The following is a 113145-nucleotide window of genomic DNA, read 5'->3' on the forward strand; positions in this document are numbered from 1 at the left end:
GATGATGAGACATGCAGGCTCGAACCACTCCAAAACCCCTTCGGGCCAAAAGTGTTACCCATGTCTCCGATATAAACCGTAACCTATGTGTCCGGAATGGACCTGTTTTTTCTGGTCGGAGTGGCAGGATTTGAACCTGCGACCCCCTCGTCCCGAACGAGGTGCGCTACCAGGCTGCGCTACACTCCGTGACCAGACCGCGGGCTTATAGCTGCCGCATACCGTTCCTGCAAGCGGCAATGGCAGCGCTTCTGTCGCATTTCGTTGGCTTTCGTTGGGCATTGCCGCAAAGCTTGGCTTTCCCTCCCGGGATAAACCCGGCTTAAAGCCTTGTGTGCTAAGTCGCAGCCTCGATAGATCGTGTTTTCGCCATCTGGAGCTTTGCTGTCTTGCCCCTGAAAATCGTAGGCGACGCCCGGCCCAACAGCTTCGAATTCGAAACGGAAGCGCTGATCAAGGCGTCGGGATTTCGCGAGTACGATGCGCGCTGGTGGTTCGGTCACCCCGGCTCTGCGCAGCCGCCGGAGCTCAACCTGATCGGCGTCCAGGCGCTCGGCATGGGGCTGGGCACGTTGATTCGGCGTCTTGGCGCCGGGCCTGACATCGTCACCGGGCATGATTTCCGCTCCTATTCGCTTGCCATCAAGCTGGCGCTGGTTTCCGGCCTGATGGCTGCGGGCGCAAAGGTGAAAGACATTGGCCTGGCGCTGTCGCCCATGGCCTATTTCGCCCAGTTCGCGCTCGACGCGGCATCCGTCGCCATGGTCACGGCATCGCACAACGAGAATGGCTGGACCGGAGTCAAGATGGGTGCGGCGAGGCCGCTCACCTTCGGACCGGAGGAGATGAGCGCCCTGAAACAGATCGTGCTGTCGGGCGATTTCGATCTTGCCGGCGGTGGCTCCTACGAATTCGTCTCCGGTTTTCGCGAGACCTATCTCGACGATCTGGTGAGCGACAAGCGCATCGCGCGAAAGCTGAAAGTCGTGGCCGCTTGCGGCAACGGCACTGCCGGCGCCTTCGCGCCACAGGCGCTGGAGCGCATCGGTTGCGAGGTGATCCCGCTCGATGTCGAGCTCGACCACAGTTTTCCGCGCTATAACCCGAACCCGGAAGACATGCAGATGCTGCATGCCATCAGGGACAAAGTGCTGGAAACAGGTGCCCATGTCGGCCTGGGTTTCGATGGCGACGGCGACCGTTGCGGCGTGGTCGACAATGAGGGCAACGAGATTTTTGCCGACAAGGTCGGCGTCATGCTCGCGCGGGACATATCAACCCAATATCCCGGCTCGACCTTCGTCGTCGACGTCAAGTCGACCGGCCTGTTCAACACCGACAGCGTGCTCCAAGCCAATGGCGCCGTCACCGATTATTGGAAGACCGGTCATTCCTACATAAAGCGCCGCGTCGCCGAGCTTGGCGCCGTCGCCGGCTTCGAGAAGTCGGGCCATTTCTTCTTCAATTCCCCGATCGGCCGCGGCTATGATGACGGTCTCATCACGGCAATAGCCATATGTGAGATGCTCGTCCGCAACCCCACAAGTTCGATGGCCGATCTCTATCGCGCGCTGCCGCTGACCTTCGGCACGCCGACCATGTCGCCGCATTGCGCCGATGACGTGAAATACGGCGTGGTCGATCAGGTGGTGGCGGACTTCCAGGCGATGCAGCGCGCCGGCAAGGCTTTTGCCGGCCAGAAGATCGCTGACCTGATCACCGTCAACGGCGTGCGCATCGTGGCCGAAGATGGCACCTGGGGCTTGGTACGGGCGTCGTCGAACAAGCCGGAGCTTGTCGTGGTTGTCGAAAGCCCGGTATCGTCCGACCGCCGCCGGCAGATGTTCGAGGCCGTCGACGCCGTGCTGCGCCGCAGCCCCGAAGTCGGCGCTTACAACCAGACGTTCTGATTGGACCTTTCATGAGCGAGCGCATCGTCAGTTTTGTCATGAGCGGCGGTGTCGGCTCGCGCCTGTGGCCGCTGTCGCGCCAGGACAACCCGAAACAGTTCCACGATCTCTCCGGCGACGGCTCGATGCTGGCCAAGACACTGCGCCGGCTGACGGCGCGGCCGGAAGGTGAGACGCCGATCTTCCTGATCGCCGCCGAGCGCCATGCCGAGCGTGTCCATGCCGACCTTGCCGGCCTCGACCTCGCCGGCGGTGGCCCGCTGTTCGAGCCGACCGGGCGCAACACGGCTGCCGCCGTGGCGCTGGCCGCGTTGCGCACATTGTCGGAGTTCGGCGACAGCCTGGTGCTGGTGGTGCCGTCAGACCATGAAATCGCCACGCCCAAGCAGTTCTGGCAGAGCGTCGAGGCGGGCAGCCAGGCAGCGCTTGCCGGCCGTCTGGTGGTGTTCGGCATCAAGCCGGCGCAGCCCGAGACCGGCTATGGGTATATCGAAGTCGCAGCCGAAAGCGGCGGCGTCTTCGACGTGTCGCGCTTCGTCGAAAAGCCCGACCTCGCCACTGCGCAGAGCTATCTCAGTGCGGGCACCTTCTACTGGAACACCGGCATTTTCCTGTTTCGCGCCGGCGCCATGCGCGACGCCTTCGCCACCTTCCAACCCGACATCTGGCAGGCCACCGAAACCGCCTACAAGGCGGCAACGAGCGACCTGTCCGGCCTCTATATGCCGCTCGACCTCTACGCCGCCATCCCGTCGAACTCGATCGACTACGCCATCATGGAACGGGCCAAGGACATCGCGATGGTGCCGGCCGGCTTCCGCTGGAACGACCTCGGCTCCTGGCAGTCGCTGCTTGATGTCGGCCCTGCCGACGCCAAGGGCAATGTCGTCGTCGGCGATGTCGTCGCCATCGATTGCGAGAACTCCTACATCCGCAGCGACGGCCGGCTTTTGTCGGCGATCGGCATGAAGGATGTCGCCATCGTCTCGACCGCGGACGCCACCTTCGTTGCCCCGGTCAGTCACAGCCAGCACGTCAAGAAGATCGTCGAGCAGCTGGAGAAATCGGGACGGCTGGAAACCAGGTTTACGCCGGCACACGACCGCGTCATCGAGAGCGGCGCCTGGCGTCGGCGCGTGCATCACTGGCTGTTCGAGGAGACCTTGCCGCTTTGGTCGACTTCAGGCGTCGATGAGCGTCATGGCGGCTTCCACGAGGCGCTCGGCTTCCACGGCGAGGCGCTGTTGAAGCCCAAGCGCATGCGCACGACGGCGAGGCAAGTCTACGCCTTCGCCGTTGCCAAGGCCCGCGGCTGGGACGGTCCAGCCGATCGCCTGATCTCCCATGGCATCGCCTTCATGGCCGGCAAGGGCCGCACGGACCGGGGCGGCTGGGTGCGCACGCTCAATGTCGACGGCTCCGTCGCCGACCCAACCGAGGATGCCTACGACCATTCCTGCGTGCTGCTGGCGCTGGCGCATGCGCATATGTGCGGCAATCCGGATGCGCTGCGGCTGGGCCAGGAGACCTTCGTGTTCCTCGACGCGCATCTCGAGGACAGCCGCATGACCGGTTTCCTCGAGACGTCGGACGGGGAGGGCGAGCGGCGCTCCAACCCGCATATGCATCTGCTCGAGGCCTTCCTCGCCTGGTATGAGGCGACCGGCGACCGCACCTATCTGCGCCGCGCCGCGCGCATCATCGACCTTTTCCGCAGTCATTTCTTCGATGCCGAGAGCTGGACGCTGGGCGAATATTTCGACGCCGGGTGGAAGCCGGCCGCCGGCGAGAAGGGCACATGGACCGAGCCCGGCCATCATTTCGAATGGGCCTCGCTGCTCACCGATTTCGTCGCCCGCAGCGGCCAGGGCGAGTTGAGCAATTTTGCCCGCAAGCTCTACGCCTCGGCCATCGCCAACGGCCTCAACCGCGCCACCGGCCTTGCCTACGGTGCGGTCTCCCGGCAGGGCCTGCCGCTCGACCTCGTATCGCGCAGCTGGCCGCAGGCGGAAGCGATCAAGGCGGCGATTGCGCTGGATGGCTCGGGCGGTCCCGACCTCAAGCCCGAAATCGAGGCGCGCGTCGGCCGGCTATTCCGCTGGCACATCGACCCGGCGCCGCTCGGCCTGTGGATCGACCGCATCGACGAACGCGGCCGCTCCTTGGCATCGGACGTGCCGGCCAGCATCTTCTATCATCTGGTCTGCGCGCTGACGCAGTATCTTGATGGGACAGCGCAGAAGGGGTGAAGCGTTGGAGCTGCCAATCTCCCCCCTTGCGGGGGAGATGCCTGGCAAGGCAGAGGGGGGTGCTGTCCCGCCGACGTCTCAGCTACTCGAAGATCAGACCAAAGGTTGGCGATCCGTCACACCCCCCTCTGGCCTGCCGGCCATCTCCCCCGCAAGGGGGGAGATCAGCTGTCACTTCGCTTTCAATGCCTCAATACGGGCTCGCTACATCCCCGGTCTCGACATACACCGCCTTCAGCTGCGAATAGAGCGCTAAAGCCGCCAGCGAGTTCTCGCGCCCGATGCCGGATTGCTTCACCCCGCCAAACGGAATTTCCACCGGCGTCAGATTGTAGGCGTTTATCCAGCAGGTGCCGGCCTGCAGTTCGGCGATCACCCTATGGGCGCGCTGCAGGTCGCGGGTGAAGACGCCGGCGGCGAGGCCGAATTCGGTGTCGTTGGCGCGGTCGATCACCTCGTCCTCGCCGTCGAACTTCAGCACGCTCATCACCGGCCCGAAAATCTCCTCGCGCGCAATGCGCATCGTATCGGTGACACCGGTGAACACCGTCGGCTCGACAAAGAAGCCGCCATCGAACCCTTGCAGCGACGGCACGTTGCCACCGCAGGCGAGCGTTGCTCCATCCTGCCTGCCGGCCGCGATGTAGGAAACGACCTTCTCCTGCTGCGCCTTGTTGACCAGCGGCCCCATCTGCGTCTCAGGATCGAGCGGATCGCCGATGCGGATCTTTTTCGTCCGCTCGACCAGCCGGTCGACGAAGCGGTCATGGATGCCGCTTTGTACGAAAACACGCGTGCCGTTGGAGCAGATCTGCCCGGTCGAATAGAAATTGCCGAGCATGGCGCCGCCGATGGCGTTTTCGAGATCGGCATCGTCGAACACGATCAGCGGCGACTTGCCGCCGAGTTCCATCGTCGCATGCTTCATCTTCGAACCGGCGAGCGACAGCACCTTGCGGCCGGTCGGCACCGAGCCGGTCACCGAAACCTTGGCAACGACATCGTGGCCGACGAGGCCGGCGCCGACATCGCCATAGCCTTGCACGACGTTGAACAGCCCGTCGGGCAGGCCCGCCTCTGAGTAGATCTCGGCCAGCGCCAGCGCCGACAGCGGCGTGTTTTCCGAAGGCTTGAATACCATGGCGTTGCCCATGGCGAGCGCGGGGGCGGATTTCCAGCCGGCGATCTGGATCGGATAGTTCCAGGCGCCGATGCCGACGCACACACCGAGCGCCTCGCGGCGCGTATAGGCAAAAGGTCCACCAAGATCGATCGCATCGCCGTTGAAGGCGGCAACCGCGCCGCCGAAATATTCGAGGCAGTCGGCGGCCGATAGTGCATCCGCCACCAGCGTCTCCTGGATCGCTTTGCCGGTGTCGAGCGTCTCGATCCGCGCCAGATCGGCGTTGCGCGCGCGCAAAATGTCGGCGGCGCGGCGCAGGATGCGGCCACGCTCGACCGGCTTCATCCGCGCCCAGGCCGGTTGTGCGGCCCGCGCGGCTTCGATGGCGAGCTCCAGCACGTTCGGAGTCGCCGAATGCAAGGTGGCGATGACCTCACCGGTCGCCGGATAGATCACCGGCAGCGGCGCGCCGCCTTCGTCCTCGATGTAGCGGCCGTTGACATAGTGCGATGCCGTTGGCTGGGCGCGCATGCTGTTCTCCAGATGTATTCGCTATTGCGGAGCAGTCCGCCGGACAATGCCCTATCGATCCGCCACCTGCCAGCGCGGATTGATCCAGGGTTCCTGGTTGGACGGCGCCAGTGGCGTGCGGCCGAGAATGTGGTCGGAGGCCTTCTCGCCGGTCATGATCGACGGCGCGTTGAGGTTGCCGTTGGTCACCCGCGGGAAGATCGAGGAGTCGGCGACGCGCAGGCCGTCGACGCCGATGACCCGGCACTCCGGATCGACCACGCTCATGATGTCGTCGGCGCGGCCCATCTTGCAAGTGCCGCACGGGTGGTAGGCACTCTCGGCATGATCGCGGATGAAGGCGTCGAGATCCTCGTCCGACTGGACGTGCGAACCCGGCGAGATTTCCTTGCCGCGAAAGCCGTCAAAAGCCTTCTGGCCGAAGATCTCGCGGGTCAGCCGGATGCAGTGGCGGAACTCGGTCCAGTCGTCTGGATGCGACATGTAGTTGAAGCGGATGACCGGCGTCGCTTTCGGGTCGGGCGAGCGCAGCGTCACCGAACCGCGCGACTTCGACCGCATCGGCCCGACATGCGCCTGGAAGCCATGCGCCTTCGCCGCCGCCTTGCCGTCATAGCGCACCGCCGCCGGGATGAAGTGGTACTGGATATCGGGGTAGTCGACACCGGCCTGCGAGCGTACGAAGGCCGCGGCCTCGAAATGGTTGGTGGCGCCGAGGCCGGTCTTGAAGAACAGCCACTGCGCCCCGATCAGCGTCTTGGAGAATGGGTTGAGAACCGAATTCAGCGTGATCGGCTGGGTCGATTCCTGCTGGATGTAGAGCTCCATATGATCCTGCAGATTGCGGCCGACACCGGGCCGGTCGGCCACGACCTGGATGCCGTTCTCCGTGAGATGCGCGGCCGGGCCGATACCGGATAGCATCAGGATCTTGGGCGAATTGATCGACGATGCGGCGACGATCACCTCACGTCGTGCCTTAACGACCTGAATCTGTTTGTGAGCTTCGATCTCGACTCCGACGGCACGCTGATTCTCGATGATCACCCGGCGGGCGAAGCCTCTGATCACGCTGACATTTTGCCGCTTGAGCGCCGGCTTCAGATAGGCCGACGCAGCCGACCAGCGGCGGCCGCCGCGAATGGTTTGCTCCATCGGTCCGAAGCCTTCCTGCTTCCAGCCATTGTAGTCGTCGGTCAGTTCGAACCCGGCTTGGCGGCCGGCCTCGACAAAGGCGCCGTAGAGCGGATTCTTGCGCGGGCCACGCTGGACGTGCAGCGGGCCGCCGTGGCCGCGCCAGCCGTCCTCGCCGCCGTCACTGTCCTCCATGCGCTTGAAATAGGGCAGCACGTCGGCGAAGCCCCAGCCGGCCGCCCCCTGTTCGGCCCAGTGGTCGAAGTCGCGTGCGTGGCCCCTGACATAGACCATGCCGTTGATCGAGGACGAGCCGCCGATCACCTTGCCGCGTGGCGTCGCCAGCACGCGGCCGCCGAGATGCGGCTCCGGTTCGCTGGCAAAGCCCCAGTCGTAAAGGCTCATGTTGAGCGGGATCGACAGCGCCGACGGCATCTGGATCAGCGGCCCGATATCGGTACCGCCGAACTCGATGACGATCACCGAATGCTTGCCGTCTTCCGACAGTCGGTAGGCCATGGCCGAGCCGGCCGAGCCGGAGCCGATGATGACGAAGTCTGCTTCAAGCATGGTTCACATGCGCCCATCGTTCATATGCGAAATAAAATCGGCGAGCGAGACATTGCCGCCGGTAGCCATGACCAGGACCGTTTTACCCGTCACATCCACCTTGCCGCCGAGAAGCGCCGCCAGAGAGGCGGCGCCCGATGGCTCGAGCACCAGCTTCATCCGTTCGAAGGCGATCTTCATCGCTCGCCTAACCGATTGGTCGTCGACGGTGATGCCGCGCACGCCAGCGGTCTTGACCGCCGCGAACGGCGCGTCGCCCGGCCGCCGCGACATCAGCCCGTCGCAGATCGATTTCGGCGCGATCGGCATGGTCTCGATGGCGCCATGCGCTAGCGATGCACCCATGCCGTTGAAGCCTTCCGGCTCGACGCCGATGATCTCGGTTGCCGGCGACAGATAGTGGAAGGCGAGCGAGATGCCGCCGATCAGTCCGCCGCCGCCGACCGAGCAGAACAGAAGGTCGGCACTGGCGTCCTTTGCCTCGAATTGTTCGAGCGCTTCGAGCCCGGCGCCGGCCTGGCCGGCAACGATCTCCGGATCGTCGAATGGATGCAGCAACGCCAGCCCTTCGGTCTCGGCAATCTCGCAGGCCTTGGCGGCTGCGACCTCTTCACGGGCGCGCTCGCCATGATCGGTCAGCACGACGCGCGCGCCATAGCCTGTGGTCGCATCGCGCTTGGCGGCCGGCGCGTCGATCGGCATGACGATGGTGACGGGAATGCCGAGCGCCTGGCCGGCAGCCGCCAACCCTTGCGCGAAATTGCCGGAGGAGTAGGCGACGACGCCTTTTATGGCCTCATCCGGCGACAGCCGCTTCAACCGCCAATAGGCCCCGCGCACCTTGAACGAGCCGGCCCATTGCAGTGATTCCGGCTTGATAAAGACGCGGGCCGCACCCGTCTCCTTGGCCAAGGCTGTCGATTCCAGCAAAGGCGTGATCTGCGTCGCCTTCGACGTCACGGCATAGGCCTGTCTGAGGTGCTCGAGGGAGGGGACAATTGTCATCATTCGCCTCGCGGAAAGCGTTTCTGTTCCTCGAGATTGTCGAGGTTCATGTGGTTGCGCATGTAGCGTTCCGACGCCTTCTGCAGCGGTTGGAACTCCCAGGGGTAATGCGTGCCGTTGCGTAGCGCCGGATAGACCACCCAGCGCCGCGCCTGGCTGGTACGCACGGCGGCGTCGAAGGCGGCCATGTCCCAGCGCGCTCGTACGGCTCCCGTGAAGGCCGCCACCAGATCGGCATGCGTCGGATCGGTGGCAAGATTGGTGAGTTCTTGCGGATCGGCTTCGAGATCGAACAGAAGCGGCGGATCGATCTCGCAATGGATGAATTTATAGCGGCCGTCGCGGATCGCCACCAACGGCGCGTTGGAGCCTTCGGCGGCATACTCCATCAGAACTGGAGCATCGCGTTTCGTGCCCTCGAGCAGCGGCAGCAGCGACTGGCCGTCGGTCCACGGCGCGATCGCCGAGATGTCGATGCCGGCGAGATCGCACAATGTCGGCGTCACGTCGAGATTGGAAACCGGCGCGTCGATCAGCCCCGCGGCAACGCCCTTGCCGGCGATCATCAGCGGCACCCGTGCCGAGCCCTCGAAAAAGTTCATCTTGAACCACAGGCCGCGCTCGCCAAGCATATCGCCATGGTCGGAGCAGAACAGGATGACCGTGTCGTCCAGCATGCGCGTACGTTCCAGCACTGACATCAACTCGCCGACCTTGTCGTCGAGATAGGAGATGTTGGCGTAGTAGCCGCGCCGCGAGCGGCGGATCTGCTCCGGCGTGATGTTGAAACTGTCGTAGTCGCTGGCGCGGTAAAGCCGCTGCGAATGCGGGTCCTGATCGGCATAGGGGATGAATCCCACCTCCGGTTCGAGCGCCGGACAATCTTCATAGAGATCCCAATATTGCCGCCGTGCGACATAGGGGTCGTGCGGGTGGGTGAAGGAAACCGTCAGGCACCAGGGCCGGCTGGCCGCATCGTCGGAGGTGCGGGCAAGGTCGTAGAGTTTTTGCACCGCGTGGAAGGCGACCTCGTCGTCATACTCCATCTGGTTGGTGATCTCGGCGACGCCGGCGCCGGTCACCGAGCCCAGATTGTGATACCACCAGTCGATGCGTTCGCCGGGCTTGCGGTAGTCCGGCGTCCAGCCGAAATCGGCGGGATAGATATCGGTGGTCAACCGCTCTTCGAAACCATGCAACTGGTCGGGGCCGACGAAATGCATCTTGCCCGACAGGCAGGTGTAATAGCCGGCGGCGCGCAGATGGTGAGCATAGGTCGGAATTGAGGAGGCGAACTCAGCGGCGTTGTCGTAGACTTGGGTGCGCGACGGCAATTGGCCGCTCATGAAGGCGGCGCGCCCCGGCGCGCAAAGCGGCGAGGGCGTATAATTGTTCCGGAAACGTGCCGCGCGCGCGGCCAGCTCCTTGAGATGCGGCGCGTGCAGGAAGTCCGCCGGTCCGTTCGGAAACAGCGTGCCGTTGAGCTGATCGACCATGACGATCAGGATGTTGGGTCGCCTTTGTGTCACTGAGGCTGTCACTGTGTCTGTCGCCCGCCGAGTTTGGTTTCCAGATAGTCCTCGACCAGCGCAATCGCGGTCGCCGCGTCCGGCACGCCGTCCTTCAGCGCCCGCCTGATGTAGAGCCCGTCGATCATCGCCGCGGTCGCTTCCGCCGCGCGGTCGGCTTCGTGCCTGGCCAAGATGCCGGTCAGCCCGCTCATTAGGTTGGAATGCAGCCGCCGCGCATAGACCCTGAGCAGCCGGCGCAAGGCCGATGATTTCTGCGCCTCGACATAGAAGGCGAGCCAGGCCGCGATGGTTTCCGGCTGGAACTGGATGTCGGAGAAGTTGACGGCCACCACGGCCGAAACACGTTCGCGCGGCGAGCCGGCGGATTGCAGCGCGCGCCGCATGTCGATCGTCAGCTCGGCCAGAATATGCCTCATCGTCGCCAGCAGCAGCTCATCCTTGGCGCCGAAATAGTGGTGAGCCAATGCTGACGACACACCGGCGCGCCCCGCTATCTCCGACATGGTCACGTCAAGCGAGCCGCGCTCGCCGATCGCCGAGATCGTCGCGTCGATGAGCGCCTTGCGGCGCAACGGTTCCATTCCGACTTTAGGCATGATGTTCCCGGCTTTTGCGGCGGAGATTATTTTTTATTGACGCGTCAATCAACAAAAAACGATCCGATTGGAACCTGCACCAAGCGATTGTCGGCTTGCGGCCCTTTTCGATGCGGGCGGGATTGTTTATATTTGAACAATAAAGGCGAAGTGCGCCATTTGCCCACATGTTAGGCTGGCGCCAAGGATGGAGACCGCCATGACCGCATGCATCGTTGGCTGGGCGCATTCGCGCTTCGGCAAGCTGGAAGGCGAGACGCTGGAAGGCCTGATCACCAAGGTCGCGGTCGACGCGCTCGACCATGCCGGCATCGGCCCGGATGAGGTCGACGAGATCGTGCTCGGCCACTTCAATGCCGGCTTTTCCCCACAGGATTTTACCGCCAGCCTCGTGTTGCAGGCCGACGACCGACTGCGCTTCAAGCCGGCGACGCGGGTCGAGAATGCTTGCGCCACCGGTTCGGCCGCGGTCCGGCAAGGCATCCGCGCCATCGACGCAAACGCTGCCCGCATCGTGCTGGTGGTCGGTGCCGAGCAGATGACGACGACCCCCGGCCCCGAGATCGGCAAGAACCTGCTCAAGGCTTCCTATCTGCCGGAGGAGGGCGACACGCCGGCCGGTTTCGCTGGCGTCTTCGGCAAGATCGCGCAGGCCTATTTCCAGCGTTATGGCGACCAGTCCGACGCGCTGGCGATGATCGCCGCCAAGAACCACAAGAACGGCGTCAACAATCCGTATGCGCAGATGCGCAAGGATTTCGGCTACGAGTTCTGCCGCCAGGAAAGCGAGAAAAACCCGTTCGTGGCCGGTCCGCTGAAGCGCACGGACTGTTCGCTGGTCTCCGACGGTGCTGCCGCCCTTGTGCTGACCGACACCTCGACGGCGTTGATGATGCGCCGCGCCGTCGCCTTCCGCGCCAACGAGCATGTCCAGGATTTCCTGCCGATGTCGAAGCGCGACATCCTGTCTTTCGAAGGCTGCGAGCAGGCCTGGAACCAGGCTTTGAAGAAGGCCGGCGTGACGCTCGACGACCTCTCCTTCGTCGAGACGCATGACTGCTTCACCATTGCCGAACTGATCGAATATGAGGCGATGGGCCTGGCCAAGCCGGGCGAGGGCGCCAGGCTGGCGCTAGACGGCACGACGGCAAAGGACGGCAGGCTGCCGGTCAATCCTTCGGGCGGGCTGAAGGCCAAGGGCCATCCGATCGGCGCCACCGGTGTGTCGATGCATGTGCTGACCGCCATGCAGTTGACCGGCGAGGCAGGCGGCATCCAGGTGCCGGGGGCAACGCTCGGCGGCATCTTCAACATGGGTGGCGCTGCCGTTGCCAACTACGTTTCAATCCTCGACCGGATCAGGTAGAAGCGGCCCGTATTTTTGGGGCGTGGTGATGACAAATCCGGTTCTGGTCGAGGTCTTGCGCGGCGCGATCGTCGAGAGCGCCCATCGCGGCGCTGTCGCAATCTTCGACGGTGACGGCAAGCCTGTCCTGGAGATCGGCCATACGGCGCGGCCGGTGTTTCCGCGCTCGGCGGTCAAGGCGATCCAGGCGCTGCCGCTGGTTGAAACGGGTGCTGCCGATGCGTACGGCTTCGGCGACCGCGAACTGGCGCTGGCCTGCGCTTCGCATTCGGGCGAACCCGCGCATGTCGAACTGGCGCAGGCGATGCTGGCCAAGGCCGGGCTCGACAAGTCGGCGCTGGAATGCGGCGCGCATTGGCCGTCGAGCCACGACGCGACGATCGCACTGGCCCGCACAGGCGTCTCGCCGAACGCACTGCACAACAATTGCTCGGGCAAGCATTCCGGATTTCTCTGCACCTGCGTGCACTCGGGGATTGCCCACCAAGGCTACGTCAAGGCAGGCCATGGTTTGCAGGAGATGGTGCGCGACGCCATGCAGGCGGTGACCGGCGCTGCCCACGATGCGGATCACCGGGCAACCGATGGCTGCTCGATCCCCACCTATGCCGTGCCGCTGAAAAGTTTTGCCCTTGGCTTTGCCCGCATGGCGACGGGCACGAGCTTTGGCCCTGAGCGTGCCAAGGCGGCCAAACGCCTGCTGTCTGCCTGCATGGCCGAGCCTTTCCTGGTCGCCGGCACCGGCAAGGCCGATGTGGCGCTGATGCAGGCCGCGCCCGGCCGCATATTCGTCAAGACGGGCGCCGAGGGTGTCTATTGCGCCGCCGTTCCGGAGCTTGGCCTCGGCATCGCGCTAAAATGTGATGACGGCGCCGGCCGCGCCGCCGAGGTGATGATTGCCGCTGTGCTGGCAAAACTTCTCAGCGCCGACGGCGCACTGGAGGCGAACCTTCTGGAGCGGGCCAATCCGCCGATCGAAAGCCGCATCGGCGCCAAGGTCGGCTCGCTGCGGCCGACGACGGCGCTCAGCTGACCCTGTTTCGCTCAACCGTCAGATGCGCATAGCCGCTTACGCTTGACCGCGCGAGGTCGCCGGTCGCCGGTTCGGCCCAGCGCTGGCCGATGATGGCGCCGTTCTTGGCGCCGTCGATGACGTTGTCGGAAATGATGGCGTTTCCAGCGCCTTCTACCACAGTGACGGCGATGCCGGTTCCGGCCTGACGGATGATGTTTCCCGTCGCCACAACATTGCGCATATAAGCGCCCCAGCCGATCTGCATGCCGTAGAGCGGCGCGTTCTCGATGACATTGCCCGAGACGGTGGTGTCGGCCTCGACGCTGATACCGACGCCGAAGCCCGGCGCGTCGGCGGGGTAGGGGCCGGTGGCCGAGAGGTTGCGCACGATGTTGTTCGAGCAGACACCCATACGGCCGCCGTCGTTGAAATTGACGATCGAGATGCCGTTAGCGGCACCATCGACGATGTTGTTGCCGATGATGGCGCCTTCGAAGGAGAATTCGGAATAGAGCGCCGTTTCGCCCGACCGCGAGCACGTGTTGCCGGTCATCTGCAGATTGCTGGAACTGTTGGCGCGGATCGCCGAGAAGGCGCAGTCCGAGACGAAGTTGCCGGTGAGCGAGACATTGCCGGCACGGAAGGCGTTGATGCCATTGCCGTTCTGCCCGGTGCCGCCGCCGCGCGCGCCGATCCGCTGCACGCGGTTGCCGCTGACCATCGTGCCGTCCTCGGCCTGCTGCCAGCGATGGACAAGAATGCCGCCATTGCCGCAGTCGGATACGGTGTTGTCGGATATCGCCAGGCCAGCGGCCTCGACGGAGTAGATGCCGGCGTCCGCAGCCCCCGAAATCTCGGAGCGCTCGATGCGGCCCGACGCATGCTCCAGCGCCAGCCCATGCTTGCCGCTGCCGGTGATCGTGCAATTGTCGATGACGAGATGGGCGACGCGGCGCAGGTCGAGCAGGCCTTGGGCATCGTCGGCCAACTCGCCGTTGGCGCCGTCGAAGACCAATGCGGTGAACTCTATATGCTCGGCCTGTTCGGCCGTCAGCAAATGGCCATTGCCGCCATAGAGGATGCGCGAGGCGCCCGGCACGCCCGAAAGCCTGACGCGGGCGGGCAGGGTCAGGTTGGACACGACATAGGTGCCCGGCGGCAGGAACACCGGCGCGTTGCGGTCGCTGGCCTCGGCTAGCATCCTGGCGAAGGCCTTGCTCTGGTCGTCCGGTGCGTCCGGCTCCACGCCAAGCTCGGCGGCGTTGATCGAGCCGCGCACCGCCGTTTTCGCCAAGGCGTTGCCCACCGAAAGGCCGAGCACGGCAAAGCCGGCCGTCCCCTTCAGAAGCGTTCGTCTGTTCAACATCGGCACATCCCTTGCGATCATCCGGCTGATCGCAGGAATTGGGCCAGCCGCATCGGTCTCCGCTCGGCCATAGTCCGGCCAATGACCGGGTCCGGCAAGTGGCTTGTGCAGTCACGGAAGCGGGCCTAAGTTTATCCGATGAGCAGAGCTTTTACCCGCGAGGAAGACAGCGAAAACGCCATTGCCGGCATCGGCGAGCGGCCGATCAGCCAACACCGCAATCTGGTGACGGAGCGCGGCCTGGCGATGATCGAGGACAATCTGGCCGATCTGCGCGACATTTTGGCGAAAGCCGAGCGAAAAGCCGATCGCGAGCGCATTGCCGTTGTCTCGCGCGACCTGCGCTACTGGACAGCGCGCCGCGAAAGCGCCGAGCTTTCCGTGCCGGAACCGGGCAGCGACCAGGTGCGCTTCGGCATGGGTGTCACGCTGGAAGGCGATGACGGCAAGAGAGTGCACTGGAAGATAGTCGGCGAGGACGAGGCCGACCCCTCAAAGGGCAGCATCTCACACGTCTCGCCAATGGCCGTGGCGCTGTTCGGCAAGAAGGTCGGCGACGTCGCAAGCGTCAACGGCAAAGAATGGGAAATCCTCAAGCTGTCGGACGCCTGACGCCAGCTCACCCTATTTGCACAGCCAGCTTTCGCAACGCGGGCTCATACTTGGCCATGACATCGCGAGCAGCACGTATTTGCGTTCGACGTCGTCACACGGCACCGGCCTTAGGATGATGCCGTCGTCGGTTTCGATGATCTGGAGTTCATCGCCCACTTGCAGGCTCAAGCTGTCGAGCGTTTCCCGCGGCAGGATTACAACGCCCGATCCGTCCTCAAGTCCGTGAATGATGGTGTTCATAGCTATACCATAGGTTGCGCCCGATATTGCAACGCAACTTTGATAAGCAGTGCAACTGTTTCAATCAGCCCGCCAGCAGCCGGTCCAGCAACCGATCCGCAGCCTCCGGGATAACCGTCCCTGGCGGGAAGATTTCCGCGGCACCCGCTTCCAGCACTGCGCCGTAATCCTGCGGCGGGATGACGCCGCCGGCGACGATCAGCATGTCGCTGCGGCCGAGCTTCTTCAGCGCGTCGCGTAGTTCGGGGATCAGCGTCAGGTGCCCCGCCGCCAGCGATGAGGCGCCGATGACATGGACGTCCTGCGCCACCGCCAGCCTGGCGATCTCGTCGGGTGTCTGGAACATCGCGCCGACCGTCACGTCGAAGCCGAGATCGGCGAAGGCCGTGGCGATCACCTTCTGGCCACGGTCGTGGCCGTCCTGTCCCATCTTTGCGACCAGGATGCGCGGCTTGCCGCCGGACTTCTTCTCGAAAGCTTCGAGCTTCTCCAGCAATCGGTCGACCGTCAGATTGTCGCCAAGCGCATTGCGATAAACGCCGGAGATCGTTTGCACCGAGGCGACGTGACGGCCAAAGACCTTTTCGAGCGCCAGCGAGATCTCGCCGACCGTGGCATTGGCGCGCGCGGCGCGGATGGCAAATTCCAGCAGGTTTTCGTTACCCTGCGCAGCGCGGGTCAGCGCATCGAGCGCGCTCTCGACCGCGCCGACATTGCGCGTGCCTTTCAGGTTCTGCAGCTTCGACAATTGCCGGGCCTTGACCTCGGCATTGTCGATCTTCAGCACGTCGACGTCGATTTCGTTCTCGGGGCGATGCGCGTTTACGCCAACCAGTATCTGCTCGCCGGAATCGATACGCGCCTGCGTGCGCGCCGCCGCTTCCTCGATGCGAAGTTTTGGAATGCCCTGTTCGGTTGCTGACGCCATGCCGCCAAGCGCCTCGACCTCTTCGATATGGGCGAGCGCACGCGCCGCCAGATCGTGCGTCAGCCGTTCGATATAGGCCGAGCCGCCCCACGGATCGATGATGCAGGTGGTGCCGGATTCCTTCTGCAGGATCAACTGCGTGTTGCGGGCGATGCGCGCCGAGTGGTCGGTCGGCAGCGCCATCGCCTCGTCGAAGGAGTTGGTGTGCAGCGACTGGGTATGTCCCTGCGTCGCCGCCATCGCCTCGATCATGGTGCGGGTGATGTTGTTGTAGGGGTCCTGCGCCGTCAGCGACCAGCCGGAGGTCTGGCAATGGGTGCGCAGCGACAGCGAGCGTTCGTCGTTCGGTGCAAAATTCTTCTGCATCAGGGTCGCCCACAACAGGCGCGCCGCGCGGAGCTTGGCGATCTCCATGAAGAAGTTCATGCCGATCGCCCAGAAGAAGGAAAGCCGCGGGGCGAAACGGTCGATGTCGAGCCCGGCGGCGACGCCGGCGCGGGCATATTCGATGCCGTCGGCGATGGTGTAGGCGAGCTCCAGGTCCGCGGTCGCGCCGGCCTCCTGCATGTGATAGCCGGAGATCGAGATCGAATTGAACTTCGGCATGTGCTGGGAGGTATAGGAGAAGATGTCAGACACGATCCGCATCGAGGGCTTCGGCGGATAGATGTAGGTGTTGCGGACCATGAACTCCTTCAGAATGTCGTTCTGAATGGTGCCGGCGAGATCCTTCTGAGCAACGCCCTGTTCTTCGGCCGCGACGATATAGAGCGCCATGATCGGCAGCACCGCGCCGTTCATGGTCATCGACACCGTCATCTCGCCCAGCGGAATGCCGTCGAACAATTGCCGCATGTCGAGGATGGAATCGATGGCCACGCCCGCCATGCCGACATCGCCGGCAACGCGCGGATGGTCGCTGTCATAGCCGCGATGGGTGGGCAGATCGAAAGCGACCGAAAGGCCCTTTTGGCCGGCGGCGAGATTGCGCCGGTAGAAGGCGTTGGATTCCTCGGCCGTCGAGAAGCCGGCATATTGCCGGATCGTCCACGGCTGCTGGACATACATGGTCGGGTAGGGACCGCGCACGAAGGGCGGCATTCCCGGATAGGTGTCGAGATGCGGCAGCCCCTTGAGATCGCCCTGGCTGTAGAGATGCTTGACGGCAATACCTTCCGGCGTCAGCCGCTGGCCCTTGACCTCGACCGGCGCGCGCCGTGGCGCCGACCAGCCAATGTGGCTGAAATCCGGGATCACTGTGCGGCTCCGATTGCCTGGTCGATGCGGACCGGAAACAGCGCCTCGCACACCGCCACGCCCTCTGTGAAAGGCGGCCGCCGCTCAGCCGCCAGCGTCTCGACCGGGGCATCGTTTTTCAGCGGGTAAAGCGTGGTGCCGATGATTGCCCGTTCACCCGACCGGTAGGCCTCGGCGCGGCGCTCGGATGCTGCCTTGACGCGCTTCTGGATATGCCCTTGCTGCAGGCTTGCCAGAACGCCGCCTTCCGCTTCGATCCGCTGGAACTCTTCCCACGCCGCTTCGCACAGGCCCAGGGTCAGCGCCTCGACTGCGCCCGACCCAAATGCTGGGTCGGCGACATGGTCGATATGGCTTTCATTGGCCATGATCAACTGCGCATTGCGGGCGATGCGGCGGGCAAAGCCGGCCGGCAGCCCGAGGGCGACGGTGTGTGGCAGGATGGAGATCGAGTCCGCGCCGCCTGCTGCCGCTGCAAAGCTGGCGATGGTGGTGCGCAGGATGTTGGTTTCGGGATCCGCCGCCGTCATCATGCGGAACGACGTCTCGGCATGGATGTTGGCTGTCGATGCCGGGATGGAACAGGTTTCCTGGATGCGCGCCCACAGCCTGCGCAAGGCCCGGACCTTGGCCATCGACAGGAACTGGTCCTGGTCGACGCTCAGCGCAAAGCCGATATGGGGAGCGGCATAGACAAGCGGCTGGCGCGCATCCTCGAACATCCTGAGGTATGACACGGCGGAAGCGAGCATGGTGCCGAGTTCCTGCGCTTCCGTGGCGCCGGCATTGTGGAACACCCGCCCGTCGGCCTCCAGCAGCACACCCGGCACGCCCAGCGAGAAGAAATGCGCCAGCGATTGCGGCATCGATGCCTGCAACGCCTCGATCGACATGCGCAGCCGGCCGGTTCCGGCAAAGATTGCCGCCGGGTCGATGCCGAAGGAGAGGTTCAGCTTTGCCGGGTCGGAGCGGCGCTTGCTCAGGAACGCCACCAGCCAGTCGGCGACGGCACGGCTCCAGGGATGGGCGTCGATGCGGATCTGCGTGCGGTTGAGCGGTACGCCATCCAGCACCGTTTCCAGCGCCTGCGCCGTCCTTGGCAGGCCATAGCCGAACGCATTCGGAGCACCCTCGAAGACAAGCGACAATCCCGTCGCGCCTTGTGCCACATCGTCCAGGGCCTGCGCCTTGGCGCGGCCGATATCGGGATCGTCAATGCGCTGGCTGACGATCCAGGGCAATTTGGGGTTGGCGCGCACAAGCGGCTCGGCGCCGGCGGCGCGATCGTAGAGCGGTTCGATGCGAATCTGATCGTCGGTATGCGAGACCAGTTTTTCCTCGAAGGAGGCGCCGGCGAGCGCCTTTTCGGCCAAGGCCAGCCAACGCTGGCGCTCGACGTCAGCGGGTTCGATGCTCCTGGTCAAGGCTCCGGCGCCCATCCATGTTCCTCGTTTTTATGCGGCCGCACCAGCGTCAGCCGTCCAGTCTACGGTTCCCTGCCAGATATCGCAATGCAATGCGCTTGCGCGGTTGGGATTCGCTTCCCTGACATAGGGCAGCCTGCGTGGACGAACCATGGAACGATTGCCAAACAGCGGCAAAATCCGCAAGTTCCAAAAACCGATTTGGAGGATTGGTTCAATTTAGACGATTGGCCCAATCTGGATGAATAGCCAACTGGATGGATAGCCCAATTGGAGAATAGCATTGTCGCTGCGCAATGGCCTGACTATACCCTGCGGCACGGCCACAGGCTTTTAACACATCAGTTTGCGGAGACATGGTCATATGGCTGACGACACCAGCATTTTCCTCGGCGCCAGCCGCAAGCCCGACGACAGCTATCAGCGCGCCGAACAGCTCTTGCTGCAATATGGGAACCGCCATGGCCTGATCACCGGCGCCACCGGCACCGGCAAGACAGTCAGCCTGCAGATCCTGGCCGAGGGGTTTTCCAATGCCGGCGTGCCTGTGTTCTGCGCCGATATCAAGGGCGACCTGTCCGGCATTGCCATGATGGGCAAGGCGCAGGATTTCCTGGTCAAGCGGGCCGAGCAGGTCAAGCTCGACCCTTACGACTTCCAGGAATTCCCGGTCATCTTCTGGGACCTGTTCGGCGAGCAGGGCCATCCGATCCGCGCCACCGTCTCGGAAATGGGGCCGCTGCTTCTGTCGCGGCTGATGAACCTCTCCGAAGCGCAGGAAGGCATCATGAACATCGCCTTCCGCATCGCCGATGAGGATGGCCTGCTGCTGCTCGACATGAAGGATCTGCAAGCACTGCTGGCCAACATCGCAGCGCGCGCCGACGAGATCAGCTCGCGCTACGGCAATGTCACCAAGCCGTCGGTCGGCGCAATCCAGCGCACGCTTCTGGTGCTGGAACAGCAGGGCGCGGCGCATTTCTTCGGCGAACCGGCTTTGCGCATCGCCGACATCATGCGCACCACTCGCGACGGTCGTGGCGCCATCAGCGTGCTTGCCGCCGACAGATTGATGATGAACCCCAGGCTCTACGCCACCTTCCTGCTCTGGCTGATGTCGGAGCTGTTCGAGGAATTGCCCGAGGTCGGCGATCCCGACAGGCCGAAGCTGGTGTTCTTCTTCGACGAGGCGCATCTGCTTTTCGACGAGGCGCCGAAGGTGCTGATCGACCGCGTTGAGCAGGTGGTTCGCTTGATCCGCTCCAAGGGCGTCGGCGTCTATTTCGTTACGCAGAACCCCTTGGATATCCCTGAAAAGGTTCTCGCCCAGCTCGGCAACCGTGTGCAGCACGCGCTGCGCGCCTATACGCCGCGTGAGCAGCAGGCGGTCAAGACCGCCGCCGACACCTTCCGGCCCAATCCCGATTTCGACTGCGCCACCGCCATCACCCAGCTCGGCACCGGCGAGGCGCTGGTCTCGACGCTGGAGGTCAAGGGCGTGCCGTCCATGGTGCAGCGGACATTGATCCGGCCGCCGTCGTCCAGGCTTGGCCCGATCACGGCGGACGAGCGCCGCAAGCTGATCGACCAGAGCCCGGTCGCCGGCCAGTACGACCAGACCATCGACCGCGAATCGGCCTTCGAGATGCTGCAGAAGAAAGCCAGGGATGCGCAGGACGAGCAGGCGCAGCAGGCCGACACTGGCCGCTCGCGCTGGACCATTCCGGGCTTCGGCAATGACGATCCGCCGCCGCAGCAATCAGGCGGTCGCCGGGCCCCTGCACCACGGCCGTCCAACCGCCAGACGGTGGCCGAAGCCGCGATCAAAGCTGTCGTGCGCTCGGTCGGCTCGTCGGTCGGCCGCGCGATCGTGCGCGGGATTCTGGGCAGCCTGTCCAGGGGGCGGTAAAAGTGTCGGCCAGCCCACCTCGGACATGATCAGCGGCCAGAACATCGCCATCGACGGCGGTTGGTAAGGGATGGCCGGCCTCCTGGAACTGCGCGACGACCGCGCCCGTCTGGTCCTGGCGCCGCAAAAGGGCGCGGCGATCGCCCGCTTCGATGCACTGGTCTGCGGCGCAACGGTGCCGCTGCTCCGCCCCGACGATGGCACCGGCGCCTCCGGCTGCCAGCTTCTGGTTCCCTGGTCGAACCGCATCTCAGGCGGCGGTTTCGCCTTCGACGGCCGCTTCCATGCGATCGAGCCGAACGTGCCGGGGGAGGCCTTTCCAATCCATGGCGACGGCTTCCAGAGGGAGTGGCGGATTGCCAGCCACAGCGCCACCGAGGCAGAACTGGTCCTCGACGCCGGTGAAATCGGCCCCTACCGATATACGGCGCGGGTCGCCTATGCGCTGCATGACGGGGCCTTGGATGCCACGCTCACGGTGGAGAATCGCACCGGCATTCGCCTGCCTTACGGGCTCGGCTTTCATCCGTGGTTCCCGCGCAGCGCCGGAACGACGCTCGAGGCGAAGGCGGCGCGGGTCTGGCTGGAGGACAAGCATCATCTGCCGGTCGGCGTGGCGCCGGTGGCCGATTACCCCGCGTGGAATTTCTCGAACGCCTCCCTGTTGCCGCGAAGCTGGGTCAACAACGCCTTCGACGGCTGGGACCGCCGCGCCAGGATCACCCGGCCCGAGGACAGGATCGCCATCTCGCTCACCGCCTCGCCATTGCTCGACGTCTTCATCCTCTATTCGCCGTCGCAGGATGCCGATTTCTTCTGCTTCGAGCCGGTGTCGCATACCGTCGATGCGCATCACGGCAAAGGGCTGACCCCGCTTGAGCACGGCGCTACGCTGAGTGCAAACATGCGCCTCGATTGGCGTTCCGCTGCTTCGCTCTGATGCGTCATGTGCACACCCACTCGCGGATCTTGCATTTTTGTCCGTTCCGCTCGCACGCCTGCAGTGTCAGGTCTTCGGCATCCCGGCGTGTTTGCGCCGTCTCGGCGCCCCAACTGGTCAGCCGCCCTTCCGGCTTCTCGCCTACGGCGAGGGCGCCGCAATGCTTGTAGGGAAAGCCGGTATTGTCGTCATCGTCCCAATGGCGATGATTGCGGAATACGCTGACCACGGCGCAGCTGCCGCCGCCGGCGTTCTGGCAATGCTTCAGCGCGATGTCCATCGCCTCCTGCCGCTTGTCGGCGCCCCAAAAGAAGCCGTGCTTCTCGTCGGGGCTCGAATAGGCGATCGCCGCCCAGATGCCTCTCTCCTCCTGGGCCGGCGGCTCGGGCACGTCCGCCGCCGGGGCTAGGTCCGCCGCGCCCAGCCGCCCGGCGCAAAGCAACAGCATGCCGATCGCCGCAATGGCGGAATTCACCCTCATTGTACGCCTCCGTGTTTACCTGCTGCCGAGGCCACGGAAATGACGACGCAGCTGTTGCCGGTTGGCAGCAGCATCGCGTTGCCCCCTCCATTGGCCAGTTCATAGACGCTGATTTGTCCAAGATTGTTGGCGAGCTTGCTGTCTTTCGGAAGCAGGGCCGGAACATCGGCGCAATTGGCCGCGAATGGCGCCACCCTGACCATCGTACCTTCGCAAACGGATGCGGTGGGTGCCGCGAACACCAGACCTGCCGCCGGGCCGCTGTAGCCCTGTGTAGCGTAGTTCATGCCGACCAAGGCTTCCACGAGGTGTTTGTCGGGGGCCTCGTTGTTCCAGATCGACTGGACGCTGTACGTCGTGCCGGTCGTCAGCATCTGCCCAAGGGCTGGGAAAATGTTGGAACAAGACTGCAAGCCTGCCTCTTTGGCGTGTTGCAGAAATGGCGTCTCGGCCAGGGCCGGATTGGGCTGGTTGGTCTCCGCGACCGCCGGCTGCGGCAGTAAATTGTGGAGCAGGTCGTAGCGCATGGCCGCGAAGCCGGCCGTGGCGACGACGGCAATGGCGAGCAACGAGAAGACAGCGGTCCTCGCGCGGTTTCGTTGCGGTCTGCTCCGGTCTTCGATGCCGACCCGGACAGCATCCTTTCCCTGGTTGCGGGACATTATCCGGTCATGGATCGATTGCTGGTTCATCGCGATTGCCTCGTCAATTGATCGCCGCAACGGCCGCGGCCAAGCCCTTGAGGGTCGCGGTTACGTTGATCGTCCTGCCATCCGTGGTCGGGAAGGAGATGACGGATGCCGCGGCCTTCGAAATCTGTTCGCGCATGATCGGACCAACCGGCAGCATGCCGACGCAGACGGCCTGATTGCATCCGTCGAGTTGAATTTTTATCGGCTCCTTGCGCCCCTCGAATGTCAGCGAGACAGGAGCGTCGCTCTTGGCGATCGGCGGGGCGCGCAAGATCATGTAGGGGTTGCCTTCCTTGGTGGCGGCAAGCGACCAGCTGAACGCAACCTGTCCTGCCTGGTCCTCGATGATCTGGGTGACATTGCAGACCTTTTGGCGCGCCTTCAGGTTCTCGTCGCAGATCAGCGTCCAGTTCTCGAACGGACGGGTGGTCCGTTGATATTCGCCAAGCTTCGCATCCGCAGGGATCGCTACGTCGGAAGGTTTTACCCTGTAGCCGGAAGGGATTGCTTCCTGCCCGGCCGCTAACGGGCCGGACAGGAGCATTGACGTCATGGATATCGCGACAGCAAGGACTGCCTGCCTGATCATGGCCGGGCTCTAGTTCAGCGTAAGGCTGACGCCCGCGCCGACACCCCAGTGTCCGCCTGCCGTCGTACCGGACAGGTTCGCTCGAACACGTCCTTCCTCGCTGGTGTAGCCGGCGCCGAAGGCCAGGGCGCCTTCACCGCGCCAATAGCCTCCGCCGGCGGCCACGCTCAGCTTGCCGGGACGATCGTCGTAGCGCAGCGAGCCGGCCGCCAAGCCGATTGCCGCAGCCTGGCGCGCCTCGCCCCTGACCTCTCCCATGTCCATGTTGAGCTGGCTGAGTTTGGAGTCCGCATACGCATTGGCTTGCTGCAGCGTGGTGGCCGCCACCTGGTTGGTGTAGTTCTTCGAATTGTCTAGGTTGAGTGCTAACCCGCTGTTGAACTGCTGAACATTGACCGCATCGGTGTTGGCAACGCCCGGCCCGACATTGTGGATGACCACCGGCGTGTTCGGGTCGCCGCCGGCAAGGGTAATCGAGTTGGACTTGTTGCCGTTCCCGTCCTTGTCGTACTGGACGGCGAACTGATTCAGGTCGCCGACGCTACCCTGCATGGCTTCGACCGCCTGGTTGGTGGCGAAGAGCTGGCTGCCGTTGATGGCGTCGGTGGAGGTGCCGCTGATCCGGCCCGCCGCGACATTGGTGACGGTGCGCTCGTTGCCGACGGTGCCGACGCTGACCGTGCTGGTCGGAGCTGTTCCGGCGAAGGTATAGGCAACGCCGTTGATCGTGGTGCCGGTGGTGGCGACCGCCGCCGCCGTCGTCGAGCCCGCGCCGAGCGCGACGCTGCCCGGCTCGTTGGCCTTTGCGCCGGCGCCGAGCGCCACCGCCTGCGCTCCGTTGGTGGTCGCGTTGGTGCCGAGGGCGATGCTGTCGGCCTGGTTGACCGTCGAATTCTGGCCGATCGCGATGCCTCCCGGCGCCGTCTGCTGCACGATGGCGCCGTTGCCGATGCCGATGCCATTGTCGCCATTGACGGTGGTGCGCGGACCGACCGCAACCGAATCGACGCCGACCGCGAGCGAATCCGCTGCCGTCGAATTGGCATGGAAGTACAGGCTCCCCGTCACCGCGAACGAGCTCAGCGCGCCCTTCAACTGGCGAAGCGTGACCGCGTCCTGGTCCTGCGTGCCGTCGGCCACGTTGATGATCTGGCGATAGGAGGTGGAGGTGCCGACCGAGACGGCGCCGAGCAGGCTCATGTCCGCGGTGTTGTAGGGAATGAGGCCGGTGCCGGAGAGGATCGATCCCGATACGGGCGCGACCGCCCGATCCGAAACCGAGCCGGCGCCAAGCGCCACGCCGCCGATGACGCTGGCCTGGGTGTCGCGGCCGAGCGCCAGCGCATTGTCGGCGCTCGCGGTCGCCTGGTAGCCCAGGGCGGAAGAGCCGATCCCTTGCGCGAAGGAGTCCGCGACGGCAAGCGTCCTGTCGTTGGTGCGCACATAGCGGATGCCGTCGCCATTGGCGTCGGTGTAGGCCAGCGAGGTGTCGCCGGCAATATTGCTGATCGAATTGCCGAGATTGGTGATGTCAGCAGTATTGGCGGCGATATCGGTGGTGTTCTGCGTCACCTGCTGGTTGGTCGCAAACAGCTGCGAGCCGTTGACCGCATCGGTCGAGGAGTTGCTCAACTGCCCGGCCGCGACGTTCTGGATCTGGCGTTCGGCGCCCACCGAGCCGACCGAGAATGCACCCGCGGGCGTCGCGCCGGCGAAGGTGTAGGCAACGCCGCCGATCGTGGTGCCGCCGACCGCCGTGGTCACGGTCGACACCGCATTCGCGCCGATCGCAACGTCGCCGGCATTGTTGGCCACGGCATTCGGGCCGACCGCAACGGAATCCGTCCCCAGGGCCTGGGAATCCGCCAGCGTCGAATTGGCATGGAAATACTTGATGCCGCCGCCGGTGCTGATGCTGTTGATTGTGTTGCCGAGATTGGTGATGTCGGCGGTGTTGGCGGCGATGTCGGTCGTATTCTGCGTCACCTGCTGGTTGGTGGCGAAGAGCTGCGAGCCGTTGATCGCGTCGGTCGACGAATTGCTGAGCCGGCCCGCCGCGACATTGGTGATGGTGCGTTCCGCGCCGACCGCGCCGACGCTGACGGTGCTTGCCGGCGTCGTGCCGGCGAAGTTGTAGGCGACGCCGCCGATCGTCGTGCCGGCGGTGCCGACCGCCGCGGCGGTTACCGAGCCCGAGCCGAGCGCCACGTCGCCGGCGTTGCTGGCGTTGGCGAGGGCGCCCAGCGCGATTGCATTCTGGGCGCCGGCATTCGCTCCTACGCCGAGAGCGGTCGCTTGAAAGGCGGTTGCAAACGCGTTCTGGCCGATCGCGGTGCTGGACGTGGCTGTGGCATTGGCGTTGGCACCGACGGCGGTGCTGTATTGGCCCGAGGCCTTGGAGATGTATCCCATCGCCGTTGCGTCAAGCGCCGATGCGACGGCGCCGCTGCCGAAGGCCGAGGCGTTGGCGTCGGAGGCGCTCGAATTGGTGCCGGCCGCGATGGCGTTTGTCCCCGTCGCGGTCGCGACTGGTCCGATAGCAACGGAGTCCGTGCCCGTTGCGGACGAGTCCGCCGCCGTCGAATTGGCGTGGAAATACTTGATGCCGCCACCGGTGCTGATGCTGTTGATCGTGTTGCCGAGATTGGTGATGTCGGCGGTGTTGGCGGCGATGGCCGTCGTGTTCTGCGTCACCTGCTGGTTGGTGGCGAAGAGCTGCGAGCCATTGATGGCGTCGGTCGACGAATTGCTGAGCCGGCCCGCCGCGACATTGGTGATGGTCCGCTCCGCGCCGAGCGCGCCGACGCTGACGGTGCTCGTCGGCGTCGTGCCGGCGAAGTTGTAGGCCGTGCCGCCGATCGTCGCGCCGCTGGTGCCGACCGCCGTCGCGGTCACCGAGCCCGAACCGAGCGCTACGTCGCCGGAGCTTGCCGTCGCCGTCGCGCCGTTGCCCAGCGCGACATTGCCGGCAAGGCCGGCTGCACCCGCCGTCGAGCCATTGCCCAGCGCCACGGAGCCTTGCCCGACGGCCTTGTTGTTGTTGCCGATGGCAACCGCGCCTGCGGCCTGGTTTGCGGCTGTGGCGGTTGCCGTGCCGTCGCTGTTGGCGATGTTGTTGGCGCCGCCGGTGAAGGCGCCGGTGCCGCTGGCATAGCTCGGATCGCCGATGGAGACCGCGCCGTTGCCGTAAGCCGTGTTGCCCGAACCGATGGAGACGGCCTTGCCGCCGGTTGCCACCGCATTGGTGCCCATGGCGACCGCTTCGGCCGAATCCGCCTTGGCGTTGTTGCCCACGGCGATGGCGCTCGTGGCGCTGGCGGTGGAGAGGGCGCCCAGCGCAACCGCATTCTGGGCGCCGGCATTCGCTCCTACGCCGAAAGCGGATGCTTGAACGCCGGTTGCAAACGCGTTCTGGCCGATCGCCGTGCTGGACGTGGCGGTGGCGTTTGCGTTGGCGCCGACGGCGGTGCTGTATTGGCCCGAGGCCTTGGATATGTACCCCATCGCCGTTGCGTCAAGCGCCGACGCGACGGCCTCACGTCCTACGGCAGCGGAATCGGCGCCGCTGGCGACAGATCCCCAGCCTGCGGCTGTCGCATAGTTGTTGCTGGCCGTGGAACTGGTGCCGAGGGCTGTGGAATTGCCTCCCGAAGCAACGGACAAGGTGCCCAAGGCATTGGCGCCTGCCCCGGTGGCACTGGCCTGGACGCCGAGGGCAACGGAATTGACACCGCTCGAGATCGTACCTTGGCCAAGTGCCATCGCTCCGCCTGTACCGGAGGCTGCCGCATTCAGGCCGATTGCGACGCCGTATTGGGTCGACGCACTGGCGTTGCTTCCCATCGCAACGGCATCGGCGGAAGATGCTTTCGCGGCGGTGCCGAGCGCGACGGCAGAAGCGCCGGAAGAGACCGAATTCGTGCCGATCGCGATGCTGTTGGGCAGTGCGGTGTTGGCCTGAACACCCGCCAGTGCGCCGACGCCGAATGCGATGGACTGGTTGCCCCAGGCACTGGCGGTGTTGCCCATCGCCGTTGCGCTCGTTCCGGTCGCTTTGGTCAGGACGCCTATGGCAACGGTGTTTTGCTGATTTGCCGTGACATCCGTACCAAGGGCGATGGCGCCCTGCGAGAGCGCGCCTGATCCCGCGAGGGTGCGCCCGCCAATGTTGATGGAGTTGATGCTGGTCGCGGTCGCCTGGAATCCAATGGCGACGGCATTCTGGTTGCTTGCGACAGCGCTGTTACCTTGGGCAATCGAATCCACGCCGGATGCCGTTGCCCCGAACCCGAGCGCGGTGGCGCGCAATCCGGTCGCCCGGGTAACAGGGCCGATCGCGGTCGAGTTGACTCCGTCGGCACGCGCATTATTGCCAAAAGCGGCCGCGCTTGTGGTTGCAACCGAATTGACGCCAATAGCGCTTGCTGCGTCCCCGTTGGCCTTGGCGTTCCCGCCCACGGCGAGGGCATTGACGCCGGTTGCGCCTGCGAAGACACCTATGCCTATGGAATTGAGGCCATTGACACCCATCGCATAGCCGATGGCGATCGTGCCGTCGCCCGTTGCACTGTTGGAACTGCCCAACGCCACGCTGTTATTGCCATTCGTCGCGGCGCCGTTACCGATGGCGACGGCGTTGCCGCCGGTCGCCGAACCGCCGCCAGCCTGATATTGTGCCTGGGCCGGTGTGGCGAGGCCGAGCGCGGCGATTGCGGCCAGGCCGCCGAGCACGCTGGCCGGGCTCACGCCACAGGCCAGAGCCGAACGCACGCTGGTGCCGCTTCTCAATGTTCCCAGACCCATATTCTTGCGACCGAATCCAAGAACCCGGTGAGCCATGCGCAGCACCGCCATCAGGCGGCGCCGCACCGAGCGGCTGTCGGCCGCGCCCGCGATCCAGTTTCCGACAAAGCTTGAAGAAAGTTCGATCCTTCTCCGCCCCTCGACGCGTTTGGTCATGCTAGTTTTTCCTCGCAATTGCCGAGGCGCTCTGATGTGCCGCACCATTCGCCTCGGTGGCCAAAAAATCTTCGAAATTGCGCGTCTTCTCCCGCAACGAGAGACCGACCTTCGCGCCTTGTTTTTCAATCAGCTGATAGGCGCTCGCGACCCATGGCTGCGTCGGCTCTGGAACCGTATGCAGTGCAGCCTCCGTCCGTTCCGGCGGCAGGCTTACCGCCACCAGCGCGCGGCAGAGATCGAAATGAAATCCCGGATCGCCTTCACCACAAGCCGGAGAGGTCAGTCCAAGCACGAAACAGGCCAGGAGATGGTCGAGTTCCGCAGCGCTGATCCGGCTGGCGTATTGGCGTTGCAGTGCTGCCCAGGCCGCTTCGGCCTTAGGCGCGAAGACCTCGATTTCCGCGAATTGAATGTCCATGGGACAATCCGACATGCTGTATCATCTGGTTGCTCCCCCGCCCCAAATGACTTCCATCGCGACCATGAGCACATTCGCGGTGCAGGTATTTTGGAATAATCCGGAATCTTTGTAGGAAAATCCGGTATTTGGTCCCTGCGCGACAACTGTGACTGCTCTGCCACACAACCTTCGACTATACTGAAGATCAATCGAGGTATCGCCGCGGACAATCATGCGCGCCGCAACAGTCGTTAACGTTGCAGCTTCACCTGCCTGGGGGTTCTGTTCCGGTATCTGGACATGGTGACCGTCAAGTGGCTCTGGTCCGAGAATCCACTGAGATGAGCGACTTCCGCAATCGACAGGTCGCTCTCGATGAGAAGTTTTTCGGCGAAATCGAGACGCAGCCGCAGCAGATATTTGTGCGGCGGCTCGCCAAAAGTCTTGGTGAATGCCAGGATGAAATGGCTCGGCGAAAGGCCACAGAGTGCGGCCAGCTCGGCCACCGCGATCTTGCTGGAAAAATTTACCTCCAGGAATTCCCGCACCCGCCGGGCGCTGCGGTTCGACAGACCGCCCTTTGGGGCTTGTGGCAACTTTCGCGCTCCTGCGTAGTTCCGAAGCAAATGGACGCCGAACATGGTGACCAACGAATCGACATAGAACTCGTTTGGAGTTTCCCGATCCGTCAGTTCCGCCTTCAGCAACTGCGCGAGTTGCAGCGCCTGGAAGTCGACGGTCCCGAACGGCGGCGGCTGAAGCTCGGCATGGCCGGTGTCGAATTCACGCGTTGCCAGCTCGAAGAGACTCTCGGGGGTGAGCGCCACGATTACGCTTTCCGTGGTGGATGACCGGGTCACCTTGCCGCCGAGGTCGGCTGGGACGATCATGATCATACCGACGTCGCCGTCGTATTCGTGGACTTTGTCGCTGCCCAGCGATGCCGCTATCCCTGGTGAGGGTGCAAGCAGAACCGAAGCGAAATGTTCCGCCGCTTTGAATGTGTGTGATCCCGGCCCATGAACGACATGAGCCGCGCCGCCTCGAAACGTGACCAGGTAGCGCCCCGCGCTTTCCGGAATTCCGTCGAAGATGCGACGATCCGCGCGCCGCCGCTCTGTCCCGGCGCTTTCCTGGACGTTGCCTCTATGTTGCATCTTCGTCTCTGCCACTGCTGCGCCGATCAATCCAATCCTGTGCTGTATCGAGGCGCCCAGAATTCACGTTTGCTCCTGGGCGTTTCCTTCGAATCCTACAGATGCTGCTTTATATTGAAAGAAGAATTTGAGCTCAAATGAAAATTTTACCAGGATTTTGACTATAAATTTACAGGGTTGAATTTTTAGCCAAGGCTACCTGACCATTTTCCGATCTTATCTTACCATTTGTGCCTAGTTATTGTGCATCGTGTGCCATCACAATCCAGCGTTGTATTCTGAATATAGGTCGCGCGGCCATTGACAGATCTGGCGACTATCTGTCATTGCCACGGACGATCCAGCAGCAGTTATCGCCCGAGCCATGGCTTCTTTCCCTTGTGCTTCTTCATGGCGGTGGCCAAATGGCCTTGATCCGAAAATCCTGCGAGGTAAGCGACTTCGGCGATGGCGACCCTCCAGGAACGTCTGGGATCCAGGGCTGCGGAGAGAGCGTATCCCGCTCCCCGCATGGTTGCTCTTCCGGGATCGGCATTTTCGGGGATTATGTCGAGGGCGTGCCGATCGACCCGATCAGCGCCTGCGCTGCGTTCCTGAACCTCGCCCGCATTTTTCATTCAGCCTTGCCTCAGCCGCTTTGCCAGCCCATCGAAATTCCGTGCCGTGCAAACAGCCAACCCGGAAATCCGGACGGTAATTTGTATCCCCCATAGTCCTGCCCAAAGGCAGCCTAGCGCATCCCGCGGATAGAAAAAACATTGTAAGTGAAGAAAAAAGTTCGCGCGAGAAAAACATGGCCTGGCTTGGCCGGCGCTACGGAATTATTCGGCTCATGCAGGCCTGCTAAAGATCGCCTCGGCGTTTCTCGTACAGATCCCAGGACAGCTCGACCATGGCCAGAAGAACGTCTTCCTGGCTCCACCCGGCGGCAACCGCCGCCTCGACAATTCCGCGGACGAGCGGCAGCAATTGGCGCTCGCATTCGGCCGACAGGTTGGCCTCGGCGCCGTCGGCAGGCGGACTATCGAAATCAAATCCCACCATCGGCGTTCCCCCGCCATCAATGATCTAATGAAATGTATGTCTCTGCAATCATACTCCCGTCTAATATACATCAATCGGTAACGAAACACAGCAGCGTCGAGATTGACAGGGCATGGCCGCCCCGATTGCAGCGGCTCCATGGTTCGTCTGGATGTCTTTTTTGGCCTCCTGTTGCCGGCATTGCATATCTTGGATGCGAACCCCAGGCATTCGCGTAAAGCTATCGGGATCCTGGCGAGCTTTGCCGCATGGAGCGGAACCTGCCGCTTCATGGCATCGATGAAGTCGATCAGGTCACCGGGCCGAGCAGGACCGAGCCATCCGGCACCCCGCCATCGATCGGGATGGCTCTGCGGTTTGCGCTCGCCGCCATCGGCTGGCCGATGTCGGACGTCACGATGACCGGGCTCTTCGACGGCACGCGGTCGTAGAGGTCGATGATGTCCTGATTTATCAGGCGCACGCAGCCTGACGAGACGGATTTGCCGATCGAGTTCCATTCCGGCGAGCCATGCAGGCGGTAGAGCGTGTCGACGTTGTCGTGGAACAGGTAGAGCGCGCGGGCGCCGAGCGGGTTCTTGAGGCCGCCGGGCATGCCGCCGTTCTTGGCGCTGTATTCTTCCAGTTCAGGCTGGCGGGCAACCATCTCATCGGGCGGCGTCCATTTCGGCCATTTCTGCTTCCACTGGACGACGGCGTCTCCCGACCATTCGAAGCCGGCGCGGCCGAGGCCGACGCCGTAACGGATCGCCTGGCCGCCTTCGCGCACCAGATACAGGAAATGGTTGGTCGTATCGACGATGATGGTGCCTGGCCGCTGGCCGGTCGGATCGGGAACGATCTGGCGCAGGAACTGCGGGTCCATCTTCTTGATCGGGATGGCCGGGAGCTCGAACCCGCTGTCGGAAATCGGGCCGTACATCGTCGCATAGTCGCCGAGCGGCGGCTCGTCATAGGTCGGCGGTGGCGGTTCGACCGGCGCCGGCGCCGGTCCGGTGGTGGTGCAGGCGGAGACCGCAATCGAAGCGGCGCCAAGGGCTGCAGCATTCAGAAAGCCGCGACGGCTCAGGCGATAGGGGTCGATTTCGGTCTTCAACATGGTTGCCTTTTTTAAGTCTCGAATCGCAAGAAAGCGTGAATGCCTTCAAGCGGCGCAGTGGTCGGCCTCCCCCAATGCCTGACGCGATAGGCGGTTCCGATTCTGGCCTGAGGGTGGACAAACAAAGGCGAAGCTGTGACCGCCCTGCCACTGTTGCTCGAAGGCAACAGAGTGATCAGCCGCCGGTCAGCAGGCCTTCAAGCGACGGCAGGATCAGCGCCGGCGGGAAATCCCGGTATTCCTCGGGCTGGTTGGCGCGGTTGATCCAGACGGTGCGAAAGCCGAATTTGGTGGCGCCGGCGATGTCCCAGCGGTTGGACGACTGGAACGAGACGGCGCCCGGATAGAGCCGCCAGCCCGTCGCCACCATGTCGTAGGTCGACGGGTCGGTCTTGAAGCGCCTGACGGCGTCGACCGAAAAGATATCGTCCAGCACCTGGTCGAGGGCGGCCGACTTGACCGCCGCTTCCAGCATCTCGGGCGAGCCGTTGGACAGGATTGCGAGCTTGGCGCCGGATGCTTTCAGTGCCTTCAGCACGGCCGGCACTTCCGGATAGCAGTCGAGCCGCCAATAGGCTTCGAGCAGCTTGGCCTTCAGTCCCTTGTCGGCGGAGGGAACCTTGCGCAGGGCGAAATCGAGCGCCTGTTCGGTGAGCTGCCAGAAATCGGCATAGCCGCCCATCAGCGTGCGCACCCAGGAATATTCCAGCTGCTTGGCGCGCCAGATTTCCGAAAGCAGCGGGCCGTCGGGGCCGATCTCGCCGTCGTGACGGCGCACGGCGGCGTGCACGTCGAACAACGTGCCATAGGCGTCGAAAACGTAAGCCGCGTAATGCATGGCGACAGTTTTGAGGGCAGGCGGCGCAAGGTGCAAGCATCGATTGTAGTCTTGATCGCTTTCTTGGGGCGCTCTGGCCTCAACAAAAACCGCTCCATGCCGGTTGACGGCGCCGGTCAAAGCATCTTCCAATGCTTGGCACAGGCAGCTTTGAAGCGGAACCGAACAATGACACTGGCGACTGCGGCGCTATCGGCGACATGGACCTTCGTCGACGGCGACTGGTACGAAGGCAACGTCGCCATTCTGGGTCCGCGCAGCCACGCCATGTGGCTCGGCACCAGCGTCTTCGACGGCGCCCGCTGGTTCGAAGGCGTCGCCCCCGATCTCGAGCTGCATGCCGCTAGGGTGAACGCATCGGCGACCGCGCTCGGCCTCGCGCCGTCGATGAGCGCCGATGAGATTGTTGGACTGACCTGGGACGGGCTGAAGAAGTTCGACGGCAAGACAGCGGTCTACATCAGGCCGATGTACTGGGCCGAGCATGGCGGCTACATGGGCGTGCCGGCCGATCCGGCCTCGACCCGTTTCTGCCTCTGCCTCTACGAATCGCCGATGATCTCGCCGACCGGCTTTTCGATCACCGTGTCGCCGTTCCGGCGGCCGACCATCGAGACCATGCCGACCAATGCCAAGGCCGGCTGCCTCTATCCCAACAATGGCCGCGCCATCCTCGAAGCGAAGGGACGCGGCTTCGACAATGCGCTGGTGCTGGACATGCTGGGCAATGTCGCCGAGACCGGAACCTCGAACATCTTCCTGGTCAAGGACAGCCACGTGTTGACGCCGGCGCCCAACGGCACCTTCCTGTCCGGCATCACCCGCTCGCGCACCATGACGCTGCTTGGCGATTACGGCTTCAAGACCACGGAGAAGATGCTGTCGGTGCGCGACTTTCTCGAAGCCGATGAGATCTTTTCGACCGGAAATCATTCCAAGGTCGTGCCGATCACCCGCATCGAGGACCGCGATCTGCAGCCCGGGCCGGTGGCCAAGAAAGCGCGCGACCTTTATTGGGAATGGGCGCATTCGACTTCCGCCGGTTGAGCCGCTAAAAGGCAATTGGCGCTTCATTCCGGAGTTGTTCCAGATCAATGCAGCCCTATCTTAATCCGGTATCCGCACCGGATTTTTCCATGAGGAGTATGACCGATGGCTTTTGAATTGCCCGCCTTGCCCTACGACTACGAGGCCTTGCAGCCTTACATGTCGAAGGAGACGCTGGAGTATCACCACGACAAGCACCACAAGGCCTATGTCGACAACGGCAACAAGCTGGCCGCCGAAGCGGGCCTTGGCGATCTGTCGGTCGAAGAGGTGGTCAAGCAGTCGTTCGGCAAGAATGCCGGCCTCTTCAACAACGCAGCCCAGCACTACAACCACATCCATTTCTGGAAGTGGATGAAGAAGGGCGGCGGCGGCAACAAGCTTCCGGGCGCCCTGCAGAAGGCTTTCGACGCCGACCTCGGCGGCTACGACAAGTTCAAGGCCGACTTCATCGCCGCCGGCACCACCCAGTTCGGTTCGGGCTGGGCCTGGGTCTCGGTCAAGGACGGCAAGCTGGCGATATCCAAGACGCCGAACGGCGAGAACCCGCTCGTCCATGGCGCATCGCCGATCCTTGGCGTCGATGTCTGGGAACATTCCTATTACATCGACTACCGCAACGCGCGGCCGAAATATCTCGAGGCCTTCGTCGACAGCCTCATCAACTGGGACCATGTCCTTGAAATGTACGAAGAGGCGAAAGCCTGATCGACCCAGAGAAGCCCCGGTACTCCGGGGCTTTTCTTTCTCAGCTGAAGCAGCAGGCACACAAAATTCGGCAGAATCCGGCCGGCGGACAGGGAATAATCCCGGCCCGCCCTCCGTTAACGTTAGGTCGCGACCCCTCATCATCCTGGAGCCAATTGAATGAGAAAGCTTGTTATCGCCATCTCTATGCTCAGCCTCGCCGCCTCGGCGGCTTTTGCCGACCCGATCCTCGACCGACAGGGACTGATGAAGGAACGCGGCAAGATTGTCGGCGGCCTGTCGAAAATCGCCAAGGGCGAGGCAGACTTCGATGCCGCCGCCGTGCTGACGGCGCTGCAGGCGCTGCAAGTCAATGCCGAGAAGTTCGATGTCGACGCGCTGTTCCCGGCCGGCAGCGACAGCGGTGATACCACCGCCTCGCCCAAAATCTGGGAAGACATGGCGGGCTTCAAATCGACCGAGGACAAGTACCTCGCCGACGTCAAGGCCGCAGTCGCCGCCGCACCCGCCGATGTCGATGCGCTGAAGGCGCAGATCGATACGCTCGGCAGTGATTGCGGCACCTGCCACAAGACCTATCGGGTGAAGAAGAGCTGATCCCGGGCAATGCCCTTGTGGAAAAAATTTGTCGGCGCCGCCCTTGTCCTGGGCGTCGTCGGTGCCGGCGCCGGCTGGTTCCTGTCGGCGCCGGTCAAGCTCGACACTGGCACCCTGGCGCAGCTCGGCCCCGGCGACGCCGCCAGGGGGAAGCGCATTTTCAATGCCGGCGGCTGCACCTCCTGTCACGCCAAGCCGGGCTCGCAAGGCGACGGCCGTTTGCAACTGGTCGGCGGCCTCGAGCTCAAGACGCCGTTCGGCACCTTCGTGCCGCCCAACATCTCGCAGGATCCCAAGGACGGCATCGGCGCCTGGACGGTCGAGGACCTTGCCAACGCCATGCTGAAGGGCGTGTCGCCGTCGGGCGAGCATTTCTATCCGGCCTTCCCCTACACATCCTACGCCCGCATGAAGCCGGCTGATATTGCCGATCTCTATGCGTTCCTGAAGACGCTGCCGGCGGTGGCCGGCAAGGCGCCGGACAATTCGCTGAGTTTCCCCTTCAACATCCGTCGCGGCCTCGGCCTGTGGAAGCGGCTCTATCTCAGCAAGGAGCCGGTGATTGCCTTTGCCGATGGCACGCCTGATCCGGTACTGGCCGGCCGCTATCTGGTCGAGGGACCCGGCCATTGCGGCGAATGCCACACGCCGCGCGACTTCACCGGCGCCACTAGGAAGAGCCAGTGGCTGGCTGGCGCGTCGGCAGCCGAAGGCAGCGGCGTCGTGCCGAACATCACATCGGGCGAGGGCGGGCTCGGTGACTGGTCGGAAGCCGACATCGCCAACTATCTCGAAACCGGTTTTACCCCTGATTTCGATTCGGTCGGCGGCGCCATGGTCGACGTGCAGCGCAACATGGCCGAACTGCCGCCGGAAGATCGCGCGGCAATAGCCGCCTATCTCAAGGCGGTGCCGCCGCATCCCAACGGCTACCCGGTGCGCAGCAAGCCGGCCAAGTGATCCCGGCTACAGGTGGCGATCTACAGGTGGCGATCGCCGAGGAAGTCGAAGCCCGTCTCGAAGAAATGGCTGTAATTGCAGGTCAGTTCCTCGCCGGGTGCGATGTCGCGCAAGGCATAGGTTTCCTCGGGCGAGGAGACATCGCAATTCGGTTCGTCGTCATGGTTCATGTAGCGGGCGTCGTCGGCTTCGAAGACGATGTAGTTCGGATCCCGGCGGTCTGGATAGGAATAACGGTCGAGATAGTTCTTCACCGGGCCGCTCTCGCCTTCATAGGTCTCGACGTCGATGATCCGGTCGAATCTGGGGTCGAGCTTCCAGACCAGCGTGCCCTTGGCAATGTGGTTCCTGGCGAAAACCCCGATGCCCTGGATCGGTGATTTCTCGAGATAGGTGTCGACGAGCAACATAGTGGCCCCTTTGCGTATGTCATGGTCTGGAAGGTGGCGCGCATGGGTAGCGCGCAGCCATTGCAAATGCGAGTGAAAATGAGCAGCCCGGAATTCAAAAAGTGACGACCGGCGCGCCTCGACGGGCGCGCTTTTCGCTTCGACATCAGCGCTGCTGCAAGGCCAGACGAACGCCTAACGCGCAGTAGATGCCGCCAACCACCTTGCCTTGCCATTTCACCACCGACGGATTGCGGCGCAGGAACGTGCCGAGCCGGCCCGCACTCACGGCAAAGACGACTGTGCTGAAAAGGCCGAGCAGAACAAAGATTATGCCCAGCGTCATCAGCTGGAGCATCACCGATCCGTTTTCAGGCCGCACGAACTGGGGCAGGAAGGCGAGGAAGAAAAGCGCCGTCTTTGGATTAAGCACTTCGGTCAGGACAGCTTGACGAAACGCCTTGCTGGCGGAGATCGCGAGTGCGCCGGCAGTAGGGTCGGCCGGTATTCTCTCGATGATTGCGCGGATGCCGAGGTAAACGAGATACGCCGCGCCGATGTATTTTACGACGCTGAACAGCGTTGCCGAAGTGGCGATGATCGCCGAAATGCCGACCATCGCCATGATGGTATGGAACACATCGCCAGCCGCGACGCCCGCGCCCGTCGCGACGCCAACCCTGGTTCCGGAACTCGTCGCTCGCGCGACCGTCAAAAGCGTGGCTGGGCCTGGAATAAACACAAAGCCAAGCACAACCGCTATGTAAGCCGTCAAGGTGGATAGATCGATCATTGCGACGCCTCCGTTGCATTCTCAGCCTTGCCCGTCACCTCAGGTTCGGGCTTGCCCGTAACCTCGGGTTCGGCCTTGCCAGTCACCTTGAGCGCAAAGGAATAGGTGTAGGCGATCTCCTCCAGCCTGGAGAACCGGCCCGACGCGCCGGCATGGCCGGAATCCATGTTGATCTTGAACAGCACCGGATTGTCGCCGCTCTTGCGCTCGCGCAGCCGCGCCACCCATTTGGCCGGCTCCCAATAGGTGACGCGCGGATCGGTGAGGCCGGCCAGCGCCAGGATCGGCGGGTAGTCGTGATCGGCAACATTGTCATAGGGCGAGTAGGCGGCGATGGTATTGTAATCTTCCGCCGACCCGATCGGGTTGCCCCATTCCGGCCACTCCGGCGGCGTCAGCGGCAAGCTTGCGTCGAGCATCGTGGTCAGCACGTCGACAAAGGGAACCTCGGCAACGATGGCGCCGAAATTTTGCGGCGCCATGTTGGCGATCGCACCCATCAGCATGCCGCCGGCCGAGCCGCCTTGCGCGACGATGCGGTCGTGATGGGTGTAACGCTCGGCGACGAGATGCTGCGCGACGGCGATGAAATCGGTGAACGTGTTCATCTTGTGCGCCCGTTTGCCGTCGTCATACCAGCCATAGCCCTTGTCCTTGCCGCCGCGGACATGGGCGATGGCAAAGACAAAGCCACGGTCGACCAGCGAGAACCAGTTGGTGTTGAACGCCGCCGGAATGGCAATGCCGTAAGAGCCGTAGCCGTAAAGCAGGCACGGTGCGGAGCCATCGAGCGGCGTGTCGCGGTGGTGCAGCAGCGAGACCGGCACCAGTTCGCCATCGGCGGCCGGCGCCATCAACCGGCGCGTGACATAATGATCCGGATTGTGACCGGACGGCACTTCCTGGGTCTTCAGCAGCACACGCTCGCGGCTGCGCATATTGTAGTCGAAGACCTGCGCCGGGGTCGTCATCGACGAATAGGTGAAGCGCATGATCTCGGTGTCGTATTCATAGGACCCCGACAGGCCGAGCGAGAACGCCTCTTCGTCGAACGAGATCAGATGCTCCTCGCCGCTGCGGCGATCGCGAACGACGATGCGCGGCAGCCCTTCCTTGCGCTCGAGCCTGACCATATGATCCCTGAAGCCGACCACCGACAGGATCAGCCGGCCTGGCTCGTGCGCCACCAGCTCTTCCCAATTGGCGCGAACCGGGTCATTAGCCGGCGCCGTCATGATCTTGAAGTCCTTGGCGCCGTCGGCATTGGTGAGGACGAAGAAGATGTCGCCGCCTTCTTCCAGATCATATTGCAGGCCAGTCTCGCGCTTTGCCACCAGCTTTGGCTCGGCGAAAGGCTCATCGGCGCGCATCAGGTGATATTCCGAGGTTTCGTGATCGTTGATCCCGATCATGATCCATTCGTTGGAGCGCGTGCCGCCGACATCCATGAAGAAGCCGGGATCGGTTTCCTCATAAATCAGCCGGTCATTAAGGGGGCTGCCGCCGAGCGCGTGGAACAGCACCTTGGACGGGCGATGATTGTCGTCGAGCCTTGTGTAGAAGAAGCCGTCATCGGCGGCATTCCAGACGCCGCCACCACTGGTGGCCTCGATCTGGTCGCTCAGTTCCTTGCCGCTGGTGAGATCGCGCACGCGAAGTGTGAAGAATTCAGAGCCCTTGTCGTCGAACGCCCACAACAGCTTGCGGTGATCGGCCGAATGGTCGACGCCGCCGAGGCGGAAATAGGGCTTGCCCTCGGCTTCCGCGTCGCCATCGAGCAGGATCTGCTCATCGCCGCCATCGCGCGGCATGCGGAAATAGCGGGGCTGTTCGCCGCCAAGCTTGAAGGATGAGCCGTAAGCATAGGGGCCATCCTTCATCGGCACCGTCGAATCATCTTCCTTGATGCGCCCCTTCATCTCGCCGAACAGCTGCTTCCGAAGCTCTAGCGTATCGGCCATAAGCACTGCTTGATAGGCGTTTTCGGCTTCGAGATGGGCGCGGATGCGGCCCTCAAGCAGGGAAGGGTCCCTGAACATCGCCTGCCAGTTCTCGGCCCTCAGCCAGGCATAGTCATCTGTGCGGGTAATGCCGTGGTGCGTGTCGAAGACGGGGTGTTTCTCGGGGCTCGGCGGGCTGGCGGTCGGAAAAGCTGAGGTCTTGGTCATTGCGTCTCACTGAAGAAATTACTTGAATGGCAAATGAACACGCCGATCAGCGCGGGTTCAAGGGCCGGGATGTATTGGTTGCGGCGGGCTCGGGAGATGAGCCAAAAGGAGAGGATGATGAATTTCCATATCAACACCGCTGCGGCTCTCGCCGTCGTCGCTTCGACCGTTCTGGCTTTCACCGGCCAGTCTCATGCAACCGCGTTCGCCGCTTGGCAAGTGGCTGGCGTGCCGTTCGGCGACACGCTCAACGTTCGCAAATATCCGTCCGGCACCTCGCAGAAGCAGGCCGCCTATCCCAACGGGACGATCCTGCAGATGACCGGCAAGTGCACCGGCGGCTTGAATCTTCTGGAGATCGCCGGCCAGCCGCACTGGAAACAGAAACAGGCAATTCGCTATCAATGGTGTCAAGTTTGGCACGACCCGGCGCAAAATGGTGGTTTTGTTAGTGGCTGGGTCTATGGAAAATACCTCACGCCGTATTGAATCCGGTCAGACCGAAGATCTTCTTCGGCGTGTTTCGCCAACGCTTTGCAACTTGCGGTTTGGTACGAATCCGACAATCAGCCGCCCAAACCTCGAAGCATAGACCAAGCATCGCTGCCCACTTTATGAGTCCTTGCTGATTTAGCGGTGGTGTGACCTTACGTCATGCTAGTCCTGGTCCGACCAGAAAATATCGCGAAGTTACAGAGTGCACGAAAGATTGAAGCTGAAGAGCGACTATTCGATGAATATCGTTGAATATAGCGCAAGATGCGAATTGACTTACTTTGTCTGTGGGCTCATTAAGATGCCCGGACGCGAATCCATGAAGCTCTTCCCGCGTGAAATTCGCGCCATGCCCGATCTTCCAAAAAGGGCGCAAACAGAAACATCCTTTGTTGGGGCCTAAACCATGGATATCGTCGAAACACCTTCCAGAAATAGCGATGCGCTGATCGAGCTGACCGCCGATGTGGTGGCAGCCTATGTCAGCAACAATCCCGTGCCGGTCGGCGAATTGCCGAACCTTATCGCTGATGTCCATGCCGCTCTCGGGCGCGTGGGCGGAGCAAGCGAACAGCCTCTGGCCGACAAGCAGAAGCCTGCGGTAAACCCGAAGCGCTCTGTTCATGACGATTACATCGTCTGCCTTGAAGATGGCAAGAAGTTCAAGTCGCTGAAGCGCCACCTGATGACCCATTACGGTCTGACGCCCGATGAATACCGCGAGAAGTGGAATCTCGACGCCAGCTATCCGATGGTTGCCCCCAACTATGCCGCTGCCCGTTCGCAGCTGGCCAAGAAGATGGGCCTCGGCCGCAAGCGCAAGGGGCGGTAACACCGGCTCCAATGGACAAGATCAACGGCGCCCCTTACGGCGCCGTTTTTGTTCCTAGAACAATTCCAGGAAAACTGCCGAGCGCTTTCCCTTGGAATTGCGTCGAAAGAAGAGAAGATAGAGCAATCAAGCAGTCTGCTTGAGAGCCATCTCGGCGTCCCGCTTGACGCGCTTGACCATCGAGCGCAGGCCATTGGCCCGCTGCGGCGACAGATGTTCGTCGAGGCCAAGCGACCTCAGCGTCGCCTCTGCGTCCGTTTCAAGGATCTGGCTGGCAGTCCGTCCCGAAAACAGCGCCAGCATGATGGCGACCAGACCGCGCACGATATGAGCGTCTGAATCGCCTGTGAAGGTGATGACCGGATCGGCGCCCGGCGCTCGGCTCGTGGTCAGCCAGACCTGGCTGACGCAGCCCGGCACCTTGTTGGCGGCGTTGCGTTCGGCGTCGGGAAATGGCGGCAGCGCTTCGCCGAGCTCGATCACATAGCGATAGCGGTCTTCCCACTCGTCGAGCAGGGAGAAGTCGTCGCGGATCGTCTGGATCGTCGTGGCCATTGCTCAGGATATAGTCATCCGCGGCTGCGGCGTCACGGAAAAAGAAGAAAAGCACCGCAGGCATCGAGAGGTCCGACCGGCCTGCGGTGTCGCTGTAGATACAGCTGAAACGGTGTTTAGTTCTTCGCCACCAGCTTGGCAGGTATGTTGACTGTCGCCGGCAGCACGATGTCCTTGGCGACGCTGCCGGTGGCCAGCGATGTATCGGGCGAGGTCTCGGCGCTCTTGTCGTCCAGCATCGCGGCGGCGATCTTGGCGGTTTCCTTGGCCCGGGCGCTGATCGTATGCATCGCCGACTTGCCGGTTTCGCAGACGTCCGGCTTACGCTCGCAAATGCCGGCGATGTCGCCGACCGCTTCGCGCGCCGCAAAAAGCGCCTGGAACGGCCCGACGCTTTCGCGGCCATCCTCGTCGGGGCCGACGGTCAGCGGCAGCGCCAGCAACACCAGCGAAAACCAGAACGCCATTCTTATCAAAAAGCCCATCGATCTGCCCTCTCGTCCAATGACCGGATCATGCGTCCATGCGCAATGACCTCTTTATATCAGCGACAATGGCACATGAGGCGCAAAGGACGGCTTTCTTGCTCAGCGAAAATTTTCCTCAAATTTTAGGCAAATTCGAAGCGAGGCGTTTTGCAGTGCATTAGCCTCAAATGCCGGCAATTTTCTTAACCTTGCAGTAACCATCTAAGCGATTGTTGCGCATGGATATCTTCAGAAGAGCAGGCATGCCGGCTCAGGGTTTCGCAGCCACGGGCACGCCCTTTGCACATAACGCTCCGTTTACTATGGCTACAAATGGCGGTGCATTCCGGTGCCGGCGCTCCAATTTTTGCCGCAGCGCGCTCGTTGTTCCGGTCAGCCTTATTCATTCCTTAAACGCTGGATGCGAGTTTCAAACAAGCAAAAGCGACCTGCAAAGCAGGGGCAGTCACGACCGGGTGCGAGTGCGTTGAGTTTGACAACTGCCAGATATATTGAACTGCCTGGCGCGCTGGCGGCCGGTTGCGAACGCATGGTCCATCCGGCCATCATCGGCCAGGGCGATCGCCTGCGCCAGCGCCGGTTCATCGGCATCATGCTTGCCGCTCCGTTCTTCGCCGCCGGTGCGGCGGTGACACTGGTCACCTCGGGCATGGGCGCCGCCGTCACCGTCGCAACCATTTTCGCCGCCTTCGGTCTTTGCTGGTTCGCCGCCTTGCTGGTGGCGGCGTCGGGCAAGATGACGCTGGCAGCCCAGGTTGCCCTTGCCGCCGGCGGTCTTGCCCTTGCCGGCGCCGTCGCGGCAGCAGGCGGCCTGGCGTCGCCGGTTGCGCTGCTGGCCCTGGCACTGCCATTCGAGGCCTGGTGGATCGGCGGTTCAAAGCGCGCGGCACTTTGGGGCGGCCTCTCAACCTTGGCCGCAATGCTGCTGCAGCCCTTTGTCGGCTCTGTCGTCCCGCTCGGAGGGGCGCAAGTCGCGGCGTGGCACTGGCTGCTGCCGCTCGCCTGGGGCCTGACGCTGGTTCCCCGGCTCGCAGCCCTCGGCGATGCCGCACGCGCGCAGCCCGCGCTCCTTCCAAACGACCGCCTTGAAGATATGATCGACGCCGTTGTCCTGCATGTCGCCCGGCATGGCGAGGTCCTGGATGCCTCGGCCAAGGCGCGCACCATCCTGAAGCTGCCGCCGGAACTGCTTTTCGGCGCCGGCATGTTCGACCGCATCCACCTGTCCGATCGCGTTGCTTATCTCAGCGCGCTTGCCGACATGCGCGATGGCGCCCTGGCGCGCCGGCTCGATCTTCGGGTTAGGCTGCCGCAGGACGGCAGCGCCTCGACGGCCGACAATTACCGGCCATTTCAGCTCGAACTGATGCGCGCCGAAGAGCAGCAGGAGACCTTCACTCTGCTGCTGCGCGAGAACGACGAGACTGCCGAATTGCGCGACGAGCTTGCTGCCGCCACTGAGGCCGCAGCGTCGGCCGAGGTGGCGAAGGGCCGCTTCCTGGCGGTCGTCAGCCATGAGCTTCGGACGCCGCTCAACGCCATCATCGGTTTTTCCGACATGCTGCTGCATGAGATGTTCGGCGGCTTCAAGGACCCGCGCCAGAAGGAGTATGTCGGCCTGGTGAAGCAGTCGGGCCAGCATCTGCTTGCCGTCGTCACCTCCATCCTTGATGTCTCGAGGATCGAGGCCGGCGCCTACGCGACCGAGCCCGAACCGTTCCGATTCATCGAAGCGGTCGAGATGTGCCAGTCGATGATGCAGCTGCAGGCGAATGCCAAGAACATCGGTCTCCAGGCGCAGATTGCGCCGGACGCCGGGGAGATCAATGCCGACCGTCGTGCCGTGCAGCAGATCCTGATCAACCTCGTCTCCAATGCGGTCAAGTTCACGCCCGATGGCGGCAATGTCGTCGTCGGCGCCAAGCGGATCGGCTCGCGGCTGCATTTCTGGGTCAGGGACACCGGCATCGGCATCGCCGAGGAAGATTTTGTCAATCTCGGCAAGCCGTTCATGCAGATCCAGAACGACTATACGCGCCGCTTCGAGGGCACCGGGCTCGGCCTGTCGCTGGTCAAGGGCCTGGTGGCGCTGCACGACGGCACGATGTCGATCGAAAGCATGCCGGGCGAGGGGACGACGGTCACGATCAGCCTGCCGGTGAACGGGCCGAAGAGGAGCGCGACCGACAGGAACGGCGTGCTGCCGATGTCCGCGACCAGGACGAAAGGCGACGCGAAAGGGGACAGGAATGGCTCGCTCCGCAAAACAGCCTAAGGCGGTCAAGCGCCGCAGCGGCGCGTTCGAGGCCGGCGCGATTGCGCTGGGCGGCGCGATCTCGCGCAATCCGGTCCTGGTCGGCGGCTCGACCGCCTTCCTGGTGACGCTGTTCTACGTTTCCGCCAACGCGCTGTGGTACCAGCCGTTTCCGCATGCCGGCGCCTTCTTCGCCACCCGCAGCATCGAGGGTTTTCCGCACCCCGGCGCGGACGAACCCGAAACCACCATCAACATCCTGCGGCCCGGCCCGGCTCCGGTCAAAAGCGATCCGACCGTCGAGCAGGTCCAGGGCATCCTGAAGGATCTCGATTTCTACACGGGAACGGTCGACGGCATTTCCGGGCCGAATACCCAAAAGGCGATCCAGGCATACCAGCAGAAAGTTGGCCTGCCGGCCTCCGGTGAGATCGACGCCGTCCTGCTCGACCAGCTCGGCGCCAAGCAGACAACAGCTGGCATCCCGCATCCTGTGCCGAGGCCCGTGGATATGGCCGCCGCTCGAGTTGCCGCGCCCGAGGCCGCGCCTGCGCCCATCCCGGTTTCCGCGCCGGTATCCGCCCAGGCGCCCGATGCCCGCATCGTCAAGATCCAGGCCGGCCTGAAGGCATTCGGCAATGACGACATGCAGCTCGACGGCGTCGTCGGCGCCCGCACCAAGGCGGCGATCAAGGAATTCCAGTCGCTATTCGGCCTGCCGGAAACGGGCGAGCCCGACGAGGTCGTCTACGTCAAGATGCGCGAGATCGGCCTGACCAATTGAGTGGTCAAGACGACCGCTCGCGGATAGACGAAAATCCGGCTAAGACGCCGCGCATGTCCTCCGGAGCCTCGTCATGCGCGTAACCACCGAGTTTTGGGTGTCGGCCCTGCTGCGCCGTGTTTTCGGCGCCGGCGGCTTTGCGGCCGTCGTCAAGCGCGGCGCAACCGAGGCCGGCGCTGTCTTCGTGCTCACGCGCGGCAGGCTGGGCGAGGTCTCCCTGTTCGGCCCGGCGCCGCAGACGAGCTACGATTCGGACAAACCGGATGATCGCTTTTTCACGCTGCTCGGCGCCGGCGACGATGCCGCCGTGCTTGACGCCAGGCTTGAGCAGGAGAAAAAATTCGATCCCGACATCTGGGTGGTCGAGATCGAGGCCGGAACGGTTTCCGTCGAGGAGCTTCTCTCCGTCAAGACGCCTTGAGGCTGGCCCCTAGGCTGGCTTTGTCGACGTCCGGCGCTTGGTCGCCATTCGCGGCGACAGGAGTGTTGCCGCGCACCGCTCGCGACAATGTTTCGGCCTTCCAGCCGCGTACCTTGTCGAGCGCCGCCTCGTGGTGCAGCAGCCGGTAGCGGTCGAGGAAGATGCGGATCGCCTGCGGGTGCGGAAACTCCCGGGGGTAAACCGCGACCACGATCAGAAATGCCCTGTCCTCGCTGAGGTCGAGCGCCCGCAGCGCGGCGAGCAACGAGACATAGCTCGAATGCTCGGTCAGCGACCGCGCCGTGGAGAAGTCGATGTCGAGCGCGTCGGCAAGCGCGGTCTGGAAGAAGGCGGCGTTGCCGGTCAGCGCCGTCTCGCGCAGCTTGCTGTAAGTTGCTAAGCCGACGAAGGGATTGACCGATGTCGCCTCGCCCTCGGCGAGCATCATCGAGCGCAGGCGGCGCCTGGCGGTTTCGGCGGCGCTGCCGGGCAGTTTTGGTGCGCTGGGAGCGGCGGCAGCGGCTTCGGCGTCGGCACCCGCCACGTCGGCGATCGGCTCGGGCTGCCGCACGCGCACCAGGGTCGGCTTTTCCAGCGCCTTGATCAACTGCGCGATGGTCGGGTTCAAATCCTTGCGGCGGGCAATGGCGCGCGCATGCGGCAGGCCGTGGCGGCCGATCAACGCGATCAGGTCGATGTCGCCCAGCGCCCGCGAACGGACGAGCAAGGGCGCGCAGACATCGACCGGCTCCTCGCAAAGCCGCCGCACCAGGGCGGCCGGCGCATATTCGCATTCGGACAGGGCAGCGGCGACATAGCGGCGCGATTCGACCGGCACGCTGTCGAACAGCGGCAGCGTCAGATCCTCGAGCTGGGCGATCTCGCGGCGCGACGGGCGGGTCAGCGAGCAGAACGCCGACACGGCGGCGCGAAACAGCCTTTCGGCTTTTCCCGATTCCGTCCGTATGGCGATTTGCCTGAAATCCGAAGCTGACACGGAAGATACGCCTGACACTCGACACAACCCGGACCATGCTCAACCGCAACTGTGTCGGTTTCGCGCTAGGCCTGGAACAAACATCAAATTAGCCGCGATCCGTTAGCGCTCCGTTAACCCTCTGCCGGCCTTAATCACATTTGGAGGCGTTGCGTTGTGCTCCGGGGCAACCGAGAGGAATACGCGAACCATGGGCATGGTACTGTCTTTCGTGCCGCGATCGGCACCAGTCAATCGAGCAGTTCAGGACACCGGTACGCCGGCGGCGGTGATCATTTTTCCCGGCGTCCGCTACGAGCATCCGCCATTGGCGGGCCAGGCGCGACCGGCGGACCAGCCGGGCACACCACGGACGCCTGTTCCGCACCACTGAATTTGCTGGTCGTCGGGGTGAGGTCAGTAGTCCTGCAGTTCGCAGGAGCTCTGGTCCAGGAACTGCGACACAACTGGCTTCCAGCTGTCGTCAGGCACGAAGGCGCGGATGACGAAGATGCCTTCCTCGATCGGCGCCTCGACGAAGATCGCCCCTTGCAGGTCTTCGGGAAGCTCCCTGCGCACGTCGATCATCTGTGCCGGCGTCAGCACCACGGTGTCCAGCTTGTTGCCGGTCGCCGTGCGATCGTTAAAGGAATAGAAATTGTGGCCGTTGCGGTCATAGACCGACACCGACCAGAACGGCACGCTGCCCGGCGCCTTGATCCGCACCATGCCTTCGGCAAGGTCGAAGCGGCAGGCGGCGGCGTAAAACAGCGGATCTACCGACTTCACCACCGGCGCGCCGCCCGCCTCGGCATCCAGCCTAGTCATCTTGTAGAGGTCGGACGCCATCGCCAGCCGTGACCAGGCATCGCGCTCGGTAAATTCCGGCACCAGCAAAAGCACCACGATGTGGACGATGCCGGCGCCGAGCAGGCCGAGCAGGATGGCGTGCAGCAACCTACGCATTGCAGCCAGCCTTGACGATCCGGGGCAGCGACACGTCGGAAAGGCCGGTGCTTGAGGCAATCGGCGTGTCGTAAAAGGTGAGCACGAAATACATCCGGCCAAAACCTTCGGTCAGAAGCCAATTGCCGGGGGCCGGACGGTTGCCGACGGCAATGATCACCGAATTGTCGGGCTGACGCAGCACTTGGTAGGATTGCAGCGCCGCCAGCCTTGGCTTGCCGGTGTCGACCACGCCGAGCGATTGATCCGCGGCATAGAGCGTCCAGAACCGGGCGGTGGGGAAACTGCCCTCGATCCTGTAGTCGCATTGCCGCTGAAGCTCATCGCCGGCCGCATCGCGTTCGGCGATGAAGGACAAGCCCTCGGCCTTGCCGAGCGCCAGCACGCCCTCGCGCGCCACGCGCGCCTTCGAATAGGGGTCGGCATCTTGCGTGCCGATCTCGGGGAAGGCGGTCCATTGGCCGATGCTGATCGCGCCGACGCCGCTCTGCGCCTGCAGCGCATACCAGACGCTGCCGCCGCCGAGGCCGATGGCTATGGCAAGTGAAAGCAGCGTGAAAAAGGCGGTCTTGAGCATGAAGAACCGGGTCGAGAGAATTATCGTTCGGGGATATAGCGGAGCAGGCCACAGAGCAAGCAGCGCTGTGGAATCAAAGCGCCGACAGGGTCTCCGGTGTCTGCGGCGAGCCGAGCACGGGCGCGGCCTGGAACACCTTGGTCATCTCGCGCAGCGTCTGTGTCGTGCGGCTGGACAGCACCGCCGGGCGCTCGGCCGCGGCATCGGCGGCTGCCTGATCGGCATTTTTCTTCTCCGCTTCCTCGGCTTTGGCCGCGATCTCTTCGTCGACGAAGGGCTTGTCGAGGCCGGGGATCGGCTTCAGGTCGATATTCTGGTGCGCGTAGACCATCAGCCGCTGCCACACCATCGCCGGCAGCGTGCCTCCGGTCATGTTGCGGGTCGGGGTGAAGTCGTCATTGCCGAGCCAGACGGCAGCCGTGTAATTGCCGGTGAAGCCGACGAACCAGGCGTCGCGATAGGATTGCGTCGTCCCCGTCTTGCCGGCGACGACGATGTTGGGCAGCTGCGCGCGCCGCGCGGTGCCGATCGCCGGCACCGCAGCCAGCATGGTGTTCATGTATTTCAGAGCCTGTTCCGACAGAACCCGATGCGGCGCCGGCGCATCCTTGGCAAAGTCGTAGACGACATCGCCGGTGCGGGTGACGAGCTGGGTGATGCCGTGCCGCGAGCCGGCGAAGCCGTTCTGCGCGAACACGCTGTAGCCCGTCGCCTGGTCCATGACCGTCATGCCCGATGTGCCGAGCACCATGGTCTTGTGCGACTCCAGCGGCGATTCCACGCCGAATGATTCGGCCATCGCCTTGATCGGGCCGATGCCGAGATAGTCCTTGGCCAGCCGTACCGGCACGGTGTTGATCGATTTGGCGATCGCCGTGATCAGCGTCACGTTGCCGGCCGAGCCACCATTGTAATTGTGCGGTGACCAGCCGCCCCAGCTGATCGGCCCGCCTGAGACGACGGAGTCCGGGGTGAACCCGTGCTCCATGGCGGTGGCGTAGACGTAAGGTTTGAACGAGGAGCCGGTCTGGCGCAGCGCCTTGGTGGCGCGGTTGAACTGGCTTGCGCCATAGTCGCGGCCGCCGACAATGGCGCGCACCGCGCCATTGGTCTCGATCACCACAACGGCGCCCTCGGTGACGTTGTATTCCTTGCCGAACTGGCGGAGATGGAATTCGACGGATTCCTCCGCCGCTTTCTGGATGTTGGCGTCGAAAGTGGTGTGGGCGACCAGCGAATGCTGGCCGGGCTTGGCGATCTTCTTGACCTCATCGAAGGCCCAGTCGAGGTAATAGTCCGGGCTCTTCTGCTCGCCGCGGTCGACGATCTCGGCTGGATGCAGCCTTGCCTGCAGCACCTGGCCTTCGGTCATGAAACCGGAATCGACGAGGTTCGACAGCACCACATTGGCGCGAGCACGGGCGGCGGGCAGGTTGATGTGCGGGGCGTATTTGGTCGGCGCCTTGAACAGGCCGGCCAGCATCGCCGCCTCGGCGAGGTTCAGATCCTTGACGCTCTTGCCGAAATAGAAATCCGCCGCCGCCTCGATGCCGAACGTGCCGCCGCCCATATAGGCGCGGTCGAGATAAAGCTGCAGGATCTCCTTCTTCGACAGATTGGCCTCCAGCCACAGCGACAGGAAGGCTTCCTTGATCTTGCGTTGGAAGGTCCGCTCATTCGACAGGAACAGGTTCTTGGCCAGCTGCTGGGTGATGCTGGAGCCGCCCTGGACGACGGAATTGGCCCGCACATTCTCGAAGATGGCGCGCGACAGGCCTAGCACGTCGATGCCGTAGTGCTCGAAGAAGCGCCGGTCCTCGGTCGCCAGCACTGCTTTGATGACATGGTCCGGCATCTCGTCGACAGGCACGGAATCGCGCTGGATGATGCCGCGCTGGCCAATCTCGTTGCCGTAGCGGTCGAGGAAGGTGACGGCGAAATCGCCCTGACTGCGCCAGTCGCCAGTGGTGATCTGGAAGGCCGGCATCGCGAGTGCGAGCAGCACGACGACGCCGCCGGCGCCCATCGTAAAACCTTCGCTCAGCACCTCGATGATGCCGCGTCGCCAGCCGGTGACTCGGAAGCGCCGCGAAAAAATGGTTGCCGATTCCCAGAACTGGCCGGCCTTGAAGCCGATTTCGTAGAGCGAGGAATCGATCCACGCGTCCACCGCCAGCAGTGCGGCGGCGATCGGACCTCTTCGTCTTGGACGTCGTTCTAAAGGACTGGCCATTCCCGAAACTCACCCAACCCACCTGAGAACCGCAAGCGGGCAATTTCAGGGCGGGCATACCCGGCGAAGACTATTCTTCCATTTCAGCCCGGCTCACAAGGGCAGCCAGGCCACACCGCACGGTTTGTTGAGCGCCGCCCGCATCGTGACGCTGGAGTTCTGCTCCGTCGATGCCGACGCCAGTGGCTTCGAGCCAGACTGGCACAAGGGCCGGCGGGTCGGATTCGTCACCTCAGGCGGCTATGGCTACACAATAGGCAAAAGCGTCGCGCTGGCGTTGCTGGACGACGAATTCGCCGGGGAGGGGACCGCGCTTTGGGTGCACATTGTCGGCGGCGTCGAGCGGCCGGCGCGAATTATTCCGGCTCGCCATACGGCCCGAGGGCAAGGCGATGCGGCAATGAGGAGTTTTGGCCATGGTCGATGACATCATAAGGGAGACCAGGCGCGAGCGCCGGCGCGGGCACACCGGCGTGGCCGGCAGCGGGTCAAGCCGCCACCCGAACTATCGCTCGCTCAAAAACCCGTTCCTGCCGCAGCCGGTGTTTTCGGACGACCAGGTCGCGGCCATCCACGGCACGGCGTTGCGCGTGCTGGAAGAGCTCGGCATCAAGGTGCTGCCGCCGGAGGCACGGGCGATCTACGCCAAAGCCGGTGCGCTGGTAGATGAGGACAGCCAGATGGTGCGCATCGGCCGCGATATCGTCACCGCCGCACTGGCCTCGGCGCCGAAATCCATCCGGGCGCTGGCGGGCAACCGTAGCCGCGATCTCATGCTGGAGCTCGGCTCGATGACGTTCCTCGCCGGGGCCGGGGCGCCCAACGTCACCGATCTCGAACGCGGACGGCGTCCGGGCACGCTCGCCGCTTTCGAAGAACTGACCAAGCTTGTTCAGAATTTCGATGTGCTGCATATGCTCGGCCCCTGGATCGAGCCGCAGGATGTCGACAACCATTTGCGCCACTATGCCGTCAACCGTGCGCAGCTGACCCTGTCGGACAAGTTTCCCTTCGTCTTCGCCCGTGGCACGCCGCAGGTCGAGGACGGGTTCGAGATGATCCGGTTGGCGCGCGGCCTCTCGCAGGACGAGTTCCTTGCCGGCGTCCATTGCTATACCGTCATCAACACCAATTCGCCGCGCCAGCTCGATATCCCGATGGCGCAGGGCATCATCGACTTCGCCAAGGCCGGCCAGGTGTCCATCATCACGCCCTTCTGCCTGGCCGGCGCCATGGCGCCGATCACCGTCGCCGGCGCATTGACGCTGCAGCATGCCGAGGCGCTGGCTGGTCTCGCGCTGGCGCAGATGGTGCGGCCGGGCGCACCGGTGGTTTACGGATCCTTCTCCTCCAATGTCGACATGAAGTCCGGCGCACCGGCCTTCGGCACGCCCGAGCACGTCAAGGCGACGCTGGGCGCCGGCCAGCTGGCGCGCTTCACCGGCCTGCCTTGGCGGTCCGGCGGCGGCAGTGCGGCCAACATTTCCGATGTGCAGGCGGCGCACGAGACGCAGTTCGCGCTGTGGGGCTCGGTGCTTGCCGGCGCCACCGTCTGCATCCATGCCGCGGGCTGGCTGGAGGGTGGCCTCAGCGTCTCCTACGAGAAGCTGATCACCGATATCGAGGCATTGCAGACGGTTGCCGAACTCTGCGCTAGGACCCCCGGCGACGAGGATTCTATCGGCTTCGAGGCGATCGCCGAAGTCCAGCCGGGCGGGCATTTCTTCTCCGCCGGCCACACCATGACGCGCTACCGCACCGCCTTCTACGAGCCGCTGGTCGCCGACTGGTCGAATTTCGGCAGCTGGACGCAGTCCGGTTCGAAGTCGGCCACCGAGCGCGCCACCGGCATCTGGAAGCGGACGCTGGCCGAGTTCCAGCCGCCGGCGTCGGCCGTTGCCACATCCGATGTGCTCGACGAGTTCATTGCCCGCCGCACCGAAGAGGGCGGAGCGTTGCCGATGTCGTGAGGTTGGCAGCCGTCACATCGGCCGCTTGTCGCCGGTCTTCGACGGCTCGCGGCCAATCGGCCCGGCATCGGCCTGCGTGTGCTTGTCGGCGGCGATCCGGCGGATGCGATCGAAGCGGCTCTCCTCCGCCGGCTTGGTCGCGGATACAGCGTTTGGCTTCGGGGCAAATGTGATCATCTGTCGATCTCCCTGTCGTTGCTGACTGGTCTTGACTGACTGACGGAAATTCCTGGCTCGCCGGGGAAATGTCCCCGGCAGCCTGTTCTGATTTATGCCCGCCCAGATTCCCAGGCGGGCAATTTTCGGGCGATGGTCAGTAGCCGCCCATGCCGCCACCGCCGCCCGCAGGCGCCGCATCCTTGGCCGGAACGTCGGTGATCATCGCTTCGGCGGTGATCAGAAGCGCTGCAATCGAGCCGGCATCCTGCAGTGCGGTGCGCACCACTTTCGCCGGATCGACGATGCCCGCCTTGATCATGTCGACATAGACCTCGTTCTGGGCATCAAAGCCCTGATTGTGGTCCTTGCTGTCGGACAGCCTGCCGACGACGATCGAGCCTTCGACACCGGAATTCTCGGCGATCTGGCGGATCGGCGCTTCGAGTGCCCTGAGCACGATCGAAATGCCTGCCGTCACATCGTCATTGGCGCCAGTCAGCCCGGCCAGCGCCGATCTGGCGCGCAGAAGCGCCACGCCACCGCCGGGCACGATGCCTTCTTCCACCGCCGCGCGCGTCGCATTCAGCGCGTCGTCGATGCGGTCCTTCTTTTCCTTCACTTCAGACTCGGTGACGCCGCCGACGCGGATCACGGCGACGCCGCCGGCGAGCTTGGCCAGCCGCTCCTGCAGCTTCTCCTTATCGTAATCGGACGTGGTCTCCTCGATCTGGCCCTTGATCTGCGCGATGCGCGCCTGGATGGTCGCCTTGGTGCCGGCGCCGTCGATGATCGTGGTGGTGTCCTTCTCGATCAGTACGCGCTTGGCGCGGCCAAGCATCTCGATGGTGACGTTTTCGAGCTTGATGCCGAGATCCTCGGAAATCATCTGGCCCGATGTCAGCACGGCGATGTCTTCCAGCATCGCCTTGCGGCGATCGCCGAAGCCCGGCGCCTTGACGGCCGCGACCTTGAGGCCGCCGCGCAGCTTGTTGACGACCAGCGTCGCCAGTGCTTCGCCTTCGACGTCTTCCGAGATGATCAGCAACGGCCTGCCGCTCTGCACCACTGCTTCGAGGATCGGCAGCATCGCCTGCAGATTGCCGAGCTTCTTCTCGTGGATGAGCACGTAAGGCTCTTCCAGTTCGACGCGCATCTTGTCGGCATTGGTGACGAAATAGGGTGAGAGATAGCCGCGGTCGAACTGCATGCCTTCGACGACGTCGAGTTCGGTGTCGGCGGTCTTGGCCTCCTCGACGGTGATGACGCCGTCATTGCCGACCTTGTCCATCGCCTTGGCGATCATGGCGCCGACGCTGGCATCGCCATTGGCGGCGATGGTGCCGACCTGCGCGATCTCGGCCGACGACTTGACCTTCTTGGCCTTCGCCTTGATGTCCTTGACCACGGCGGCGACAGCCTGGTCGATGCCACGCTTGAGGTCCATCGGGTTCATGCCCGCGGCAACCAGCTTGGCGCCTTCGCGCAGGATCGATGCGGCCAGCACCGTGGCGGTGGTGGTGCCGTCACCGGCGAGGTCGTTGGTCTTCGAAGCCACTTCGCGCACCATCTGCGCGCCCATGTTCTCGAACTTGTCAGCAAGCTCGATTTCCTTGGCCACCGTCACACCGTCCTTGGTGATGCGCGGCGCGCCATAGGCCTTGTCGATGATGACGTTGCGGCCCTTGGGGCCGAGCGTGACCTTCACCGCATTGGTGAGGATCTCGACGCCGCGCAGCATGCGGTCGCGCGCGTCGGTGGCGAATTTGATTTCCTTGGCAGACATTTTTTTCAATCCCGTTGGTGTGGTGAAGCAAGCGGCTCGCCGGAGCCTGGCAAAGCCAGGCCGGTCAGGCAGCCTTCTTGGCTTTGACGCTCTTCTCGGTGACGACCGTCCCGCTCTTGCCGATAGCGGCCGTCTCGCTCTTGTCGATGACGCCCATAATGTCGGCTTCCTTCATGATCAGCAGGTCCTCGCCGTCGATCTTGACCTCGGTGCCCGACCATTTGCCGAACAGGATGAAGTCGCCGGCCTTGACGTCGAGCGGAACAAGCGCGCCGTTTTCGTCGCGTGCGCCCGGCCCAACGGCGATGACTTCGCCTTCCTGCGGCTTTTCCTTGGCATTGTCGGGAATGATGATGCCGCCCTTGGATTTGACATCGCCTTCGGCGCGCCGGATGACGACGCGGTCGTGGAGTGGCCGAAACTTCATGAGAACTTCTTTCTGGGGCCGGCATAGGCGACCGCGCCGTTCTTATAGGCGTGTTGGCACTCGATAGATAGGAGTGCCAAAAATTATTCGTGGCCAAAATTAAATATTAAAAAGTATTATGATGTCTGCCGGGTTCGAAACGTCGCGAGGCGCCTAGATATTTCGAAAAATTGAATTTCGAGGCCAAAGCGACTATTTATATCGTAAGTTCGATTTCACAATTTCAGGCACGAGGAGATTTATGCGATGGCCGAAGGCAATCAGAGCATCATGGAAAAAGCTGAAGCCCGCTTCATGGACAAGCAGAAGAAGACGGCCGAGCGCAACAAGGCAACCTCCGACTACATGTCCGAAGCGAGGGCCAGGGAGATCAAGACGGCAAGGCTCAGGGAATTGCGCCTGGCCAAGGAAGAGGCCGACCGCGTCGCGGAAGCCTTGAACCCGACACCGAAGAAGAAGCGGGCTACCGTCAAGAAAGCCGCCGCCGCGCCGAAGGGGGGCACGTCATGAGCCTGACATTCCCCAATCCAAGCCGCTTCTATGACGAGGCCGGCAAGCGCATCCGCTTTGTCGGCCATGACGGCATGTTCCAGATTTCCTTCTCTGTCGCCGCCGATGCCCTCTCGAAGGCGCCATCAGGGACGGCGACCGCGGAAGCCACCTATCTGGCGGCCTTCGACACCGCGTCCAGCTCCATCCATGACATTGCCAGCAAGGCCTACGCCCGCACCCGCAAGAGCATTTATGTGCTCACAGCCGCGGATTTCGGCTAGCGCGCGTTCGTCTTGCATCAGAGCGGCTGAGATCAGCGTGCGTCAGGACTTGCGGTCGGCTTTTGCCCGCCGCTTGACGTCCCGGCTGTTCAGGCGGTCGGCCATCGCTTCCGCATCCCGCAAATTCATGGCCACCATTACCTGTTGCTTAAGCTCGACAGGCTGGCCGGTGAAGATGTCGAAGATAGTCCAGCTCTCGGGCTCGTCCATGCGCAACGCGTAGCGGTTTGCCATATCGGCATCAGGCCCTTGACATGAAAAATGCCGCCGCCAGGATCAGGATTGTCCAGGCCACCACCGACAGCTTCAAGGCCAGGCCGCCATGCATTGAAAGTATCTCGCGCATGCGCAGGGCCACGGTCCTCTTCGACAGGGCGGGTGCTGCCGCAATCGCGACCGGGGGCTTGACGCCAAGCTTTCCAAAAGCCGGCAGCAGCGGTGGCGTTCGCATGAAATGACCTCGAATTGCCGGAGAAAACAGGGCTCCTCATAACACCCTTCTTGAAACTCCCTGCATGCCAAATAGAACCCGGTCCGTGAAAGGGCCATGCCGCCCGATTCGCCGCCTTCCATCAGGCGGATCGTCATCTGGCGAAATCCGTGCAACGCGGTTAGGTTGCGCGCGAAACTGAGGTTGTTCAAAGCGTGACAGGCGAACGGAGACGACGATGACGGCGCCCGGCGATTTGCTGCAAGCCTTGTTCATGAGATTGAAGAGCGATGCCTCGCTGACGGCGCTGCTCGGTGGCGCCGGGTTGCGCGAGCAGGCGGCCGACAGTGCCGCCTTCCCTTATGTGACCTATGGCAGGACCAGCGCATTCGATCTGGACACCGGCGCCGACAATGATGACGACCAGCTCATCACGCTGCATGTCTGGTCGAAGGCGCAAGGCGAGGCCGAGACGCGTCTGATCATGGACAGCATCCGGGCGCGCCTTGACGGCGCCGCTTTCGCCACCGGCTCGCGCGACCAGACCCGCCTGTCCCTGGAGTTCGCCGAGGCCCGCTATGACGAGGACCTGGCGCTCTACCACGGGGTGCTGCGGATACGCGCCCTCACCGAGCAAACTGATTGAAGCAACCTAGATTTGCGCCTGGATCTCGGCCTTGTCGATGACTGACCACACCTCGCGGATGCGACCCTCTCCGAATTCGTAGAAAACATTCTCAGCGAACGACACGCGCTTGCCGTTCACCGGCAGGCCGAACAGCACGCCCTTGGGATGACAGTCGAAATGCAGGCGCGCCGCCACGCGCGGCGGCTGGCAGACCAGCAGTTCGATGTTGAAGCGGAGGTCGGGAATCGCCTCGAAATCGCCTTCGAGCATACGGCGATAACCCGACAGGCCGAGCATTTCGCCATTGTGCTGCACCTCGTCGCCGACAAAGTCTCCAAGTTTCGCCCAGTCCTGGTCATTCAGGCAAGCGATATAGCCCCGGTAAAGGTCGGCAAGGTCTTTATCCGTCATGGCGCCCTCCGATGATTTGGCGTTTCCCGCGCTATTTAGGGCGGCCCTTCAGAATGGTCTCGCCTTGACCTGTTCCCAATCTGGCTGCGAATTGAGAACCTGCGCGCAAAAACCATAGCCGCGCAGCCGGTTTTCCGGTTATGAATCCATTGCCCGGTCTGAGGGACTGGGCGGTAGGATCGCATTCATTCGGCGCGCGCAGGGGGTTTTGCGGGGATGGATTTTCACCCGTTCACCGTTCACTTCACGTTCAGCACAGTTGCGTTACAACGCCGACCATGAAAACGCTTCGCTCTCATGTCAGAACCGCGATACTGGCGCTCACGGCGGCCGGCCTGTTGGCGTCGCAAGCGACGCCGGCAGCCGCGGCGGATTGCTACGCGATCGGCCAGCAGGTTGCCGAGCAGAATGGCGGCACGCTGGCCAAGGCTTCGCAGACGACGCGTGGCGGCCAGGAGGTCTGCGTCATCGTCGTGCTTGTGCCGGGCAAGGACGGCCAGCGTCCGCGCCGCTCCGAGATCGTCGTCCCGGCGAACTGATCCAATCTTCCCCCTTGCAGGGCTCGTTTCCCAGGCCACCGGAATCGGCCTATATCTGACACATCAACAGGCCTGACCGATCATGCGCGTACTCGTCGTCGAAGATGACAAGGATCTCAACCGGCAACTGGCCGACGCGCTGGTCGATGCCGGCTATGTCGTCGACCGCTCCTATGACGGCGAGGAGGGGCATTTCCTCGGCGACACCGAGCCCTACGATGCCGTCGTGCTCGACATAGGCCTGCCGCAGATGGACGGCATCAGCGTCGTCGAGCGCTGGCGCCGCAACGGCCGCAAGATGCCGGTGCTGATCCTGACAGCGCGCGACCGCTGGAGCGACAAGGTGTCGGGCATCGATGCCGGCGCCGACGACTATGTCACCAAGCCGTTCCACATCGAGGAGGTGCTGGCCAGGGTGAGGGCGCTGATCCGCCGCGCCGCCGGCCATGCCTCGTCCGAGCTCACTTGCGGGCCGCTGCGCCTCGACACCAAGGCCTCCAAGGCCGATGTCAACGGCGTGCCGCTGAAGCTGACCTCGCATGAGTTCCGCCTGCTGGCCTATCTGATGCACCATATGGGCGAGGTGGTGTCGCGCACCGAGCTGGTCGAGCATCTTTACGACCAGGATTTCGACCGCGATTCCAACACCATCGAGGTCTTTGTCGGCCGGCTGCGCAAGAAGATGGGCATCGACATGATCGAAACCGTCCGCGGCATGGGCTATCGCATGCGTGAGCCGGAGGCGTAAGGCGGAACCGCTCCCCATACCAGCAAGGAAGCCTTTTTCGGCGCGGCTCTGGCCGCGCTCGCTGGCCTTCCGCGTCATCGGCTTTTCCACGATCTGGGCGATCCTCACCCTGATCGTCATCTTCACTCTGATCACCACGCTCTACCGCCAGGCCAGCGAGCGCGGCTTCGACAGCCTGCTGTCGGCGCATCTGTTCAATCTGATCGGCTCGGTCGGCGTTTCCGAATCCGGCCAGCTCACCGGTGCTCCCGACCTTGGCGACCTGCGCTTCTCGGAGCCGAATTCGGGCTGGTACTGGTCGGTGGAGCCGGCTTCCGAAGGTGTGCACGGCAACCTTCATTCGTCCTCGATGACCACGACGATCCCGTCGCCGACCGTCGCCGAGGTGCCGTTCAATTCGAGCTTCCAGCGCAGCTACTCCACCGACGGTATCGGCGACGAGCAGCTCGAAGTGTTCGAGAGCGAATTCGTGCTCGACGCCAAGAACCGCGCCGCGCGCTTCCGCGTGATGGGCAACAAGACCGAGCTCGAACAGGAGATCGCCACCTTCCAGGGCCGATTGCTGACCTATCTCAGCCTGTTCGGCGTCGGCATGATCGCCATCAATGCGATCGCTATCCTGCTCGGCCTCCAGCCCTTGCGCCGGGTTCGCAACGCGCTTGCCCAGGTGCGCGAAGGCACGGCGCAGCGGCTCGATGGCCGGTTTCCCGCCGAGATCGAGCCGCTCGCCAACGAAACCAATGCGCTGATCGAAAACAACAAGCGCATCGTCGAGCGCTCGCGTACGCAGGTCGGCAACCTTGCCCATTCGCTGAAGACGCCGCTCGCCGTGCTGATCAATGAGGGCCGGGCTCTCGGCGGCGCCAAGGGCCAGCTCATCGCCGACCAGGCGGCGTCGATGCAGAAACAGGTCGACCACTACCTGCAGCGGGCGAGGGTCGCGGCGCAGCGCGACAGCGTCGTCTACCGCACGCCGGTGACGCCGCTGGTGCAGCGCATGGTGCGCGTGCTGCAAAAACTCAAGCCTGATGTCAGCCTGTCGCTTACGCTGCCGGCGGTCGACATCGTCTTTGCTGGCGAGCGCGAGGATTTGGAGGAACTGCTCGGCAACCTTCTCGACAATGCGATGAAATGGGCGAAGAGCACTGTTGCCGTATCCGTCACGCCGGCCGCAGCCGGCCTGTTCGAGCTATCGATCGAGGATGACGGTCCCGGCATCCCCGAGGACAAGGCCCGCGATGTCTTGAAACGCGGCCGGCGCCTCGACGAGACAAAGCCGGGAACCGGGCTCGGACTTGCCATCGTTGCCGACCTCGTCAACGAGTATGGCGGGGCGCTGGCGCTGGAACGCTCCACGATGGGCGGGCTGAAGGCGGTTGTGCGCTTGCGGAGCTTGCAATGATGTACTGCCCAGGGCCAATCGACACGGCCGAATGCCTGTGTTATGGCGGCCCCTCGATTGCGCAAAAGCCGTTAAGAACGGCCAAATTTCCGACAAATATCAATACTATGACGTCCTGACGCCCCCGATGACGCGGCCCCCAGCGCATCCCGTTCAAGAAAACCGGTTGTTGGCATGAAGATTCGCGTTGCGCTCGTTTCCGCACTGCTCGCTCTTTCCGGCTGCGGAACGCTGGGCAAGGGCAGTGGCCCGGATATCTCCATCACCAACCCGCCCGCGTCGCCTCCTGCAGGGGCCAAAGTCGCGACGACGATCATCTCGGCCATGGCCGGCGGGCTCGTCGGCGGATCGATCGGCAGCGGCCTGAACAGCACCGAGAAGCGCAAGGCGCTCGAGGCGGAATACAAGGCGCTCGAATATACGGCGAGCGGCCAGAAGGTGACGTGGAAGAGCGACAGTTCGGCTCATTCCGGCGAAGTCGTCGCGGCCCAGCCCTACCGCGTCGGCTCGCAGGATTGCCGCCAGTACACCCATACGGTGTTTACCGGCACGGCCGGCCAGACCGCGCGGGGCACCGCATGCCGCAACGCCGACGGCAGCTGGACGCCGCTGACCTGAACATTGGGCCGGGGTCGGAATCCCGTCAAAGCGTCGCAGCACCCTCATGTTGTGAGAGCAGGGCTCTCGCTCTATTGGAAGAACCATGCTGTTCTGGGTCATAGCCGCAATCCTCACGCTGGGCGCAAGCCTGACGGTGCTGCTGCCGCTGACCAGTGGCGGCAAGGACGCTCCGACCAGCAGCGACCACGACCTCGAAGTCTATCGCGACCAACTGGCCGAGCTTGAGCGTGACGCCGCGCGCGGGCTGATCCAGCCGGCGGAAGCCGAGGAGGCGCGCGCCGAAATCGCCCGCCGCATCCTTCGCCTGGGAGATGTTGGTCAAGCCAATGTCGGTCAAGCCGATGCGCCTGGCACGCGGCAGCCGTCAAAGGCGGCAAGGCTGGTGGCAACGGCTGCGGTACTGGCGGTCCCTCTGCTCAGCTGGGGCCTTTACAGCCAGCTCGGCTCGCCGGATCTGCCGTCGCAGCCGCTTGCCGAACGGCTGGCCAAGAATCCGGCCGATAGTTCGGTCGACGAGTTGGTGGCGCGCGCCGAGGCCCATCTTGCCGCCAACCCTGGCGATGGACGCGGCTGGGACGTGCTCGCCCCGATCTATCTGCGCCTGCAGCGCTTTCCCGATGCCGTGACCGCCTATCGCAATGCCATCCGCCTCGATGGCGACACGGCTGCCCGCGAGGCCGGTCTCGGCGAAGCGATCGCCAATGCGGCCGGCGGCATCGTTTCGGCCGATGCGCAATACGCTTTCGAACAGGCGCTAAAACTCGACCCGGGAAACGCGAAAGCCTCGTTCTATTTGGCGATGGCGCTGGCCCAGGAAGGCCGCATACCCGAGGCAACCACGGCTTGGCAGAAAATGCTCGATTCCCTGCCGCAGGATTCGCCATGGCGCGGAGCTGTCCAACAGGCACTGGCCGAGGCCGCCAACCGCAGCGTCGCGTCAGGAGAGCCCGCCAAAGGCCCCGACGCCGCAGCCGTCGATGCCGCCTCGTCGATGGCGCCGCAGGACAGGCAGGCCATGATCGAAACCATGGTCGCCGGCCTCGACGAAAAATTGCGGCAAAATCCGCGCGACACGGAAGGATGGATGCGGCTCATTCGTTCCTATGTTGTGCTGGGCAAGGCCGACCAGGCGCGCGACGCGCTGCATCGCGGTATTGCCGTGTTTGGCGCCGACAGTGAGGAAGCGAAGAAATTCACCGCCTTTGCCGCCTCGCTCGGCCTGACGGCGACGGAGTAGGACATGACGCGCAAGCAGAAGCGATTGTCGGTGATTGTCGGAGGTCTTGCCTTCCTCGGCGCCGCCACCGGGCTGACCTTCTATGCGTTGGGCCAGAAGGCCTCCTATTTCTATATGCCCGCCGATCTGACCACCGCCAGCTTGCAGCCGGGACAGCGCATCAGGCTCGGCGGCCTCGTCGAAAAGGGCACGGTCGTGCGCGGGCAGGGCGCGACGGTTGCGTTCTCGGTCACCGACACGCACAAATCGGTCAAGGTCAGCTATACCGGCATCCTGCCCGATCTGTTCCGCGAGGAGCAGGGCGTCATCACCGAAGGCAGCTTTGGCGCCGACGGCGTTTTCGTCGCCGACAGCGTGCTGGCCAAGCATGACGAGCGCTACATGCCCAAGGAAGTCGCTGACGGGCTGAAGGCCAAGGGCGTGTGGCAAGAGAGCAAGAGCCAGTAATGGTTGAGACCGGACACTTCGCGCTCGTCCTCGCCTTTGTGCTGTCGCTGGTGCAGACGCTGGTGCCGCTGATCGGCGCCCGTACCGGCAACCAGAGGCTGATGGCTGTCGGCGGTCCCGTCACGGTCACAGGCTTCGCGCTCACGGCGCTGTCGTTCGCAGCACTCGCCGGCGCCTATGCAAGTTCCGATTTCTCGGTGGCGAGCGTGTGGGAAAACTCGCATTCGCTGCAGCCGCTGATCTACAAGATCACCGGAACCTGGGGCAATCACGAAGGCTCGATGCTGCTCTGGGTGCTGATCCTGACCTTCTTCGGTGCGCTGGTCGCTGTCTTCGGCTCCAACCTTCCGGCGACGCTGCGCGCCAATGTGCTGGCCGTGCAGGGGGCTATCGGCGCCACCTTCTTCCTGTTCATCCTGACGACATCCAATCCGTTCACCCGGCTCAATCCGGCGCCGATCGAGGGCCGCGATCTCAACCCGGTCCTGCAGGATCTTGGCCTCGCCATCCATCCGCCGCTGCTCTATCTCGGCTATGTCGGGTTCTCTATCTGCTTTTCCTTCTCGGCCGCCGCCCTCATCGAAGGCCGCATCGATGCCTCCTGGGCGCGCTGGGTGCGGCCGTGGACGCTGGTCGCCTGGATGTTCCTCACCGGCGGCATCGCGATGGGCTCCTACTGGGCCTATTACGAGCTCGGCTGGGGCGGCTTCTGGTTCTGGGATCCGGTCGAAAACGCCTCCTTTATGCCGTGGCTGGCCGGCACGGCTCTTCTGCATTCGGCGATCGTCATGGAGAAGCGTTCGGCGCTCAAGATCTGGACGCTGCTGCTTGCCATCCTCACCTTCTCGCTGTCGCTGCTCGGCACCTTCCTGGTGCGCTCCGGCGTGCTGACCTCGGTGCATGCTTTTGCCACCGATCCGACCCGCGGCATCTTCATCCTGTGCATTTTGACGCTGTTCATCGGCGGCTCGCTGGCCCTGTTTGCGCTGCGCGCCTCGCGGCTGACGGCCGGCGGCCTGTTCCACCCGATCTCGCGCGAAGGCGCACTCGTTCTCAACAATCTGTTCCTGACTACGGCCACGGCCACCGTGCTGGTCGGCACGCTCTATCCGCTGGCGGTCGAAGCGCTTTCGGCCGGCAAGATCTCGGTCGGCGCCCCCTTCTTCAACCTGACATTCGGCCCGCTGATGGTGCCGCTGCTGGTCGTGGTTCCTTTCGGACCATTGCTCGCCTGGAAGCGCGGTGACCTCTATGCCGTCGCCCAGCGCCTGATGGCGGCTTTCGGCGCCGCTCTCCTGGCGATGCTGGTCACCGGGCTGTTCATCGACGGCGCGTCGGTGTTCGCCGCCCTTGGTGTCGGCCTCGCCTGCTGGCTGGTCTGCGGCGCGCTCACCGACCTCGCCGTCAAGTCCGGCTTTGGCAATGTGTCGCCCGCCATCATGCTGCGCCGTTTCGCCGGCCTGCCGCGTTCGGTGTTCGGCACTGCACTTGCCCATCTCGGCCTCGGGCTGACGACGCTCGGCATTGTCGGCACGCTGTGCTTCGGCACCGAAAGGATACTGTCGATGCATGCCGGCGAGAGCGTCGAACTCTCCGGCCACACGCTGCGTTTCGACGGCCTCTTCCCGGCGCAGGGTCCGAACTACAGCGAGCAGCGCGGCCGCTTTTCCCTGATCGGCGCCGATGGCGGCGTTTCAGCCGAAATCACCTCGGCAAAGCGCTTCTTTCCGGTGCGGCAGACGACGACGACCGAATCCGGCATCGAGACGATCGGCTTCAGCCAGCTCTATCTGTCGCTGGGCGATGAAGGCACCGATGGATCCGTCGTGGTGCGCCTGTGGTGGAAGCCGCTGGTGACGCTGATCTGGGGCGGAGCTCTGGTGATGATGGCGGGAGCCGCAATGTCGCTGCTCGACCGTCGCCTGCGGGTTGGCGCACCCTCGCGCCGCCGCAAGCAGGCAGCCTCCATGCCGTCGGCAGGCGCGCCGTGAGCACCAGGTTCTCGTTGGCCTCGCTCACCCTGCTTCTGGCGCTGCTGTTTGCCGGCGCGGCGCAAGCGGTGAAACCGGACGAGGTTCTCACCGATCCGGCGCTCGAGGCGAGGGCGCGGCTACTGTCGGAAGGCCTGCGCTGCATGGTCTGCCAGAACCAGTCCATCGACGAATCCGATGCAGACCTCGCCCGCGACCTGCGCATCCTGGTGCGCCAGCGCCTGGTTGCCGGCGATACCGACCAGCAGGTGATGGACTATATCGTGTCGCGCTACGGCGAGTTCGTGCTGTTGAAGCCGCGCTTCAGCCCGCGCAACGCCTTGCTTTGGGGCACGCCGGTGCTTCTGCTTCTAGTCGGCGGCATTTTCGTTGTGCTGACCACACGCTCCCGCCGCTCGTTGGCAACCAAGGCGCTGAGCGCCGAGGAACAGGCGGCGCTGGACAAGATGCTGAGCGACTAGCTCGGCCATTCCTCCAAAGGCCAGTCCCGCGACGTGTGGATGGCGCGCAGGATAACGATGCTCTGACGGCCGGCGATCAGGCGCAATTCATAGGCAATGATGTAGGGCAGGCGGCCGATGGGCTTCTCATAAGTGCCTGTTACCCGGCCAGGTCGGCCCGTCGCCATATCACCAAGGCCCCGGCCCATTTCACGGATACGGTCCGCGAGGCGTCGGGCGGCGGCAGGATTGTCCTGAGCGATAAAGGCAACTTGCTGCGTGAGATCGTCCAGCGCTTCTCGCGACCAGGTGACGAACAGCTTCACGCCTTGCCTGCGCGCCTGGCTTTCGCTGCTTCGATCACCGCGTCGAGCTCCGCCATGGCGTCGTCGTGGGGCACGACGCGGCCAGCCTCTGCGTCGGCCATGCCACGTTTTATGCCTTCGATGATATCCAGCTCGCGATCGACATAGGCTGAGACCGCCTCGGCGGCGAGGAACGATTTACTACGCCTGGTATCGGTAGCGATCTGCTCCAGCTTCAGCTTGGTCTCGGACGAGACTCGAATGGTCATGGTGGTGCTTGCTGTCATTGTGAAAGCCTTGTGCTGAGTTGTGTACACCATAGGGCAGCAGGCGAGCGCAACCAAGAGATTTGTGCGACCGCCCAACATTACAAAACTTTCATGCACCGGAAATGGCGCCGTAATGTGCGCCTCTCTATTTCTCTTGTCCGAGGATGCTCTGCCTGAGCCGCATCCAGTGAAAAGAGGATACGAGACCCATGACTATCGCCCCCAACCCATATTCCCGCACCCGCAAGCGCCTGTTGGCCGCCGCCGCTTCGCTGGCCATTGCCGGCGGCATCGGTTTCGGCGCCGTTGCCACTGGTACAGCTCCCGTTCTGGCCGACGCCGTGCGGGTCGAAGCGCCGCAGGTACCGGGCTTTGCCGATGTCGTCGAGCGCGTTTCGCCGGCCGTGGTCAGCGTCAAGGTCAAGGCCAAGATCGAGCCTGCCGCCGATGACGGCTCCGACCAGTCCGACGATCCGGACGGCATGAACAACCTGCCCGACAATCCGCAGCTGCGCCAGTTCTTCAAGCAATTCCGCGGCTTTGGTGATCAGAACGGCCATGACGGCGGCAATCGTCGCTTCAGCCACCGCGACCATAACAACGACCAGCCGCGTCCGGTGGCGCAGGGTTCGGGCTTCTTCATCTCCGATGACGGTTATCTCGTCACCAACAACCATGTCGTCGAGGAAGGCTCCGCCTTCACAGTGGTAATGAATGACGGCAAGGAGCTTGACGCCAAGCTGATCGGCACCGATCCGCGCACCGATCTGGCGGTGCTCAAGGTCGATGGCGTCGGCAAGTTCACCTATGTCGATTTCGCCGACGATTCCAAGGTTCGCGTCGGCGACTGGGTGGTGGCCGTCGGCAATCCGTTCGGCCTCGGCGGCACCGTCACCGCCGGCATCGTCTCGGCCCGTGGCCGTGATATCGGCGCCGGTCCCTACGACGACTTCATCCAGATCGACGCCTCGGTCAACCGCGGCAATTCGGGCGGCCCGACCTTCAACCTCAACGGCCAGGTCGTCGGCATCAACACCGCGATCTTCTCGCCGTCGGGCGGAAGCGTCGGCATTGCCTTCGACATTCCGGCCTCGACCGCCAAGCAGGTGGTGCAGGATCTGATGAAGAGCGGCTCGGTGCAGCGTGGCTGGCTCGGCGTCGAAATCCAGCCGGTTACATCGGACATCGCCGAATCGCTGGGCCTGAAGTCGCAGAACGGGGCTCTGGTTTCGGGCGCCCAGGACGGTGGCCCCGGCAAGAAGGCCGGCATCACCGCCGGTGACGTGATCACCCAGGTCGAAGGCAAGGACGTCGCATCGCCGAAGGAACTGGCTCGTCTGATCGGCGCCTACCCACCCGGCAAGTCGGTCGACGTCACGGTGTGGCGCGACGGCAAGAGCCAGACCATCAAGGTCGATCTCGGCACGTTGCCATCCACTGACAAGCAGGCCTCGGCCGACCCGCAGCAGCCCGCGGCACCGGCAAAGCCCGCCGCGCTGGCCGATCTCGGCCTCACCGTCACCAAGTCGGAAAACGGCAAGGGCCTGGTGGTGACCGATGTCGATCCCGACAGCGATGCCGCCGACCGCGGCATCCAGCCCGGCGATGTCATCACCTCGGTCAATTCGACGGAGGTGAACGGCACCGAAGACGTCGCCAAGGCGATGGCCGATGCGGTCAAGTCCGGCCGCAAGGCGGTGCTGATGCAGATCACCCGCGACGATTCAAACCGCTTCGTCGCGCTGCCAGTCGCCAAAGGCTGACATCACACAGTTTCCAGTGCGGCGGTTTCAACACCCCCGAGCCGCCGCACGGGAAGCAAGGGGCCGAACGCGTTAGTCAGTCATCGTGTTCTGCCCCCGGCGGCAGCGGGCCCATCGCCCGCTGCCGCTCTAACATCGAAGCATGTCGCCCAAAAGTGCACGGCGGTTTTGGCAAAACGACATGCTTGAACGAAAGCTTTTGCGCTCATGGCCGCCCCTCAATCTTCCGGCGAAATCGCGTATAACGGCTCTATGAAGATTCTCGTCATAGAAGACGATCGCGAGGCGGCCGACTATATGCAGAAGGCCTTTGCCGAGGCTGGGCACACCGCCCATGTCGCCGGCGACGGCGAAACCGGCTTTGCGCTGGCCGATGCCGGCGACTATGACGTGATGGTCGTCGACCGCATGATGCCACGCCGCGACGGGCTCTCCGTCATTGCCGGCCTGCGCTCGCGCGGCAACACCACGCCGGTGCTGATCCTGTCGGCGCTGGGCGAAGTCGATGACCGCGTCACCGGTCTGCGCGCCGGCGGGGACGACTATCTGACCAAGCCCTATGCCTTTTCCGAATTGCTCGCCCGCGTCGAGGTGCTGAACCGCCGCGCCAGCGCCAGGGAGGCCGAAACCGTCTACCGGGTCGGCGATCTCGAGCTTGACCGGCTGTCCCATTCGGTCAAGCGCGCGGCGCGCGAGATCACGCTGCAGCCGCGCGAATTCCGCCTGCTCGAATATCTGATGCGCCATGCCGGCCAGGTGGTGACGCGCACCATGCTGCTCGAAAATGTCTGGGACTATCATTTCGATCCGCAGACCAACGTGATCGACGTTCACGTCTCGCGCCTGCGTGGCAAGATCGAGAAGGGTTTCGACAAGCCGATCCTGCATACGGTTCGCGGCGCCGGCTATATGCTGAAGAGCGGCTAGAGCATGATCCCAAAAAGTAGGTACCGGTTTTTGGAGAAGATCATGCTCCAACAAAGGGGTAGGTCATGATGAGATTTCAGCCAAATCTCATCATGAGCTAGAACTCGATGGCCCTTTCCCTGCCGGCCATCATGAGGACGACGGCGGCGCGGCTTTCAGCGCTTTATTTCCTGCTTTTCGCGCTATGTGCCGTGTTGCTGGTCTTCTACATGACGTCGTTGTCGGCCCGCATGCTGACCGGCCAGACCCAGCAGACCATCAATGACGAGGTGCTCGGCCTCGCCCGTGCCTATCAGAGCGGCGGCCTGCCGCGGCTGGTGCGCGTCGTTGAGCAGCGCTCGCGCCAGCCCGGCGCCAACCTCTATCTCATTGCCGATGTCAACGGCCAGATCCTCACCGGCAACGTGCAGAGCCTGGCACCGGGGGTGCTCGAGACCGATGGCTGGACGACCGAACCCTTCTCCTATCGCCGTTTCGGCGAAGGTGAGCTCGAACGGCAGCGCAACCAGGCTGCCGACCCGAACGGCGCGCAGCCCGGCGAGACCGAAATTCAGTCCGAGGGCGAGAAGGGCCACAACGCCATCGCGCTGGTGCTGCGGCTGCCCAACCAGATGATCATGCTTGTCGGCCGCGATCTCGGCGAGCCCGAGCGCTTCCGCGCCGTCGTCCGCCGCGCGCTGATGCTGGCGCTGGGCATGATGGGCCTGGGCGGGCTGCTGATCTGGTTCCTTGTCGGCCGCGCCGCGCTGAAGCGCATCGACAGCGTCTCGGAGGCAAGCCGCCGCATCATGGGCGGCGATCTCACGGGACGGCTGCCGGTGACCGGCGCCGGCGACGAGTTCGACCGCCTGTCGGAAAACCTCAACACCATGCTGGCCAGGATCGCGACGCTGAACGAAGGGCTGAAGCAGGTCTCCGACAACATCGCGCATGATTTGAAGACGCCGCTGACCAGGCTGCGCAACCGCGCCGAGGCCACCCTTTCGGGCAAGCACAAAACCATCGATTACCGGCAGGCGCTCGAAGGCGCCATCGCCGAATCCGACCAGCTTATAAAAACCTTCAACGCCATCCTGATGATCTCCAGGCTGGAGGCCGGCTATTCCTCGGAGAGCACCAGCAAGGTCGATCTCGCCGCCGCAGTGCATGACGTTGTCGAGCTTTATGAGCCGGTGGCGGAGGAGGCTGGCGTGGTGCTCGAAACTGCCGCGGACGGGGATTTTTCCGTCGATGGCAACCGCGAGCTGATCGGCCAGGCGCTGTCGAACATCGTCGACAACGCCATCAAATACTCGACCGATGCGACGGAAAAGCCTGCCGTGCGCGTAGCCCTGCAGCGCGTCGGTCACGAAATCCGCCTTTCCGTTTCCGACAATGGCCATGGCATCCCCGACGATGCCGACCGCGCCAGGGCGACCGAGCGCTTCGTGCGGCTGGAAAAGAGCCGCTCGCAGCCGGGATCCGGTCTTGGCCTCAGCCTCGCCAAGGCGATCATGACTTTTCACAATGGCCGGCTTGAACTTCTGCCTGCCAATCCCGGATTGTCCGTTATCATGAGCTTCCCGGCGCGGGAGGACCATTGATGGCGGTGAGGATGGCTGCGAAACGGATCGAGACCGAATGGCGCCTGCAACTGGCGGCGCAGCTCGCGCCGCTGGATGAGACCCGCGCCCGGCGTGAACTGTCGGAGATCGCTGGCGATGCCAAGGACGAGAACCTGCCGCGGCTGGCGAAATTCCTAGTGGGCAAGGGCGCCGCACAGGAGTTTCTCGCTGCCGTCTTCGACCTCTCGCCCTTCCTCCGCGATGTCGCGCGCCGCCGGCCGCAAATCCTCGACGCGCTGTTCGATGGCAGTGTCGAGGCTCGGCTGCTCGCCATCGCCGAAGCGATCGGCAAGGCCGCCTTTGCCGAGACCGTTTCCGAATCCAGCCTGATGATGGAACTCAGGCAGTGGAAGGGCGAAGCTCACTTCCTGATCGCACTTGCAGACCTCTCCGGCGAGGCCGATGCCGCGCTGACGGTAAGGCGCCTCAGCAATCTCGCCGATGCCTGCACCTGCGCGGCGGTCGACTTCCTGCTGCGCGAGGCGCACAGCCAAGGCAAGCTCAAATTACCCGATCCCGAAAATCCGTCACGGCAATCCGGCTGGATCGTGCTCGGCATGGGCAAGCTTGGCGCGCATGAACTGAATTTCTCCTCCGACATCGACCTCGTCGTCTTCTTCGATCCGGATGCGCCGGCGATCGTCGATCCGCTCGAGGCCACAGAGCTGTTTGCGCGCCTGACCCGCAGGCTGGTCCGCATCCTGCAGGACCGCACCGGGCACGGCTATGTCTTCCGCACCGATTTGAGGCTTCGTCCCGATCCAGGCTCGACGCCGCTGGCCATCCCGGTCGAGGCAGCACTTCGCTACTATGAGGCGCGCGGCCAGAACTGGGAGCGCGCCGCCATGATCAAGGCGCGTCCCGTGGCCGGCGATCTCGATGCCGGGGACGCGTTCCTGCGGGAATTGCAGCCCTATGTCTGGCGCAAATACATGGACTATGCGGCGATCGCCGACGTTCATTCGATCAAGCGCCAGATCCATGCCCACAAGGGTCATGGCGAGATCGCGGTCAAAGGACACAACGTCAAGCTCGGCCGCGGCGGCATTCGCGAAATCGAGTTCTTCGTCCAGACCCAGCAACTGATCGCCGGCGGCCGTTTTCCGGAGCTGCGCGGCCGCGAGACGGTGCCGATGCTGGGTGCGCTGGCGGCGCGCAACTGGATCACCGCCGATGCACGCGACGCGCTCACGCAGCAATATTGGTTTCTGCGCGGCGTGGAACACGCCATCCAGATGGTCGCCGACGAGCAGACGCATATTCTGCCCGACGATGATGAAGGGCTGGAACGCATCGCCCATATGCTGGGCTTTGCCGATGCCGCCAGATTTGCCGAAACCTTTCGCGCGGCTTTGCATGAGGTCGAGCGCCATTACGCCGCGCTGTTCGAGACTGCGCCTGAATTGTCGGCCGGCGTCGGCAATCTGGTCTTCACCGGCGATGTCGACGATCCCGACACGCTGCAGACCTTGCATGGCCTTGGCTTCCAGCGGCCAAGCGACATCTGCCGCGTCATTCGGGGCTGGCATTTCGGCCGCTATCGCGCCACCCAGTCGGCGGAAGCGCGCGAGCGGCTGACCGAACTGACGCCGGCGCTGCTCAAAGCCTTCGGCCAGACGCGCCGGGCCGACGAGGCGCTGGTTCGCTTCGATGAATTCCTCGCCGGCCTGCCCGCCGGCATCCAGCTGTTTTCGCTGCTGCAGTCGAATCCCGCTCTGCTGAAGCTTATGGCGACGATCATGGGCGCCGCGCCTCGGCTGGCGGCAATCATCACAAGGCGCCCGCATGTCTTCGACGGTCTGCTCGACCCGGCGCTGCTCACCGAATTGCCCAACCGCGCCTATCTCTCAGCGCGGTTGGCCGCTTTCATCGATGGCGACAGGCCCTACGAGGATGTGCTTGACCGGCTGCGCATCTTTGCCTCCGAGCAGAAATTCCTGATCGGTGTCAGGCTGCTCGCCGGCTCGATCGACCCGGCGCGCGCCGGCCGCGCCTTTTCCGATCTCGCCGACCTCACCATCGACGCCGCATTGCAGGCGGTGACCACCGAATTCGCGCTGCGTCATGGCCGCATCGCCGGCGGCACCGTGTCGCTGCTCGGCATGGGCAAACTCGGCAGCCGCGAATTGACGGCTGGTTCGGACGTCGACCTCATTCTGCTCTACGACCACGACGCGGATGCCGACGAGTCCGACGGCGACAAGCCGCTCGCACCATCGCACTACTATACCAGGATGACGCAGCGGCTGATCGCGGCTGTCTCGGCGCCGACCGCCGAAGGCGTTCTCTACGAGCTCGACCTGCGCTTGCGGCCATCCGGCAACAAGGGGCCGGTGGCCACCCACATCGATGCCTTCACGAAATACCAGCGCCAGGAGGCCTGGACCTGGGAGCACATGGCGCTGGCCCGGGCGCGCGCCATCGGCGGCGACGCGGCCCTTTGCGCCGAGGTCGAGGCCGAGGTGGCGGCACTTCTGGCCTTGCCGCGCGACGCCGCCAAGGTGAGGGCAGAGGCATCCGAGATGCGCGCGCTGATCGAGAAGGAAAAATCGCCGCGCGATCTCTGGGACATCAAGCTCATCTCCGGCGGCCTCATCGACCTCGAATTCATCGCGCAGGTGGCGGTTATAACCGGGCAGGTCGAAGCCGGCCGCAGGGTGACCGCGACCGGCGAAATTCTGGCGCATCTGTCGCCGGATTTCGCCGAGGCTGACGTCAGGCAGCAGCTTTGCGAAGCCTACCAGCTCTATCTGGCGCTGACCCAGATGACGCGGCTTTGCCTCACCGGCGCATTCGAACGCGATGACGTTCCGCCGGGACTGTCGGATCTGCTTCTGGCGGTGACTGACCTGCCGGATTTCGGTGTGCTGGAAGCACACCTCAAGGAGACGTCGCAAAAGGTCAGAAAGGATTTCGACCTTTTGCTTCGTACGAAACGGTTGTGAGGGCGTGAAGCGCTGGCGGCTGTTTCGGATCGCATCGGGGGTGACGATGCAACAGGAGAATACCCATGAGAAAGACAACCGGACTTGCCCTTGCCTTCGTCGCGCTTGCCGGCGCCGTTGGCACCACCGCCTATGCCGAGAACAATGCCAGCGCCAGAATGCGCGAGGGCGCGATGATGCGCCTCGACAAGGCGATGAAGGATTCCAACGGCACCATCAGCTTCGACCAGTTTTCCGACGCCATGAACGCGCGGCTGAAGAAGCTGGTCGCCGACAATGGCGGCAAGCTGACCGTTGCCCAGCTCGCCGACGCGCTGGAAAAGGCGCGGTTCGAGGAAATGGCAAAGCGTATCGTCGCCCGCTACGACACCAAGGGCGACGGCACGCTGACCACGGACGACATCACCGGGCGTGAGAAGAAGGTGTTCGCCATGCTCGACCGCAACAATGACGGCAAGATCGAGCGCAACGAACTCCCAAAGAAAGGCCGCATGGGCCGCCACCACCAATGGGACGGCGGCGACGACAGCATGGAGTGAGTGGTGATTGTGGCTCCGGCGGCGAAGCCGCCGGAGTCCTTACATGACCGCGCCTACTCAGTCCTTGAACGCAGCGGAGAGCACCGCTGGCATTGGCGGGCCGTCAGGCCGCCGCCTTCACCGCCGGTTGCGCCTTCTTCACCGGGATGCGCACCGACACGATCGTGCCGACGCCTTCGGTCGAGCGGATTTTCAGCGCTCCTCCTTGCAACTCGGCCAGCGAGCGCGAGATGGCAAGGCCGAGGCCGGAACCGGCGTGGTTCTTCGAAAACTGGTTCTGCACCTGTTCGAAGGGGCGGCCAAGCTTGCTCAGTGCCTCCTTCGGAATGCCGCAGCCATTGTCCTCGATGGTCAGCACCAGCGCGCCTGACGTGTTGCGGGCGCGCACCGAGATATGGCCGCCCTGGCCGGTGAACTTCACCGCATTCGACAGCAGATTGATGGCGATCTGCTTGATCGCCCGGCGGTCGGCGAACAGCGTCATCGTATCGGCGATGCGGGTTTCGACCGTGATCGATTTCTCCGCCGCCTGCAGCGAGATCACCCGCACCGTCTCGCGGATCAGCGGGCAGAGATCGATTTCCTCGCGGTCCACCGAGAATTGGCCGGCTTCGATCTTCGACATATCGAGTATGTCGTTGATGACGCCGAGCAGATATTTGCCGCTGCCGTTGATGTCGTTGGCATATTCCTCGTAGCGCGGCGAACCGAGCGGCCCGAACAGGCCTTGTTCCATCAGTTCGGAGAACCCGATGATGGCGTTGAGCGGCGTGCGCAGCTCGTGCGACATGTTGGCCAGGAATTCGGATTTGGCCCGATTGGCGGCCTCGGCGCGCTCGGTTTCCTTCATATATTCGCGGTTGAGCTCGACCAGTTCCTTGGCGCGCTCTTCCTCGGCCCGGCGGGCGAGGCTGAGGTCGTGGATGGTCGCCATCAGCCGGCGCTCGCTGTCGACCAGCTTTTCCTGGTGCAGCTTGATCTGGGTGATGTCGGAGCCGACGGAGACCGTGCCGCCGTCCCGGGTCCTCAGTTCGTTGACCTGCAGCCAGCGGCCGTCGGAGAGCTGCCGCTCGAAGGTTGCGCCCCCTTGCGGCCCGTTGGTGTTGGCCAGCCGCCGTTCAGAGGCGAAGGCCAGCATGCGCTCTTCAAGCACGGCGCGCGCAGCGCCCGGCATGACGTCGCGGTCCGACAGGCCGTTGTCCTTCTGGTATTTGGAATTGCACATGATCAGGCGCTGGGCGGCATCCCACAGCACGAAGGACTCGTTGATGTTTTCGATCGCGGTCCGCAGGCGCAGGTCGGCCGCCTCCGAGCGCAGCGCCAGATGCCGCTGCTCGGTGACGTCGACGGCAATGCCGATCAGCTGGATCTCAGGCGCTTCCGGGTCGATCACCTGGGCCCTGGCGCGCATCCACACCCACTGGCCGTCGGCGTGACGCATCCGGAACACCTGGTCGATATGGTCGATCTCGCGCTCGACGATTTTGTTGGCCAGCTCGAACAGGTCGCCGTCCTCGGGGTGGATGATGTCGTCGACCTCGCCGAACGACAGCATCGAGTTGCAGGGCTCGTAGCCCAGCATGTCGTACATCGAGCGCGACCAGTACATCTTGCCGCGCACCATGTCCCAGTCCCACAGGCCGCAGCGACCGCGAACCAGCGCCATGTCGATGCGCTGATGGGCTTCGAGATAGATGCGGTCGGCTGTCTGGGCGCGCGATGCCTGGCCGAAATAGGCGTAGAGGATGATGATCAGCACGCCGGCTGTCAGCACAAACAGCGTGACGTTGAGCGAGACGGTCTTGCGCCAGTTGTCGAACGCCGCTTCCTGCGGCACCAGCACGGCGGCGGCGTTCTTGCGGTCCCGGGTCAGGCTCACCGCCGCGTACCAGTCCTGGCCGCCGATGCTGACATCCATGACCCCGGCGCGGTCGCCGAACATGAACAGCGGCTGGCCGTCCAGCACCAGGCTGTCCAGCGATCGCCCTTGCCAGCCGGTCGACAGCGGCGACACGGCAATGATCTTGAAGGCGCTGTCGGTGATCACAAGCACATGGCTTCTGCCCATGGCGCCCTGGCGGCTCGTGCTTTCCAGAAGATCAATTGCACCGCTGGATGCCGCGGTCGGGTCGGCCGAGATTGCGTTCGCCATCTGGCCGGCGGCGAGACCTAGCACCGCCTTGCCATCGCGCTCGGCCTCGTCGCGCTCGTTCATCAGCGACAGCACGCGCAGTGCGGCGATGACGATCAGGAAGATGATGATGAGAGCCGGTATCGAACGGCGCAGAAGGGGTTCGGCAGCCAGGAGCCGCCGGTAGGCTGGTTCAGCGATGAGCCGCGTATTGCCGGCGAGGCCGTCGCCTCGCGCCTTGCGCCGCTCAAAAGCCGTCCCTTCGGGCGCGCCCCACGCGTCCGCCTTGGCCATAAATGGCACTCCCCGAATTTCCGTACGCTTGACGATCCGGCAACACCGCACATCCGAATCGTCTGTAAAGAATCAAAGGTGATTCGCCTTGTCCAGAGGCGCGGCCGAAAAACATTAAAAATTGATTGAAATAACGCTGAAATCCCTCCCCTTGAGGGGAGGGTGGCCCGAAGGGCCGGGTGGGGTCCTCGGCGAAGCGCTCGACTCTCTCAATCACGGTCGAAGTTGGTCGAGGTCGCGCACTGCCGCAACGACCCCACCCGTCCATCCGCCTTCGGCGGCTGTCCACCGTCCCCTCAAGGGGGAGGGATCAGGCCAGCGTTCGCTCCACAATGTCCCGCAAATCCGCCGACAGGTTCTCGGCACCGGCGATGGCCAGCAGCGCTTCCCTGGCCTTGGCTTGCCTGCCCGGCTCCAGCGAGCGCCACGAGCGCAGCGCTGTCGCCAGCCTGGCCGCCACTTGCGGATTGCGTTTTTCAACCTCGAGTACGGTCTGGGTAAAAAACCGGTAGCCTTCGCCATCGGCGCGGTGGAAGCCGGTCTGGTTGGCGCTGGCGAATGTGCCGACCAGCGAGCGCACCCGGTTCGGATTGGCCATCGAGAAAGCTGCGTGGCCAGTCAGCTCGCGTACCGTGTCGACTGTCCGGCGTCCCGGCACGCTGGCCTGGATCTGGAACCATTTGTCCATGACCAGCGGATCGGCGCCATAACGCGCCTCGAAATCGGCCAGCGCCTTGATCGCCTCCGGCGAACCGTCATGGCGGTGCGCAAGGACGGTCAGCGCTGCGGCGCGGTCGGTCATGTTGGTCGCGGTTTCGAAATGCCGGGCGGCGAGCGCAGCACCTTTCGGCAGCAGCGAGAGGTAGTCGAGCAGGATGTTGCGCAGCGCGCGGCGTCCCGCACTTGCCGCGTCGGGGCTGAACGGCCCGTCGCCGGCGAGGCGGCCGTATAGGTCGGTGAACGTTTGCTGATTGGCGCGCGCGATTGCCAGCGCCAACGCCTCGCGAGCGGCGAAGATGGCGTCGGGATCGATGTTCGTGCCGATGTCGCGGGCAATGTCGGCCTCGCCCGGAAGTGACAGCGCCAGCGCCCGGTAGGCAGGTTCCAGGGTCTCGTCGCCGGCGATCTTGCCGGCAAGTCCGGTCAGCCTGGCGGTGAAAGCCGGCTTCGCGCCGCCGAGGATCTGGCGGAAGGCCGCTATCAGCGCATCGGTGAGCAGCGTGTTGAACGCCTGCCAGCGCGCGAAGGCATCGCTGTCATGGCCGGCGAGGAAGAACTGGTCGTCGGCCTTCTGCTCGACCGAAAGTGTGATCGGCGCCGAAAAGCCGCGATTGAGCGACACCGCCGGCCGCTCGGCGACGCCTGAGAAGCGCACCATATGTCGGCGCTTGCGGATATGGATGACACCGTCTTCGACGGTGGCGCCTTCGACGCCGCCATAGGCGACCGGTTCGCCGCCGGCGCCGACCAAGCCAAAGGCGAGCGGAATGTGCATCAGGCGCTTGCGGCTCTCCGACGGTGTCGGCGGCACCGACTGCTCGATCTCGAGCGTAAACTCGCGCGTCGCCGGATTGTGCGTCGAACTGACGGTCAGGTTCGGCGTGCCCGCCTGGTGATACCAGAGCGCGAACTGCGACAGGTCTCGCCCGGAGACGTCCTCGAACACCTTCAGGAAGTCCTCGATCGTCGCGGCCTCGCCGTCATGGCGCTCGAAATAGAGATCCATGCCGGCGCGGAAAGCCTCGGCCCCGAGGATAGTGCGGATCATGCGCACGACTTCCGAGCCTTTTTCGTAGACGGTCGCCGTGTAGAAATTGTTGATCTCGCGGTAGCGGCGCGGCCGCACCGGATGCGCCAGCGGTCCCTGGTCCTCGGGGAACTGGTGTGCCCTCAGCGTGCGCACTTCGGCGATGCGCTTGACCGCGCGCGAGCGCTGGTCGGCGGAGAATTCGTGGTCGCGAAAAACCGTCAGCCCTTCTTTCAGGCAGAGCTGGAACCAATCGCGGCAGGTGATCCTGTTGCCGGTCCAGTTGTGGAAATACTCATGCGCGATGATCGCCTCGATATTGGCGAAATCGGCATCGGTGGCGGTTTCCCGGTCGGCCAGCACATATTTGTCGTTGAAGATATTGAGGCCCTTGTTCTCCATGGCCCCCATGTTGAAGTCGGAAACGGCGACGATGTTGAAGACGTCGAGGTCGTATTCGCGGCCGAAGGCCTGCTCGTCCCATTGCATCGAGCGCTTCAGCGCATCCATGGCGTAGCCGGCAAGCCCCTCCTTGCCTGGCTCGACATAGATGCCGAGTTCGACCTCGCGCCCGGACATGGTGACGAAACTGTCCGCAACCTTGCCGAGATTGCCGGCCACGAGCGCAAACAGATAGGACGGCTTGGGGAAGGGGTCGTCCCAGACTGCAAAGTGCCAGCCGTCGGCAAGCGCGCCGCTTTCGACCGGATTGCCGTTGGAAAGCAACAGCGGCGCTTCGTCCAGCCTCGCCTCGATACGCACGGTATAGACCGACAGGATGTCGGGGCGGTCGAGGAAATAGGTGATGCGGCGAAAGCCCTCGGCCTCGCATTGCGTGCAATAGACATTGCTGGAGCGGTAGAGGCCCATCAGCGCCTCATTGCTGGCCGGCGCGATCTCGGTCTCGAGCAGCAGCTGGAAACGGGCCGGCGGCCTCAAAATGGTCAGCTGGTCCGGCGTGGCGAGATACTCGGCCGGGGCAAGCTCGCGACCGTCGATGGCAATGCGCTTGAGCACCAGCCCGTCGCCGTCCAGCACCAGCGACGTCGAGGCGGCGGCGCCATCGCGGCGTTCGATCGTCAGCACTGCGGTGACACGCGTTGCGTCTGGCGAAAGGCGGAAGGTGAGGCCGGTTTGCGGGATGGAAAAGTCGTTGGGGCGGTAGTCTTCGAGCTTGAAGACCTGGCCGGTATCGGTTCGCATTCCCTTGGGTTTCCCTGTCGCTATCGGAGCCGCTGACGTGTCCTGGCCCATTAAATCTAAAGTTGCGCGCTCTTTACACGAAACGGTCACTCGACAAAACTGCGCCAATGCCTATTTCGGGGCGTTCCCCTTCCGCCATTATCGTGAGGCCTTGATGACCGTCGTCACATCGAAGTTCGGCATGGGCGCCTGTGTACCGCGTCGTTCGACGCGCATCTCAGCGGAGATCCGGGAAGCAACAAAACAGTGAAAGCCGGGCCTGGAGACGAAGCGGGCGGGAAACTGTCCGATCATCCCGGCGCGCATCGGCCCAAAAATCAATGTCGATTTTTGGAAAGCACGATGCGCAGATTTAAAGTGTCAGAGCGTCCTTTACGCGTCGAAGACGACGCGCGGCGCTCTAATGTTCTCACCGGGATCATGCTCAAGGTCATGTCGGTGGCAGTCTTTGTCGGCATGCAAACCTGCATCAAGGCCGCCGGCACTTTGCCGGCCGGCCAGATCGTCTTCTTCCGCTCCTTCTTCGCCATCTTCCCGATCATCGTCTTCCTGGCCTTCAAGAGAAAACTCGGTACGGCGTTCGCCACCAAACGCCCGCTGAACCACATTGCGCGCGGTGTCGTCGGCGTTTGCGCCATGGGGCTCGGCTTCTTCGCGCTGACCCGGCTGCCGCTGCCGGAAGCGATCACGCTGAACTATGCCCAGCCTTTGCTGGTGGTGGTGTTCTCTTCGCTGTTCCTCGGCGAAGCTATCCGCGTCTATCGCTGGAGCGCGGTTGCGGTCGGTCTGGTCGGCGTGCTGATCATCTCGTGGCCGGAGCTGACGCTGCTCACGTCGGGCGCCGCGCTCGGCGACCAGGAGGTGCTGGGCGTCATCGCTGCTCTCTTCTCAGCGGCAATCTCCGCCAATGCCATCCTGCTCGTGCGCAATCTGGTTCAGACCGAACGGACAGCGACCATTGTGTTGTGGTTTTCGGCGACGGCGAGCGTCATGGCGCTGTTTTCGCTGCCTTTCGGCTGGCAGGCGCTGACGCTATTGCAGACCGGCCTTCTGGTCGCCGCAGGCTTCTGCGGCGGGCTGGCGCAGATCCTGATGACGGCAGCCTATCGCCACGCCGAGGCCTCGGTGGTGGCGCCGTTCGAATACACCTCGATGATCCTCGGTGTCGTCGTCGGCTATTTCGCCTTTGGCGATATCGCCACCATCAACACGCTCGTCGGCGGTGTGATCGTCGTTGCCGCCGGCATGTTCATCATCTGGCGCGAGCGCCAACTCGGCCTGGAACGCACCCGAACGCGCAAGGCAGCGCCACCACAGGGGTGAGGAGGTCCGCGGGGTTGGCTCAGTTAGCTTCCGCACGTTCCTTCGCCAGCCGCACCAGCACCGCTCGCGTCTGCTCGTCGGCCGGGAAGAAAGACTCGATCGCCAGTTCCGACAGCGTCACGTCAAGCGGCGTGCCGAAGACAGTGATGGTGCTGATGAAGGACAGCACCTGGTCGCCATGCGCCAGCCGCAGCGGATGGACGATGCCGTTGGGCTCGACCGGCACCGGCCGCGCACCCTTGAGCCCGGACGGATAGGTTCGCAATTCGCGCTCCAGCTCGACCAGGACGGGATCGCCGGCGGCATCGTTCTGGTGTTTCAGCCGCTCCAGCAGATGCGCCCGCCATTCCGCGAGATTGACGATGCGCGGTGCGATGCCGTTCGGGTGCAGGCTGAGGCGCAGCACATTGACCGGCGGCTGGAGCAGCGACGGCTCGGCAACATCGGCCAGAAACGGGCCGATGGCGGCATTGGCGGAAATCAGGTTCCAGTGCCGGTCGACGGCCAGGGCGGGGAACGGCTCATGCCCTTTGAGCACGCTCTCGACCGCGGCAAGCGCCGGCGCCAGCGTCGCATCTGTGAGTGGCCGCTCGCTGAAGCTCGGGGCAAAGCCGGCAGCCAGCAACAGCTGATTACGCTGCCGCAGCGGAATCTCAAGCTGCTCGGCCAGATGCAGCACCATCTCGCGCGAGGGCGCGGCGCGGCCGCTTTCGACGAAGGAGAGATGACGCTGGGAAATCTCAGCCTCCATTGCGAGATCAAGCTGGCTCATGCGCCGGCGCGTGCGCCATTCGCGGATCAGGCTGCCGGCGGAGGTTTGGGCTGTTGTCATCGGGCAGGATTAAGGCGGCGGGAGAGGGATTTCAATTACGTCGGAGGTTATAGCGGAGGCCGAGGCGAAATCTTCTCCCCCTTTGAGGGGGAGATGGCCGGCAGGCCAGAAGGGGTTCGACGGGATGCGACCTTCTTACGGAAATGGACGTTGGCGCTCCACGCGCAACGACCCCACAGTCGCCTTCGGCGACATCTCCCCCTCCAAGGGCCCTCAAGGGGGAGATCAGCTAGCTAGCCCACCTCTCGCAACTTCGCTTTCACCTCGAGAAAATCCCGCCACGCCAGTTTCTTGTGCGCCGGCGTCCGCAAGAGATAGGCCGGGTGCAACGTCGGCATGGCCGGAATGGCAGTGCCCGACACCGTCGTGTGCACCTGCCAATTGCCGCGCAGGCGCAGGATGCCCTCGGTAGTGTTGAGCAGGGTTTTGGCCGAAGGGCCGCCGAGATTGACCAGCACCTTCGGATTGACCAGCTCTATCTGCCGCTCGATGAAGGGACGGCAGATTTCGGTCTCGTGCGGCGTCGGCGTGCGGTTGCCGGGTGGCCGCCAGGGAATGACGTTGGCGATATAGACCGAAGTCCGGTCAAGCCCGATCGCCGCCAGCATGCGGTCGAGCAGCCGGCCCGAGCGGCCGACGAAGGGCAGGCCCTCAATATCCTCGTCGCGGCCGGGCGCCTCGCCGACCAACATCACCGAACCTTCCGGATTGCCGTCGGCAAAGACCAGGTTCTTGGCGGTGAATTTGAGGTTGCAGCCATCGAACGACGCCATGTGCTGGCGCAGTTCGTCGAGCGTCGAGGCACTTGCCGCCATTTGCCGGGCCAGGGCCGCCTGTGCCTCGTCGGGCACCGTCGCCATGGCCGGAACGGAACGCGCCGGCGCGTCCGGCACCCGGCTTGCGTCCAGCCCGGGGCTGGCGGCGGCTTGTTCCGGAAACTTGTTTTCGCGAGGCGGCGCGGCAGGCGCCGTTGTGCGCTCGGGGCGCTTCGGTGCTGCCCCGGCAAACCGGTTCACCGGCGCGTCCTCCAACGCTTCGTCGACACCGGCAGAGGCGTAGAAGGCGAGCAACTCGGCCAGGTCGGATCGGTTGTTGGGGGAGGCGGCAGTCATACCGGGCACATTCGTCCGCCGAGAGACGATTTGCAAGGTTGGGCGGTTAGTAATCTCCCCCTCAAGGAGGGAGATTACGCGCTCGTCGGCTTTCGCCAATCACGAAGGGCATTTCGTGGCGATTTTCACGGCGTCTGCCGCTTACCCCGTCGGTATCCGCGGATCCTGCACCAGATAGAACGTCCAGCGCGGCGTGTAGTCGGTGATCAGAAACTCGAAGCGTCCCCTCTTCAGCGGGTCGATCTGTCCACTCTTGAACAAGAGCCGGTCATAGGGTTCGAAATCGCGGTCGAAATCGGCGTACGCGCTCGACAGGATGTTGTCGGGCGTCTTGTTGCGCTGGTCGAAGGACAGGCCGTCGCCGAACACGCTCGGCTGGTTGAGTATCTCCTGCAGCTCGAACTGGAATTCAACCCAGGCCTGGCCGCTGTTGTTGAGCACCTCGATACGCATGTACAGGATGCCGTTGGCGAATTCGCCGTTGGTGCTGAACGGCTGGATCGGTTTGGTGGTGCGGATGGTGAGCGTCACCGGCGTCGACGAATTCAGCTCCTCGGAGATGACCAACGGATCTTCCTTGGTGCCGGTGCCCGAGGCGCCGGTGATGTGGAAACCGCCAAGCTCGTCGGAAAAGGAATAGGCGCCGGTCGCCCACACCTTCACCGGCTCGGCCTGAGCGCGAACCGGCGTAAGCATTGAAAGGGCGAGAAGGATCGCTCGGCAGGTCCGGCCGGGCGGAAGGGGGAAGCGCGTCAATGAATAGCCGGACGGCGTGCGCATGGAAATAAGTATGGCCGATAAGAGAGCCGTCGAACAATTAAAATATGGGACGCTGAGCGCGGCCGCGCGCAAAACGCTTGCGGCAGAGTTGTCATCCGCGACTTTTTGTCGAAATCGGCATTGTCACGTCAGCGCCGGTTTCCTGTCGCGGATTGATGCGCTATGCAGCGCAGGAGCCAGCAAAATGCCCGGAAACGGTCGGCCAGTGCGGAGGGGTTGATGAGCGAGATCGAACGCGAGAGCATGGAATTCGACGTGGTCATCGTCGGGGCCGGCCCGGCGGGCCTTGCCGCAGCGATCCGTCTCAAGCAGGTCAATCCCGAGCTTTCCGTCGTGGTGTTGGAAAAGGGCGGCGAGGTTGGTGCCCACATTCTGTCAGGCGCCGTCGTCGATCCCATAGGCATCGACCGCCTGTTGCCGGGCTGGCGCGAGGAAGATGGCCACCCCTTCAAGACGCCGGTTACGGCCGACGATTTCCTGGTGCTCGGCCCCGCCGGCTCGTTCCGTCTGCCCAATATCCTGATGCCGCCGCTGATGAGCAATCACGGCAACTACATCGTCTCGCTCGGCAATGTCTGCCGCTGGCTGGCAACCAAGGCTGAAGCGCTAGGCGTCGAAATCTATCCGGGCTTTGCTGCCGTCAGCCTCGTCTACAACGATGCCGGCGCCGTCACGGGCGTCATCACCGGCGACATGGGCGTCGAAAAAGACGGCACACATGGCCCGGGCTTTGCGCCGGGCATGGCGCTGATGGGCAAATACGTGCTGATCGGCGAGGGCGCGCGCGGTTCGCTGTCCAAGCAGCTGATCGCAAAATACAAACTGTCCGACGGCCGTGAGCCCGGCAAATACGGCATCGGCCTCAAGGAGCTGTGGCAGGTCAAGCCCGAGAACCACCGGCCGGGCCTGGTGCAGCACTCCTTCGGCTGGCCGCTCGACCTGAAGACAGGCGGCGGCTCCTTCCTCTACCACCTCGAGGATAACCAGGTCGCGGTCGGCTTCGTCCTGCATCTCAACTACAAGAACCCCTGGCTGTCGCCCTTCGAGGAATTCCAACGCTTCAAGACGCATCCGGCGATATCGCGCACCTTCGAGGGCGCCAAGCGCATCGGCTACGGCGCGCGCGCCATTACCGAAGGCGGCTGGCAGTCGGTGCCGAAACTCTCCTTCCCCGGCGGCGTGCTGATGGGGTGTGCGGCGGGCTTCGTCAACGTGCCGCGCATCAAGGGTTCGCACAATGCGGTGCTGTCCGGCATGCTGGCGGCCGAGCATGTCGCGCAAGCGATCGGCTCCGGCCGCGCCAATGACGAACTGTCGTCTTATGAGGACGCCTGGCGCGCGACCGATATCGGCAAGGATTTGAAGAAGGTCCGCAACGTCAAGCCGCTCTGGTCGCGCTTCGGCACCATTATCGGCGTCGGCCTCGGTGGTCTCGACATGTGGCTGAACACGCTGTTCGGCTTCTCGCCCTTCGGCACGCTGAAACATGGCAAGGCCGATTATGCCACGCTTGAGCCCGCGGCCAAGCACAAGAAGATCGCCTATCCCAAAGCGGACGGCGTGCTGACCTTCGACCGCCTGTCCTCGGTGTTCCTGTCCAACACCAATCACGAGGAAAACGAGCCGGTGCATCTCATCGTCGGCGACATGGAGTTGCAGAAGCGTTCCGAGCATGATGTCTTTGCCGGGCCTTCGACCCGCTATTGCCCGGCCGGTGTTTACGAATGGGTCGACAAGGACGGCAACGCCGCCGCCGATCCGTCTGACAAGGATGTGCGTTTCGTCATCAACGCGCAGAACTGCGTGCACTGCAAGACCTGCGACATCAAGGATCCCAACCAGAACATCAACTGGGTGCCGCCACAAGGCGGCGAAGGCCCGGTCTATCAGGGCATGTGAGCCTCACCGACCGGGGCCGTCTCAACCAGCAAAAATGGCGGCGATGGCCGGGTTTACCAAGGCATGTAAGGCGCTCGGCGCCAAAGATTGTTGAAACCGTCGTCTGCTTGTGGTCTCATTGCCGCGTCCATGGGGAAAATGGCATGCGCGTGCTGGTCTTGTTTTGCGTCGCCGTCGTAAGCGCGGCCTGCGGCGTCGTCGGGACGGCGTCGGCGGGGGTGAAAACCGTCGTCAAGACGCGAACCTATGACATCACCGGCACGACAGGTGCCGGTCTGGTTATCGCCATGAACCGCAGGGGCCCCAAGCACGGTTTCATGACCCACGCCATCGCGCAGACAAGCTACACCGCCGACTGGAGCCTGGACGTGGGTCAGGTCAACGGCGTCTGCCGCCTGCGCCAGGCCAATGGAACGCTCAACATCGCCTACACCTACCCGCGCGTCGCCTCGGCCGTCACGCCGGCGCTGCGCAAACGCTGGAACCGGTTTTTCACAGGCGTTCTCGCTCATGAAGGAACCCATGGCCGTATCGCCGGGCAGATGATGCAGGCTGCCGAGCGGTCGGTTCGCGGCCTGAAATTTGCCAACGATCCGCAATGCAACAAAACGCGCGTCGAAGCCACGCGGCGCTTGCAAGCCACTTCCAAGCTCTATGAGGCAAAACAGATCGCGTTCGACGCGCGCGAGCACAGTGAAGGCGGCCATGTCGAGCGCATCATCGAGGCCTTGGTAGGCTTGTGAAACCGTAAGCCCCGTGGCGTACGATCTAGCCGCCCATGCTGGGCTGGATCAGCGACACAGTCGCGGTAGAATCCTCGTCGACCGGCTTGGTCTCGTCGCGCATCAATGAAAATTCCACCATCACCGGCAGATGGTCGGAGCCGGTCTCTTCCATCTGCGTCGACGACAGGATGGTCACCCCGCCCTTCGAAAACACCTGGTCGATCGGCAGGCCCACATAGCGCCGCAGGAAATCGGGCAGGGTCCGGTGGATCCAGGTCGGTCCGGCCGACGGCATCACGGTCAGTCCGCCGAGCGAGGCAACGCGCCGTACCGCGGCGCTCCACGGCACGGCATTGCAGTCGCCGGCCATGATCGCCGTCTCGCCGAGCGAGGTGAGCGTCTCGGTCAACTCGCCGATCTGCCAGTATTGTTCCTTCGGCCACGGCCAGCTCAAATGGATCGCCGCCACATCGACCGGAGTGCCGCCGAAATCGACGGTGGCGGCCGCCATCGCGCCGCGCGGTTCGCAATGCGGCTCGGTGCCGGCCGCAAAAGGTCGCCGGGACAAAAGCGCCACGCCCCACACGCCGTCGGGATGGGCGCACAGGATGCGATAGGGATAGGCGTTCTCGATATAGCCGAGTTCGGTCGCCCACATGGCCGATACTTCGTCGAGCGTGATCACGTCCGGGTTGGTCCTGGCGATCAGCGAAAGAACCTTCTTGGGTGTCGGATTGTTGAAACGCAGGTTCATCTGCAGCAGCCGGTAGACCGGTTCGTTGCCGGGCGCGGCGTCATTGGCGGCCTGCACCGGCCACAGGCGCGGCAAGGTGCTCAACGTGCTGGCGAAGGCGGCCACGGCCAGCAGCAGGCCCACGCCCGCCTGCAGGCGAAACGAGGTGGCGAGCAGCGGCAGCGCAATCAGCCCCATCAGCACGGCAAAATGGATGCGGAAATGGGCGAAGGAATCGAAGGCCGGATGCAGTGCGCCAAAGAACCCGGCTACAAGCGCGGCCGAGAGGCCGAGCATTGCCAGGAACGCCATTGAAGCCATCATCTTTCGCACGCGTGCCATCAGACCGGGTTTTGCCCATAGACCGGGTAATACATTGCCGAGGTATCAGGCCTTTATCGGCTGAAATGCGGCCCAATCAAGATGACGAAACGCCTCGCGGCAAACATTTATGGCAAGCCGGTCTACTGAAAGGCCGTCTCCGAAAAGCTTCTCAGCTTGCGCGAATGCAACCGTTCCATCGGCATTTCCGCCAGCTTCTCCATCGCCTTGATGCCGATGGTCAGATGCTGCGCCACTTGCCGCTTGTAGAATTCGGTCGCCATGCCGGGCAGCTTCAACTCGCCATGCAGCGGCTTGTCGGAGACGCAAAGCAGCGTGCCGTAGGGCACGCGGAAGCGGAAGCCATTGGCGGCGATCGTGGCCGATTCCATATCGAGCGCGATGGCGCGCGACTGCGACAGCCGCTGCACCGGTCCGCGCTGGTCGCGCAGTTCCCAGTTGCGGTTGTCGATGGTGGCGACGGTGCCGGTGCGCATGATGCGCTTGAGATCGTAGCCGGAAAGTCCGGTGACTTCGGCGACCGCCTCCTGCAGCGCCACCTGGATCTCGGCCAGCGGCGGTATCGGCACCCACACCGGCAGGTCATCGTCCAGCACATGGTCTTCCCGGACATAGGCATGCGCCAGCACATAGTCGCCCAGCGCCTGAGTGTTGCGCAGGCCGGCGCAATGGCCGAGCATCAGCCATGCATGTGGCCGCAGCACCGCGACATGGTCGGTGATCGTCTTGGCGTTGGACGGGCCGACGCCGATGTTGACCATGGTGATGCCGCCATGGTTCGGCTTCTTCAGATGATAGGCTGGCATCTGAGGCAGGCGCGGCGCCGCCACGCCTTCGCTGGGCGCGTTTTGCCCTGCCTTGGTGATGACATTGCCCGGTTCGACGAATTCGGTATAGCCGTGGCCGCCTTCAGCCATCTGGGCCCGCGCTCGGGCGACGAACTCGTCGATGTAGAACTGGTAGTTGGTGAACAGCACGAAGTTCTGGAAATGCTGCGGGCTGGTCGCCGTGTAGTGCGTCATGCGGTGCAGCGAATAGTCGATGCGCTGCGCCGTGAACGGCGCCAGCGGCCTTGGTTCGCCGAACGCGACCTCGAAGGTACCGTTGGCGATCTGGTCGTCGGTGCCGTCGAGATCCGGCACGTCGAACAGGTCGCGGATCGGCCGTTTGATGCGGTCGGCGGCGGCGCCATCGACATGGGTTCCTTCAAGGAACGCGAAATGCAGCGGGATCGGCGTGGTCGATTCCGAAACCGTTACCGGCACGCCGTGATTGCGCATGATCAGGCGAAGCTGCTCTACGAGATAGCGTTCGAACAGCACCGGCTGGGTGATGGTGGTCGAGAAATGCCCGGGGGTCGGCATGTGGCCGTAGGCCTGGCGCGAGTCGATCTGGGTGAACGAATTGGTGGTGACGCCGATCTCCGGGTAGAAGGCGCGGTAGCGCTTGCTTTCGTCGCCGCCGGCGGCAAGCGTGGCAAAGGAGTCGCGCAGAAACTTGGTGTTGCGGTCGTAGAGCACCTGCAAGGCGGCCACGGCCTTTTTGGCGTCGTCGAAGCTCTGCTTGCCGAAAGGCTCCGGCATGACGACCGATTCGATAGCTTGTGGGTAGATTCGCTTTTCCATGGCTCAATATAGAGACTTGAGGCCGCACTTGGGAGGGGAGGGTGGCCGCCAAGTGGTCGATTTATTCGCCCACGCCCAAGGTGTGCTGAGATTCAGGTAAGGCTGAGCCGGAGTCGAGGACGGGCGCGAAGCGACCAAACTGGTTGGCTTCGAGAACCGGAGCGGAGCGTACTCGAAGCATGTGAGCACCAAGGCCGCCACTTGCAGGCCGGCATCACCTTAATACCGGCACACCTTACCCGCGCTGCAGACTGACCAGCAAGACAAAGCCGACGCCATGCTTCTTCGTCGCCGGCGCGTCGATCGTCGTGTCGGCATTGGCCCGCATCATTGGCATGGCCAGGACCGGCGCCGACAGCACGACCAGGACGAGCGCCGCCCGCGGCAGGAGCCGAAGGGTCTGGAGGGCGTTGATGGCGATGCGGTTCATGGCTTTTGCTTTTCTGTTTGGATCTATGTCTTTGTCGTCTCAGGGGCGAAAATGGTTCATGCAATCGAATTGGCAGGAACTGGCTGCATCCCAGGAACGGGCCGGACGGCCGGATTCGGCCACGAGGATGGCGAAGAGCATCCCGAACAGGCTCATCAACAGGCAGACGATGGTGAAGCGGCGAGCGAGCATTTGCGGAGTGTCTCCTTGAACACGCCATCAAAATGCCCTGATGCGACTGAACCGGCGCTGATGCCGACGTTCATCTGCGGTTCAAAGTGATTGACGATGTTTTAGGGAGAGCATCGGTTCGGGTTTGCGCCGCCGCAAACGGCACGGTCGTCGCTATGGCGCGGACCGTCCTGCAAAAGAAAACGGGGCCTGTGAAGGCCCCGTTGGTCAACTCAAAGCAGCAAGATCAGAGCTTGTGCCAGGTCTGGCTCTTGCAGATCAGCCCGCCGAGCACGCAGCCGCTCATCTTGAGCGAGGTGCCCGACAGTGTTGCCTTGCCCGAATAGGTCTTGTCGTTTGCCGGATCGGTGATGTTGCCGGCATATTTGTTGCCCCCGGCCGCCTTGAGCGAACCGATGGTCTTCCCGGCATATTTGCCGGTCTTCAGGGTGATGGAGAATGAACCGCTGCCGCCGATAACTGCTGTGTCGCCGGCTTGTGTCTTCCAATTGCCTTCGATCGGATCGGCCCAGGCCGCACCAGCCATCATCACGGTGGCCGCCAGGGCCAAGCTCACTTTGCGAAACATATCTGTCCTCCCTGGTGTTAGGTGGGGCAGCCGCCTCTCTGCCCCTTACGCAAACGTAAGCTAATCCAGCTCCCGGCAAAACAAAAGCGGGTGCCGCGACGGAAGGTTTCGCAATTTTCATGCGGGGTCGGGAGAGCGCAGCCCGTGAAAATGAAACGATCGAGGCGTTGGCTTTGGTTTGCGTGGTTAGCAGAGTGTTGATCGGCGTCTTGCAAATTTTCGTCAAATCGATCGAAAAACGGCGGGATTGCTGACTTTGTATCCTTAACGAATTTCCGCGTTTACCTCTTGTTTTAGCTTTGTTTTCTCCAAATTAAGCACGCCATTTAACGACGGATTCAAGGCTCGGCCTCATTCTCGGAAGCATCGAAAGAGCGGCTCCCCGGGGAACACCGGGGGACAGAAGAGGCCCGCTCTCGGGAGCCAGACAGGGGAATAAAATGGCACGTTTTGAAATGCTTGAAGCCGGCTTCGGCGCCATGGGGGCAACTGCCCAGGCCGACATTCTTTTCGAACTGGGCATGATGTATGCGACCGGCCGCGATTGCGAGACCGATGTCGTTGCCGCCCACAAATGGTTCAACATCGCCGCCATCAAGGGCTCGGTCCGCGCCGCGGAACTGCGCTCGGAACTGTCGGCCGCAATGTCCAAGGTCGAGATCGCCAAGGCGCTGCGCGAAGCCCGCGAATGGATGACGATGCACTGAGATCGCGAGCAGATTATCGCAGGCAGATTATCGAAAGCAGGGAAGCCCCGGGATCAAGACCGCAAAGACGGTCGGAACCGGTGAAACGACAAGGCCGCGACAAGACGGCCGACCATGAAAGAACAAGAACGCGGCAGGCCGGCACGGTCCAGTCGTGCACAATGGGGACGGCGGGCAGGTTTTCGTGGCGCGGGGGCGCATGGGGACTGCTACGAGCAAAAAGCCACGACCGGCCGGAACAGGCTGGCGTGGCTTTTTGCGTTGATGAGGCCCAATCGAGCGGCGCCGATGCGCCTAGACAGGCCCAATGAAGGATGAAATTGTCCCGCCTTCGGAAAGAAGCGCGGCCAGAGCGGCTGCGCGAGTGTGGGAGGAGTTCTATCACCATGAAAAAAATGGGTATTTTGAGCGCGGCCGTATTTGGCCTGATGATGAGCGCGCCGGTTGCCTTTGCCGATGACATCACCATTTCGGTGGTCGGCCCGATGACCGGACAGCTCGCCACGATCGGCGATCAGTTCAAGCAGGGCGCAACGGCAGCCGCCGATGCGATCAACGCCGCCGGCGGTGTCAACGGCTCGATGATCAAGCTCGACATCGAGGACGACCAGTGCGATCCCAAGCAGGCGGTTTCGGTGGCCAACCGGATCGTTGCCAACAGCGTCAAGTTTATTGACGGCCATGCCTGTTCAGGTTCGAGCATCCCGGCTTCCGCCGTCTACGCCGAGGCCGGCGCGCTGATGATGAGCCCGGCCTCTTCAAATCCCGAGCTGACCGATGCCGCCGCCAAGGCCGGCTGGCCGACGATCATGCGTCTCTATACGCGTGACGACGCGCAGGGCGCCTTCATCGGCCCGTGGATCGCCAAGAAATATGCCGGCAAGAATGTCGTTATCCTGCATGACAAGAGCGCCTACGGTCAGGGCGTTGCCGATGCGGTGAAGGCGACGATGAATGCCGGTGGCCTCAAGGAGATCGACTATGAAGGCATCAATGCCGGCGAGAAGGATTATTCGGCTCTCGTCACCAAGCTGAAGGACCTCAAGGCTGACGTCGTCTATTTCGGCGGCTATCACCCGGAAGCCGGGCTTATCCTGCGTCAGTCGGCCGAGCAGAGCGTTAAGTTCCAGCTGATCATGCCGGACTCGATCGCCTCGCCGGAATTCTGGCAGGTCGCCGGCCCCGCCGGTGAAGGCACCCTGTTCGTCTTCCCGTCGGACCCGCAGGCCAAGCCGGAAGCCAAGGAGGCCATCGCCAAGATCAAGGCGGGCGGCTTCGTGCCGGAAGGCTTTACGCTGTTCTCCTACGCCGTCGTTCAGGCGTTTGCAGAGGGCGTCAAGCGCGCCGGAACGGACGATCCGGTCAAGGTAGCCGAAGCGCTGAAGAACGGCACGCCGTTCAGCACCGTGGTCGGCGACGTGACCTTCGACGAGAAGGGCGATCTGAAGAACGCCAGCTACGACATCAACCAGTGGCATGACGGCAAATACGCGCCGATCGCGCAGTAATCGTCCGCGTACTCACGGAAATGGCCGGGCTTGTCCCGGCCATTTTTCGTTCAAGCCTCGGCTATGCAGCCTCGTCAACGAAGCGCACCAGCACCGTTCCGTCAGTGACCTGCGCGCCCTCGGTGGCGATCTCGGCGATCACGCCGTCATGGCGGGCTGCGATCGTGTGCTCCATCTTCATCGCTTCCAGGATCAACAGCGGCTGGCCCTTGATCACCCTTTCGCCCTTTGCCGCGCGCACCAGCTTGACCATGCCCGGCATCGGCGCGCGCAGGCTGCCGGAAGCGGCGGCCGCCTCGTCGGTTCGCGCCAGCGGATCCGGGACGAGGAAACTGTAGCCGACCGCGCCTTCGAACACCGTGGCGTGACCGGGCCAGCGGGCAAGGCGAGGGGCGGCGCGAAGATCATGCGAATTGACGCTGTCATAGGGCGCGTCCAGCGCCACCTCGAAGCGCCCGTCCGGCCGCACTGAAACACGCGCCAGTATATCGTCCTCGCCATGGCGCAGGCGCGTGCGGCGCGCAATGCTGTGGAAATGCGCATAGCCGGCAAGCGACGACCACGGATCGTTCGACGGCGGCAAAGCACTGGCGCCCGCCGCGGCAAGGGCCGCCGCGGCAACGATCTCGCTGCTCGGCGGGGCCACCGCGGTCAGCGCTTCCTGATGCCTGCCGATCAGGCCGGTATCGACATCACCGGCGGAAAAATCGGCGTCCGCGGCAAGTGCCGCGAGAAACGCGGTGTTGACGGTCGAGCCGGCAATCTCGGTCTGCGACAACGCAGTGCCGAGCGCGTCGAGCGCCGCCTGCCTGTCCTTGGCGTGGACGACCAGCTTGGCGATCATCGGATCGTAGAAGGGCGAGATCGCGTCGCCGGCCCGCACGCCGGTTTCAATGCGCATCGTGGCGCCTTCGGGAGCTTTGTCGGGAAATCTCAGGTGGTGCAGTGTGCCGGTCGCCGGCAGAAACCCTTTCGCCGCGTCCTCGGCATAGATGCGCGCCTCGAAGGCGTGGCCGGAAAGCGTGATTTCGCTCTGCGTCTTCGGCAGCTTTTCGCCGGCGGCTACGCGCAACTGCCATTCGACGAGGTCGGTGCCGGTGACCATTTCGGTGACGGGATGCTCGACCTGCAGGCGGGTGTTCATTTCCATGAACCAGAAACGGTCGGCCTTCAGCCCTTGCGAGGCATCCACGATGAATTCGATGGTGCCGGCGCCCGAATAGCTGATCGCCTTGGCGGCCTTGACCGCCGCTTCCGTCATCGCCTTGCGCAGCGCCGGCGTCATGCCGGGCGCCGGCGCTTCCTCGATCACCTTCTGGTGGCGGCGCTGCGCCGAGCAGTCGCGCTCATAGAGATGCACGGCATTGCCAAAATTGTCGCCGAACACCTGGACCTCGATGTGGCGCGGCTTGTCGACATATTTTTCGACCAGCACGCGGTCGTCGCCGAACGCGGCCTTGGCCTCGCGCCGTGCGCCTGACAGCGCTTCCGAAAAATCTTCGGGATGTTCGACGCGGCGCATGCCCTTGCCGCCGCCGCCTGCGCGCGCCTTGATCAGCACGGGATAGCCGATCTCACGCGCCTTGGACGCCAGCAGCACGATCTCCTGCGCCTCGCCATGATAGCCCGGCACCACCGGCACGCCGGCCTTTTCCATCAGCCGCTTGGCCGCATCCTTCAGCCCCATGGCGCGGATCGAGGCGGCCGACGGGCCGATGAATGTGAGCCCCGCCGCCACCATCTGGTCGACGAAATCGGGGTTTTCCGAGAGGAAGCCGTAGCCGGGGTGGATTGCTTCGGCGCCGGTCGCCAGCGCCGCCGCAACAATCCTGTCGCCGCGCAGATAGCTTTCGCCGACCGGCGAGGAACCGATATGCACTGCCTCGTCGGCCATTTCGACATGCAGGGCCTTGGCATCGGCGTCGGAATAGACGGCGACGGTGCGCACACCGAGCCTGCGTGCGGTGCGGATCACACGGCAGGCGATCTCGCCGCGATTGGCGATCAGGATCTTGGCGAACATGGAGCCTCCCGGGTTTGTCTCGGGCGGCGCCGGTCTGGCAGGAATGAGCCTATTTCGAAGCCGCGATTTTGCAGCCGCCGCTCGCGATCTGAACCTTCCACTTTTTCAGGCCAACCTGACAGCTTCGCAACGCCAACTCTTCCGCGGCCTTCTGAGATGGCGCGTTCAGCCGCGCACCGCAGATGATGTAAAGATCGTCGACGCGCGAGTAGAATGTGGTCGCGTAGGCCGAGTGGCCACTCGCCGCGACATAGGCGTTGTACGACTTCGTGCAGGGCTCCTTTGGATTCAGTGACAACGGAGGCCAGAATCGGGTGTCTCCCTTGCTGCCCGCCAGCGATCCAGCCGCCCCGATACCGGGTGCCGTAAATACGAGCAGGCCGGCAAGCATCGATACAGTAATTCGTTTGATGCGTGTCGATTTCATCTTGTGCCGCCCATTTGAAAAATGCCCAAGCCGATGCTTGTCGGCCTACTTCGATGCCGCAACTTCGCAGCCCGCCCCTGTAATGACCTTGTAATGGCTGCGGGCGGACTCGCAGGATTTCATCGCCCGTTCTTCGGCAGCCTTCTGTGACGGTGCATTCAAGCCCGAGCCGCAGATGATGTACAACGAACGGATCCGGGCATAGGGCGTGGTCGCATAGGCCGAATGGCCGCCGGCGGCCACATAGGCGTTGTAAGCCATGGTGCACTGGTCTTTCGGGCTTTTCGGCAAATACGGATAGAAATGGATGTCGCCTTTGCTTCCCGCCAGCGATGCCGCGGCGCCAACGCCGGGTACCGCAAATATAAGCAAGACTGCAAGTACCGACGCAGTCGTTTTTCCCGAATATTTCGGCCTCATCTTTACCCCATCCCCGTTGCCCAATGCGGGATGAACAATAGCGTCTATTCTCCAGTGCCGCCAGCCTGCTCACCGAAAATTTCTTTTGCGTAGGTGGATGAACCATCTTATCCATGCAGACTAGCATCCTTCAATAGCAGCAACGGCTTGTCGGTATAGTTGAGCTGTTGGCTCGTCGAAGCAGCAGAAAATAACTGTTTCGGGCGTTGAGTTCTGTCCGACGAAGGTACCTGCGATGCCAACGGCAATCTGCGTCGCCTCATTTTTCGGATAACGGTAGATGCCGGTGGAGATCGCCGGAAATGCCACGGTCCGGCAATCCCTGGCGGCGGCGATTTCGAGCGACCTGATATAGCAGGAGGCGAGCAGCCCGGCTTCGCCTTTTCCGCCGCCTTGCCAGACAGGTCCGACCGTGTGGATGATGTAACGTGCCGGCAGGTGATAGCCCTTGGTAAGCTTTGCTTCGCCGACCTTGCAGCCGTTCAGCATCCGGCATTCGAATTCGAGCTCCGGGCCGGCCGCCCGGTGAATGGCGCCGTCGACGCCGCCGCCGCCCAGCAGCGAGGAATTGGCGGCGTTGACGATGGCATCGACCGCAAGCCTGGTGATGTCGCCGGTGTGGACATGTATCCGTTGGCCGAGCTTGCTCATCACTACATCCTGAACACGCCGAACTTCGTTTCCTCGATGTCGGCGTTGAGCGCGGCCGACAGGCTGAGCGCCAGCACCTCGCGCGTTTTCGCCGGGTCGATGATGCCGTCGTCCCATAGCCGCGCCGAGGAGTAGAGCGGATGGCCCTCATGCTCGTATTTCATCAGGATCGGCTTCTTGAATTTCGCTTCCTCGTCCGCGCTCCATTCACCGCCCTTGCGCTCGATTCCCTCGCGCTTGACCACCGCCAGCACGGTCGCCGCCTGTTCGCCGCCCATCACCGAAATGCGCGCATTCGGCCACATCCACAGGAACCGCGGCGAGTAGGCGCGTCCGCACATGCCGTAATTGCCGGCGCCGAACGACCCGCCGATGATCATCGTCACCTTCGGCACCTTGGCGGTGGCAACCGCCATCACCAGCTTGGCGCCGTCCTTGGCGATGCCGCCGGCCTCGTACTTTCGCCCGACCATGAAGCCGGTGATGTTCTGCAGGAAGATCAGCGGGATCTTGCGCTGGCAGCACAGCTCGATGAAATGCGCGCCCTTCACAGCACTTTCGGAAAACAGCACGCCATTGTTGGCAACGATGCCGACCGGCATGCCTTGTAAATGGGCAAAGCCGGTGACCAGCGTGGTGCCGTAATTCTGCTTGAACTCGTCGAACTCGGAGCCATCGACGACGCGCGCGATCACCTCGCGCACATCATAGGGCTGGCGCAGATCCGTCGGCACAATTCCGTAAAGTTCCCGCGCGTCGTGAAGCGGCGGCATGGGTTCCTGTAAGGTCAGGCTTACAGTCTTGCGCCGGTTGAGATTCTTGACGATGCGCCGGCAGATGGCCAGCGCATGTTCGTCGTCCAGCGCATAGTGGTCGGCGACACCGGACAGCCTGGTGTGCACGTCGGCGCCGCCAAGCTCCTCGGCGCTGACATCTTCGCCCGTAGCCGCCTTCACCAGAGGCGGGCCGCCGAGAAAAATGGTCGCCTGGTTGCGCACCATGATCGTTTCGTCCGACATTGCCGGCACATAGGCGCCGCCCGCAGTACATGAGCCCATGACGCAGGCGATCTGCGGAATGCCGGCCGCCGACATGTTGGCCTGGTTGTAGAAGATGCGGCCGAAATGCTCGCGGTCGGGAAACACCTCGTCCTGGTTGGGCAGGTTGGCGCCGCCGCTGTCGACCAGATAGACGCAAGGCAGATTGTTTTGCAGCGCGATCTCCTGCGCGCGCAAATGCTTCTTCACCGTGAGCGGATAATAGGTGCCGCCCTTCACCGTGGCGTCGTTGACCACGACCATCACCTCGGTGCCTTCGACACGGCCGACGCCGGCGATGAGGCCGGCCGAGGAAATCTCCTCGCCATACATGGACCATGCCGCGAACTGGCCGATCTCGAGGAAAGGCGAGCCGGTGTCGAGCAACTGCGCCAGCCGCTCGCGCGGCAACAGCTTGCCGCGCGAAACATGACGCTCGCGCGCCTCCTCCGAGCCACCGCGCTCGACGGTTGCCGCCTTGTCCGCAATGTCGGCAACCAGCGCCCGCATGCGCTCGGCATTGGCGAGGTAGGTTTCGGAGGAGGGCGAGATCTGGGTTTGGAGTACGGCCACATCGGTTCCTATTGCTCTGCCACGACTTGCAGCTTGCCGTCACGGCGCTCGAAAATGTACTCGGAGAGAAGATCAGGTTCGGTCTTGAAAACCTTGTCGATAAATGAGCGAGCAAACTGAACCGCATTGGGAAGCCGCTTGTCTACAACGACGATGGCATCGCGTTTTGGAATGGCTATGAAAACGCCGTTGGGGAATTGCGGTCCAAGCGTGGCCCAGAATTTTTCGGTCAGGAGGAGAGCGGGTGAGATGGCCTCATCCCCTTCGACGGTGAAGATCGATATCCCGTCGAGGATACGCTCCTGCTTGACCTTCGTAATCTGCTTGTTGATGTTTTCCAGAGCAAGCTGGCGAAGCTGTGCGAGTGAGCGGTCTCCAACATCGTCAAGCCGGACGCTGGCGAGCGAGTCCTCATTGTCGATCTGGTAAAGGATCACGACGTCACCCGCCAAGGTTTCAAACGCCGGTCCTTTGTCGGGCTCTGTGCCATCGCCTTTGAAAGCGTCGAGATGTTCGCGCGGTCGAATGTTGGCAATCAGTAGATCGGCCTGGAAGCCGCTTTCGCTATCGCTGAGCACGAGCGTGGTTAGAAAACGTTCGATTTCGGTTTCCGCCTCTCCCGCCGGCAGGTCGCGAATGCGGCCTAGCAGGTTCGTAACGTCCACCTGAAGATGAATATCCTTGCCGGTAGAACCGACCCTGGTTACGTCAAGACGCGCCGGATCGGCGGGGTTGGGAATTGCTTGCTTGACTCGGCTGTCAGCCTTCAGGCGGGAAATGACTTCAACCCGCAGTGCTGCAACGTCTCGAAATTGCGGCATATCTGAAGAGGCGGCATTCGCAAATCCCGACAATGGGATCAATGCGACGATAGTCCGTGCTAATACTCCAAGGTATTTTGGCAAACCAGGCATTGAAATCGCTCACACCCCTTCCGCCATGATCTCGCGTCCGATCAGCCAGCGGCGAATCTCACTGGTCCCGGCGCCGATCTCGTAGAGCTTGGCGTCGCGCAACAGCCGGCCGGTCGGATACTCGTTGGTATAGCCGTTGCCGCCAAGCAGCTGGATGGCGTCGAGCGCCATCAGCGTCGCTTTTTCGGCGGCAAACAGCACGCAGCCAGCGGCATCCTTGCGTGTCGTCTGGCCGCGATCGCAGGCAGCCGCGACAGCGTAAACGTAAGCGCGCGCGGCGTTCATCGTCGAATACATGTCGGCAAGTTTGCCCTGCACGAGCTGGAACTCGCCGATCGGCTGGCCGAACTGCTTGCGCTCATGCACATAGGGGATCGCCACGTCGAGACAGGCCGCCATGAGCCCGAGCGGGCCGCCGGCGAGCACGGTGCGCTCATAGTCGAGGCCCGACATCAGGACCTCGACGCCGCGGCCCTCCTCATGCAGCACATTGTCATAGGGCACCTCGACATTGTCGAACACCAGTTCGCCGGTGTTGGAGCCGCGCATGCCGAGCTTGTCGAGCTTTGGCGATGCCGAGAAGCCGGCCATGGTCTTTTCGACGATGAAGGCGGTGATGCCGCGCGATTTCCGCTCCGGATCGGTCTTGGCGTAGACCACCAGCGTTTCGGCGTCGGGGCCGTTGGTGATCCACATTTTCGAGCCGTTGAGCACATAGCGGTCGTTGCGCTTTTCGGCGCGCAGCTTGAGCGAGACGACGTCGGAGCCGGCGCCCGATTCCGACATGGCCAGCGCACCTGCCCTTTCGCCCGAGCACAATGCCGGCAGGAATTTCTCCTTCTGCGCCGGCGTCGCCCAGCGGTTGATTTGGTTGACGCAGAGGTTCGAATGGGCGCCGTAGGAGAGACCAACCGAGCCCGAGGCGCGCGAAATCTCTTCCACCGCAATGACGTGGGCAAGATAGCCCATGCCGCTGCCGCCGAAATCGGGATCAGCGGTGATGCCGAGAAGGCCGAGCGCGCCGAGCTCTTTCCACAGATGCGTGGGGAATTGATTGCTGCGGTCGATCTCGGCAGCGATCGGCGCTATTTTCTCCTGGGCAAAGCGGCGCACCAGATCGCGTAGCGCCTCGATGTCCTCGTCATGCCCGAAGCTGAGTGTGCTCGTGTACATGCCGTTCCTCCCCGATTTCGATCTTCGCGCCAACCAGGCGCATTGTCATTGAAAGATATGTCGCCGTGACTTCAGCCATCGACAGCCGCTCGCCCGGCCGGAACCAGACGATGACGCCGGTCATCATCTGGATCAGGGCCATGGCAGTGAGCCCGGTGTCATCGACACTGAAGGCGCCGGCCTCCGCGCCGTCGCGCAGGATGGCGCGCAACTCCTTCTCATAGGCGGTGCGCATGCGCAGGATCTGCGTCAGCCGGTCATGCGACAGGCTGCGCAATTCCATGTTCGAGACATGGGTGGAGTGGCGGCGCTCGATGTGGAAAGCGATGTGGTTTTCGACATAGGCGGCAAGCCGCGTTGCCGGATCGGCTGCGTCGGGGCGTGCGGCGTCCCACGCTTCCATCAGCCCTTCCATATGTTCGCGCATCAGCGTGAACAGCAGGTCTTCCTTGGTCGGAAAATAGCGGTAGAGCGCGGCCGCCTGGACGCCGACCTCGGCGGCAAGCTGCCGCATCGACGTCGCCTCATAGCCGAAGCGGGCGATCAGGCTGACCGCTGCCTCGCGGACGGCCGCTTCAGTTTTTTCGCCATCGGATCCCGTTGTGCGTGCCATGATCGCCTCCCGGTATTTAGTAATAAAACGAACGTTCAATTAATTCAAGATGCAATAAAGTGGTTCCGTCTAGACGATGATCCGAAAGTCGATGGGCGCGTCGAGGAGTTCGAATTCTTCGATCTCGACCTTCGAAACCGAAGCTCCCCGTGGCCCTTGCCGGAGCCGTTCGATCATTGTGGAAACCGCAGCATCGGCACCGGCAATCGAGGCCGTCACCGTGCCGTCTCGTTCATTGCGTACCCAACCTACGAGGCCAAGCTCTATCGCTTCGCGTCGCGCCCACATCCGATAGCCGACGCCTTGCACCTTACCATGCACGCGCGCCTGCACCGCCTTTTGCCGGTCGTTATCTCCCATGCTCAAGAACTGGCGCGGGATCGGACGAAAGCAACAGCCTTGAACGGTTGGATTGTTGTTGGATCGACGGAAGCCGGGGACCCGGCTGATTCTGTCTTGGCCTTTGGCGGCATTGGCAGGCCGTGTCGCGACGGCAATCGGCCGGGCTAATTTCCCCGCGCAGCGGCGAGCGCGCCGGGCAGTTCCTCGGCAAAGATGTCGAGCTCATGATCGAGGCCGACGCTGACCCTTATGCAACGGTCGAGCCCTGGCGCCATTGGTTTGCGAATGAACACGTCGCGCGACAAAAGATTTTGCAGCACTTTCAGCGCGAAGGCGCCGTCCTTGCCGCAATCGATGGTGACGAAATTGGTCGCCGATGGCAGCGGCTTCAGCCCGTTCGTCTCGGCAATCCCGGCTATACGTGTGCGTCCGGCAGCGACTCGCGCCACCACGCTGTGCAGCCAGTCCTGGTCGGCCAGCGCCTCGACGCCGGCGATCTGCGCCATGCGGCTGACGCCGTAATGGTTGCGGATCTTCTCGAAATCGCGGATCACCTCAGCCTCGGCCACCGCATAGCCGCAGCGAATGCCGGCCAGCCCGTATGCCTTGGAGAAGGTGCGCATGCGGATGACGTTGGGCCGCGCGACATCGATCGGCGGCAGCGCCGAGGCCGGCCCCAATTCGCCATAGGCCTCGTCGAGCACCAGCATGGTGGTTTCCGGCAACGCTTCGACGAAGCGGGTGATATCTCCTGCTTCCCACCAGCTGCCCATCGGATTGTCCGGATTGGAGAGATAGACCAGCGGCGCCTTCTCCTTGATAATTGCCTTGAGCAGTCCATCCAGACTTTCCTTGTCGTTCTCGTAAGGCACCGTGACCAGCCGGCCGCCGACGCCGGCAATGTGGAAATTGAACGTCGGATAGGCGCCGAGCGAGGTGACCACCGCGTCGCCAGGCGCGACATACATGCGCGCCACTAGGCTAAGCAGCCCGTCTATGCCTTCGCCGACCACGACGTTTTCGGCGCCGACGCCGAGATGGCGGGCCGCAGCCTGCTTCAGATCGTAATTGTCGGGATCGCAATACATCCACTGGTCACGCGCGACGCGCTCCATACGGGCGATAACGCGCGGCGAAGGCCCGAAACTGCTCTCATTGGCGCCGATGCGGGCGCGAAAAGCACGTCCGCGCTCGCGCTCCTGCGCTTCCGGTCCGACAAACGGCACCGTGGAGGGAAGCGCGCCGACAAGCGGCGTGAGGGCAGGGCGCTGGCGCATGGCAAAAGCTCACGAGAAGATGAGCCTTCTTGCTAGCGTGCCCGATAGGACGGCGCAAGTTCTGGCGCGGCTGGAAATAGTGGCCATGACGCCCGGGATGAAATCGGCGCGGGTGGCCACGCTCTACGACCTGACTGCCGGTAGGCGGCAGCCTTTTGAAGGCCACTGCAGCCAATGACATGGCGACGGATGCTTCAAAAAAACCCGGCGGTTGCCCGCCGGGTTTGCTTTTCAGCCAGGCTGAGCGTCTTAGAACGAGCGCTGGAAGCGGAGGAGACCGCCGATGCTGCTCTTCTTGTCGGCGTTGGTGAAGTTGGAGAAATTGGCGTCGTCGAACTTGCCTGCATTGAGGTAGTCGACTTCGGCCGTGACCGTGAAGCCGGGAACAACGTCGTAGGCGATGTTGGCGGCAACACCGAGATTCTTCCATTCGTCATACGAGACCTGGGCATTGAACGAGGTCTTCTCGTTGATGGTGTAGGTGCCACCACCCCAGAAAGCCCAGTTGCCGCCCCACTGCTTGTAGAAGCCGCGGCCGCCGGCGTCGATCGCATAGCTCGAGTCCGTCAAATTGTCGTCGGTGCCGTAGCCGCCCATGATGAACAGCGACAGGTTCTGCATCGGGGTGACGTCCAAACGCACCTTGCCGGCGACTTCTTCATAGTTGCTGTCGTAAGCGACGACGCCGGTGATGGCGCCCCAGCCCTGCGTATACTTCAGACCGCCGACGACATGCGGAACGTAGCTGTCGATCGTGTCGAAGCCCGAGCCCTCTTCGAGAGAGACGACGGCCGAGAAGCCGTTGCCCGCATCGAAGTAGTACTGGACCACGTTGGTATCGAAATCGCCGTAGGGAACGAGCGTATCCTGGAGCACGTTACCGGCGTAGCCGATGAACGTGTCGAAGGCCGATTCGTCCTTGCCGACCCGCAAGCCACCGAGTTGGATCCAGGCGAAGTTCAGCGAAACGTTCTTGTTGCCGGCAGGGTTGGAGTTGAACTCGTCTGCTTCGGTAGTCGGATCGTCTGCCGACGGGTAGCCGTTACGGTTGCCGAAGTTGAAGCGGGTCTCGGTGTAGGTCTTCAAGGTGCCGAGCTCGGTTTCCTGGCCGGTCCAGGTCTTCAGCGTGAAACGGGCATTCTTGTAGAAGGTATCCTGCTCGTCGCCATCCTTATGGTCGAACGACCTCGCACCGTCGAACGAGCCGACATCACCCACGCCGATGTCGTAACGGACATAGCCGCCGATGCGCAGGCAGGTTTCGGTGCCGGGAATGTAGAAGTAGCCGGCGCCGTAAACGTCGCAGATCTTGACGTATTCAGCCGGTTCCGGCTCGGCGACGACGACGGCGTCGGCGGCGCGCGCACCGGAAACTGCGATCAAGGCCGCAGCGGAGCCGAGGAGAAGGCTCTTAATGTTCATTTTCTGACCTCCAGTCAGAATCGAACAAGACAGTGAAGCCGGCGACAGGCGTTTTCTCTGTAACCAATTGTTATTGTTGAAGTTTATTGAAATAATGGACCTTTGCGGCAGGTGATGCGGCCATCACCACAGGCGCTTGTTGGCGAAAGCATGCCCTGAACCGGATTTGAGATAGCGCTCGAATGAAGCTGCCTTGGCCTGGTTCGAAAAGGCCATATAGCTGACGATCCGCCACGGCAGAAACTTGGATGTATGGCTGGATTTCCCCGCATTGTGCTCGACGAGCCGTCGTTTCAGGTCCGTCGTTATGCCGATATAGCGTTCGCCTTCCGCAGCCGTACTCTCCAGAAGATACACATACCACATGAGCTGCTCTCCTTTGCCGGGGCCTCGGAGGGCATCCTCTCCGCCATCCTGCTTCGCGCTGAGGTGGGCTTGTCCTGCGAAGCTCGAAGAGCGAAGCAGGACTGCCAATCGAATTTTGCAAGGGATTCTCTGGGCTTACGCTGTGCGGCACGTAGCACACCACACGGTCCGGCCCTCCTACGCCAAGGCTTCGGAGGGCATCCTCTCCGCCATCCTGCTTCGCGCTGAGGGTTGGGCTTGTCCTGCGAAGCTCGAAGAGCGAAGCAGGATGGCGGAGAGGATGGGATTCGAACCCACGAGAAGCTTTTGACCTCTACTCCCTTAGCAGGGGAGCGCCTTCGACCACTCGGCCACCTCTCCGTTGCGCCGCTGGATAAAGAAAAGCGCGGGCACAATCAACAAGCCGGCGCCATTATCTCTGAAAATTCCGGATTTGGCCGCAGCGCCGCCTTTTGCATGCGGCGAATCTGCGGCGGTTCCCTGGCTGTCGAGTCGGCGACATGGCCGCAATCTCGGCCGGCCGTCGCCGGATTCGGCCGCATTCGGGCGCTGCCGCAAAGGCTTCCGGGCCCTTCGATAGTTAATGAGAGCTTTCTGGCTGAGGCCAAATCGTGTCATTTGTGCAACAACGCCGGGGGATAGCACCCGCACAGCCCTTTCGCCGGTACGATCGTGGTTGAACGCCGCCGCCTCATGGGTAATGTCGATTTCGAAGGAGCGGCGCGGTGCGCATCTTTTTCGGTAGTGGGGATGGGGCAGGGAACGCTGTCCTTCAGCAAAGAATACCCAGACCCGTTTTTTAACTTTTGACTGGAGGTCAGAAAATGAACATTAAGAGCCTTCTCCTCGGCTCCGCTGCGGCCCTGATCGCAGTTTCCGGTGCGCGCGCCGCCGACGCCGTCGTCGTCGCCGAGCCGGAACCGGCTGAATACGTCAAGATTTGCGACGTTTACGGCTCGGGCTACTTCTACATCCCCGGCACCGAAACCTGCCTGCGCATCGGCGGCTATGTCCGTTACGACATCGGCGTCGGCGACGTCGGCTCGTTCGACGGTGCGGTTACCGGCGATGCTCAGGATGGCAGCGCCAATGACACCTACCGCAAGAAGGCCCGTTTCGCGCTGAAGACCTGGACCGGCCAGGAAACCGAACTCGGCACCTTGAAGACCTACACCGAGACCCGCTTCAACTTCCAGAACAGCAACAACTACTTCTTCGACAACGAAGCTGGAAACACCGGGGCCTCGCTGAACTTCGCCTGGATCCAGCTCGGTGGCCTGCGCGTCGGTAAGGACGAATCGGCCTTCAACACGTTCATCGGCTACGCCGGCAACGTGATCCAGGATACGCTGGTTCCCTACGGCGATTTCGACACCAACGTCGTCCAGTACTACTTCGATGCGGGCAACGGCTTCTCGGCCGTGGTCTCTCTCGAAGAAGGCTCGGGCTTCCGGACGATCGACAGCTATGTCCCGAACGTCGTCGGCGGCGTGAAGTACACGCAGGGCTGGGGCGCCATTACCGGCGTCATCGCTTACGACAGCAACTACGAAGAAGTGGCCGGCAAGGTTCGCTTGGACGTCACCGTGTCGCAGGCCCTGTCGCTGTGGGTCATGGCCGGCTACGGCACCGACGACAACCTCAACGATCCGGCGAATGTCAAGGATGTCTTCGGTCGCGGCTACTTCAAGCAGTGGGGTGGCAACTGGGCTGTCTGGGGTGGTGGCACGTACACCATCAACGAGAAGACTAGGTTCAATGCTCAGGCTTCGGCTGACGACGCGAAGAACTATGCCCTGGCAGCGAACATTGAATACGATGTCGTGCCTGGCCTGACGATCACGGCTGAAGTTGATTACGACCACTACGGCGGGTTCAACGATCCTGCGAGCTACACCAACGTGGACTGGACCAACGCCCGGCAAAAAGACAGCGTCGGCGGTATCCTCCGCTTCCAGCGCTCGTTCTAAGGGCTGGGTTTATACAGGTGAAATTCAGCCCGGGCGCATCTACGCCCGGGCTGTTTTTGTTTCGTGACTGGAACAAGGCAAGCAGAAGGAACAGGGGGTATCGGCAGCTGAACAGTCCGTAGGGTGAGTTTGTGGGATCCGCTGATGGGCGGATGAATTCACAACTGCGTGATTAAATCTCTTGAAAGGACGCTTCCAAGCGGGTAGGTCTGACTCTATCCACTCGGGGGTGTGGCAATTTATGACCATCGACGCGATACAAGAGGGTGACCCCTCCGAACATTTCTCAATGTTCTCTTCTCAAAATGCGAAGATAAAATACAGCTACAACAAGATCAGAGAAGTAAGGTCGCACCGGGTCGGAGAGCTTTTTTCAGCATACCGAGACATACTCTGGGATGATGGGCGGCATAAATACAATGTCAGCTCCTTCATCGGCGAAATAGACGAGATTCTCCTCGGAGAACGGTTCAGCGCCTTTGACCAGAGCACCCTGGACAATCTTATCGGCACCTTGCGCCAGCGCGGCAACAGCAACGCAACCATCAATCGAAAGATGGCTGCCCTCAGCAAACTGCTGCGCAAGGCTTACAAGATGGGGGATATCCACAGCCTGCCCGAGTTCCGCCGCCAGAAGGAGCGGGCGGGACGGATTCGTTTCCTCGAAAGGGACGAAGAAGCAAGGCTGTTCGCCGCCATCAGGACCCGCAGCGAGGATGCCTACCGTCTCTCGGTCTTTCTCGTCGACAGCGGTTGCCGCCTTGGCGAAGCGCTCGGACTGATCTGGAACGACATCCAGGAACATCGCGTCTCGTTCTGGATCACCAAATCCGGCCGCAGCCGCACCATCCCGATGACCGAGCGGGTCAAGGAGGTGATCAAACTGCCCCCGTCAGAGGGCCGCCGGCCCAAGGGTCCGTTCACCAAACTCAGCCAGGCACAGTTTCGCGCCATCTGGAACGATGCCAAGGTCGAAGTCGGTCTCGGCGCCGACGACCAGGTGGTTCCGCACATCTTGCGTCACACCTGTGCCTCGCGTCTGGTCCAGGGCGGCATCGACATCCGCCGCGTGCAGATGTGGCTCGGCCACCAGACGCTTTCGATGACCATGCGCTATGCGCATCTGGCCACCAACGATCTCGACGGCTGCGTTGTCGTGCTGGAAACGCCCCGCGGCGAGGGGTTATCCGGCGATGGAAAAAGCTCGGCCTTCGCATCGCCGCTGACCACGGCCTCAGTGCCAGCGCCTGCTCAAAAAAGTAAAGCGGCAGCGGCGAAGGCACCCAAGGCGCCCCGGAAAAGCTCGAAAGCCAAATAGTTACCCAAGGCTTTCATATACTGCCTCGGCAACCCCAGGATCATCTTTGATCTTGGGGTTTACTTTTTCTGGGCCGCATTTGGTACTCCATCCAGGAAAGCCGCGATAGCGCCCGGCAGATTGCCTGTCTCCAGGAAGGGCGCATGGCCCTGGCCCTCGACGGTGATCGCTTCCATGCCGGAATGACGCTTTTGCATCTCGTCGAGTGTGTCGGCCGACAGGAGTTTCGAGTTGGCGCCGCGAATGGCAAGCAAAGGTATGGCCGCCAGCGCCTCGAACTGCGGCCACAGATCCGGCAACGGCTTGCTGAGGTCGAGGCCCGCCACCGTCTCGACCAGCTGCGTGTCGAAATCCGGCAGCAGGAGGCCTTCGTCCGTCTCGCGGTAGAGGGCCGACACCATCCGCTCCCAATCCGCTGCGGTCAGAGCGGGAAAATCCGCGCCGTGAGCGACGCGTTGGGCATCGATCGCCTCAGCGCGGCTCTTCGGTTTCGGTGCCGGGTCGAGATAGGTTTGGATATAGGCGAGCCCCGCGGCCTCGATCACCGGTCCGATGTCGTTCAGCACGATGGCTTTCAGCGCGGCCGGCCGCAGCGCGCCGAGCACGTGGATGATCAGCCCGCCGCGCGAGGTGCCGATAAAGGCCGCTTCCTCGACGTTCAGAGCGGCCAGTCCGGCGAGGACATCGCCGGCTTCGATGCCGACATTGTAGTGGCAGATATCAGGATCGTAAGCGGACTGGCCGCGGCCACGGTAGTCGAAGGCGATGACCTTGCGCGGATTGTCGGTTCGCTGCGACAGATAAAGCGCCAGCTCATGGAAATCGCGCGCGTTGCGGGTCAGGCCGGGCAGGCAAACGACCTGCCAGTCTGCCGAATTGGTCTCGCCATAGACGCGGGCGTGAAGCTTGAGCCCGTCCGGCGCGGTGTAGAAAAAGTCGGAGAAGCCGTCGGTGCTCGACATATTAAAAGGACTCCCTGTCCGGATTGTCTCCGTCTGCTACAGGCGAGGGTGGGAGCGGTCAAATCGAGGGTTGTCGGCAAGCTGACACTCTTGGAAATGTCGGAGGGACAGCGCCCCCCTCTGTCCTGCCGGACATCTCCCCCACGAGGGGGGAGATTGGCGGTTCAGGCGCTACGCCCTTCCTTCGACGTTGGAGATTGGCGAAATCGGCAACGATAGCTGATCTCCCCACTCGTGGGGGAGATGTCCGGCAGGCCAGAGGGGGGCGCGAAGGATCGCCAACGTCTGCCCATGGCGACAGCTCTGCCGCCTCAACCCCGCCCGTTCACCAAATCCCCAACGATGTCGTACTTCCCCGAAATACGCATCTTGTAGACCTCGTAATTCTCCATCACGCGCTGCACGTAACTTCTTGTTTCGGTGTAGGGAATCCGCTCGATCCAGTCGACGACGGCGTCGATGCCCTTGCCGCGCGGGTCGCCGTACTTGGCTACCCATTGGCTGGCGCGGTTGGGGCCGGCATTGTAGCCGGCGAAGGTCAGCACATAGGAGCCGCCGAAGCGGTCGAGCTGCTCGACGAGGAAGGCAGCCCCCAACGTCGCATTGTAGCCGGCATCGCTGGTCAGCCGATCCTGGGAAAAGCTCAGTCCTGCCTTCTTCGCCAATTGCTTGGCGGTGCCCGGCATCAGCTGCAGCAGGCCGCGCGCGCCGGCACTGGAGACGGCGCCGACATTGAATTCGCTTTCCTGGCGGGCGATCGCATAAGCCAGCGCCTTGCCCGAACCGGAAATGTCGGCGGTGTCGGGAATGACGCCCAGCGGATGCGACAGCGCGCCGACATCGATGCCGCGCGCGCCGGCGATCTTGCCGATCTTCAGCGCCATGAAATGATTGCCCTGCTTTTCCGCCAGCACGGCAAGCAGCGCCAGCTCGCCGGGGCTGGTCAACTGCCCGGCGAGGTCGCGGTAAAGCGTCTCGGCATAGCGGTCGTAGCCCGCCTCCTGCAGCCGCTTGATGGCGCTGACGGCTTCGCGGCCGTCAAAGCTTTGGCGGTCGACAGTGCTTGGCTCGGGATAGGCGATGTTCAGCGTGCGCAAGCCAACCCGTTCCGCCGCCAACTGCCCGTAGAAAGTGGTGCCATAGGCTGCCGCCTTGGTGAAATAATCCTTCGCATTGCCGGGACCGCCGACTTCCGCCGCGCGGCCAAGCCAGTAATAGGCGCGTGACAGCGACATCGGTCCCTGCGCGAGATCGGCGATGCGGGCAAAATGGGTCGAGGCCGTCGCAGGATCGTTGAGGCCGCGCAGCGCATACCAGCCGGCGTGGAATTCAGCCTCGGCGGCGCTGGCGGGACTTTCGGCGGCGTGCGCGGCAACGATCTTGTAGGCGGTCTTCCAGTCGCTCTGATCGACCAGCGCGCGCGACAGCACGCGGCGTTCTACCCACCAGGCATCGGGATCGACCAACGCGTCGCGGTTCGTTGGCGCTTTCATCATCACCGCGGCGGCGTCCGCAAACTTCCGCTGCTTGCGCAGATATTCGGCTTGCGCGAAGAAATAGCCGGCCGATTGCTGTGCGGCAGGCACTGCTTTCAACAGCTTGGCCGCGTTCTTGTCGCCACGCGAGGCGGCGGCCCAGGCATCGGCCAGCGGTTGCGCGCCGGCAAGGGTTGCGACCCGCAGCGCCGAATTCTCCCGGTCGGCATAAAACATCCGCTCCATGCGGAAACGATGGTCGGCAGCCGGAATGATGGCGCCAAACTCCTTGATGACGGCCGCCTCGTCCCTGGCTTCCAGCTTCTCGGTGCGCCAGAACGGCGACAGCACGGAAAGCGCCGCCTTGGTGTTGCCAAGAGCTCTATAGGAGCGGGCAAGGATGACCACGCCTTGAAAGGTCAGCGGCTGGCTGCCGTCAAAGGCTTTCACCACGGTCTGCGGCGAGGGGTTTTCGCGGTAGAGCGCGCGCTCGCTGTTCTTGCGCAAGGCCATGGTGCCCGGCCAGTTCGGCAGCATCTTTGCGGTATCGGCAATCTCGCTGCTCGGCACACGGTCGCCGCCATAGAGCGCGATCGCCCAGGCCAGGATATGACGGTCCAGCGAATTGGCCGGCAATGTTTCGCGCACCGCTCGTGCCGCGGCGATATCGCCGGTGGCCAATGCGTCGAGACCGCTTTTCAGCACGACGATACTGGCGGAGGGCGCATCGGTCTGCGCTCTGTCTTGCATGTCAGGCATCGGGATCGATGAGGTCGTCTGCTCGTCGACGCTCTCGTTTGCCGCCGTCCCCACTATCAGCAGGGCAACGGCGCCAAGCAATATGAAGCGGAGTGGCCGACTGGCCGGCATGATCCTGATCTTTCCCTGTTGCGGCACTTTAGATGGCAAGCCCAGGTGCCCGAGAGCCTAGACTTAGGTCGTGAAGAGCCCGTAAACAAAGGGTTATCCAGGCCGTTCGAATTGCGCTTGCTGGCACCATCGGCATGCTTGCCGCGCAACAGTGTCGAGACTATGGTGCGCGGCTTCGCTTTCGGCTAGAAGGCGCCCGATGCAGTCGCCCAAAAGTGGGAACCGGTTTTGGGACGACGACATGCATAAACAAACAAGTCCCAAGGAGTTGGACGACATGCTGAGAGGCTCGCTTACTGCGCTCGTGACGCCGTTCGAAAAGAGCGGACGTTTCGACGAGAAAGCCTTTCGCGCTTTCGTCGAATGGCAACTTGGCGAGGGCACGACGGGCCTCGTCCCGGTCGGCACCACCGGTGAGTCGCCGACGCTGTCGCATGACGAGCATCGCCATGTCGTCAAGGTCTGCATCGATGTGGCCAAGGGCCGCGCTCCGGTCGTCGCCGGCGCCGGCTCCAACAACACCGCGGAAGCGGTCGGTCTGGTGCAATATGCCGAGCAGGCGGGCGCCGATGCCGCTCTGGTCGTCACGCCTTATTACAACAAGCCAACACAGCGCGGCTTGTACGAGCATTTCGCCGCTGTCGCCAGGGCGACCAAGCTGCCGATCATCATCTACAACATCCCGCCGCGCTCGGTGATCGACATGATGCCGGAGACGATGGGCAGGCTGGCGCACGACTTCCAGAACATCGTCGGCGTCAAGGATGCCACCGGCAAGGTCGAGCGCGTGTCCGAACAGCGCGCCACCTGCGGCAAGGATTTCATCCAGCTTTCAGGGGAGGATGCCTCGGCGCTCGGCTTCAACGCCCATGGCGGCGTCGGCTGCATCTCGGTGACGTCGAATGTCGCGCCGCGGCTGTGCGCCGAGTTCCAGGAGGCCACGCTGTCCGGCGACAGCGCCAAGGCGCTGGAATTGCAGGACCGTCTGCTGCCGCTGCACAAGGCGATCTTCCTCGAGCCCGGCCTGTGCGGCGTCAAATACGCGCTGTCGAAAATTGGCAAGGTCGAGAACGTGGTGCGCTCGCCGCTGGTGACGATCGAGCCATCGACCGCCGAGAAGATCGATGCGGCGATGAAGCACGCCGGCTTGATAAACTAGGGATGAGGCGCCACCTCTCCACATCATGAACCAAGTCAGAAAAGCCGATCCCAACAACAAGACCGTTGCGGAAAACCGCAAGGCGCGGTTTTCCTATGAGGTGCTCGACACGGTCGAGGCCGGCCTTGTGCTGACCGGCACCGAGGTCAAGTCGCTGCGCCAGGGCCAGGCCAACATCCAGGACAGCTACGCCTCGGTCGAGGGCGGCGAGATCTGGCTGATCAACTCCTATCTGCCGGAATATCTGCAGGCCAACCGCTTCAACCATGAGCCCAGACGGCGCCGCAAGCTGCTGCTCAACAAGCGCGAGATGGCAAAACTGGCGCAGAGCATCGACCGCGAAGGCATGACGCTGGTGCCGCTCAAAATCTACTTCAACGACCAGGGCCGCGCCAAGCTGCTGCTTGCCGTCGGCCGCGGCAAGAAACTGCACGACAAGCGCGAGAGCGAAAAGCAGCGCGACTGGTCGCGCGAAAAGGGCCGGCTCATGAAGGAACGCGGCTAGAACCTCGGGCAGTCCCAGAAAAGCCAGACGTCGGCTTTCAGGTTTCGAACAGCTGCAGCAGCAAAACACGATGGGGGAAGGCTTGAAGAACCGGATCATCCTCTGGGGTGCGGCCAGTCTGGTCTTTGCGGGTCTTGTCGGGGCAGGCGGCTTCTTCTATTTCCGGGCCTTCTCGCCGGATCGTGACAGCTATCCGGTCAGGGGTATCGACGTTTCCCATCATCAGGGTGAGATCGACTGGCGGCGCGTTGCCGCCGACGATGTCGCCTTCGCGGTCATCAAGGCGACCGAGGGCGGCGACCATGTCGACGATGCCTTCGCCAAGAATCTGCGCGAGGCGCGCGCGGCCGGCCTCGCCGTCGGCGCCTATCACTTCTTCACCTTCTGCCGGCCGGGCGCCGACCAGGCGAAAAATTTCATCGCGGTGGTGCCGCACGACCAGCCGCTGCTGCCACCGGTCGTCGACATCGAATTCGGCGGCAACTGCCCGCAACGCCCGTCGCCGGAACAGCTGAGCGCGGAACTCCAGGCCTTCCTCGGACCGGTTGAAGCTGCGTTCGGCAAGCCGGCGATCATCTACCTGACCGACGAGGCTGAGGACGCCTATGCCGGACAGATGGCTGTGCGGCAGCGCTGGCTGCGCTCGCTGGCGTTCAAGCCGAGCGAGGACGGCTGGATTTACTGGCAGTACCACAATATGGGCCGTGTCGACGGGATCGAGGGCGATGTCGATCTCAACGTCCTGCAGGGTGGGCAGCAAACGCTGGCCGAGCTATTTGCTGCGCCCGCATCGCTCTCTTCGCAAAAGCCTCCATCGCCTGAACGAATCATCTGGCCTTGAGTTTGGCATCCGCAGTCTTACGCAGGCTTGGGAACAGGCCTGGAAAGAGCCGAAAAAGCCATCCCCGCGGCCATGATCAGTATGGCGGCGAACTGGGCGCGGGTCGGCGTCTCGCCGAGCACCGTCATCGCGATCAGCACGGTTGCGATCGGCACGCATGGCATGAACAGCGATGCCGCCTGCGACCCCAGCTGCCGGACGATATAGGTGTACAGGAACATGGCGGCCGCACCTGCCAAAAACCCTTGAATGACGATCTGGCTGGCAATCTCGGCCACTGATGCCGCGCGGAGGCCGCTTGGGGCAAAGAAATAGAGCAACGGCAGCGGCACGCATGACAGCAGCACCACCGTTGCGGTCGCCGCAACCGGATCGACGCGCCAGCGCCGCACGAGAACGGCATAGGCGGCAAACATCGCGCCCGATGCGATGAACAGCAGATCACCGGAGAAGACATCCTTCATACCGCCACCGGTGTGCGCTGGCGCAATGAACAGGATCAGCCCGGCGATGATGGCGGCGACGCCGATGGTTTGCTGGCGCGAGGTTTTCTCCCTCGTGGCGATGCGCGACAGCACGAATGAGAAGAACACGATCGAGGCAGGGCAAAGTGCGGCACCATGCGCTGCCGGCGCATAGGTCAGTCCCCAATTGATGATGATAGGGTAGGGCAGTCCGGCCAGTGCCGCCAGCGTCAAGGCACGCCTCCAGCCCAATGCCTTGCCAGTCGCCCGGCCGTTTCTCCAGACGACCAGCAGCATGACCATGCCGGCGCCGGCAAAGCGCAACGTTGCCAAATCGGTCGCGGTCAGATGTTCCCGCAGGCTGAAGCGGGCGGCGACGAACTGCACGGCGTAGATGCCGATCATGGCCAGGCCAGCAAGGATTGCCGGCTTCGTGTTTCGGTCCTCTGTCACGCGCATTCTTGTCCCGCTCGATCCTGCCAGCGGAAGGGTACTTCCTCCAGACGGCTTTCGTTGAAAACGCAGCCTATTGTCGAAAATGGTGCGTCAAAATATGCTGTTTTCGCAATGTGGAAGTGAAAGTCACGCGATATGGGCGCTGCAAACGTGAATCATGAATCCGATCAGCTCGACGCCATCGATCGCAGCCTGCTTCGGTTGCTGCAGGAGGACGGGCGTCGCACGACGCTTGACCTAGCAGCCCGTGTCGGCCTGTCGCCGACCGGCACCAGCCAGCGGGTGAAGCGCCTGTTTCGTGACGGTTTAATCACCGCGGTCCGGGCTGTGCTCAACCCGCAAAAGATCGGCCGCGGCACGCTTGTCTTCATCGAAGTCAGGCTCGACCAGGCGGCGCCGCATGTGTTCGACCGTTTCGCCGAAGCGGTGGCGAAAGCTCCCGAAGTGCTGGAATGCCACATGGTCGTTGGCGGCTTCGACTATCTGGTGAAGGCGCGCATTTCAGAAATGGCCGCTTATCAGGATTTTTTGAAGCGCGTGATCCTGCCGCTGCCCGGTGTCAGGGAAACGCACACCTATACGTCGATATCGGATATAAAGCCGGACGCGCTGCTGCCGGTGTGAGACGGGCCGGACCAACGCAAGCGGTTGCCACGCCTCCGCTTCAAGCGGCCTGGGAAACCTCCGGCGCCAGCGTCACATTCCCATCGCCCCAGACCTTCAGCGCGGTGATCACGGGCTCCAGGCTTCGGCCACGAGGCGTCAGGCTGTACTCGACCTTCGGCGGCATCTGCGCATAGACCTTGCGGGCGATGAGCCCAGTCTGGCTCGCTCGGCTATGCGCACGCGGCAGCGCTGCCGCCGACGGCGATCACAGCCTTCGAGGCGTTGTTCGACCGCCTCAATGTGAAGAAGCCTGTCGCGAGCGCTACGAATACCATATCTGACTGTGATCGCCACCGCATCGGGGCCCGAAACGCGACTGGGTGCTTGGGCTTGGCGCCCATCATGTCGTCGACCATTCCAAGCCGCTCGCCGCTCAGGTTGCAGCCCTAGGCATCGGCGCACCGGCCTTTGTGTTCTCGACCACCAACACCGCTGGCGGGATTTTGATCCGAGATCGCCAGCCCGACCTAGCTCCGCAGGTTCTATCAACGAACATC

At 63.2% G+C, this 113145-nt stretch carries 106 protein-coding genes, 2 tRNA genes and 2 pseudogenes; 47 read left to right on the forward strand and 63 right to left on the reverse strand.

Annotation, left to right across the window (positions count from 1 at the left end; all coding sequences use genetic code 11):
- Positions 1–112 precede the first annotated feature (112 nt).
- A tRNA-Pro gene (locus tag NKI64_RS13575) sits at positions 113–189 on the reverse strand.
- Positions 190–389: 200 nt separating this feature from the next.
- Here NKI64_RS13575 and NKI64_RS13580 point away from each other — a divergent pair.
- Both NKI64_RS13580 and NKI64_RS13585 read left to right on the forward strand, forming a co-directional pair.
- Positions 390–1910 carry a phosphomannomutase/phosphoglucomutase gene (locus NKI64_RS13580; RefSeq protein ID WP_023698153.1) on the forward strand — a complete coding sequence of 507 codons (1521 nt, stop codon included), beginning with the start codon at positions 390–392 and terminating at the stop codon, positions 1908–1910.
- Between the two features lie 11 nt (positions 1911–1921).
- Positions 1922–4159 (forward strand): mannose-1-phosphate guanylyltransferase/mannose-6-phosphate isomerase, encoded by a 2238-nt coding sequence (locus tag NKI64_RS13585; protein ID WP_352668387.1) that lies wholly within the window; start codon positions 1922–1924, stop codon positions 4157–4159.
- 190 nt (positions 4160–4349) lie between these two features.
- Here the strand turns inward: NKI64_RS13585 and betB are convergent, their stop codons facing one another.
- From betB to betI, 5 genes are read right to left on the reverse strand one after another with little or no spacing between them, the layout of a single operon-like run.
- Positions 4350–5813 carry a betaine-aldehyde dehydrogenase gene (gene betB / locus NKI64_RS13590; RefSeq protein WP_023670741.1) on the reverse strand — a complete coding sequence of 488 codons (1464 nt, stop codon included), beginning with the start codon at positions 5811–5813 and terminating at the stop codon, positions 4350–4352.
- A 51-nt stretch (positions 5814–5864) separates the two neighbouring features.
- On the reverse strand, positions 5865–7517 hold the full coding sequence (gene betA / locus NKI64_RS13595) for a choline dehydrogenase (RefSeq protein WP_023692768.1): 1653 nt from the start codon (positions 7515–7517) through the stop codon (positions 5865–5867).
- 3 nt (positions 7518–7520) lie between these two features.
- Positions 7521–8525: a threonine/serine dehydratase family protein gene (locus tag NKI64_RS13600; RefSeq protein ID WP_023687208.1), complete on the reverse strand. Its 1005-nt coding sequence runs from the start codon at positions 8523–8525 to the stop codon at positions 7521–7523.
- Positions 8522–10051 carry a choline-sulfatase gene (gene betC / locus NKI64_RS13605; RefSeq protein ID WP_023687209.1) on the reverse strand — a complete coding sequence of 510 codons (1530 nt, stop codon included), beginning with the start codon at positions 10049–10051 and terminating at the stop codon, positions 8522–8524. Before betC ends, NKI64_RS13600 begins: the two co-directional genes overlap by 4 nt.
- 8 nt (positions 10052–10059) lie before the next feature.
- The gene (gene betI, locus NKI64_RS13610; RefSeq protein ID WP_023692769.1) at positions 10060–10650 is read right to left on the reverse strand and encodes a choline-binding transcriptional repressor BetI; all 591 of its coding nucleotides are present in this window, start codon (positions 10648–10650) and stop codon (positions 10060–10062) included.
- A gap of 199 nt (positions 10651–10849) precedes the next feature.
- Here betI and NKI64_RS13615 point away from each other — a divergent pair, with 199 nt between their 5' ends.
- Positions 10850–12016 (forward strand): acetyl-CoA acetyltransferase, encoded by a 1167-nt coding sequence (locus NKI64_RS13615; protein ID WP_023684567.1) that lies wholly within the window; start codon positions 10850–10852, stop codon positions 12014–12016.
- Between the two features lie 28 nt (positions 12017–12044).
- A complete protein-coding gene (locus tag NKI64_RS13620; RefSeq protein ID WP_023702222.1) occupies positions 12045–13049 on the forward strand; it encodes an asparaginase in 1005 nt (334 codons plus the stop codon).
- On the opposite strand, the gene NKI64_RS13625 is transcribed toward NKI64_RS13620, so the two are convergent.
- Positions 13042–14397 carry a TIGR03808 family TAT-translocated repetitive protein gene (locus tag NKI64_RS13625; protein WP_023749711.1) on the reverse strand — a complete coding sequence of 452 codons (1356 nt, stop codon included), beginning with the start codon at positions 14395–14397 and terminating at the stop codon, positions 13042–13044. The genes NKI64_RS13620 and NKI64_RS13625 overlap by 8 nt on opposite strands.
- Positions 14398–14535: 138 nt before the next feature.
- Between NKI64_RS13625 and greA the strand changes: the two genes are divergently transcribed.
- Positions 14536–15009 (forward strand): transcription elongation factor GreA, encoded by a 474-nt coding sequence (greA, locus tag NKI64_RS13630; RefSeq protein ID WP_023702220.1) that lies wholly within the window; start codon positions 14536–14538, stop codon positions 15007–15009.
- 12 nt (positions 15010–15021) lie between these two features.
- Here the strand turns inward: greA and NKI64_RS13635 are convergent, their stop codons facing one another.
- The 3 genes from NKI64_RS13635 to NKI64_RS13645 form a co-directional block, all read right to left on the reverse strand.
- Positions 15022–15252: an AbrB/MazE/SpoVT family DNA-binding domain-containing protein gene (locus tag NKI64_RS13635; RefSeq protein WP_352668391.1), complete on the reverse strand. Its 231-nt coding sequence runs from the start codon at positions 15250–15252 to the stop codon at positions 15022–15024.
- Positions 15253–15316: 64 nt separating this feature from the next.
- Positions 15317–17437: a methylmalonyl-CoA mutase gene (scpA, locus tag NKI64_RS13640; protein WP_352668394.1), complete on the reverse strand. Its 2121-nt coding sequence runs from the start codon at positions 17435–17437 to the stop codon at positions 15317–15319.
- The gene (locus NKI64_RS13645; RefSeq protein ID WP_023709822.1) at positions 17434–18876 is read right to left on the reverse strand and encodes a methylmalonyl-CoA mutase subunit beta; all 1443 of its coding nucleotides are present in this window, start codon (positions 18874–18876) and stop codon (positions 17434–17436) included. The genes scpA and NKI64_RS13645 overlap by 4 nt, the downstream gene beginning before the upstream one ends.
- Positions 18877–19225: 349 nt before the next feature.
- Between NKI64_RS13645 and NKI64_RS13650 the strand changes: the two genes are divergently transcribed.
- Both NKI64_RS13650 and NKI64_RS13655 read left to right on the forward strand, forming a co-directional pair.
- Positions 19226–20770 (forward strand): helicase HerA-like C-terminal domain-containing protein, encoded by a 1545-nt coding sequence (locus NKI64_RS13650; RefSeq protein WP_023705455.1) that lies wholly within the window; start codon positions 19226–19228, stop codon positions 20768–20770.
- A gap of 70 nt (positions 20771–20840) precedes the next feature.
- On the forward strand, positions 20841–21710 hold the full coding sequence (locus NKI64_RS13655) for an aldose 1-epimerase (protein ID WP_023705454.1): 870 nt from the start codon (positions 20841–20843) through the stop codon (positions 21708–21710).
- Between the two features lie 4 nt (positions 21711–21714).
- On the opposite strand, the gene NKI64_RS13660 is transcribed toward NKI64_RS13655, so the two are convergent.
- From NKI64_RS13660 to NKI64_RS13700, 9 genes are all read right to left on the reverse strand, one after another.
- Entirely contained in the window at positions 21715–22191 is a 477-nt protein-coding gene (locus NKI64_RS13660; protein ID WP_023687219.1) for a DUF4189 domain-containing protein, read from the reverse strand.
- Positions 22188–22883 (reverse strand): hypothetical protein, encoded by a 696-nt coding sequence (locus tag NKI64_RS13665; protein WP_023805727.1) that lies wholly within the window; start codon positions 22881–22883, stop codon positions 22188–22190. Before NKI64_RS13665 ends, NKI64_RS13660 begins: the two co-directional genes overlap by 4 nt.
- 13 nt (positions 22884–22896) lie before the next feature.
- Complete coding sequence (locus tag NKI64_RS13670; protein WP_023670757.1) at positions 22897–23472, reverse strand: invasion associated locus B family protein; 576 nt, start codon at positions 23470–23472, stop codon at positions 22897–22899.
- 9 nt (positions 23473–23481) lie between these two features.
- Positions 23482–28431 carry a YadA-like family protein gene (locus NKI64_RS13675; protein WP_352668397.1) on the reverse strand — a complete coding sequence of 1650 codons (4950 nt, stop codon included), beginning with the start codon at positions 28429–28431 and terminating at the stop codon, positions 23482–23484.
- A 1-nt stretch (position 28432) separates the two neighbouring features.
- Complete coding sequence (locus NKI64_RS13680; protein WP_023687221.1) at positions 28433–28852, reverse strand: hypothetical protein; 420 nt, start codon at positions 28850–28852, stop codon at positions 28433–28435.
- A gap of 233 nt (positions 28853–29085) precedes the next feature.
- On the reverse strand, positions 29086–30021 hold the full coding sequence (locus NKI64_RS13685; protein WP_023756384.1) for a helix-turn-helix domain-containing protein: 936 nt from the start codon (positions 30019–30021) through the stop codon (positions 29086–29088).
- 813 nt (positions 30022–30834) lie between these two features.
- Positions 30835–31035: a hypothetical protein gene (locus tag NKI64_RS13690; RefSeq protein WP_023684556.1), complete on the reverse strand. Its 201-nt coding sequence runs from the start codon at positions 31033–31035 to the stop codon at positions 30835–30837.
- A gap of 289 nt (positions 31036–31324) precedes the next feature.
- Positions 31325–32134 (reverse strand): L,D-transpeptidase, encoded by an 810-nt coding sequence (locus tag NKI64_RS13695; RefSeq protein ID WP_023692792.1) that lies wholly within the window; start codon positions 32132–32134, stop codon positions 31325–31327.
- Positions 32135–32309: 175 nt separating this feature from the next.
- Entirely contained in the window at positions 32310–32972 is a 663-nt protein-coding gene (locus NKI64_RS13700; RefSeq protein WP_023743721.1) for a haloacid dehalogenase type II, read from the reverse strand.
- Positions 32973–33140: 168 nt separating this feature from the next.
- Between NKI64_RS13700 and NKI64_RS13705 the strand changes: the two genes are divergently transcribed.
- From NKI64_RS13705 to NKI64_RS13720, 4 genes are all read left to right on the forward strand, one after another.
- On the forward strand, positions 33141–34019 hold the full coding sequence (locus NKI64_RS13705) for a branched-chain amino acid aminotransferase (protein ID WP_023673688.1): 879 nt from the start codon (positions 33141–33143) through the stop codon (positions 34017–34019).
- 105 nt (positions 34020–34124) lie between these two features.
- Entirely contained in the window at positions 34125–34727 is a 603-nt protein-coding gene (locus NKI64_RS13710) for a superoxide dismutase (protein ID WP_023673687.1), read from the forward strand.
- A gap of 159 nt (positions 34728–34886) precedes the next feature.
- Entirely contained in the window at positions 34887–35324 is a 438-nt protein-coding gene (locus NKI64_RS13715; protein ID WP_023687226.1) for a c-type cytochrome, read from the forward strand.
- A 9-nt stretch (positions 35325–35333) separates the two neighbouring features.
- Positions 35334–36284 carry a cytochrome c gene (locus NKI64_RS13720; RefSeq protein ID WP_023752753.1) on the forward strand — a complete coding sequence of 317 codons (951 nt, stop codon included), beginning with the start codon at positions 35334–35336 and terminating at the stop codon, positions 36282–36284.
- Between the two features lie 20 nt (positions 36285–36304).
- Here the strand turns inward: NKI64_RS13720 and NKI64_RS13725 are convergent, their stop codons facing one another.
- The 3 genes from NKI64_RS13725 to NKI64_RS13735 all read right to left on the reverse strand — a co-directional run bounded on the left by NKI64_RS13725 (position 36305) and on the right by NKI64_RS13735 (position 39634).
- Positions 36305–36694, reverse strand: coding sequence for an SET domain-containing protein (locus NKI64_RS13725; protein WP_023673684.1), 390 nt, complete (start codon positions 36692–36694; stop codon positions 36305–36307).
- A 145-nt stretch (positions 36695–36839) separates the two neighbouring features.
- Positions 36840–37466, reverse strand: a complete 627-nt coding sequence (locus NKI64_RS13730; RefSeq protein ID WP_023692796.1) for a LysE family translocator — start codon at positions 37464–37466, stop codon at positions 36840–36842.
- Complete coding sequence (locus tag NKI64_RS13735; RefSeq protein ID WP_023819207.1) at positions 37463–39634, reverse strand: S9 family peptidase; 2172 nt, start codon at positions 39632–39634, stop codon at positions 37463–37465. The genes NKI64_RS13730 and NKI64_RS13735 overlap by 4 nt, the downstream gene beginning before the upstream one ends.
- 114 nt (positions 39635–39748) lie before the next feature.
- On the opposite strand from NKI64_RS13735, the gene NKI64_RS13740 reads away from it, so the two are divergent.
- Together NKI64_RS13740 and NKI64_RS13745 are read left to right on the forward strand one after the other, a co-directional pair.
- Complete coding sequence (locus NKI64_RS13740; protein ID WP_023702200.1) at positions 39749–40123, forward strand: SH3 domain-containing protein; 375 nt, start codon at positions 39749–39751, stop codon at positions 40121–40123.
- Between the two features lie 412 nt (positions 40124–40535).
- Complete coding sequence (locus NKI64_RS13745; RefSeq protein WP_023727649.1) at positions 40536–40961, forward strand: Ros/MucR family transcriptional regulator; 426 nt, start codon at positions 40536–40538, stop codon at positions 40959–40961.
- 126 nt (positions 40962–41087) lie between these two features.
- Here NKI64_RS13745 and NKI64_RS13750 read toward each other — a convergent pair whose 3' ends face one another.
- Entirely contained in the window at positions 41088–41516 is a 429-nt protein-coding gene (locus tag NKI64_RS13750) for a SufE family protein (protein WP_023673679.1), read from the reverse strand.
- Between the two features lie 116 nt (positions 41517–41632).
- Complete coding sequence (locus NKI64_RS13755; RefSeq protein WP_023684546.1) at positions 41633–42001, reverse strand: DUF5330 domain-containing protein; 369 nt, start codon at positions 41999–42001, stop codon at positions 41633–41635.
- A 532-nt stretch (positions 42002–42533) separates the two neighbouring features.
- Between NKI64_RS13755 and NKI64_RS13760 the strand changes: the two genes are divergently transcribed.
- The 3 genes from NKI64_RS13760 (at position 42534) to NKI64_RS13770 (ending at position 45463) form a co-directional block, all read left to right on the forward strand.
- On the forward strand, positions 42534–44279 hold the full coding sequence (locus NKI64_RS13760) for an ATP-binding protein (protein WP_352668659.1): 1746 nt from the start codon (positions 42534–42536) through the stop codon (positions 44277–44279).
- Entirely contained in the window at positions 44254–45042 is a 789-nt protein-coding gene (locus NKI64_RS13765; RefSeq protein ID WP_023670159.1) for a peptidoglycan-binding domain-containing protein, read from the forward strand. The genes NKI64_RS13760 and NKI64_RS13765 overlap by 26 nt, the downstream gene beginning before the upstream one ends.
- A 73-nt stretch (positions 45043–45115) precedes the next feature.
- Positions 45116–45463 carry a DUF1491 family protein gene (locus NKI64_RS13770; protein ID WP_352668403.1) on the forward strand — a complete coding sequence of 116 codons (348 nt, stop codon included), beginning with the start codon at positions 45116–45118 and terminating at the stop codon, positions 45461–45463.
- Here the strand turns inward: NKI64_RS13770 and NKI64_RS13775 are convergent.
- The 4 genes from NKI64_RS13775 to NKI64_RS13790 form a co-directional block, all read right to left on the reverse strand.
- A complete protein-coding gene (locus NKI64_RS13775) occupies positions 45450–46460 on the reverse strand; it encodes a hypothetical protein (RefSeq protein WP_352668405.1) in 1011 nt (336 codons plus the stop codon). The two genes, NKI64_RS13770 and NKI64_RS13775, sit on opposite strands and share 14 nt — an antisense overlap.
- Before the next feature lie 396 nt (positions 46461–46856).
- Positions 46857–47405, reverse strand: coding sequence for a DUF1254 domain-containing protein (locus NKI64_RS13780; RefSeq protein WP_023732034.1), 549 nt, complete (start codon positions 47403–47405; stop codon positions 46857–46859).
- The gene (locus NKI64_RS13785) at positions 47398–47982 is read right to left on the reverse strand and encodes a DUF1214 domain-containing protein (RefSeq protein WP_023670163.1); all 585 of its coding nucleotides are present in this window, start codon (positions 47980–47982) and stop codon (positions 47398–47400) included. Before NKI64_RS13785 ends, NKI64_RS13780 begins: the two co-directional genes overlap by 8 nt.
- 73 nt (positions 47983–48055) lie before the next feature.
- Positions 48056–50215, reverse strand: a complete 2160-nt coding sequence (locus tag NKI64_RS13790; RefSeq protein WP_023684539.1) for a transglycosylase domain-containing protein — start codon at positions 50213–50215, stop codon at positions 48056–48058.
- Positions 50216–50342: 127 nt separating this feature from the next.
- Between NKI64_RS13790 and NKI64_RS13795 the strand changes: the two genes are divergently transcribed.
- Both NKI64_RS13795 and NKI64_RS13800 read left to right on the forward strand, forming a co-directional pair.
- Positions 50343–50642, forward strand: coding sequence for a glycine cleavage T C-terminal barrel domain-containing protein (locus NKI64_RS13795; RefSeq protein ID WP_023824203.1), 300 nt, complete (start codon positions 50343–50345; stop codon positions 50640–50642).
- Positions 50632–52185: a trimethylamine methyltransferase family protein gene (locus NKI64_RS13800; RefSeq protein WP_352446349.1), complete on the forward strand. Its 1554-nt coding sequence runs from the start codon at positions 50632–50634 to the stop codon at positions 52183–52185. Before NKI64_RS13795 ends, NKI64_RS13800 begins: the two co-directional genes overlap by 11 nt.
- Positions 52186–52197: 12 nt before the next feature.
- Here NKI64_RS13800 and NKI64_RS13805 read toward each other — a convergent pair whose 3' ends face one another.
- The 3 genes from NKI64_RS13805 to NKI64_RS13815 all read right to left on the reverse strand — a co-directional run bounded on the left by NKI64_RS13805 (position 52198) and on the right by NKI64_RS13815 (position 54554).
- The gene (locus NKI64_RS13805) at positions 52198–52362 is read right to left on the reverse strand and encodes a hypothetical protein (RefSeq protein WP_023698576.1); all 165 of its coding nucleotides are present in this window, start codon (positions 52360–52362) and stop codon (positions 52198–52200) included.
- A 136-nt stretch (positions 52363–52498) separates the two neighbouring features.
- Positions 52499–54127 carry a chaperonin GroEL gene (gene groL, locus NKI64_RS13810; RefSeq protein WP_023684537.1) on the reverse strand — a complete coding sequence of 543 codons (1629 nt, stop codon included), beginning with the start codon at positions 54125–54127 and terminating at the stop codon, positions 52499–52501.
- Positions 54128–54191: 64 nt separating this feature from the next.
- Positions 54192–54554 (reverse strand): co-chaperone GroES, encoded by a 363-nt coding sequence (locus tag NKI64_RS13815; RefSeq protein ID WP_023698577.1) that lies wholly within the window; start codon positions 54552–54554, stop codon positions 54192–54194.
- 246 nt (positions 54555–54800) lie between these two features.
- On the opposite strand from NKI64_RS13815, the gene NKI64_RS13820 reads away from it, so the two are divergent.
- Positions 54801–55064, forward strand: coding sequence for a hypothetical protein (locus NKI64_RS13820; RefSeq protein ID WP_023670169.1), 264 nt, complete (start codon positions 54801–54803; stop codon positions 55062–55064).
- Positions 55061–55327: a DUF1488 family protein gene (locus NKI64_RS13825; protein WP_023670170.1), complete on the forward strand. Its 267-nt coding sequence runs from the start codon at positions 55061–55063 to the stop codon at positions 55325–55327. Before NKI64_RS13820 ends, NKI64_RS13825 begins: the two co-directional genes overlap by 4 nt.
- A gap of 42 nt (positions 55328–55369) precedes the next feature.
- Here NKI64_RS13825 and NKI64_RS13830 read toward each other — a convergent pair whose 3' ends face one another.
- Both NKI64_RS13830 and NKI64_RS13835 read right to left on the reverse strand, forming a co-directional pair.
- A complete protein-coding gene (locus tag NKI64_RS13830) occupies positions 55370–55537 on the reverse strand; it encodes a hypothetical protein (RefSeq protein WP_245261983.1) in 168 nt (55 codons plus the stop codon).
- Between the two features lie 31 nt (positions 55538–55568).
- Complete coding sequence (locus NKI64_RS13835) at positions 55569–55778, reverse strand: hypothetical protein (RefSeq protein ID WP_023670172.1); 210 nt, start codon at positions 55776–55778, stop codon at positions 55569–55571.
- 217 nt (positions 55779–55995) lie between these two features.
- Here NKI64_RS13835 and NKI64_RS13840 point away from each other — a divergent pair, with 217 nt between their 5' ends.
- Positions 55996–56403, forward strand: coding sequence for a DUF3168 domain-containing protein (locus tag NKI64_RS13840; RefSeq protein ID WP_352497122.1), 408 nt, complete (start codon positions 55996–55998; stop codon positions 56401–56403).
- A 6-nt stretch (positions 56404–56409) separates the two neighbouring features.
- Here NKI64_RS13840 and NKI64_RS13845 read toward each other — a convergent pair whose 3' ends face one another.
- Positions 56410–56796 (reverse strand): ester cyclase, encoded by a 387-nt coding sequence (locus NKI64_RS13845; RefSeq protein WP_023692811.1) that lies wholly within the window; start codon positions 56794–56796, stop codon positions 56410–56412.
- 278 nt (positions 56797–57074) lie between these two features.
- On the opposite strand from NKI64_RS13845, the gene NKI64_RS13850 reads away from it, so the two are divergent.
- From NKI64_RS13850 to NKI64_RS13885, 8 genes are all read left to right on the forward strand, one after another.
- Positions 57075–57335: a hypothetical protein gene (locus NKI64_RS13850; RefSeq protein ID WP_023670174.1), complete on the forward strand. Its 261-nt coding sequence runs from the start codon at positions 57075–57077 to the stop codon at positions 57333–57335.
- Positions 57336–57417: 82 nt separating this feature from the next.
- Positions 57418–58083, forward strand: coding sequence for a response regulator transcription factor (locus NKI64_RS13855; protein ID WP_023670175.1), 666 nt, complete (start codon positions 57418–57420; stop codon positions 58081–58083).
- The gene (locus tag NKI64_RS13860) at positions 58067–59485 is read left to right on the forward strand and encodes an ATP-binding protein (protein ID WP_352668408.1); all 1419 of its coding nucleotides are present in this window, start codon (positions 58067–58069) and stop codon (positions 59483–59485) included. The genes NKI64_RS13855 and NKI64_RS13860 overlap by 17 nt, the downstream gene beginning before the upstream one ends.
- 174 nt (positions 59486–59659) lie before the next feature.
- Complete coding sequence (locus NKI64_RS13865; RefSeq protein ID WP_352668410.1) at positions 59660–60103, forward strand: RT0821/Lpp0805 family surface protein; 444 nt, start codon at positions 59660–59662, stop codon at positions 60101–60103.
- Between the two features lie 85 nt (positions 60104–60188).
- On the forward strand, positions 60189–61343 hold the full coding sequence (ccmI, locus tag NKI64_RS13870) for a c-type cytochrome biogenesis protein CcmI (RefSeq protein WP_023731026.1): 1155 nt from the start codon (positions 60189–60191) through the stop codon (positions 61341–61343).
- 3 nt (positions 61344–61346) lie between these two features.
- On the forward strand, positions 61347–61790 hold the full coding sequence (gene ccmE / locus NKI64_RS13875) for a cytochrome c maturation protein CcmE (RefSeq protein ID WP_023670179.1): 444 nt from the start codon (positions 61347–61349) through the stop codon (positions 61788–61790).
- Positions 61790–63781, forward strand: a complete 1992-nt coding sequence (locus NKI64_RS13880) for a heme lyase CcmF/NrfE family subunit (protein WP_352546110.1) — start codon at positions 61790–61792, stop codon at positions 63779–63781. Before ccmE ends, NKI64_RS13880 begins: the two co-directional genes overlap by 1 nt.
- The gene (locus NKI64_RS13885) at positions 63778–64242 is read left to right on the forward strand and encodes a cytochrome c-type biogenesis protein (RefSeq protein ID WP_352668411.1); all 465 of its coding nucleotides are present in this window, start codon (positions 63778–63780) and stop codon (positions 64240–64242) included. Before NKI64_RS13880 ends, NKI64_RS13885 begins: the two co-directional genes overlap by 4 nt.
- Here NKI64_RS13885 and NKI64_RS13890 read toward each other — a convergent pair.
- Both NKI64_RS13890 and NKI64_RS13895 read right to left on the reverse strand, forming a co-directional pair.
- Positions 64239–64547, reverse strand: coding sequence for a type II toxin-antitoxin system RelE/ParE family toxin (locus tag NKI64_RS13890; RefSeq protein WP_023742647.1), 309 nt, complete (start codon positions 64545–64547; stop codon positions 64239–64241). The two genes, NKI64_RS13885 and NKI64_RS13890, sit on opposite strands and share 4 nt — an antisense overlap.
- Positions 64544–64813 (reverse strand): CopG family ribbon-helix-helix protein, encoded by a 270-nt coding sequence (locus NKI64_RS13895; RefSeq protein WP_023684527.1) that lies wholly within the window; start codon positions 64811–64813, stop codon positions 64544–64546. Before NKI64_RS13895 ends, NKI64_RS13890 begins: the two co-directional genes overlap by 4 nt.
- Positions 64814–65004: 191 nt before the next feature.
- On the opposite strand from NKI64_RS13895, the gene NKI64_RS13900 reads away from it, so the two are divergent.
- The 5 genes from NKI64_RS13900 (at position 65005) to NKI64_RS13920 (ending at position 72573) form a co-directional block, all read left to right on the forward strand.
- Positions 65005–66558, forward strand: a complete 1554-nt coding sequence (locus NKI64_RS13900) for a Do family serine endopeptidase (RefSeq protein ID WP_023752740.1) — start codon at positions 65005–65007, stop codon at positions 66556–66558.
- Between the two features lie 252 nt (positions 66559–66810).
- Entirely contained in the window at positions 66811–67485 is a 675-nt protein-coding gene (locus tag NKI64_RS13905) for a response regulator transcription factor (protein ID WP_023670185.1), read from the forward strand.
- Between the two features lie 107 nt (positions 67486–67592).
- Complete coding sequence (locus tag NKI64_RS13910) at positions 67593–69068, forward strand: sensor histidine kinase (protein ID WP_023715678.1); 1476 nt, start codon at positions 67593–67595, stop codon at positions 69066–69068.
- Between the two features lie 11 nt (positions 69069–69079).
- Complete coding sequence (locus NKI64_RS13915) at positions 69080–72034, forward strand: bifunctional [glutamine synthetase] adenylyltransferase/[glutamine synthetase]-adenylyl-L-tyrosine phosphorylase (RefSeq protein WP_023715677.1); 2955 nt, start codon at positions 69080–69082, stop codon at positions 72032–72034.
- A 65-nt stretch (positions 72035–72099) separates the two neighbouring features.
- Positions 72100–72573, forward strand: coding sequence for an EF-hand domain-containing protein (locus tag NKI64_RS13920; protein WP_023715676.1), 474 nt, complete (start codon positions 72100–72102; stop codon positions 72571–72573).
- A 103-nt stretch (positions 72574–72676) separates the two neighbouring features.
- Here NKI64_RS13920 and NKI64_RS13925 read toward each other — a convergent pair whose 3' ends face one another.
- Positions 72677–74998: a PAS domain-containing sensor histidine kinase gene (locus tag NKI64_RS13925; RefSeq protein ID WP_023684522.1), complete on the reverse strand. Its 2322-nt coding sequence runs from the start codon at positions 74996–74998 to the stop codon at positions 72677–72679.
- Between the two features lie 310 nt (positions 74999–75308).
- The gene (gene pepN / locus NKI64_RS13930; protein WP_352668415.1) at positions 75309–77948 is read right to left on the reverse strand and encodes an aminopeptidase N; all 2640 of its coding nucleotides are present in this window, start codon (positions 77946–77948) and stop codon (positions 75309–75311) included.
- Between the two features lie 37 nt (positions 77949–77985).
- On the opposite strand from pepN, the gene NKI64_RS13935 reads away from it, so the two are divergent.
- Together NKI64_RS13935 and NKI64_RS13940 are read left to right on the forward strand one after the other, a co-directional pair.
- Positions 77986–78198, forward strand: coding sequence for a hypothetical protein (locus tag NKI64_RS13935; protein WP_155922471.1), 213 nt, complete (start codon positions 77986–77988; stop codon positions 78196–78198).
- Positions 78199–78368: 170 nt separating this feature from the next.
- Positions 78369–79271: a DMT family transporter gene (locus NKI64_RS13940; protein WP_023670192.1), complete on the forward strand. Its 903-nt coding sequence runs from the start codon at positions 78369–78371 to the stop codon at positions 79269–79271.
- A 19-nt stretch (positions 79272–79290) separates the two neighbouring features.
- Here the strand turns inward: NKI64_RS13940 and NKI64_RS13945 are convergent, their stop codons facing one another.
- The 3 genes from NKI64_RS13945 to NKI64_RS13955 all read right to left on the reverse strand — a co-directional run bounded on the left by NKI64_RS13945 (position 79291) and on the right by NKI64_RS13955 (position 81911).
- The gene (locus tag NKI64_RS13945; protein ID WP_023670193.1) at positions 79291–80103 is read right to left on the reverse strand and encodes a helix-turn-helix domain-containing protein; all 813 of its coding nucleotides are present in this window, start codon (positions 80101–80103) and stop codon (positions 79291–79293) included.
- 233 nt (positions 80104–80336) lie between these two features.
- A complete protein-coding gene (locus NKI64_RS13950; RefSeq protein WP_023670194.1) occupies positions 80337–81215 on the reverse strand; it encodes a uracil-DNA glycosylase in 879 nt (292 codons plus the stop codon).
- 141 nt (positions 81216–81356) lie between these two features.
- On the reverse strand, positions 81357–81911 hold the full coding sequence (locus NKI64_RS13955; RefSeq protein WP_023698594.1) for a hypothetical protein: 555 nt from the start codon (positions 81909–81911) through the stop codon (positions 81357–81359).
- Between the two features lie 303 nt (positions 81912–82214).
- On the opposite strand from NKI64_RS13955, the gene NKI64_RS13960 reads away from it, so the two are divergent.
- Positions 82215–83894, forward strand: a complete 1680-nt coding sequence (locus tag NKI64_RS13960) for an electron transfer flavoprotein-ubiquinone oxidoreductase (RefSeq protein WP_023732013.1) — start codon at positions 82215–82217, stop codon at positions 83892–83894.
- Positions 83895–84037: 143 nt separating this feature from the next.
- A complete protein-coding gene (locus tag NKI64_RS13965) occupies positions 84038–84637 on the forward strand; it encodes a DUF922 domain-containing protein (RefSeq protein ID WP_023826787.1) in 600 nt (199 codons plus the stop codon).
- Between the two features lie 25 nt (positions 84638–84662).
- Here the strand turns inward: NKI64_RS13965 and NKI64_RS13970 are convergent, their stop codons facing one another.
- The 5 genes from NKI64_RS13970 to NKI64_RS13990 form a co-directional block, all read right to left on the reverse strand.
- Positions 84663–85676 carry an endonuclease/exonuclease/phosphatase family protein gene (locus tag NKI64_RS13970; protein WP_156933752.1) on the reverse strand — a complete coding sequence of 338 codons (1014 nt, stop codon included), beginning with the start codon at positions 85674–85676 and terminating at the stop codon, positions 84663–84665.
- Positions 85677–85816: 140 nt separating this feature from the next.
- Positions 85817–87277 carry an AMP nucleosidase gene (locus tag NKI64_RS13975; RefSeq protein WP_023731828.1) on the reverse strand — a complete coding sequence of 487 codons (1461 nt, stop codon included), beginning with the start codon at positions 87275–87277 and terminating at the stop codon, positions 85817–85819.
- Positions 87278–87554: 277 nt separating this feature from the next.
- Positions 87555–87749 carry a hypothetical protein gene (locus NKI64_RS13980; RefSeq protein ID WP_023670200.1) on the reverse strand — a complete coding sequence of 65 codons (195 nt, stop codon included), beginning with the start codon at positions 87747–87749 and terminating at the stop codon, positions 87555–87557.
- A gap of 39 nt (positions 87750–87788) precedes the next feature.
- Entirely contained in the window at positions 87789–87941 is a 153-nt protein-coding gene (locus NKI64_RS13985; protein WP_023670201.1) for a hypothetical protein, read from the reverse strand.
- Positions 87942–88167: 226 nt separating this feature from the next.
- Complete coding sequence (locus NKI64_RS13990; protein ID WP_023670202.1) at positions 88168–88509, reverse strand: DUF2147 domain-containing protein; 342 nt, start codon at positions 88507–88509, stop codon at positions 88168–88170.
- Between the two features lie 440 nt (positions 88510–88949).
- Between NKI64_RS13990 and NKI64_RS13995 the strand changes: the two genes are divergently transcribed.
- Positions 88950–89216 (forward strand): SEL1-like repeat protein, encoded by a 267-nt coding sequence (locus NKI64_RS13995; RefSeq protein WP_006199745.1) that lies wholly within the window; start codon positions 88950–88952, stop codon positions 89214–89216.
- 386 nt (positions 89217–89602) lie between these two features.
- On the forward strand, positions 89603–90724 hold the full coding sequence (locus NKI64_RS14000; RefSeq protein ID WP_023670204.1) for an ABC transporter substrate-binding protein: 1122 nt from the start codon (positions 89603–89605) through the stop codon (positions 90722–90724).
- 61 nt (positions 90725–90785) lie between these two features.
- Here the strand turns inward: NKI64_RS14000 and NKI64_RS14005 are convergent, their stop codons facing one another.
- The 13 genes from NKI64_RS14005 to NKI64_RS14065 all read right to left on the reverse strand — a co-directional run bounded on the left by NKI64_RS14005 (position 90786) and on the right by NKI64_RS14065 (position 102322).
- Positions 90786–92747, reverse strand: a complete 1962-nt coding sequence (locus tag NKI64_RS14005; protein ID WP_352668419.1) for an acetyl/propionyl/methylcrotonyl-CoA carboxylase subunit alpha — start codon at positions 92745–92747, stop codon at positions 90786–90788.
- A gap of 49 nt (positions 92748–92796) precedes the next feature.
- Positions 92797–93174, reverse strand: a complete 378-nt coding sequence (locus tag NKI64_RS14010) for a hypothetical protein (protein ID WP_023670206.1) — start codon at positions 93172–93174, stop codon at positions 92797–92799.
- Positions 93175–93219: 45 nt separating this feature from the next.
- Positions 93220–93594 carry a hypothetical protein gene (locus NKI64_RS14015; protein ID WP_023670207.1) on the reverse strand — a complete coding sequence of 125 codons (375 nt, stop codon included), beginning with the start codon at positions 93592–93594 and terminating at the stop codon, positions 93220–93222.
- A 120-nt stretch (positions 93595–93714) separates the two neighbouring features.
- A complete protein-coding gene (locus tag NKI64_RS14020; protein ID WP_023687264.1) occupies positions 93715–94245 on the reverse strand; it encodes an O-acetyl-ADP-ribose deacetylase in 531 nt (176 codons plus the stop codon).
- 2 nt (positions 94246–94247) lie between these two features.
- Positions 94248–95855, reverse strand: a complete 1608-nt coding sequence (locus NKI64_RS14025) for a carboxyl transferase domain-containing protein (protein WP_352668422.1) — start codon at positions 95853–95855, stop codon at positions 94248–94250.
- A gap of 8 nt (positions 95856–95863) precedes the next feature.
- Positions 95864–96769, reverse strand: a complete 906-nt coding sequence (locus tag NKI64_RS14030; protein WP_155922473.1) for a hypothetical protein — start codon at positions 96767–96769, stop codon at positions 95864–95866.
- Between the two features lie 9 nt (positions 96770–96778).
- A complete protein-coding gene (locus tag NKI64_RS14035; RefSeq protein ID WP_352668424.1) occupies positions 96779–97942 on the reverse strand; it encodes an isovaleryl-CoA dehydrogenase in 1164 nt (387 codons plus the stop codon).
- Positions 97911–98555: a TetR/AcrR family transcriptional regulator gene (locus NKI64_RS14040; protein WP_352668426.1), complete on the reverse strand. Its 645-nt coding sequence runs from the start codon at positions 98553–98555 to the stop codon at positions 97911–97913. The genes NKI64_RS14035 and NKI64_RS14040 overlap by 32 nt, the downstream gene beginning before the upstream one ends.
- A 69-nt stretch (positions 98556–98624) precedes the next feature.
- Positions 98625–98915, reverse strand: coding sequence for an acylphosphatase (locus tag NKI64_RS14045; protein WP_352668662.1), 291 nt, complete (start codon positions 98913–98915; stop codon positions 98625–98627).
- A 146-nt stretch (positions 98916–99061) separates the two neighbouring features.
- Positions 99062–100174 carry a pyridoxal phosphate-dependent aminotransferase gene (locus NKI64_RS14050; protein ID WP_352668430.1) on the reverse strand — a complete coding sequence of 371 codons (1113 nt, stop codon included), beginning with the start codon at positions 100172–100174 and terminating at the stop codon, positions 99062–99064.
- A 249-nt stretch (positions 100175–100423) separates the two neighbouring features.
- Positions 100424–101596: a porin gene (locus NKI64_RS14055; RefSeq protein WP_352668432.1), complete on the reverse strand. Its 1173-nt coding sequence runs from the start codon at positions 101594–101596 to the stop codon at positions 100424–100426.
- Positions 101597–101719: 123 nt separating this feature from the next.
- Entirely contained in the window at positions 101720–101962 is a 243-nt protein-coding gene (locus NKI64_RS14060) for a GIY-YIG nuclease family protein (RefSeq protein ID WP_352668665.1), read from the reverse strand.
- A 269-nt stretch (positions 101963–102231) separates the two neighbouring features.
- Positions 102232–102322 (reverse strand) — tRNA-Ser (locus NKI64_RS14065).
- Between the two features lie 464 nt (positions 102323–102786).
- Here NKI64_RS14065 and NKI64_RS14070 point away from each other — a divergent pair.
- Positions 102787–103932 (forward strand): porin, encoded by a 1146-nt coding sequence (locus NKI64_RS14070; RefSeq protein WP_352668434.1) that lies wholly within the window; start codon positions 102787–102789, stop codon positions 103930–103932.
- A 241-nt stretch (positions 103933–104173) separates the two neighbouring features.
- On the forward strand, positions 104174–105250 hold the full coding sequence (locus tag NKI64_RS14075) for a tyrosine-type recombinase/integrase (protein WP_023747469.1): 1077 nt from the start codon (positions 104174–104176) through the stop codon (positions 105248–105250).
- A 59-nt stretch (positions 105251–105309) separates the two neighbouring features.
- Here the strand turns inward: NKI64_RS14075 and NKI64_RS14080 are convergent, their stop codons facing one another.
- Positions 105310–106212 (reverse strand): alpha/beta fold hydrolase, encoded by a 903-nt coding sequence (locus NKI64_RS14080; protein ID WP_023747468.1) that lies wholly within the window; start codon positions 106210–106212, stop codon positions 105310–105312.
- Between the two features lie 311 nt (positions 106213–106523).
- Positions 106524–108557 carry a lytic transglycosylase domain-containing protein gene (locus NKI64_RS14085; RefSeq protein ID WP_352668438.1) on the reverse strand — a complete coding sequence of 678 codons (2034 nt, stop codon included), beginning with the start codon at positions 108555–108557 and terminating at the stop codon, positions 106524–106526.
- A gap of 277 nt (positions 108558–108834) precedes the next feature.
- On the opposite strand from NKI64_RS14085, the gene dapA reads away from it, so the two are divergent.
- From dapA to NKI64_RS14100, 3 genes are all read left to right on the forward strand, one after another.
- Positions 108835–109716, forward strand: a complete 882-nt coding sequence (gene dapA, locus NKI64_RS14090; RefSeq protein WP_023822747.1) for a 4-hydroxy-tetrahydrodipicolinate synthase — start codon at positions 108835–108837, stop codon at positions 109714–109716.
- Positions 109717–109741: 25 nt separating this feature from the next.
- On the forward strand, positions 109742–110221 hold the full coding sequence (gene smpB / locus NKI64_RS14095; protein ID WP_023687280.1) for an SsrA-binding protein SmpB: 480 nt from the start codon (positions 109742–109744) through the stop codon (positions 110219–110221).
- A 70-nt stretch (positions 110222–110291) separates the two neighbouring features.
- On the forward strand, positions 110292–111062 hold the full coding sequence (locus NKI64_RS14100) for a glycoside hydrolase family 25 protein (RefSeq protein ID WP_245260712.1): 771 nt from the start codon (positions 110292–110294) through the stop codon (positions 111060–111062).
- A 17-nt stretch (positions 111063–111079) separates the two neighbouring features.
- On the opposite strand, the gene NKI64_RS14105 is transcribed toward NKI64_RS14100, so the two are convergent.
- Positions 111080–111979, reverse strand: coding sequence for a DMT family transporter (locus tag NKI64_RS14105; RefSeq protein ID WP_245260711.1), 900 nt, complete (start codon positions 111977–111979; stop codon positions 111080–111082).
- 138 nt (positions 111980–112117) lie between these two features.
- On the opposite strand from NKI64_RS14105, the gene NKI64_RS14110 reads away from it, so the two are divergent.
- Complete coding sequence (locus tag NKI64_RS14110) at positions 112118–112606, forward strand: Lrp/AsnC family transcriptional regulator (protein ID WP_031261805.1); 489 nt, start codon at positions 112118–112120, stop codon at positions 112604–112606.
- Positions 112607–112646: 40 nt separating this feature from the next.
- On the opposite strand, the pseudogene NKI64_RS14115 reads toward NKI64_RS14110, so the two are convergent.
- Positions 112647–112802: pseudogene (locus NKI64_RS14115) on the reverse strand (winged helix-turn-helix transcriptional regulator); the annotation flags it as partial.
- 8 nt (positions 112803–112810) lie between these two features.
- Between NKI64_RS14115 and NKI64_RS14120 the strand changes: the two are divergent.
- Positions 112811–113079, forward strand: a pseudogene (locus NKI64_RS14120) (zinc-binding alcohol dehydrogenase family protein); the annotation flags it as partial.
- Positions 113080–113145: the final 66 nt, after the last annotated feature.

It is taken from the genome of Mesorhizobium sp. M0478, from assembly GCF_040321305.1.
GTDB lineage: Bacteria > Pseudomonadota > Alphaproteobacteria > Rhizobiales > Rhizobiaceae > Mesorhizobium.

What these genes read in the sequence shown, in the direction of transcription:
- NKI64_RS13585 (WP_352668387.1), top strand. Translation starts at nt 1,922, where the DNA reads ATGAGCGAGCGCATCGTCAGTTTTGTCATGAGCGGCGGTGTCGGCTCG.
- betB (WP_023670741.1), bottom strand. Translation starts at nt 5,813, where the DNA reads ATGCGCGCCCAGCCAACGGCATCGCACTATGTCAACGGCCGCTACATC.
- betA (WP_023692768.1), bottom strand. Translation starts at nt 7,517, where the DNA reads ATGCTTGAAGCAGACTTCGTCATCATCGGCTCCGGCTCGGCCGGCTCG.
- NKI64_RS13600 (WP_023687208.1), bottom strand. Translation starts at nt 8,525, where the DNA reads ATGATGACAATTGTCCCCTCCCTCGAGCACCTCAGACAGGCCTATGCC.
- betI (WP_023692769.1), bottom strand. Translation starts at nt 10,650, where the DNA reads ATGCCTAAAGTCGGAATGGAACCGTTGCGCCGCAAGGCGCTCATCGAC.
- NKI64_RS13615 (WP_023684567.1), top strand. Translation starts at nt 10,850, where the DNA reads ATGACCGCATGCATCGTTGGCTGGGCGCATTCGCGCTTCGGCAAGCTG.
- NKI64_RS13620 (WP_023702222.1), top strand. Translation starts at nt 12,045, where the DNA reads ATGACAAATCCGGTTCTGGTCGAGGTCTTGCGCGGCGCGATCGTCGAG.
- NKI64_RS13625 (WP_023749711.1), bottom strand. Translation starts at nt 14,397, where the DNA reads ATGTTGAACAGACGAACGCTTCTGAAGGGGACGGCCGGCTTTGCCGTG.
- greA (WP_023702220.1), top strand. Translation starts at nt 14,536, where the DNA reads ATGAGCAGAGCTTTTACCCGCGAGGAAGACAGCGAAAACGCCATTGCC.
- NKI64_RS13635 (WP_352668391.1), bottom strand. Translation starts at nt 15,252, where the DNA reads ATGAACACCATCATTCACGGACTTGAGGACGGATCGGGCGTTGTAATC.
- NKI64_RS13645 (WP_023709822.1), bottom strand. Translation starts at nt 18,876, where the DNA reads ATGGGCGCCGGAGCCTTGACCAGGAGCATCGAACCCGCTGACGTCGAG.
- NKI64_RS13650 (WP_023705455.1), top strand. Translation starts at nt 19,226, where the DNA reads ATGGCTGACGACACCAGCATTTTCCTCGGCGCCAGCCGCAAGCCCGAC.
- NKI64_RS13655 (WP_023705454.1), top strand. Translation starts at nt 20,841, where the DNA reads ATGGCCGGCCTCCTGGAACTGCGCGACGACCGCGCCCGTCTGGTCCTG.
- NKI64_RS13660 (WP_023687219.1), bottom strand. Translation starts at nt 22,191, where the DNA reads ATGAGGGTGAATTCCGCCATTGCGGCGATCGGCATGCTGTTGCTTTGC.
- NKI64_RS13665 (WP_023805727.1), bottom strand. Translation starts at nt 22,883, where the DNA reads ATGAACCAGCAATCGATCCATGACCGGATAATGTCCCGCAACCAGGGA.
- NKI64_RS13670 (WP_023670757.1), bottom strand. Translation starts at nt 23,472, where the DNA reads ATGATCAGGCAGGCAGTCCTTGCTGTCGCGATATCCATGACGTCAATG.
- NKI64_RS13675 (WP_352668397.1), bottom strand. Translation starts at nt 28,431, where the DNA reads ATGACCAAACGCGTCGAGGGGCGGAGAAGGATCGAACTTTCTTCAAGC.
- NKI64_RS13680 (WP_023687221.1), bottom strand. Translation starts at nt 28,852, where the DNA reads ATGGACATTCAATTCGCGGAAATCGAGGTCTTCGCGCCTAAGGCCGAA.
- NKI64_RS13690 (WP_023684556.1), bottom strand. Translation starts at nt 31,035, where the DNA reads ATGGTGGGATTTGATTTCGATAGTCCGCCTGCCGACGGCGCCGAGGCC.
- NKI64_RS13695 (WP_023692792.1), bottom strand. Translation starts at nt 32,134, where the DNA reads ATGTTGAAGACCGAAATCGACCCCTATCGCCTGAGCCGTCGCGGCTTT.
- NKI64_RS13700 (WP_023743721.1), bottom strand. Translation starts at nt 32,972, where the DNA reads ATGCATTACGCGGCTTACGTTTTCGACGCCTATGGCACGTTGTTCGAC.
- NKI64_RS13705 (WP_023673688.1), top strand. Translation starts at nt 33,141, where the DNA reads ATGACACTGGCGACTGCGGCGCTATCGGCGACATGGACCTTCGTCGAC.
- NKI64_RS13710 (WP_023673687.1), top strand. Translation starts at nt 34,125, where the DNA reads ATGGCTTTTGAATTGCCCGCCTTGCCCTACGACTACGAGGCCTTGCAG.
- NKI64_RS13715 (WP_023687226.1), top strand. Translation starts at nt 34,887, where the DNA reads ATGAGAAAGCTTGTTATCGCCATCTCTATGCTCAGCCTCGCCGCCTCG.
- NKI64_RS13720 (WP_023752753.1), top strand. Translation starts at nt 35,334, where the DNA reads ATGCCCTTGTGGAAAAAATTTGTCGGCGCCGCCCTTGTCCTGGGCGTC.
- NKI64_RS13725 (WP_023673684.1), bottom strand. Translation starts at nt 36,694, where the DNA reads ATGTTGCTCGTCGACACCTATCTCGAGAAATCACCGATCCAGGGCATC.
- NKI64_RS13730 (WP_023692796.1), bottom strand. Translation starts at nt 37,466, where the DNA reads ATGATCGATCTATCCACCTTGACGGCTTACATAGCGGTTGTGCTTGGC.
- NKI64_RS13735 (WP_023819207.1), bottom strand. Translation starts at nt 39,634, where the DNA reads ATGACCAAGACCTCAGCTTTTCCGACCGCCAGCCCGCCGAGCCCCGAG.
- NKI64_RS13740 (WP_023702200.1), top strand. Translation starts at nt 39,749, where the DNA reads ATGATGAATTTCCATATCAACACCGCTGCGGCTCTCGCCGTCGTCGCT.
- NKI64_RS13745 (WP_023727649.1), top strand. Translation starts at nt 40,536, where the DNA reads ATGGATATCGTCGAAACACCTTCCAGAAATAGCGATGCGCTGATCGAG.
- NKI64_RS13750 (WP_023673679.1), bottom strand. Translation starts at nt 41,516, where the DNA reads ATGGCCACGACGATCCAGACGATCCGCGACGACTTCTCCCTGCTCGAC.
- NKI64_RS13755 (WP_023684546.1), bottom strand. Translation starts at nt 42,001, where the DNA reads ATGGGCTTTTTGATAAGAATGGCGTTCTGGTTTTCGCTGGTGTTGCTG.
- NKI64_RS13760 (WP_352668659.1), top strand. Translation starts at nt 42,534, where the DNA reads ATGGTCCATCCGGCCATCATCGGCCAGGGCGATCGCCTGCGCCAGCGC.
- NKI64_RS13765 (WP_023670159.1), top strand. Translation starts at nt 44,254, where the DNA reads ATGGCTCGCTCCGCAAAACAGCCTAAGGCGGTCAAGCGCCGCAGCGGC.
- NKI64_RS13770 (WP_352668403.1), top strand. Translation starts at nt 45,116, where the DNA reads ATGCGCGTAACCACCGAGTTTTGGGTGTCGGCCCTGCTGCGCCGTGTT.
- NKI64_RS13780 (WP_023732034.1), bottom strand. Translation starts at nt 47,405, where the DNA reads ATGCGTAGGTTGCTGCACGCCATCCTGCTCGGCCTGCTCGGCGCCGGC.
- NKI64_RS13785 (WP_023670163.1), bottom strand. Translation starts at nt 47,982, where the DNA reads ATGCTCAAGACCGCCTTTTTCACGCTGCTTTCACTTGCCATAGCCATC.
- NKI64_RS13790 (WP_023684539.1), bottom strand. Translation starts at nt 50,215, where the DNA reads ATGGCCAGTCCTTTAGAACGACGTCCAAGACGAAGAGGTCCGATCGCC.
- NKI64_RS13800 (WP_352446349.1), top strand. Translation starts at nt 50,632, where the DNA reads ATGGTCGATGACATCATAAGGGAGACCAGGCGCGAGCGCCGGCGCGGG.
- NKI64_RS13805 (WP_023698576.1), bottom strand. Translation starts at nt 52,362, where the DNA reads ATGATCACATTTGCCCCGAAGCCAAACGCTGTATCCGCGACCAAGCCG.
- groL (WP_023684537.1), bottom strand. Translation starts at nt 54,127, where the DNA reads ATGTCTGCCAAGGAAATCAAATTCGCCACCGACGCGCGCGACCGCATG.
- NKI64_RS13815 (WP_023698577.1), bottom strand. Translation starts at nt 54,554, where the DNA reads ATGAAGTTTCGGCCACTCCACGACCGCGTCGTCATCCGGCGCGCCGAA.
- NKI64_RS13820 (WP_023670169.1), top strand. Translation starts at nt 54,801, where the DNA reads ATGGCCGAAGGCAATCAGAGCATCATGGAAAAAGCTGAAGCCCGCTTC.
- NKI64_RS13825 (WP_023670170.1), top strand. Translation starts at nt 55,061, where the DNA reads ATGAGCCTGACATTCCCCAATCCAAGCCGCTTCTATGACGAGGCCGGC.
- NKI64_RS13830 (WP_245261983.1), bottom strand. Translation starts at nt 55,537, where the DNA reads ATGGACGAGCCCGAGAGCTGGACTATCTTCGACATCTTCACCGGCCAG.
- NKI64_RS13835 (WP_023670172.1), bottom strand. Translation starts at nt 55,778, where the DNA reads ATGCGAACGCCACCGCTGCTGCCGGCTTTTGGAAAGCTTGGCGTCAAG.
- NKI64_RS13840 (WP_352497122.1), top strand. Translation starts at nt 55,996, where the DNA reads ATGACGGCGCCCGGCGATTTGCTGCAAGCCTTGTTCATGAGATTGAAG.
- NKI64_RS13845 (WP_023692811.1), bottom strand. Translation starts at nt 56,796, where the DNA reads ATGACGGATAAAGACCTTGCCGACCTTTACCGGGGCTATATCGCTTGC.
- NKI64_RS13850 (WP_023670174.1), top strand. Translation starts at nt 57,075, where the DNA reads ATGAAAACGCTTCGCTCTCATGTCAGAACCGCGATACTGGCGCTCACG.
- NKI64_RS13855 (WP_023670175.1), top strand. Translation starts at nt 57,418, where the DNA reads ATGCGCGTACTCGTCGTCGAAGATGACAAGGATCTCAACCGGCAACTG.
- NKI64_RS13865 (WP_352668410.1), top strand. Translation starts at nt 59,660, where the DNA reads ATGAAGATTCGCGTTGCGCTCGTTTCCGCACTGCTCGCTCTTTCCGGC.
- ccmI (WP_023731026.1), top strand. Translation starts at nt 60,189, where the DNA reads ATGCTGTTCTGGGTCATAGCCGCAATCCTCACGCTGGGCGCAAGCCTG.
- ccmE (WP_023670179.1), top strand. Translation starts at nt 61,347, where the DNA reads ATGACGCGCAAGCAGAAGCGATTGTCGGTGATTGTCGGAGGTCTTGCC.
- NKI64_RS13880 (WP_352546110.1), top strand. Translation starts at nt 61,790, where the DNA reads ATGGTTGAGACCGGACACTTCGCGCTCGTCCTCGCCTTTGTGCTGTCG.
- NKI64_RS13895 (WP_023684527.1), bottom strand. Translation starts at nt 64,813, where the DNA reads ATGACAGCAAGCACCACCATGACCATTCGAGTCTCGTCCGAGACCAAG.
- NKI64_RS13900 (WP_023752740.1), top strand. Translation starts at nt 65,005, where the DNA reads ATGACTATCGCCCCCAACCCATATTCCCGCACCCGCAAGCGCCTGTTG.
- NKI64_RS13905 (WP_023670185.1), top strand. Translation starts at nt 66,811, where the DNA reads ATGAAGATTCTCGTCATAGAAGACGATCGCGAGGCGGCCGACTATATG.
- NKI64_RS13910 (WP_023715678.1), top strand. Translation starts at nt 67,593, where the DNA reads ATGGCCCTTTCCCTGCCGGCCATCATGAGGACGACGGCGGCGCGGCTT.
- NKI64_RS13915 (WP_023715677.1), top strand. Translation starts at nt 69,080, where the DNA reads ATGGCTGCGAAACGGATCGAGACCGAATGGCGCCTGCAACTGGCGGCG.
- NKI64_RS13920 (WP_023715676.1), top strand. Translation starts at nt 72,100, where the DNA reads ATGAGAAAGACAACCGGACTTGCCCTTGCCTTCGTCGCGCTTGCCGGC.
- NKI64_RS13925 (WP_023684522.1), bottom strand. Translation starts at nt 74,998, where the DNA reads ATGGCCAAGGCGGACGCGTGGGGCGCGCCCGAAGGGACGGCTTTTGAG.
- pepN (WP_352668415.1), bottom strand. Translation starts at nt 77,948, where the DNA reads ATGCGAACCGATACCGGCCAGGTCTTCAAGCTCGAAGACTACCGCCCC.
- NKI64_RS13940 (WP_023670192.1), top strand. Translation starts at nt 78,369, where the DNA reads ATGCTCAAGGTCATGTCGGTGGCAGTCTTTGTCGGCATGCAAACCTGC.
- NKI64_RS13945 (WP_023670193.1), bottom strand. Translation starts at nt 80,103, where the DNA reads ATGACAACAGCCCAAACCTCCGCCGGCAGCCTGATCCGCGAATGGCGC.
- NKI64_RS13950 (WP_023670194.1), bottom strand. Translation starts at nt 81,215, where the DNA reads ATGACTGCCGCCTCCCCCAACAACCGATCCGACCTGGCCGAGTTGCTC.
- NKI64_RS13955 (WP_023698594.1), bottom strand. Translation starts at nt 81,911, where the DNA reads ATGCTTACGCCGGTTCGCGCTCAGGCCGAGCCGGTGAAGGTGTGGGCG.
- NKI64_RS13960 (WP_023732013.1), top strand. Translation starts at nt 82,215, where the DNA reads ATGAGCGAGATCGAACGCGAGAGCATGGAATTCGACGTGGTCATCGTC.
- NKI64_RS13965 (WP_023826787.1), top strand. Translation starts at nt 84,038, where the DNA reads ATGCGCGTGCTGGTCTTGTTTTGCGTCGCCGTCGTAAGCGCGGCCTGC.
- NKI64_RS13970 (WP_156933752.1), bottom strand. Translation starts at nt 85,676, where the DNA reads ATGATGGCTTCAATGGCGTTCCTGGCAATGCTCGGCCTCTCGGCCGCG.
- NKI64_RS13975 (WP_023731828.1), bottom strand. Translation starts at nt 87,277, where the DNA reads ATGCCGGAGCCTTTCGGCAAGCAGAGCTTCGACGACGCCAAAAAGGCC.
- NKI64_RS13980 (WP_023670200.1), bottom strand. Translation starts at nt 87,749, where the DNA reads ATGAACCGCATCGCCATCAACGCCCTCCAGACCCTTCGGCTCCTGCCG.
- NKI64_RS13985 (WP_023670201.1), bottom strand. Translation starts at nt 87,941, where the DNA reads ATGCTCGCTCGCCGCTTCACCATCGTCTGCCTGTTGATGAGCCTGTTC.
- NKI64_RS13990 (WP_023670202.1), bottom strand. Translation starts at nt 88,509, where the DNA reads ATGTTTCGCAAAGTGAGCTTGGCCCTGGCGGCCACCGTGATGATGGCT.
- NKI64_RS13995 (WP_006199745.1), top strand. Translation starts at nt 88,950, where the DNA reads ATGGCACGTTTTGAAATGCTTGAAGCCGGCTTCGGCGCCATGGGGGCA.
- NKI64_RS14000 (WP_023670204.1), top strand. Translation starts at nt 89,603, where the DNA reads ATGAAAAAAATGGGTATTTTGAGCGCGGCCGTATTTGGCCTGATGATG.
- NKI64_RS14005 (WP_352668419.1), bottom strand. Translation starts at nt 92,747, where the DNA reads ATGTTCGCCAAGATCCTGATCGCCAATCGCGGCGAGATCGCCTGCCGT.
- NKI64_RS14010 (WP_023670206.1), bottom strand. Translation starts at nt 93,174, where the DNA reads ATGAAATCGACACGCATCAAACGAATTACTGTATCGATGCTTGCCGGC.
- NKI64_RS14015 (WP_023670207.1), bottom strand. Translation starts at nt 93,594, where the DNA reads ATGAGGCCGAAATATTCGGGAAAAACGACTGCGTCGGTACTTGCAGTC.
- NKI64_RS14020 (WP_023687264.1), bottom strand. Translation starts at nt 94,245, where the DNA reads ATGAGCAAGCTCGGCCAACGGATACATGTCCACACCGGCGACATCACC.
- NKI64_RS14030 (WP_155922473.1), bottom strand. Translation starts at nt 96,769, where the DNA reads ATGCCTGGTTTGCCAAAATACCTTGGAGTATTAGCACGGACTATCGTC.
- NKI64_RS14035 (WP_352668424.1), bottom strand. Translation starts at nt 97,942, where the DNA reads ATGTACACGAGCACACTCAGCTTCGGGCATGACGAGGACATCGAGGCG.
- NKI64_RS14040 (WP_352668426.1), bottom strand. Translation starts at nt 98,555, where the DNA reads ATGGCACGCACAACGGGATCCGATGGCGAAAAAACTGAAGCGGCCGTC.
- NKI64_RS14045 (WP_352668662.1), bottom strand. Translation starts at nt 98,915, where the DNA reads ATGGGAGATAACGACCGGCAAAAGGCGGTGCAGGCGCGCGTGCATGGT.
- NKI64_RS14050 (WP_352668430.1), bottom strand. Translation starts at nt 100,174, where the DNA reads ATGCGCCAGCGCCCTGCCCTCACGCCGCTTGTCGGCGCGCTTCCCTCC.
- NKI64_RS14055 (WP_352668432.1), bottom strand. Translation starts at nt 101,596, where the DNA reads ATGAACATTAAGAGCCTTCTCCTCGGCTCCGCTGCGGCCTTGATCGCA.
- NKI64_RS14060 (WP_352668665.1), bottom strand. Translation starts at nt 101,962, where the DNA reads ATGTGGTATGTGTATCTTCTGGAGAGTACGGCTGCGGAAGGCGAACGC.
- NKI64_RS14070 (WP_352668434.1), top strand. Translation starts at nt 102,787, where the DNA reads ATGAACATTAAGAGCCTTCTCCTCGGCTCCGCTGCGGCCCTGATCGCA.
- NKI64_RS14075 (WP_023747469.1), top strand. Translation starts at nt 104,174, where the DNA reads ATGACCATCGACGCGATACAAGAGGGTGACCCCTCCGAACATTTCTCA.
- NKI64_RS14080 (WP_023747468.1), bottom strand. Translation starts at nt 106,212, where the DNA reads ATGTCGAGCACCGACGGCTTCTCCGACTTTTTCTACACCGCGCCGGAC.
- NKI64_RS14085 (WP_352668438.1), bottom strand. Translation starts at nt 108,557, where the DNA reads ATGCCGGCCAGTCGGCCACTCCGCTTCATATTGCTTGGCGCCGTTGCC.
- dapA (WP_023822747.1), top strand. Translation starts at nt 108,835, where the DNA reads ATGCTGAGAGGCTCGCTTACTGCGCTCGTGACGCCGTTCGAAAAGAGC.
- smpB (WP_023687280.1), top strand. Translation starts at nt 109,742, where the DNA reads ATGAACCAAGTCAGAAAAGCCGATCCCAACAACAAGACCGTTGCGGAA.
- NKI64_RS14100 (WP_245260712.1), top strand. Translation starts at nt 110,292, where the DNA reads ATGGGGGAAGGCTTGAAGAACCGGATCATCCTCTGGGGTGCGGCCAGT.
- NKI64_RS14110 (WP_031261805.1), top strand. Translation starts at nt 112,118, where the DNA reads ATGGGCGCTGCAAACGTGAATCATGAATCCGATCAGCTCGACGCCATC.